Origin of the sequence: Anaerococcus faecalis (genome assembly GCF_013371425.1) — a bacterium.
Classification (GTDB): Bacteria; Bacillota; Clostridia; order Tissierellales; family Peptoniphilaceae; genus Anaerococcus; species Anaerococcus porci.
The window spans coordinates 1-115,343 of sequence record NZ_JABVBA010000004.1; the positions used below are offsets into that span (position 1 = coordinate 1).

The window sequence follows — 115,343 nt, forward strand, 5'->3', positions numbered from 1 at the left end:
AACCCAGCAAGCACATAAAACAATCCCATTTCATCCCTAATATCTATAATTTTATCATAGATGATTAGGTTCATTTTTAAGAACTATGCTTAAAGCTGTTCTTATACTATTAGTATATGAGCAAGCACAGTAAGTGTACGGACACTTACGAAAAAATTAATGGAGCAGACCTTTATGGCATGCTCCATTTTTTTACGCACCTAACCACACGAAAGTTTACTTAAGTGTTTGGTAGGTGCTATGCAAGGACTTCCCAAGAGCTAATATAGTTAGCGATTGGTTGAAGTCTACTGCTAATTTTTACCTTGTTAGGGAGAACCCTAAGACCCCAATAATTTATGATAAGGAGATATACTATGGATAACAGAAAAAGAAATAATCAACTAAAAATATATTTAACAGATGAAGAAAAGGAAGTTTTTGAAAAGAAAATGAAACTTGCAAACTGCAAAACTATGTCCCACTTTCTTAGAAAGTGTGTATTGGAAAAAGAAATTTATGTTGTAGATTTAGAACCATTTAGAGATCTTCAATGGCTACTTTCAAATGCAACAAATAATATAAACCAGATTGCAAAGGCTACTAATACAACTGGTGTTATTTACAAAAATGAAATTGAATCAATGAATAAACAGATAGAAAAATTATCACGAGAGATATGGCAGATCCATTCCCTACTTCTTAATAAATCAAAAGAAAGTTCTGGTGATTAGTATGGCAATTACAAAAATACATCCTATAAAATCAACTTTAAATTTGGCAATAGATTATATAACTAAGAGTGAAAAAACTGATGAAAAAGTCTTAGTATCTTCATTCAAATGTCACCCAGCTACTGCCCATATTCAATTTTTGAAAACTCGAGAAGATAATGATACTAAGGGTACAGTTTTGGCTAGACATTTAATTCAATCTTTTCTACCAGGAGAGGTTGATCCTATAAAAGCTCACGAAATAGGAATGGAATTATGTAAGAAAATTTTAAAAGAAGATTATGAATTTGTTCTTGCAACTCATATAGATAGAGGACATATCCACAACCATATAATCTTTAATAATGTTAATTACAAGACTGGTAAATGCTACCAATCTAACAAAAAATCTTACCATAAAATCAGATATCAAAGTGATGAGTTATGTAAAGAAAATAAGCTTTCAGTCATTGATGAATATTATGAAGCTTACAAGAGAAAATATAAAACTGCTGGTAAATCTTGGTACGAGTATGACCAAAACAAGAAAGGAAACTCTTGGAAATCTAAACTGCAATTTGATATAGATAGAATGATTAATAAATCTAACTCGTGGGAAGAATTTTTAGAAAATATGAAATCTCTTGATTATGAAATTAAGTTTGGTAAACACATTGCTTTTCGTCATAAAGATAAGCAAAGATTTACAAGAGCGAAGACTATCGGTGAAGATTATACCGAAGAGAAAATCAAAGAAAGAATAGATTTAGCTATCAAAAACAGAGCTAATCCTATTAAAAAAAGAGTAGGAAATGTTATTGATATATCTACTAATAAAAAAGCTCAATCCTCTAAAGGTTACGAAGTCTGGGCAAGAAAACATAATATCAAAACAATGGCTGATTCAATAATTAAACTTAGAGAGCAAGGAATTAATTCAATTACTCAACTCGACGACTTGATCAAAAAATCTGCTGATGATAGACAAGGTTTATTAGATAAAATAAAGAAAATTGAAACTGAAATGAAGAGTTTATCCCAAGATATGGAAAATATAAATACTATAAATAAGTATCGTGAAATCTACAAATACCACAAGAAAAATCCTGAAGATAAGCAATTTGCAGAAGAATACTATAGTGAACTTTCCGTCTATAAAATAGCCGCTAAAGAAATTTTAGAAAACTATAAAAAACTACCAAAGACAAAAGAAATATTAACCAAACTTGATAAATTGCAAGAAAAAAAGAACACCCTTATGCAAGAGTATTCTTTAAATAAAGAACAATTTTCTGACCTTGTTAAGTATAGGAAAAACTATGAAAATTATTATGGAAAAGAAGTGGAGAGATAGGTATCTCTCCACCATTAAATTTATATTAGTGTTATAATCAACAAACACTTACTATCTTTCTTCATAATAACAATTTTTAATTAATCTTTAACAATCTCTTATTTTCAAACATACAATTCAAGACACGCTTTAAATTTATATAGTGCTCAATAATTTTTACACCATCTAAGTCTGTTCTATCTATATGTGTTTTTATATAATATTCTTTGCTAGTCGGCAATAGTAATCCATTAACTATATTTATTTTTTCAAATTCTTTCTTTAAATAATAATGATAAAAAACTTGTTTATAGTTCAACTCATTAATATCTCCAGAAAAATATTTAGAATCAAATAGATATATATTATCATCATCTCTGGAATAGTGATCAAATCTTATTTTATAATGTTTTTCATTTAAGTATTTATTTCTTATATATTCACTTTCTACATACATCTCTGGTGGCTTTTGAAATTTTAAATTCACGTTTTCACCCCATATGATTCTATTCGAGTCATTATCATACTTTTGAAATTTGATATTTAAATAAATATTAATCATATTTTCCCAATAATTTTCGAAGTTAAGAGTTAATAGCTTAACTGTATTGTTCGCAATACTTTTCCAATTTATATAATCAATTATGCCTTGGATCAAGTTCTTTTCTTGATCTTTGAAATAACTTGTTTTTATTCTATTTAACTCTTTTAAAACTAAATCTAAATTTTCAAATATTCTGTTCTTTGTTTTTATTTTATAATTTAAAATGTTGGGAATATAATTTTTGTAATTATCAGCATCATCCAGTATATACTCCATACAATCACTTAAAAACACATTTATATCATAACTTTTCTTAATTTTAAAAGGGAAAAATATTATCCCTTCTTTTGTTATTACTTTGTTTGATCTATTTAGAGTCCTTTTCCAATCAATCTTTCCTCCATAGCCATCTACTAATTTACTTGTTTTTGACACAAATAGTCCATATCTTCTATAGTAACTAGCTATACTAAGATACGCTTTTATCGGGAATTCCTCATTGGTCCCTTTATCAAAACTTCCAATACTTGTTCTACTTAACTCTATTAGATTAAGAATTTTTTCCATAGTTCCTAGATCATCAAAACTAGCCTCATAATGTTTAGGAAAAGAGTACAACACTTTATTCTTTTTTACAACTAGTCCTACAAATGAAGCTAGGTTTGATTGATTATATATTTCACAATATTCTTCGATTTCCCAATATTGAATAAACTTTTTTGTTAACTTATCTCCGTCATTAATTAATGTTATTTCACTTACACTCATGAATTGTGCCAACCTTATTTATAAGTATTCATAAAATCTTGACTAAAAATTTGCTGTTCTTGTGAAAATTTTTTATATAATTCTGAAAATGTTATTATATCTTCATCAAATATACTAAAGCTATCATTCATAGAGATGTTTTGAACGTCATTCCACAAATAGTGAAGTACTTTATTTTTTATAGCATCAAATTTTTCTTGATAACTATTATAATTGTCAAATTTAACAAAGAATTGTCCTAATTGCTTATCTTCATTTAGTCCAAGTTTTTCAACAATAAATCTATTTAAAGTCATATAAAGTTTGTTCCAAGTGAAATCTATAGGATTGTTATTATCATATAGCTTAAACTCAAACTCATTAATGAATCCACCTGTTTTAATATTTTTTACAGGATCTACGCTAACATAAATAAAATCAAACCTTCTTTTAAAAGCTGTATCCATAACGTTAACATTCTGATCGGAAGTATTTAATGTTCCAACAATAGATAAATTAGAAGGAATATATAATTTAGAATTTACAATTCCTTTAGTTCTAAGATAATTTATAACTACATCGTTATTTATAAAATATTCACTGTCTCCATAATAGTTTCTGTCTAATATTTGAAAAACATCTCCAAATATACTAGCTACATTGCCTCTACTCATTTCCTCTATAACTAAAAAAGTTCCTACTGATGGATTTAAATAGGCGTACTCTAGTGCTCTTGTAAATATTCCAGGCATAAATTTATATATTATATTTGTATTTGAACCATTTTTTTCTACGGTAGGCATAATTGTACCTATAAAATCATTGTAGTCATAGTCTGGATATACTGTTACTCTGAAAACATTACTCAAAGTATCTACATCAATTTTATTCTTCATGCCTAAATTTGATCTTATAATTTTAGATACATTATAGCTCTTTCCTGTACCAGGTGCACCAAACATCAAAATTTGTTTGAAATTTGGAATCAAATTATTAAGTTTTTGTACATAATTCTTAAAAGTATCTATGGTTTTATTAGGTATAACATTGTTGCTTATATCGCTTATATCTAATGTATATTTTTCTTTATATCCTAGCTGAGCCGCTAAGAAGGCTTTCATAACAAACCAATATGGTTCATTTGTAAGACTGCTTTTTCCATCCATCTTATCACTTAAAAAACGTACTATTTTTCTATTTTCATCTACTGAAAAATATTCATTTGAGCCACTAATAATTTCATTGTACATTTCTTCATATTCTTTCAAAGTACTAAAACCATATTTAAATTTTGTATCTTTAAAATGATTAAAAAGAATTTTTCTATAATCATTATATAGACCTTGATAGTAAGCTCCTAACTTTTCCATTATATATGCATTAAATGCTGATGATAGAGCTAAACTATCTCTGCAAATATCTAAAATGTATAAAGGCTTTCCATATAGATTTACATAATCACTATCTAAAAGCTCATTAATAATTAAATTAGATCCTGCAAAAACTTGCTGAGAAATATACGCATTTCTAGAACCTACTACTGGTGGAATTATAGATACATAGCCTATGATTGAGTTATCCTCTCTCATAACTCCAAGATAGGTCTTCATTTCTAAATAATCATATTCATTAGTGAAAAATATATCTTGAAATCCAATTTCCAATTCTGGATTTATTAAACTCAAACAATTGACAATATCATCTATAAAATCATTAGCATTATTTACACCAGGGATTTGATTCTTTGTTACAATGTCTGTAAACCTACTTAATAATTTATCTGAAAAAACAAGTTCCATTTTACCTCCTAAAGTTTTTCACTAATATCTCTTCTTTCTTATATCTCCAACCAGTTTTCCCCATACATACTAACTCGAACTTATTATTCTTAATCCACTCTTTTAGTATATGATGTTCCTTTCCTCTATGTTCTAAAACATTACTAAGCATAAACTTATAACCAGCTTTATCCAAATTACTTAGTAAAGCTAATAGCTTAGATTCTTCATTAGCATTCCAACCTCTAAAACCTCTTTTACCATCATTATATGCGGCTTGAGTTATGAAATAAGGTGGATCAAAATAAAACACTGAATCTTTATCAAAAGACATATAGTCAATCTCTTTATAGTCACAATTCATTAATTTTACTGTTTCAGTCTTTGGTATAAATTCTATTATTCTATTTCTCATCTCTTCACTATATCCCGCAACACCAACAGGTACATTAAAATCTAATCTTCTATTAAATCTGATCATGTTTTGGAATGAGTACATATGCAATACATATAGCATAATTGGGGTTCGTAATTCATTATAATCGTTTCTTAATCTCAAATAAGATTCTTTTTCTCCTTTTTTAAGATTATAATATTTTATAATATTCTCAATCTCTTTTATAATTTTATCTGGATGATTTTCATTGAAATACTTTATTATTTCATATATTTTGTCGTTGTAATCATTATATATAACTTCTTTAGTTGCATATATATTCGCACCAACATTGAAAGCTCCGCCCATAACATCAACAAAAGTAGAAACATTTTTAGGTAATTCTTTTATTATTTTATTCATTAATACATCTTTACTTCCTGAATAATTTAAGTATGACTTTCGAATTTCCCAATCTTTTTCAAAGTACAATATACATTCTTTTAATTTTTTTCCATTGCCTTTATTGCTTGATCTATGATTTTGATATTCTTGATATTCCACATATTCAACAATAACTTTATTGTTTTTTGCAAATTTTTTTGCTAAGTTTACTAATTCTTCCAGTGGTACTAACCCCTGATTACTATAACTGACTAATATATGCTTAAATTTAATTTGTCTAAATAAATCTTCAAACTGACTTAAAGCTTCATTTTTTCTAGCGTATAACGAATTTTTGTCACCTCTACCTCTTTTCCCACCAACTCCAGTTATCTCTGGATAATCGTACCTGGCTATAGTTTCTAGCATATGATATGCAGAAATATATTGGGAAACTGTATATGGAGGATCTATATAAGCTATATCCCCTTCAATCTCTCTTATCAATGTATTTGTGTCCTCACAATAAATCTTTCTTTCCGTAACTTCTTCAGTCCTATTTAATTCTATAGGTTCTATTATAAAATCTTTTTTAGACCTACTTTCCCAAAACTTAAAAAAAGCCTCAAATGTTCCTGATGTATTTGCTATGCTAGAAACTGAAGATAACAATGATGCTATTAAAAATGAATATTCATTTTCGTCAATTAAATCATTTTTATAAATTTCCTCTATCTCTATTCTAATTGCATCAATCTTTGCTCCATTTTTTTCATTAAAAAACATTCGATCTCCTCTTGGAGTGTAATTGTTGTATATAAAGTAATTACCGTTTGGAGTTGGTTCTATGCAATTCAAATATGAAAATATATTTTCTTTTTTCTCTCTTTGAAATTTTTCAAATTTAGGAATATCGTTATTTAATACTTTTGCTTTTGTCAATAAATATGAATAGTACAAAAAGTCATTAGCAATGATGGAATAGCTACCTTTCATTGAATCTGCTACAGATCCTGTTCCGGAAAATAAATCTGCAAAAACCTCTCCCTTTATTTCATATTTATCTATTACTTTTTTTATAAAAGGAATTAGCCTTGTTTTATTGCCTAAATACCTCATCTAACTCCTACCTCTGTATTCAATAATATCTCCAATATCACATTGGAAATACTCACAAATCTTTCCTAATGTTTCCAAACTTACATTTTCATCTCTGCCCATTTTTGCTATTGTCTTGGGGGTTGTTGCTATTGCACATTGTAAGTCTGTTTTTTTCATATTTTTATCTATTAATAACTTCCATAATTTGTTATATGAAAATCCCATATCATTCTCCAATTCTATATTTTACCTTTCTAAAGGTATAGATTAACTACCTAATTATAGCATATTACACAGATTACTTTCAATTATATGATTTACTGCGTTAAACTGAGCAAAAAAATAAAGGCAGTCCGAAGACTGCCGATATTTATCTCTCTGCGCCTTTGCTATGTTCCTTCTTATTAGATTTAGTTTTATCGTCTGTCTTAAAGCTTTTTATTTGCCCTAATATGGACTTTTTATCTTTATCTTGACTCTTTACTTGTTCTTTTGCTTTTAAGAGCTTAGAAGATAAAATACGAACATTTTTATGCTCCTTTCCGTTGTTATCAATACTTGTTTTTACTTGTCCAAATATTTTAACAAAATCTCCTTGTTTTAAGTTCTCTAAATCTTTTGTCTTCTCTCCATAGGCTGAACAATTGGTATAAATTTTATTCCCATCGTCATCTTTTGAAACAATTGAAAAGTTGCTTAGAGTCACCTAGAATTCGTTTAAAAGCATCTTTTACGTTCAGATAGATACTGCCGATTTCCTTTTTGAGTGATTTTACCGTATCTTTTAATGTTTTATTTTCTTTTTCAAGACTTCTTTTTTGTTCTAAAAGGTCGTTATAGTCGTCCACATTCACGTTAAAACGGTGTCTTAAATCGTTATAATCATCGATTAGCTCTTTATTTTCTTTTGGAAGATCTGTTTCAACGTAGCGTTTCAATCGCTGGTTCGCCTTATATAAGTCATCGTGGTCTTGTAAGAATTTATCTAATTTCTGCTTTGGTATAACAACGTTTCCTGTCTTTTGTTCTTCATTTTTCTTAAATTCATATTTAAGTTTCCCTTTTCCAATAAATTCACCACTTGGCACCTTTACTGTCTTTGTTTCGTATTTAGCACCTAATTTGCTTATGTCTGCCTTTTTCGACGTGTCGCCTGCTAATGCAACGACTTCACTTTTTGTACGCTCTAACTCGTTTTTTTTGTCTTCTAACTCTCCTTTAATTTTTTTATATTCTGGCATAGACTGAATGCTATTCGTTCCAACCTTTACACGCTCGATTTCACGCTTGTTCATCAACGTTTCAATCTCGGACAACTCACTATTACGCCAATCTCTAAACACTTGACGAGAATCGCCAGTTCGTTCAAACCCTTGTTCTTCAATGGCTTTATTAAATGCTGGACGCTTCCTCATGCCTTGTTTGTAGCCTTCAGCAACTGGAATAACGTTCAAATGCAAGTGTGGGCTTGCTTCATCGTTGTGAATCACAGCGTTATAAATTTTCAAGTGGGGGTTTCGATCTTCAAAATTTTCTGTGTATTCTTCTAAAATTTCGTTCGCAATTTTATAATTTGAATACAAATCAAAATCATCTTTCGTTCCCACCTGTACAATGAATTCATACTGCGTATTTAGCGTTTTGTCATTTTTTACTTTGTCGAAATAATCATCAATTTTTCTATCTTTTCTTTTTTGAGTGGCATTATATCGTTCCACTTCTTCGCCAAAAAGCTCGTCATATTTCTCTCGAATGGGAGTCGATTGCAAATATTTATTATCCTTTTCTCGTTCTCGATTGATGTGATTATGGTATTTTGTTTCCCAGTCTTTTTCTTTAAAATCTCGGTTATTATGTTTGATTGATGTTGCCGTTCCTTTGACAAAACTAGCTGACATTTTAACCATTTATAGAACCCCCTTTTTAAGTCTTTGTTGCTTGCACTATACCGGTTTTGCTTACCTTTTGTCAAAAGGTAATGTTTTAGAGGTTTTGACGTTCGCTTCGCTACCATCAAAACACTCTAAACGCTCTTCGAGGAGACTTGCAGTCGGCTAAGGTCAAGATCAAGAGCGTTTGTCTGCTTTGCAGCCAAGAAAAATTTCGCTTGGACTTCGTCCGTTTTCGCTTCATTTTTAAGTGCTGTTTTGTGCCAAATTTTCTAATTTGATTTGCCACAAAATAAAATAAAAAAACCCCCTTAGACTTTCGTCAGGGGGTGAGTTTTTTATTTTTTATAATAGTAATAGAAACTTCTCTTAATTAGGCTGATCTTATTGCAATAACGGATGCCTACTTTTAAAACAACCGATTTATTAATAAATATTGAAAATTTTTAGGAAGAATAAAGCGTTCTCTTGTGAAATTAGAGAACGCTTTATTACTTTAATTTACTGAAACAATTTGTAACTATTAAAAATTGAGATAAATTGTTCAATGGAATAATCAGTCAAATTTGTAAGCTTAGCATATTGCTTTGCTCTTCTGAATTGATTATTCGTAAATAAAGATTTGTATTCTTTATTTACCCATTTATACACAAATTTTTTATAGAGCGGATAATCTTTTTTAGCAATTAAAGGGTGATGACGTTTCAAAACAATTAACACAGAATCGACCTTTGGCTTAGGATGAAAGTAGCTTCGTGGTAGATTTTTAATGATCTTAATATCCAATTCAACAGCCAGTAATAATCCTAAAGCACGTTGTAAATTTTTCAGTCGCTTGGCGAACCCTTTTTCAACGATTAAATAACTATATTTTGCATTACTTTCAAAAGCAATCTTCCATACAATATCTGTACTGATATTGTATGGTATATTTCCAAATATTTTATAGTCAGTGTTTTTCGGAAAATCGAACTGCAAGAAATCCATCGTCAATACTTTAGAATTATTTGATGTTTCAATCTTTTGTTGAGAAATCCTTGCTAACTTTTCATCAATTTCAATCGCTAAAACAGATTGACTGATTAAGTCCAATTCTCTAGTGAAATGACCTTTACCTGCTCCAATCTCAATGATTTTGTCCTGTCCTGTAATGTTCGTATTTTTTAGTATATTTTTGACATGATTTTTAGATGTAATAAAATTTTGAGTGTCCTTTGGGTTTTTCTGGTTCATTATAACCTTCTCCTTGCCATTTTTTTCATTATGAATGAGATAAAGTAATATCTACTACTGCGATACTAGTGCACATACTTGAAACCTCCTTACGTAACTGATTATATCATTTCTGTTTACTTTTTAGAATAAAGCTCTATATGTAATTTTTGCACTTTACATTTCAGTTGGACGTTTTCTTCAAAGTAATATGTTTTTCTTGTCTTCTGTCCAGTCAATCATTGGTACTGGCTCAATGGTTTCATCATGAGATTTAGGTTTTCGTGGGTAAAAACGGTTATAGATTTCGAGATGAACGACCTTTCTACCACGAGTTCCTTTATGCATATCCAAGTCCATATCGTCGATTTTCAGATTGATTTCGTCCATTGCAGGCTGTAAAACATTTTGATTGAACTGTCCAAAGGAATAGCTTTTAGGTGCTCCCATCATTTTTATCAATTCTTTAGGACTAGCCTGTAAAGTAGGACAGGTTTTACCTTTGTCTTTATTTGCTTCACGCATCAATTTATACAAGCGTATCGAGTATTTAGAGTCGAGTTGAACTGTATCAAACAAACGATATTGCGTATAATCGCTCTTTAATTGCAGAAGATAGGGAGCCAGATCGCTAGACAATCGAATCTCAACTTGGCCATTCTCATGATATTTCGCACTTTCAACCCACCCGGTTTGCGTAATGGTTCGCTCTTGTTCGTCTAATATCAAAACTTCTTTTTTTCGAAGTGTACCGATGGCTTTAGCTAAATCAGAGTAGTTTTTCCCGTTTCTTTTGTATCCGAACAACTTCCCTAATTGATAAAGCGAAGTATTAATAATGTTAAAATCTCGGTCATCAGGTTTGATTTTAGAGATTACAAAATCCATTATTTTCAGTTCTCTTGCAGTTAAATCATGGCTCGCTTTCGTGATTAAATCGTTATGTGATACGACATAATAATAACTTTGGTCGTCAACATCATCGTTAAAATTACGGTCTTTATTAAATAAATAGTTTGCCATAAACTGAACTCCTTTCTTAATATTAATAAGTATAAACTAAATCATAAGTAAAATCAATAATTAACATAATAATTGCTTATCATTCGTGTACTTTTTACTTATGATAGGTGTACTTTTTACTTATGATACACCTCTACAAACATTGATACAAAAGCATTCTAACCTCCCTAAGTACTTAAAGTATTAATAAAGTATTATATAAAGTACTTAAAGAGAAATTTGTGTTCCGATTTAAACAATCAGAGAAACACACAAAATAAAAAAAGATTAAGTTCAAGAACTAAGAGCTTAAAGGTCGTCTTGCTGCGCAAGCCTGCATTAAAAAAAATCAAGTTCAAGATCAAGAACTTTTTTTCAAGGAAAAGACCTGTTTAAGCAGATTACTTAAAGTTAGATGACCTTAACTGTTCGCTTACTGCGTTCAGAGAGCGAGTGATAGGCTCGCTACGCTCGGTTAAGGCTTACGCCCTAACAACCACCAAAAAACTTCTAAACACGTTAAAAAGACCCTCGTTGTTTCTAGGTTCTTTTTTTAGTGGTTCTCTGCTTCTTTTCTTTATCAAGATAAAGTGGCAAAGCTAATAAAAAAATAGACATCATTATTGACTTTTGGTTGCCATTGAATACAAAACCCTCGGAAAAAAAAGAAATAAGTAGCACTACACTCATCAACACTAAAACACCTTTTACAACTGTTGTACCTGTGATTGTCATAACCTAATCTCCTTGTCATTTAGTTTTTATTTGCAGTTATTTATAGATTAATTATGAACAAAAAAACGTTGCTGTCACAACATTTCTGGCAACTTTAGATGATTAACTATGCATCAATCAATCTGAAATCGTCTCAGAAACGCCACCACAACAACGTTTTAAAGAGAAATTACAATTTATCGGCTCATTCCACGACTTCTCGTTCTTTCCTGTTTATTTTCATTTTCGTTTAAACGCTCAAATTCTCCCCTAGGAGCGTTTTTAGATATTTCGTGAGTAATTCCCTTTAAAACATCTTTAAGTTGCTTACCTTGAACTTTTCTCCATTAGCATTTTCTCTTCCAAGATTTTCTACTTTTCCAGCTATATTACCCACGAGATTTATAAGATCGTCTTTTTCTTCAATATCACTAATATTTTCAACAATCTTACCTTGTTCTTTCATGTCATCAATCATATAGTCAAAGTCATCACTTAGTAGTCCCGTTGTATCATTGTTCATATATAAAACATAGACTTCTTCAAGTGCCTTTTCGTCAGTAATACCTTTTTCTATGCTTACAAGTGCTTTTATAAAGTCCTTGTAATTATTATTCATCATTTCTTTTAAATTTTCTCTAATATCTTTGTATTCCATAATTTCCTCCTTGTACTAAATAAGGAGAGCCTTTCGCCCTCCTCTATCGTTCTTGTCCTTTTTCATTTTTTTCTTGATTTTTATCTTTTTCTTCTTCTGATTTGAATTTGGATATTTGTCCCAATATTGATGGTTTCTCTTCCCTTGCGTGAAGATTATCCTCTACATCATAAGTTGATTCAAAGTAATCACTATCTTTAAAATCATTGTCATACCTATCTGGTATTCCGTCATTATCAAGATCTTTTGCAAGTGGATCATAGAAGTTTCCATCATCATCTATTTCTAGTCCTAGAGCTCGTTTTAAATCTTCTTCATCTACTGATACCAGATCATCAAAACTAGACATCTTTATGGCTTCGGTCATATCTTTAATAGCTTGTGAGTTAGATATATCTTCCTCTACAAAAGATTCTGTTCTAATAGCTACATTATCTACATACTGAGTCCATGTTTTTTCTTCCAAATTTACCTCATATTGAATCGAGTGCTTACCATCAGGTGTTTCTGTATAGGCAAGTCCTATATGACTTAAATCAGGGTATAGTTTGTCGAAGTCTTCATAGCTATTAGATTCTGAAAACTCATAGTTAGAATAATCAACTATCGCCCTCTTTAAATCTTCTAATAATGGTGATTGGTTTTCTAACTCTTCTACTTCTCCCATATCTAAAAGTTTATTAATCTCAGCTAGTCTTAGTGTCTTATCCCTTAACTCATCAGCTTTTTCAAATGGTTTAGTTAATTCTACTTTGGCATTTTCTAAAGATTCTTTATAGTTTTCAAGGTTTTGATTTAATCTTTCAAGTCTTGAAGGCATTTTTTCAATTGCATTATCAAGCCTTGTTATATTACCATCAGTAGAGTTTGAAAACTCTCCGAAATATTCTGATTTTCCTAGTAGTTTAAAGGTGTGAGTATTAGTCATGAAGTTATATGAAACTTGTAAGTCTAAATTTCTATATTTACCAATAACCTTGCTATCATTTATCTTTACCTTTTTTATTTCTTCTAATAGCTTCTCTCCAGCTTCTTTCTTATCTAAAATTTTATTTGTCCCTAGACTTATTGAAGTAAATTTGCTATCTCCTTCTCCTAATTTCTCAACATTTGCAATATCTTCTTTAACTGCTTGTATTTCCATTTCAGTTTTTAAAATACTTTGAGGATAAATTTTATTTACCTTATCTTCAAGCTTGTATTTATTAGACTTATAGTTTGCTTCCAGCATTTTTAATTTTGTAACTTCGTTATCTAAATCCATTTTTTCTTTAATTAAAGGATTACCAGTAGCTAAAGCCTTAATTTCTGAATAAGATAGACTTGCTTCATCAACATCTTCTGCAACACGCACAGGTGTCTTGCTTGTCATAATTTGAGAAATGAATTTTTGCTTATTCTCTATTGTCTGCCACAAATAGGCATCAAAGGTATTTTCTGTTACATATCTAAAGATATTTACCTTATCATTTTCATTGCCCTGACGAACAATTCTACCACTTCTTTGCTCTAGGTCTGGTGAGTAGTCCGAAGTGGTCAATTTAATTTACCTATAAACTTGTAGTGAATTTCAACCTTTTGGCTAATTTGACCGTCTATTTCTTCCTTGTCATAGACATATATCTTATCTATTATTTGATTTAGGATATATCTGTTTAGCGATTTTATCTTAGCGTACTTGCTAATATTGTTCATGAATTTCTTGTAGTTATCTTCAGTTTCAAAAGACACTTCTATATCGCCCTCTAAGACTTTGATTTCCTCGATTAACTTGTCTTGTTTTTTAGATATGCTCACATTCATTAGATTGAAGTTTCTTTCGGTTATATTTCCCTCTAACCTATCTTCATATAACTGTTCATAGCTTCTGTCTAATTCTGCTAATTGGTTCTTTTTAAGCTCCAGCTTGTTAGATAGTTCTTTTCCCTCGTCAATTTTTTCTACTTCAATCTTTTCTATTATCTTTTCTACAAAGTCTTCTTTATCAGATAGTGCCATACTTCCATGATATTGTATATCTTCAAGAACAATATTATATAGATCCCTAGCTTCAATTCTGTGTGATGAACAAGCACTTACTCCATATTTTTTATATGTGGAGCAAGAAAAGTGAACAAAGTCTATGAGTTCTTTCTTTTTAAGCCTATAATCAGTTTTTGGTGTCAATGCATAACCACATTTAGGACATCTTACAAGTCCTTGAAAAATGTTGTCATAATAAAGTCCCTTTTTATTGTTGCACTTCCTCTTATCAACCATTGTTTGAACTTGTTCCCATATTTCCTCGCTGACTATTCCCTCGTGGGTATTTCTAGCATAAATATAGTCGCTTTTAGGAATATACATTCTTTTTGAGTTCTTAAATGATAAGGTAGGTCTTTTATTTCTTGCCATATTTCCACAATAAACTGGATCTCGTAAAACATTTAACACCATTCTATGTGACCATTGATATTTATTTTCTTCAGTTAGTCCATAGAGTTTTTCAGCGTTTTCAACAAAAGCACTTGGTCTTGGAATTTTTCTCTTCATCAACTCCTGGCTAATAAGTTGAGTACCCTTACCCTCTAAACACAATTTATAAATGAGTTCTATTATAGGTTTAGTTTTCTCATCTATGATTAATCTGCGTTTATTATTAGGGTCTTTTAGGTAACCAAATGGAGCTTTAGAGCCTATATATGTTCCCTCTCTCATTCTGCTTTGAATTGCACTCTTAACTTTTTTGGAAGTATCCTTTGCGTACATTTCATTGAGAATGTTTTTAAATGGCATAATATCATTTTGATTGCTATTTAATGTGTCTATACCATCAGTTACTGCGATATATCTTATGTTCTTTTGTGGAAAGTACATTTCGATATACGCTCCACTTTGAAGATAGTTTCTTCCTAACCTTGATAAGTCTTTTGTTATAACACAATTTATTTTTCCGTTTTCAATATCAGTAATCATCTTCTTAAATGATGGTCTTTCAAAGTTTGTCCCCGAATAACCATCATCTACATAATAATCATAAATAGCGATACTGTTACTTTCTGCAAATTGTTTTAACATTACTTTTTGTGACCATATACTCATACTCTCAACTGAGTTTCCATCATCTTTTGATAGTCTACAATAAAGTCCTGCTACATATTTTTTAGTCCTGCTCAATTTCAATCTCCTTTCCCTAAACAGGACTATCTCAATAATTTAATTATACTAAAATACTCCCGTTTAGTCAATCAATACTTACGCTTGCGTTTGTTTATTTTCTCTGTCTTTTTCTAAGTTTCTTTCGACTACATGCTCGATAATATCTTCAAATACTTCTTCAATCGGCTTTTTACCTACATATACACGCTTTATTTCATAGTTGATTTTTCCACTTCGTTTTTTCTTTTTTAATTCCATAAAATTTCTCCCTTTTGTTGCAATAAAAAAAGGCGATTAGATTTTTAATTTTCTAATCGCCTTTTAAGTGTCATATTTACATTTTTATTATCTCTGGCATACTTTGATACCTTTTTAGACTTAAAGTCTTTAATAATACCTTTCCACCTCTTTTTATCTATAAAGATTCTCCTACATCATAGTTCATTTTTTTATTTAAACCTTTATGTGTTAGTTTTTCTTTATCTTCTTCATACCACTTTAAGATTGTCACATAGTGGTTTTGATAGGTCTTACCACTGCTTTCCATGTATCTTGATAGCTTTTCAATCATTGTTTCGGTATGTCCTTGCAGCTTGTCTTTTAGGTTTTTATATTCTTCTTGGCTTAACCTTACATTTTTGTATTCTCCATAAAAGATGGGGGTGGACTTTTTATCTTTTTCTATCTCTCCCTCTCTCTCTTTATCTATCTCTATATCTTTCTCTATCTCTATCTCTCCGTTGCAATTTTGTTGCTTATGTGTTGCATTGGTGTTGCATTGCAACATTTTTAATTCTCTAGACTTTCTTGAACGCCTTGTAGAAGCCGTTTCTGATCCGATTAAGTTTGGTATTTCAGTTAGGTAGTATTCATCATTTTCTGTTACAACTTCTAATAAGCCTTGATTGATTAAATAATTAACTGTAACCATTACATCATCGTCTGTTTCATCTATGGTTAGTGCTAACTCTTTTATAAAATCACTTTCTACTCCGTCATAATAGAGTTTGCCCTCATCTTTTAGGCTCAGTAGTAGAAGTTTGAGGTAGATTATCGTATAGGTATCTCCTCCAGATATTCTCCTTAATCTTTTTATCCTTTTGTCTGTGAAGAATTCTTCTTTTAACTTTATCCAATAATATCTTTTGTTTGTTGACATATCTGCTCCTTTCTTGATTTTCGATAATCGAAATTCTTGATTTCCGATTTTCGGAAGTCTTGTTATTATGGTTATTTAAGGGTGTAACTTTTCGTTACTCCCTTAGATTTCTCTGGTCATATCTTTTTTACTTGGTTTTACTTTTTCTTTTACTTTTCTTTTTACTTTCTCTTTTGTCTTATCCTTGTTCTTGGATAGGTCTTTGTATTTCTTTATTTGCTTTAGAATACTTTCTTTTTCTTTTTTATTTTCCTTGGCTATGACTTGTTTAAAGGCATATTCCATTACTTTTATGTCTTTGGCTTGGAAGAATATCTCATAGTTTTGGGTTTCTTTGTTTTTCATTACTGAGAAACTTACTCCAAGTTTGTTTAGTTCTTTTTTTAAGTCTTTGAGGTCGCTTTGATCTATGCTTATATTTTCTAGTTGCCCTTTTTTGTAGAGGTCTTTTAGTTTCATTTCATCTCCCATAAGGCTTTTTAGGTTTCCGTTTGCTTTTTCTAAAGTATTATTCATCTTTTTTCTTATTTCTTTTTCAAGGTTGATTGATTCTTTTGCTGCTTTTATTGTGTATGTTATTATGGTTTGTGCTGCTTGACCTGCTTCTTTGCTTATTTCTTCGTTTATCATGCTTTATCTCCTTTGTTTGAATTAAAAAAAGGGAAGTATATACTTTAATTTTTCTATACTTCCCTTTGCTTGTTTTTATTTTATTGTTCTTGGTGGTGGAATGCTTTATTTTGATGTTTTTATATATTTCTTAGGTATTTGTACCTTTTATTATTTTTCTGCTCTTATTTTGCTTTTCCACCTTTAGTAGTTTGTGTGTGTTCTTTTATCTGATAGATAGTTTTTCATGTTGGAATATATAATCTGCACTTCCTCATTGTTCATCGCTTTTATTTCTTCTGTGCTTTTATATGTTTTGTATGTTCCATCTTGATCTGCTTTTATGAGTTCATCTATTAGCTCTTGCCTTTTATTCATCTCTATTACCTCCTAGATCTGCCTTTATTTTCTTGGTCATATTATAGCTTGGATAAGATATTTTTACCAGGTCTTATCTTTCTTGATTTTTGTAGTAGTCTTTAGTCATTTGTCTTTTTTTATTAAACTTATCACTATCTTTCTTATACTCTTTTATCTTTTCTATGATACTTTCTTTTTCTCCTCTCTTAATCGCCTTGTCAATTTCTATTGATAGGTCGATACCATATTCTTTATTGACTACTTCTACTGCATATTTAATATGATTTATTTCCTTGTACCTTTCCCTTATCTTTTCTGACTCTGTATTTAATTTACTGATTTCATCTTCTAAGTTTTTAATTTCTCCTAACCATTCTTTTTCTCTTAAATTTTTCTTTCCACTGATTTTTTCAATTAAGTTTCTTGCCCTTATATGTTGATCTATTTCCTTTTGATTATTCTTGTAGAAGCTTTCTTTGAATATTTTCTTGCTTTCATACTCTTGATAGGTTGCTTTTGTTTTTCTTACAGTCTTTGAATAGGCTAAACATTTATTAAGGTCTTCTATCTTTTGACTGTTTTCTTTTATGTTCTTATATATTTCAGAGTTTTTACTTCTTAGGGTGTTTATATGTCCTTGTAGGTCTGATATGGTTTTTATTTTGTTTTCTCTTAGATAATTTATTCCACTCGCATATCTTTTTAGATCATAGATTGCCTTGTTTCTTTTGCCATAAAATGATAATTCAGCTCTATTATTTTCTTGCATTTCTTGATAGAAGCTTAAATATTCATAGAGGTTAAAGAGTCCTGATTCATTTTCTATTTGCTTTTTACTTTGGTCTTTATATTCCTTGTATGATTCTTTTAGCTTCTCTTTGAAGCCTGCTAACCAAGATGTTATTTTCTTTATTTCATTGCCTATGTTTTTTAATAGTTCATTTTGTTTTTTTATTTCACGATTTATATCTCCTTTTTCTGTTCTTATTCCTTTTCTTTCCATTGCACTAGCACTTGCTCCTAAATGTATTGTAGGTATTTGTTTTATACCTTGTCTTTTAAAACTCCTATGGTCTACTCTTTTTTCTATTTTGTTTTTTGCTAGATATTCATTGCAAAGGTCTGAAAAATTTTCTCTCCATTTTTCTACATTGCCTTTATCGTTCCAGGTTGTTAGTTCTACTTTTCTTGTCTTAGGTTTTCCATTTTTGTTTAATACTTTTTCTCCTTTTTCATCTAGGATATATTCTTTTTTTGACTTAGCTAAGAACTCTCCTTTTTCGTTTATGGGTCGCATTATGGTCATTATATGACAATGGATATTTCCATTTTTATCTTGACTCTCATCATGAATTGCATAATCTACTATCATTCCTTGTGATGTTAGATTTTCTTTTATAAATCTTTCGACCAGGCTTTTATTTTTACTTAAAGTTAATTCTTTTGGTAGTCCTATTATGAATTGTCTTGCTAGTTGTGCATTAGAATTTTTTTCTGCCATTTCTACTTTATTCCATAAGGTAGACCTATCATTAAATTCTTTTGGTATATGATCAGGCAATATTATATTTTTTACTAATACTTTTTCTTTTCTTGTATAGTCATGGGTTACTCCGTCCCATTCATTTTTTATTTTTTCTCCACTTATATATGCTGCACTTGCTACTGCACTTTTGCCTTTTCCTCTTGATATTATGTTTACTGAAAAATGAAAACTGTCTGCCATTTTTATCACTTCCTTTCTTTTTTGTTGTTTTAGGTGGAGGCTTAATAGATTTTTTATATCCTCTTTGTGAATGAGCGTTTTGAAATGATAGAATGTAAAAAGCCGACTACTGAATTATTTTTTGTTGTTTCAGTATGTCGGCTTAATTGTTACTTTCATTTCAAATTTTAAAAGTCAAGGGCGAGCCTTAGCGAGTTTATTTACCCTTGACTTTTAAAAAGCGAATGGTTATTGCTCCCTGCAAGGGTTTGGCTCCGCAGGACGCAAGCACCCTTTAGGGTGTATAATTGCGCCCTTAGAAATCTAAGGGAGATTTGATTATTTACAAACCCCTTTATTTTTTCTTAATTTTCTCTGATTATTTTTAGTGTTTCTTTAAATTCTTTTGTCTTTGTTGCTTCTTCTAGTAGGATTTTTATTTCTTTATCTGTTAGTTCTTCTGCATTTTCTATAAGGCTTTCTAAGATTGCTCCTCTTGTTATAAGCCTATGTGTTCTTTCTTTTCTTTTTTTCAATATGTCTTGTTTTAATATCTTCTTTTCTTGATTTTTTAGTTGCCTTAATCTCTGTTCTGTATCGTCTATTTTATCTTTTATTTCTTTTGACTCTTGTCTTATTTGATCTAATTTTTTCATACATAACTCCTTTCTTGTAATAAAAAAAGACGATAGAGTTTTTATTTTCTATCGCCTAGGATATTCATCATTTAATGTTTTAACATTTTTCTAATTTAATAAGTTTTTATATCCTTACCACAAGACCATATTTTAGTTTCAGAAACTCTGAATCTTAATATAATCACTTATTATACTTGTTAATTCTATATCTAATACAGATATATCATCATTCATCCTAAATATCTAATTTTAGATTCTCCATTTTTTTTGAGTTCAATGCAAAAGACAATAAAAATATTACCGAATATATTACACAAAGTGCAACATTTCCACCTGACTTAGAAAATCCAAGCCTATTTAATGTAAATATTTCTATTGATACTAGCATTATAGACCCAATCAAGCCTAAAACCATCCACAAATCACCTTTCTCTAAATCAATAAAGTACATGGCTAAGTAGAAGATTGATATTAATTGCAAAATAAGACCTAATAGAACATTTAACAAAGTTATTAAGTCTGAAGATCCATAATCAAAATAATGCTTACCTAGATAAATTGATATATAATTCAAAATAATCAACATCAATATAGAAAAGAGAATAATAACTACTTGACTTATATATTTTGATAGTATTATATTTTTACTTTTTATTGGTAGCATGAATTCATATTTATATAATTTTAAATCATAATCTTTTCTTTGAGATAAAAGGATCAACAAACTGTTAGCGAAGATTACTACTGCAAAATACGCAAAAACAACCATTTGTATGTCAGCAAATAAATTTATTAGAATCCATGCTAAAATTAAAAATGCATTCATTATAAAAATGTTTTTAATGTTTTTATAATATATTTCTAACAATAAACCTTTCATATATTAGTCCTCCTTCCCTGTTAATATTAATAACATTTCATCAAAATTTGGTTTATTCAAAACAAATTCTTTATACTTATTCTTTATCTTCGATATATCTTTTACTAAAATATCTACCCTTCCAAGTTCCTTCCTGTATGAGATTATGTCCGTTTTTTCCACTTTTTCTAGTTCTGTATCAGTACATCGAAGTATCCCATAGTTATATAATAATTCGTCCTTTTCTTCACTTAACACAACCCTACCATCATCCATGAAAACTATATAGTCAGCTATTTTTTCCAAATCTGTTGTAATGTGTGATGATATATATACCGAGTGTTCTGGATTTTCTATGAATTCTAACAATATACATAAAATTTCATCTCTACTTACTGGATCTAACCCTGAAGTAATTTCATCTAATATGAGAAGTTTTGTTTCGTGAGACAATGCTATAGCCAACGATAACTTTTTCTTCATTCCAAATGAAAATTGTTTAGTCTTCTTGTCTATTGGTAAATTAAATCTATTCAAATAATTTTTAAAACTATCTTCTTCCCAATTACTATAATTAAATTTCATTACCTCATTTATCTCATTAGGTGTTAATAATAATGAATAGTTAGGGTCATCTAAAACAACACCTATGTGTTTTTTAATATCTATTTGATTACAATATTCAGTACCAAATATCTCTACTTTTCCCTCATCTTTTTGAAACATTCCAAGTATACAAGAAATAGTAGTACTTTTTCCTGCTCCATTTCTTCCTATATTTCCTACAATAGATCCATAAGGTACTTCAATATTTATATTTTTCAAAGAAAAATCATTTGTTTTACTCTTTTTATTTAATCCAGATACCTTTAATGCTAATTCATTTTCATATGAATCCATCATTGCCCCTCCTCATATATCTTTTTTATTAAATCTATCAAATCCTCTATTGAAATTGAACTTGATTGTATTTTCTTGACAATTTTCTTTGCTAAATCTTCCACTTCTTTATATGTTTCTATTTTTTGTAATTCAATATTTCTTGCTGATATAAAACTGCCTTTGCCATGAATAGTTTCAATAAATCCATCTTTTTGTAAATTTTCATAAGCCTTTTGAACTGTAATTACAGCTACCTTAAGATTTCTAGCTAATACTCTCATAGATGGTATAGAATCTCCAGTTTTCAAATCTTCATTCATAATTTGTTTTTTTATCTGATTTTCGATTTGCTCATAAATTGGCTTACTAGAATCGGTATTTATAATAATATTTATAATGCACCTCCTGTTCCAGAAGTGTACTTATGTGTGCTTGCCAATTTAATAATACCACCAACAAAAAGTTTTTTCAACCCCCTTAATTTCCTAATTTTGAATATAAAAAAAGACGATAGAGTTTTTTAATTTCTATCGCCTAACATCTATCTGTATTAATTTTTTTCATTCAAAAAAATAGTTTCTGTTTACTTGTGATAGTCTTCTATTTTATCCTCATATTTTTTTATAAGTTCTCGTGAATAAACTTTTTTGTTTTTTGAATCTCTGACTTCTTTCCAAAGAATTGCAGCTACTTGTATTTTATTAGAGTAGTTACAACTATTTTCGTCTGCACAAAAATCCTTTAAAAATTGATTCCATTGACAAACCGAATTATCATACTTAGCATAATCTGATTTTCCATAATAAACTTTGAGCATATCTTGAATTGTAAAACTCAAATCATTTTCTCTTTTTACTTTTCTCCAAGCAGTAGCCATATCAGCAGTAAATTTAAATGGCGAAACATCTGTTAAAATTGAGAAATACTCTCTGAAATGTGTGTTAAAGGAGAACCCGCATTCAAGTAATGAAGTATCTAAGGTAATAGTTTCTACTTGTTTCTTTTCATTTTTTATTGATGACTTTTTAATCAAATCACCCTTAAAGTACTGCTCAATAATATAAGTGAGTTCTTGTTTTGTACCTCTATATTCTAATCCTAATAACTTGCATATCTGTGAAAGTTCTTCACGATACCAATAGTATTTATTAAACTCATCAAACGAAGTGATTTTATCAAACTTAGGTCTACTTTCTATCAATATTTTATCTCCTTAGAATAAGTCTTCTAGTCTTTTCCAATTTTCATTATTCATTTCTTCTGTGTAGTCTGTGTTATTAATATAAAGTCTTGTATCTTTATCTCTAACAAACCCCCAATTTATTTTACGCCTATCAGCATAATCCTTAAAAGCATAGAATTTATTTTCGATCTGCTTATCAATATTTTTACTTACACCTTTTCTTTCTCCACCCTTAGTTTCAATTATCCATACTTCTCCATTTTTCTTTTTGATTATATAGTCTGGATAAAAAAGATATTCTTTGCTTAGATTATTACCGTAAATAACTGATAGATATTGTTGCCCTGTATCTCCATTTTTATAGTACCAATCTACATCATCTCTACTTTCAAGATAGTTTTCTAAGAGTTGTTCTGAAGTTGATCTAAATTGAGATGTTGTCATAGATGTGTTGTATTCTTTATAAGCATTTTTCTCATACTCGACTACTTCTGTTTCATACGGAAGATACTTATAGAAATCTTCTAAAGGCATTTTCCATTTTTCAGTTTTCTTATCCAAGATTTGCATTTGTCTTGCATTAGAAATTGCAGCTAAATCTAAAAAGTCATCTCTAAGTTTATAAGCATTATTAATCATAAAAGCGTACCACTCACGATTAGAAAGATTTAACAACTTCTTGCTTGATGGTATATTTTTATGGAAAAGATGTTGAAGAATTGCCCTCATTTTGTTAGATGGTACACCAGTAACTTTTTTTATCATATCAACTGCGTGCAAACAATCAATTCCATGATCGTGAGTTGATACTTCATAGGCTATCTCTCTATTTTCACCTTGCTTTTCATCAACAATATCTTTGAGTTTTATAAACTTACCAGTCCTAAAGGTAGATATAACTTTTGTTCCCATTATAAAGCCATAAGACTCTAATAACTTTTCATTATCCTTTTTAATGTTGGTTAGTTTATATTTTTCTTTAAAATAGTCATAAGCTCTATCTCGAACTAATACTTCATCTACAAACTGATAGTCTTTATTTCTATATTCTTTTACAAGTTCAAAATCTTTGCACTTGTCTTTTAAAAATAACCTCTTAACTTCATAGGCGTTTCCACCTTGTATAACAGATTCTTTGTACTTTTCATCGAATGTATAGAGGAAGCAAAAATCTAATAAGTCATTGTCATAGTGCCTTGCTCTTGGCATTCTCCTTATGCGTCCTATTGTTTGCGTTTCAAAGGTTTCTGTCATATTTTCACGAAGTTTAACAAGTATCTTTGCTCTCGGACAATCCCAACCAGTTGATATAGCTTGTTTCATAATCAAGAAGTTTGATTTGGAGTCTTCATCTGTAACATCAAGTGTATTTATTTTTTCCTCACTTAACCATTTAGCAAGCATTTTATTTTTATAGGTGTAACCCATATTTGTTAAATGTTCTTCTACAAAAGTAACTAAGGACTCACTCGTATCTGGAAATTGGATAATAACTAGAGGATTGATTTTTTCTCCTATTTTCTCATACTCAGCTTTGATTTCTTTTCTCTTTTCATCTGCCTTTTGTATTAGATAAATAGTTTCACTTTCAAGGTCGTCCATCTCGTCTGCTTCAATACCAGGATTAATATAAAGTGCCTTTGTTATAAGACCAGAATTTATTACCTCTTCTTCTGGTATTTCATAAAATTCTGCCATCGGATTTTTAACAGTTGTTGCCGATACTCGTATTTCTCTATCAGAATCAAGGGCATACAAAATATCATCTGCTTTTGATGTGTTATTCAAATGCTCCTCGTCAATAATTGTGATAAAAGAAAGTTGTTCCCTATGTGCTTCTGCAATTCTTTCAAAAAGATTTTTCTTCTCACCATCTTTAAGTGCATTATTCTTTTTATTAGTTATCATTTCCCAGTTTATAAAATAGGTATAACCACCCTTGAAACCTTGAAGTAAGGCATCATGTATATTAGCAGATTTTGCATGAGGAATAAAGTCGTCCATTTTTTCCTTTGACTGTTCCTCTAAATCTCCCTTGCCTGGAGTAAGCCAGATAAATACCTTATTAGGGTCCTGCCATAGAAGATAATCATAGATATAAGAAAGTAGAATTATTGTTTTGCCAGACCCGGTCGGACTTTTTACAATGATTTTTCTTTTTGCATTTGGATCTGTTGTTTTATCCAAAAGATAGTTTTTGGCGTCTGTTTGAAAATCAAATAAATCTAACATCATAATTCGTTCACCTCTCTTAATTCTTCTGTGAAATAATAATCTGGGATAGTAACAACTTCAAGTTTCCTTTCTTCGATACTATCCTTGATTTCATTGGTTAGTAAGATGAATGATGGAATATATAAAACACCACTTCCTTCCATTTCAGAAAGTGCTATATTTAAATCTTCATCAGACAAAATGATTCTCCTACTATTCCCATCAATCTCACACATATTTTCAAGCTCGACCATTTCTTTGATATAATCAAGAAGTTTAGAAGATAGAATTTCTTCATCTTCTGAAAGTTTTGGTATGAATTCTGTTTTATAGTATTTAAGATTACTAGGAAGTTCTTCTACCTCTATTTCTTTTTTTCTACTTGTGTACTTATATCCCCTAATAACTTTTTTAATTCTTTTGTAACAGACATCTTCTGCTATCCCATTTTCATTATTAGTGCAAAGTATAAATTTTCTTTTTCCATCATCTTCATGATTTAATTCTATCACTGCATGCCCCGTTGTTCCGCTGCCAGCAAAAAAATCAAGATATAAGCTATTATTATCAAAGATACTTAATATTCTTTTCATAAAAGCCATTTGTTTAGGGTTATCAAATTCTATATCCATATTTTTTAATAAAGTGTAGTCTGGTCTTTGGTCATCACTCATTATAGACTTTGGTCTTTGATTTCTATTCTCTGATAAATATCTTTTTATTGTAGGTAAGCTTCCATCTGTATGAAAATGAATTCTATTTTCTGCTATTAGCTCATTTAATTTCTCACTATTATATCTGAACCCTCCTGGTGGAACTGGATCTTCCTCATTTGTTAAAGGATTTATAATGGGAGTCTTATTTCCATTTTTTACTCCCCCTAAATCTCCTTTTCTGTATAGTCCCCTATCATCAAAATACCAATAATTTGTAAAATCTATAAATCTTGGATATTTAGTTAATTCTTTTAGTTCTTCCGTAATTTCATCATGTGATAAGCCTAGTTTTTGTAATTGTTTTACTTTTTTCTCATATTCATCTATATTATTTTTTTCTGTTTCCCATTTATTATCTTTGTGTCTAACTTGAAGCTTTTCATAGTCTTTAGAATATATTAAACAGTATTCATGACTTACAGAAACATAAAGACTCTGATTTTTTGATGAGTTTGTATTCCTAATTATATTAGCAATAAAATTTTTCTCTCCAAAAATTTGGTCACACAATAGCTTGAGTTGTCCTTGCTCATTATCATCAATGGAAATAAAAATAACTCCCTCATCAGATAACAACTCTTTTGCAATAACAAGTCTTTCACTCATAAATGAGATCCATTTAGAATGCCTATATGTGTCATCTTCTCCAATTCTTGTATCGTTATAAATAAATTCTTTATTTTTTGTATTATAAGGTGGATCAATATAGATAACATCAATTTTGCCCATGTGAGTCTTTTTTAATAATTTAAGGGAATGTAGATTATCCCCCTCTAAAATAAAATTAAAATCAGAGGTATTATCTCCAATTATTTTTTTATCTTCTATTTCTCTAAACACTGGTATGTTGTGAACGAGCTTTTTATCGACTTCTTCTTCGTGTTCTTCCCAAACTAATCCATATTTTTTCTCAGTTAATGCTGTTTCAATCTTTCCAAGTGCAATCCTACTCTCATCATCTGTATGAATTTCTTTTAGATGATTTAGGTATTCAAGCATTTCAGCTCTTCTGATTTGTGATAGATTTCCCAATTTTATTCCACCTCATTTCTATGAATTTCTATAACATCTTCAATTCTGCAATCCAATGCCAAGCAAATCTTTTCTAGTGACTCTAAGTTCACATAAGAGTTTTTGCTCATTCTTGAAACTATGTTACTTGTTATGTTTGCAGCTCTCTTTAAGTCTTCTTTGTTCATTTCTCTTTCTACCAATAAGTGCCATAATGGTTTATAAGAAATTGCCATATTATTACCCCTTATCCGTTTTATTGTTAAGATATATTATATCATAAATAGGCTGATAAGTCACTTTAGCCTATTTTATACTTGTGCTTGCGTTAGTATTTATTGAGATAGTCCTTGTTTTTTTACTTGTCCCACTTGGAACTGCTCCAAATCAGACGGTCTCCAAGGGACGTCTAAATCATGTAAGGCTATTAATTTATTTTGTACATTAGTACCTGCTCCCATTTTTTGAGTAGATCCTAATAATACTCTTACTTCTCCTCTTCTTACCTTAGAGAACAATTCATCTTTTTGTTTGTCTGTATCTGCTTCGTGGATAAAGGCTATTTCATCTTTTGGTATTCCCATATTCACTAGCTTGTTTCTAATATCATCATAGATATTAAATTCACCATCTCCTTTTGGTGTAGACATATCTGAAAATACTAACTGGGTTGATGAGCTTTCTTTTGTCTTATCCCAGATTGAAAAGATATTTTTAACGCATACATTTACCTTTGAATTAGGATCATCTGGAAGTAGTGGGTTTATTAATCTTTGGTCTAGGGCAAGTTTTTTACCATCATTTGTAATCTTTAGCATATTATCTTCTGTTGGTTCTACTTGGTTATTTCTAACTGCGTCCGCTCTTTCTGAAATAGCTTCTAATATTTCTTTTTGTTCCTCAGTAGGTTTTGTTTTAATAACTTCAAAATTTGCTTCTGGCACTGGCAAATTTAACATATCTGAAGTCTTTATATCTGCTACTTCTTTAAACATGCTCATCAACTCTGGCAAGTTATAAAACTTTGAAAATCTTGTCTTTTGCCTATATCCTGTGCCTTCTGGAGATAATTCAAAGGTGTTTTCTGTTTCTCCAAAAGTAGAAGCCCAAGCGTCAAAATGTTCTAATCCTCTTGCCTTTAAATCGTCATATTGAAGGTATCTTTGCATGGTGTAAAGCTCTGTCATTGAATTTGATATTGGTGTACCAGTAGCAAATACAACTCCCTTGCCATTTGTCATTTCATCCATATACCTACATTTCATATACATATCTGAAGACTTAAAGGCTTCACTCTGACCGATACCCGCAACATTTCTCATCTTGGTATGCAAGAATAAGTTTTTGTAATTATGAGCTTCGTCTATAAATAACTTATCTACTCCTAGTTCTTCAAAGGTTATTACATCATCCTTTTTAAAATCATCATTTAGTTTTTCAAGTCTTACCAGGAGTTTCTTCTTTGTCTTTTCCAGTTGTTTTACTGTGAAATTTTCTCCTCTATTTCTTTTATTCTCATCAATAAAGGAAACTATATCATCTATTTGGTCTTGTATATGCCTTACCTGGTATTCCTTAGACATTGGTATTTTTTCAAATTGAGAGTGTCCTATGATGACTGCGTCATATTCTCCCGTTGCAATCCTACCAATAAATCTTTTCCTATTTTTGGGTTGAAAGTCTTTTTTATCGGCCACCATAATGTTTGCTGACGGATATAACTGCATAAACTCTCTACCAATTTGAGTAGTTAGATGGTTAGGAACTACAAATAATGACTTACTTGCAAGTCCTAACTTTTTAGATTCCATAGCAGAAGCTACCATTTCAAAAGTTTTTCCTGCTCCTACTACATGGGCAAGTAGTGTATTTCCACCATAAAGAGTCCTTGCTATGGCGTTTTTCTGATGTTCTCGTAGTCTGATTTCAGTATTCATTCCATCAAAAGTTAAGTTAGAACCATCAAATTCTCTATTTCTAATTGAATTGAATTTTTCATTATAAATCTTTTCTAGCCTATATCTTCTATCAGGATCTTCAAATATCCAATTCTTAAATTCTTCTTTAATCAGTTCTTGCTTTTGACTTGCAAGCATAGTTTCTTTTTTGTTTAATACAGAAGTCTTAGAACCATCATCATTTATTACTTGGTCAAATACCTTTGTATCTTTTAGATTAAGGGCATTTTCAATTAGCTTATAGGCATTTACTCTACTTGTACCATAAGTCATGTTAGCAAGGTCATTAGTTGAGTCAACACTTTTACCTTCAATATTCCATTCACTTGTATGTGGTGAGAACCTAATATTTATATTCCACCTATCATAACCTGGTGTTTTTAAAAGATTAAAAGTAAAGTCTTCTATATCTTTTTGAGGTATCCATGTTGCTCCTAACCTTACATTTATGTCAGAAGCAGTGAGTTCTTCAGGCATAACTTCTTGTAATTTTTCTCTTTGATATTTGAGTTTGCCTAACTCGTTTAATAATGTGTCTTTCTTTTCAGAAGGTGCTAAATCTATTACATTTTCAATTTCGCCGATATATGAATTGAGGTAGCCAATTTTTTCTCTGATATTACCACTTAAATATTCATCAGCCGATACATATGAAAAATGAAATGGATCGTCATTGTCAAAGTTCTCAAAGGGCATTCTGTTATTTATTAGGTCTGTATCCTTAATATCTAAAAATATCTCGCCCTCAAGCTCACCAATCAAGGTGTCCCTATCTTTATTTGTGATAGATTCCATATATTCAAAGTCTACATATCCTTTTTGTGAAACTGATAAAACCAAAGCTTCAAGGGAAGTATCTACGTGGTCTACTACTTTTGCCTTTGTTATTGTTCTTTTTGAGAATATATCACTCTTAGCTTTGAAATTATCCTCATCATCAAGTATTTCTATTGATGATACCAAAGGAAAGTTTGAGTCTTCCTTTAAGGCTCTAGTGTTTGATAAGGAGTTAATAAAGCCATGTTTCTTTGAAAAATTATCATATACTTCATTTAACTTTGCTTGTGACTCTTTTATTTCTTCATCAGAAAAATCGTCCTTTTGTTTTTCTATTACATCTTTTAAAGCATTCATTACATCAAGATAATCTTTTATCTTTTCTTTATTTTTATCTGATATATTCTGCTTGATTAAGACTGAGTTTTCTCTTAGGTAGACCTCTTCATCAATAATAGTGTAAGAAAAATTCTTAACATCGTCTGTTGCTGGAAGACTTAATTCTTCATCTTCCAATAGTTCGACCTCTTCATATTTTGAATTTGAAGATATTTCCTTACTTGCAAGATCCATTAAATCTTTTAGATTTTCGTCTTCTTTTTCATCACAAGTAATAGTATTTCCAAATCTACCAGATACTTCTTTCATATCCCCTAATACCATTTGAGGATTATCTACAAAGTATTTATTATAGGTCAAACCCTTTTTATCAGTTGATAGGTGTATCCAATAATCTTTTCTATTTTCAGTGTTTTTGTCATCAAAAAAAGAAGCTTCATCAGCTTCCTTTTCTTGGCTTATTTCATTTTCTAAGCTTCCACGTATTCCTTGATTGCCATTCTCTTCACTGTTGCCATTAAGTTGTTCATCTATCCTTGGTATTCCTCTGGATTCTCTCTCATCATCTTCTCTGTCAATCCTTGCGCTTTCATCATCTTGACTTTCTCTGTCTTGATATAGTCCACTGCCTGAGTCTGAATTTCCTTCAGGTTGTTCAAAAGTGTTTTCTCCTCGTACATTTTCTGAAGTTTCTTCCAGTTCTCCATGTCCTCGCTCCCTACCAGGTAAGACAGTCTTAGAACTGCGTATGTTGGATTCGGAAATTTCTCCATAAATTCCAGATCTTTCTCCATCATGTCCAAGGTTTTCTCTTCGATCTTCATCGCTATTTCTTCTGTCCGTTCCATCTGTGAAAACTCGTCCATCTCTACTTCTTGACCTATCATCTCGTCTATATAAATCATTTTGACCTCCTCTATCTTCATTTATATTTTCTATATCTCTATCATAGTCGGCAGCGGCCCTTTCTGTCAGCAGCTTAAGCTCATCTATTTCCTTAGATTTTTCTATTGTGCTATCTATAATATCTTCACTAACCCTTGATATTACAAGACCTATCTGTTCTAAAGAAATTGTATTTATCCTAGAAAAATTGTTTTTTAAATTTTCTATATCTATATGATAGACTGTATTAAACCTATTAGCTACTGCATAAGATATTGATTCTCTCATAAACTTTTCAAAACTCAGTCTATCCTCTATATCTATTCTCAAATCAGCAAGAGCCAAATTAATATATTAATCTCCATAAATTCGGCTTAAAGAAAATATATTTTCATTAAGTGAATCACTAGCTTCAAATGAAAAATCTCTTATTATTTCTTTTAAAGCCCCGTTATGGTTTTCGTGGTCAAACTGCCATAAGCTAACCTCATTAATATTCCTATCCATTGATGTGGTCTGACTAATATCAAAAATATATGAAACTTTTTTGTTTATATCACTTCCAACTAAAATTGGAATACCCTTCTCTCCTCTCATAACAATTCTGCCAAAATATTTTTTCCACATATCAAAAGTCGCACAAGCTCTAGCTTCAGGTTCTTTGTTGTATATACTTAATTGGCTTGAAAAATCATATTTCTGATTATTGCCTATAACTTTTAAGAGATTTAAATATTCTTTTTCATCTTGCAAAACTTCATACTTTATAGATTCTTGTATATTCTTAAAATCATTTACTTGCATTTCCTACCTCCTTTTTAGATCAACAAAAAAAGACGATAGATTTTAATTTTCTACCGTCCTTAAATACCCAAGTAATTTTCTATTTATGGTTTTCTTTTAAGAAAACATCAATAGTTTTTCTTGATTCACTTTCTGCTTTATCATTGTTTTCAGCTGTTCCACCTGTTGCAATTCTAATTTTTCCTAAATTTAAAACACCATTGCCAGCAAATATATGCCCTGCCCCTTTATATGAATAAATCTTTGCCTTAGAGTTTTGTTCTTTTATTTTATTTGCCATAGCAAGGCTATCCCACATCAAATCATCCTCGCCTACAATCATCAATATATTTGCCTTAATATTTTTGACTGGTATTAATTTTTCTTGGCTTGATGAGTCTTCTTTTATTGCACTGTTATAAGTTTCTTTATAGCTAATCGGACTTTCAATAATAGACGGAGCAATAATATTTTTTAAAAATGAGTTAAATGATGATTTTTTAATATCTATATATGGAAGTTCCTTGCCTTTATATGACCATGATGAACCATAGTCATTAAAATCTAAGCCAGCAAAATTATAAGATGAAGGTGCCATTAAAATCAGATTATCTATTTCAGGATATTTGCTAGCCAAATTAAGGACATATTCTGCACCTTTTGACGCTCCCAAAACACTTATCGGTTTATTGTCTTTGATATTTTCATTTATATAATTGATAACGTCTTCAAATTGTTCTAAGGGAATTTTTGTCAGAGTTTGTTCTTGGTTTTTCATACCAAACATAAACAGTGCAAAGGTTTCATATCCCTCTTCAGCCAATCTTTTGGCAGTTTCAAAATTTGGACTTCCCTCAGAACCTCCAAAACAAATTACAAGACCCTTATGTGATTTTTCCTTAGGTACAAATCTAAAGCCTTGCATCCTACCCTCATCTACATAAATTACATCAACTCCATCAATATCTGTAGGATATAAACTTATATTAGTAACATCCTTATAATATTCAGGAAATTTAAAAGTATTGATATCTTTATACTTATGGTCATTATATATTCTAAGAATAAAAACTAAAACTACTAAAATAATAACTATTGAAAAGATTCTAAAAAATATTTTCTTCATTTTATTCCCTTCCTATAAAATAGCATACAGATTCTACTAGTATATAAAAAATCTGTTTGTAGTTATTATATCATTTTTAGAATATTATTTACACTAATCTACATTAACACTTTAATAATCGCCATTAAAATATCAACCACAATAGAATTGCCGGCCTGCTTATATAGTTTACTTGAGGTGCAATTTTTTCTTCTTGGATGTACTCCCTCTAGTTTGTCTATATCACTATCATCAAAACCCATGAGTCTTAAACATTCTCTTTCTGTTAAATACCTATATTTAGCATTTCCAATATCTATTATTCCAAAATTTGGTACTCTCATTTGTTTTGTAGAAATAGTGTAAGAAAAATCTTTAATCACTTTCTGGATTTAATGGTCGAACAGTTGTCATAATATGTGCATGGATATTATGATTTTTCATCACTTTCATCATGAATACATTAGTCAGCAATCATTCCTTTTTGTATAAAATTTTCTTTGATATATTCTTCCATCATTTTTATATTTTCATCAACGCTTAACTCTTTTAGGTGAGCAATAATAAAATTTCTTGCAAGTTGTGCGTTGATTGCTTTTTCATTTAGTTCAACACTATTCCATAATGTGTTTCTATCTTTAAATTCTTCTTTTGCATTTTCTGGTAGATATATTTTTTCATGGAGTAGTCCTTTTTTATTATGGTAATCATGTGTAATACCATCCCATTTATTTTTTAGTTTTTTACAAGAGATATATGCTGCACTTGCTACGGCACTTTTTCCTTTTCCCCTACTAATCATGGAGATATAAAAGTGAAAACTTTCTGCTATTTTCTCACTTCCTTTCACTAATCAATTTCCCTTAGATTTTCTAAGGGCGCAATTATACACCTTTTAGGTGTCTTGCCTCCTGCAGAGCTTTTACCCTTGCGTGGAGCAATAAAGATACTGATTTAAAATCAGTCCTTTGTAATTATCAATGGTATATAAACTCACTTCGTTCGCTCTTGAAAATATAAATTTGAAATAAATGAAAAGTTTAAGCCGAGATTCTAAAATTTTATTTCCTATTTTAGAATCCTGACTTTCCAAGTATCATTCACTTTATATTTTTATTATGGAGAATTAGATTTATTCGTGATTTCTCTCCCCTCACCATAAAAAATAAATTTTTATTTTTATAAAATTATATTTAAAATCTTGTCACTAAAAAAGTCGTTTCCAACTATCAAGATATTGGAAACGACTTTTCGAAATTAAAATTATAAGATGACCTATTTATCAATAAACTATGCAACTTTAGATTTTGTCACTTCATCAAGTTTATTGATTGAAATATTAGTAGAACTTCCACTACAATTAGCTGATTTACATACTACATGTATAACTTTGCTTTCTCCTTGATGAACAACAGGTTTGGTAAAAACTTGTTTATTCTCATTAACTCTCATTCTAAAAATCCTCCTCTCTTTGCTTATATTTGTAATGTCTAACTTCTGCCATTTGACATGCAAAAGCATAAGATTTGAGATAATTACCAGATTCACTGTGTGCAACGCCTGAACATCGAATACAAAAAGATTTATTTGTACAATCTTTACAATTGTAAATGATAAACTAAAAGTGGTCCAAAAATCGATTAATTCTAATCGAAAAATGGTCCACTTGTTTTAGTTTATCCTCCATATGTAAAATAAAAATACGGAGGTATGTGAGGTGATTAATTTAATGGATAAGCATGCAATAATAAGACTTAGAAATCATAAACAAAGTTTAAGTGCTGTTCAAATTCATAAGATGATCTTAGATAAAGGTTATGATATATCATATCCATCTATTGCAGCATATGTTAGAAAGAAAAGAAATAAGACAAAAGAATGTTTCATAAAACAACAATATGACTTTGCTGATAGATTAGAATATGATTTTGGAGAAGTTAAACTTTTAATTGATGGTAAATTAGAAAAATTAAATTTGGCTGTTATGAGCTCACCTGCACAAATTTTAGATGGGCTTATCTGTACAAAAGTCAAAATAAAGATGTGTTTTTTGATTCTCAAGTGAGGTTTTTTGAATGATTGGTGGTATGTATAAGGAAATAGTCTATGATAATATGAAAAATGTTGTTAGTAAATTCATTGGTAAAAATGAGAAGAAACTTAATTATAGACTTCTTGAATTTGCAAACTACTATGGCTTTTCGATTAATGTAACTAATTGTTTTTCTGGTAATGAGAAGGGACATGTAGAAGGTAGTGTAAAGATAATTAGAAAATATGCCTTGATAAGTATTTTACCAAAAATCCAAAAAAATTCATAGAATTAATTGAAAAATATAAAGATAAAGATTTAGATCAGATAATTAAGGTTTTGAAAAAGTATTCTTTAGATGCTGATGAATTGATAGTGGAAGATGTAATTTCTAGTAACAGTGATGGGGAAAGGTAAATGAATTAATAACTTATATTTTTACTATAAGTGGACCATTTTTCACTTGACATTTACACCACCATTACACTCATTTTAGCTCGTGACACGGACGTTTTGCCCTACCTGCTTAATCGAATATGAATAATGAAAAGGTAGTTGACAGTTTTTATGTCGGATGTTTTAACCCTAAAAGACCCTCGTCATACTACTTCTTCATTATACAAAAATAGTGCAAGATAGGAATTACTTCCTTTCTTACACTATTTATGGTACTAAAAAGACGATAGAATTATTGCTTTCTATCGTCTGAGATTTACATATTAAATTTTCATCACAAAATAAGACTCTTTAAAGAATTCTTAGTTTTATTGGTATGCTATTTACAATATCCATTATTAAAATGGATACTCTAAGCAGCACACCAATTATTTATTTTTTGAGTTTTAAACTTTGGTAGAAGTCTTGAATTCCTTGTATTTACATAACTATTTGCCTCTATCACTATTATGACACGAAACCCTTCTCCAAGATCTGCAATTCCCTTAGTTGCAAAAGCGATAATCATAAGTGGTATAACAAAGTTTAAAAAAGCACCAAAAATGGATGAGAATGTTACCGCTATTCTTACAAACCATTCTGGTAGATATAAACCTGCCATAGTACCTAGGGCAATCGCTATCAAAAGCTTAGGTATTAACCCTAATTTTTTCTTTTTAGTTTTGTTCATTTCTCTAAATACTCCTTTTTATCTATATTTATCTAATCAAATAAATATAGATTCGTTCATGACTATTTTTTCACTATAACATAGTAATAAAAAAGTGCAAGAAAACTTACACTTTTTTTAACAATCTACTTTTCGATTTTTATTCTACTTTTCATATTTTGCTTGAAGATTAAGAATTAAATTCCTATCATCAAAATAATTTATACCCATAGCTTCTTTTACTTGAGCAAGTTTCTTTTGACCATATTCGCTCGCTTCTTTAGAACTCTTTTCAAGGATTTCAAAAAGTTTATTTATATCTCTAGCATAATATGCTCTTCTTTCTCTTATAGGTTCAAGTTCATCTTCAAGTACTTTATTTAAGAATTTCTTTATTTTAACATCTCCAAGTCCACCACGTCTATAGTGATTTTTTAATTCATCTAAATTCTTATAATCTGGAAGATATTTTTTAAAATGAGTTTCATCACAAAAAGCATCAAGATAGGTAAAAACCGTATTACCTTCAACCTTCCCTGGATCAGATATCTTTAAGTGATCAGGGTCTGTAAACATACTCATTACCTTTTTTTTAACTGTTTCTTTTGAGTCAGATAGATATATGCAGTTATTAAGTGACTTGCTCATCTTAGCATTTCCATCAGTTCCTGGAAGTCTTCTACATACCTTATTTTCAGGAATTACAGCTTTTGGTTCTCTAAAAATTTCCTTGTAGGTATGATTAAAGGAGCGAACCAATTCTCTAGCTTGCTCGAGCATTGGTTCTTGATCTTCTCCTACTGGAACTATATTTGAATCAAAAAGAATAATATCTGATGTTTGACTTACAGGATAGATTAAAAATCCTGCAGGAAGGCTAGTTTCAAAATTTCTAAGCTTTATTTCACTTTTTACTGTTGGATTTCTCTCAAGTCTTGATACTGTAACCAGATTAAGTAAATAAAAAGTTAATTCTGTTAGCTCTTTAACATACGATTGGACAAAGATTGTTACCTTTTCTGGATCAAGCCCTACTGACAAGTAATCAAGCATCACCTCTGTTATATTTTCTCTTATTTTTTGAGGGTTATCAAAATTATCAGTAAGAGCTTGTGCGTCTGCTATCATTACATACATCTTATCAAAGTTTCCTTCATTTTGAATCTTAACCCTATTTTTAAGTGAACCAACGTAATGACCTAGGTGAAGTTTTCCAGTCGGCCTATCAGCTGTAAGTATTATATCTTTCATTTTTTCTCCTTATATAAAAAGCTGTCTTAAGAAAAATCTCAAAACAGCTTAATTCTAGAAAAAGCTATTTGCTTTCTCCACTTGCTAGATATGAATCTATAAAACCATCTATATCTCCATCCATAACAGCCTCCACATTACCTACTTCATAATTGGTTCTGTGATCTTTCACAAGTGTGTATGGATGAAATACATAAGATCTAATCTGACTACCCCAAGCAATTTGAGTGTAGTTTCCTTGAATGTCTTCTATTTTTTCCCTATGTTCTTCTTCCTTAATTTGAATAAGTTTAGCATAAAGAAGTTTCATAGCTGTTTCTTTATTTTGTGTTTGGCTTCTTTCAGCTTGAGATGAGGCAATAACCCCTGTTGGAATATGAGTAATTCTAACTGCAGAGTCAGTTTTATTTACATGTTGACCACCTGCTCCACTTGCCCTATAGGTATCTATCCTAATATCTTTCGGGTCTATTTCAACTGTCATATCATCATTTAATTCAGGAAATATATCTACTGATGCAAAAGATGTATGCCTTCTTTTTGATGAATCAAAAGGAGATATTCTTACAAGTCTATGGACTCCCTTCTCTCCCTTAAGATAACCATATGCATAAGGAGCTTTTACATGTATGGTAGCAGATTTTATTCCACCAGCCTCTTCATTATTTAGGTCCTGAAGCTCAAATTTAAAATTTCTTCTTTCAAAATACCTAGTATACATTCTCATAAGCATTTGAGCCCAATCTGTTGCCTCAAGCCCTCCTGCTCCTGCATGTATTACCATATAAGCATTATTTTTGTCATATTCTCCATCAAGTTCAACTTGTATTTTGAATTTTTTAAGTTCTTTTTGTATTTGTTTTAGTGAATCTTCAATTTCATTTAGCACATTAGTTTCATTAGTTTCTTCTATTATTTCTAATAGATCACTATAATCTTTTAAGTCATCTACAAATCTTTTATAATTATTAAACTTATCCTTTTTTTCAGATAAACTAGTCATAATTTCTTGAGCTTTTTGACTATTATCCCAAAAGTCTTTTGACATAGATTTTTTTTCTAAAATCTTTATCTCTTCACTTAAGCTATCTGGGTCAAAGACGAACCCCGATCATTTCTAAGTTTTTATTCTCAATTTCAATCATCTCTTTTAATTCGTAAATTTCTGCCATAATTACCTATCTTTTTATCTTGGATTTATTTCGTTCTCTTCTAAGTCTTCTTCTTTCAGCCCTATTTGTAGCTTCTTCTTCCTCTTGAGGATTTTGAGTTTTTTCTTCTTCTGGTTTTAGTACTTGCTTTCTTTCGATGTTTTGTCTAATTTCAACACCCATCATAAGTCTTACAGTTTCTTCTTGAATAGACTTTGTCATTTCTTCATACATATCAAATCCAGTATTAGTGTAAGCTCTAACTGGATCATCATTACCCATTGCTCTTACACCTATTTCTTTTCTCATTTGATCCATTGAGTCTATATGTTCCATCCATTTTGTATCTATAACCCTAAGAAGTACAACTCTTTCTACCTCTCTCATGTTATCTTCACCAAACTGTTTTTCTTTTTCCATATATTTATCAAGGCTTATTTGATATATATAATCTATCAACTTTTCTTGAGTGTATTCATTTATATTTGGAAATCTTAGGTTTTCTACAGGTATACCCATTGTGTTAAGATGATTTAATAAGGCCACCATTTCCCAATTTTCAGGTTTTATTTGTGGATTTGTAAAAGAGTATACTGCTGATGTAATTGAATCCTTAAGCATACCTAAGATTGAATCCCTCATATTTTCCCCATATAAAACTTGTTTTCTTTCATTGTAGATTATAGTTCTTTGTTTATTCATAACATCATCATATTGAAGAACCCTTTTTCTTGTTGCAAAGTTATTTGCCTCTACTCTTTTTTGGGCCTTTTCAATAGATTTTGTTACCATTTTTGAAACTATAGGTTCATCTTCTGGATAATTGTGGTTTTCTACAAATTTAGATACTTGCTCCCCTACATTAAGTCTAATAAGGTCATCTTTTAGAGAAATAAAGAATCTTGATCTACCTGGATCACCTTGCCTACCTGAACGACCTCTTAACTGATTGTCTATACGTCTTGATTCGTGTCTTTCAGAACCTATGATATATAGTCCACCAAGTTCTCTTACCTTTTCAGCTTCCTTGTCAATTCCAGATTTAACTTGTGACTTATAATGTCTGTATTTTTTCCTAATTTCAAGGATTTCTTGGTTGTCTGTATCTTGGAAGGAATCTACTTGTTCCAATAATTCATCTGATATCCCTTCTTTTTTAAGTTTTTGCTTTGCCATGTGATCTGCATTACCACCTAGCATAATATCTGTACCACGGCCTGCCATATTGGTTGCTATTGTAACAGATCCAAGCCTTCCTGCTTGGGCAACTATATCAGCTTCCCTTTCGTGATTTTTAGCATTTAAGACAACATGTTTTATCTTTTCTTTCTTTAGTTCATTTGAAAGCTTTTCTGAACTTTCAATTGAAATTGTACCTACAAGGATTGGTTGACCTGTAGCATGTACTTTTTTTATTTCTTCAACTATAGCATTGAATTTTCCTCGTTCATTAATATAAACATGATCAACATCATCTACTCTTTGAATAGGTCTATTTGTTGGTATTTCAACTACATCCAACTTATATATTTCTGAGAATTCTTCTTCTTCAGTTTTTGCTGTACCTGTCATACCTGATAGCTTATCATACATTCTAAAGTAATTTTGGAAGGTAATTGTAGCTAAAGTTTTTGATTCTGATTGTACTTCTACACCTTCTTTGGCCTCTATTGCTTGATGAAGACCATCTGAATATCTTCTTCCTTGCATAATACGACCTGTAAACTCATCTACTATCATAACCTCACCATTATTTACTACATAGTCTATATCTCTTGTCATTGTAGTATTTGCCTTAAGTGCGTTATTAATATAGTGGGAAAGTTCAAGATGTTCTGGGTCTGATAAATTATCTATCCCAAAGAACTTTTCAGCCTTTGCTGTACCTTTTTCTGTAAGGTTTGATGATTTTCTTTTCTCATCAACTAAAAAGTCTACATCTTCAACAACAAATTCCCTATCAAACGGATCTTGGTCTAAATCTTCATTTGGATCTAATATTCTTCCTTCAAGTCCCTTTATAAACTCATCTGCTCTTTGATAAGTATCAGTAGACTCATCTCCCTCACCTGATATTATAAGTGGGGTTCTTGCCTCATCTATAAGAATTGAATCAACCTCATCAACTATGGCATAGTGGAGTCCCCTTTGCACCATATTATCCTTATATATAACCATGTTATCTCTTAAGTAGTCAAAACCGAACTGATTATTTGTACCATAAGTTATGTCACAAGCATAATTTTCTTGTCTTTCTGAGTTTGTAAGTCCATAAATTATACAACCTACACTTAGGCCTAAAAATGAATAAACTTTTCCCATCCATTCTTGGTCCCTTTTTGCTAAGTAATCATTTACTGTAACTATATGAACTCCTTTTCCTTCAAGGGCATTAAGATAAGCAGGTGCTGTTTCTACAAGGGTCTTACCTTCACCTGTCTTCATTTCTGCTATTTGTCCATTATGTAGAACAATTCCACCTAGAAGTTGAACTGGGTAGTGTTTCATTCCTAATACTCTATCGCTTGCCTCTCTTATTGTAGCAAAAGCTTCAACTAGAAGGTCATCTAGTGTTTCTCCATTTTTAAGTCTTTCTTTAAATTCTACCGTCTTGTGTTGTAACTGTTCATCTGTTAATTTTTGCATATCTTCATCTAGAGCAAGGATTTTATCAACAATCTTTTTATTGTTGTCTATCTCCTTTTGACTAAATGATTTAAATAAATTTAATAACGCCAAATTCTTCACCTCTAATTCACTGTATACCCTACCATTTTTCTTATATTATTCAATTTGCTAGGATTAAACTCTCACAAATATAATATTAAATGAAAATCCTTCAAATGTAAAATATTTTTATTAAATTTTACTGTAATTTTCTTTTAAAAAATCTATGGCTTTCAAATAGCCATCAAAGCCTAATCCCTTTATTGTTTTTTGGGCATAGTAAGAAACAAAAGATATCTTTCTAAATTCTTCTCTTTGATCTACATCTGTAAGATGAACTTCGACAGTTGGTATAGAAACAGCCTTAAGGGCATCAAGTATTGCTACTGATGTATGTGTGTAAGCTGCAGGATTTATAACTATACCATCATAGTTCTTGTAGGCTTCTTGGATTTTATTTACCAAATCCCCCTCATAATTTGACTGATAGATTTCAACCGTCATTTTTTCTTTTTCACAATAGTCTTTAATTGTCTTTATTAGATTTTTATAATTTTTTTTCCCATAAAGCTCTTTTTCCCTTATTCCTAACATATTTAAGTTAGGTCCATTAATAACTAATATTTTCATAAAATATCCTTATAATTTCATCACTACAATCATTAATATCAATATTTTCAACACTTACATCTTCAAATTTCTCATACAAGTCCTTTCTTTCCTTATATAAGTCTTCAATTCTTTTTTCAAGTGATAGTGGTCTACCTTCTATGGCAAGCTTATCTAAATCTCTTTTTATATTAACAATAAAAGAGTTCTGCTTAAGATAATAATAATTTATTTCTTTTTTTATTACTCCTCCACCACAGGCTATAACAAGACCAACCTTTTTGCCATATTCTTTTAAAATTTCACTTTCTTTTATTCTAAATTCATCTTCTCCATATCTCTTAAAAAAGTCCTCTATATTTCCATATTTTTTTTCGAATTCACAATCTATATCTATGAATTCTCTATCAAGTTTTTTTGAAAGTATATTAGCAATGCTTGTTTTGCCAGAGCCTGGCATTCCAATAAGAGCTATATTCATTTGTTCTTTAAAAATCGAACTTCTTATTTGGCAAATTTTTTTATCATCAATTTTTTTACCTAAAAAGTATTCAGCAGCCCTAACTCCTTGGGCTATTAACATATCAAGACCTGTGGCAAATGTAATCCCCTTAATTTTACTATCTATAGATAAGTTTGTCATAAAAGGGTTATATATACAATCAACAAAAGCTTCAAGGTTTTTAAAATCATCAATGTTAATATCAGAAAGTTTTTTTTCATTATTAGGAAACATACCAACAGGAGTTGTATTTATAATAATTTGATAATCTATATAATTGCTTACATCCTTAAAGAAGGGCTTAAATCTTCTAGATAGTCTTACAATTTTTTTAGCACCTAAATCTTCTAAAACTACTTTTACGGTATTACTTGTAGCACCCTTTCCTAGAATTAAGACTTTTTTTCCGTTTATATCAATTTTGTGTTTTTTAAGATTATATAAAAAGCCTTCATAATCAGTATTGTAACCATAAAGTTTACCCTCTATATTTACTATAGTATTTACAGCCCCTATTTTTTCAGCCTTATCTGATATTACATCCAAATATTTTATAACATCGTTTTTATATGGAATAGTAACATTTATAGCTTTGAAATCTCTTTTTTGAAAAAAATCACTAAGTTCATCTTCATCTTTTTCAAAATATTCATAAGTGTAGTTTCCAATTTTTTCATGAATTATTTTTGAAAAAGAGTGACCAAGTTTTTTCCCTAAGAGTCCATACCTTTCACATTTTTTTTGCAAATTTTTCGACTGTTCCATAATAGTTTTGTAGATTTCTCTAAAATACGGCCCATATTTTTTATTTTCTTTTTCCAAATTTTTAAGAATTTCATTCTCTCTTTCTTTATCAAAAATAGGCTTATTATTTTCTTTTTTATATAAGCTAACCTCTTTTGAAAGATCAAATCTCTTTTCTAACAATTTTATAAGTTTCTCATCTACCTTATCTATGTCAAATCTTATATCTTTTATATTTCTCATTTATTCACCTATCTTAATTCTCCCCCTAATTTTTCAAAGTCATTAAAAAAGTTAGGATAAGACTTATTAACTGCTTTATAGTCTAGTATTGTAATATCTTCACTCGCAAGGTTTGATGCAATACTTGCTGCCATTACTATTCTATGGTCATTAAAAGAATCTACAACTCCTCCTTTAATTTTTCCTTCCACCTTAAGATCATCTCCCCTTATCTCAGCTTTTGCCCCTAGGTTGTTTAGCATTTGACATGTTGATATTAGCCTATCACTTTCTTTTATCCTAAGTCTTTTTCCATTTACTATATAAGAGGGCTTATCTAATGTTGTAAGAAGGATAGCTGTGATTGGAGCAAGATCTGGAATTTGTGATATATCAATTTTAAGAGTTTTTCCATTATTCTTATGTTCTTTTATTCTTTCTATTATACTTATTATTTCCTTATCTTTTTGTGATGTATTGAAATTTAAATTATTAATTTTTATATCAGAACCCAAAAGATTCGCTCCATAAAAAAAGGCTGAATTTGACCAGTCTCCTTCTACATAGTATTTTTTGGGTGATATAATTTTAGGATTTTCTATCTTATAGGAGAATCCTTCTTTTATAACATCTACATTGAAATCCTTCAAGACATCAATTGTAATATCTACATAACCAACGGATTCTGCAAGATTATCAAGTTCAATAAAAGTTCTAGCACTCTTGCTTCCAGCAAGTAGAAGAGCCGTAATATATTGACTAGATTCATCATGGGATAATTTAAAATTTCCTCCCAAAAAATCTCCTGAAATAGTAAAGGGAAGTCTATCATTATCTATAGAAAGTCCGTTTTCTCTTAAGTTTTCAATCAAAGCAAGATTCGGTCTTTGGCTTAATCTTTTTTCACCTATAATTTTAATTTCTTTTGCAAAGTGAGTACTTACTGCTGTAAAAAATCTCAAAGATGAACCTGACTCATACATATCAATTATAGCCTTATTTAGTTTCTTTTTACTTGGTATTAGTATTATCTTATCCTCATATCTTTCTATATAAGCACCTAAATCTTCTAAGGCTTTAATGGTAACATTAATGTCTTTAGAAAATTCATTAATAAAAATTTCTGTTGGACTATCTGAAAGTCCTGCCATTATTAAAGCTCTATGAGCGAAAGATTTAGAAGAGATTGCATCAATCTCTCCTTTTAACTTTCCCTTTTTAATTGTAATCTTGTCTGTTTTCATATATCTTTCTTAAATCCTTTAACCCTATTTCAATAAGCTCACATGAACCTATTTCCTTTACTGCAATAATAGTTATTCTATCTTTTCTAGACTTCTTATCTACCATGCATAGCTTTAATATTTCTTCCGTATTGAAATCTATATTATCATATAAGCCATATTTTTCTAATAATTTTAAGAAATCATTATAAAAGTCTTCATTAAAATATTTAACCATAATTAACATACCCAAGGCTACAGCATGACCATGACCTATCTTAAAATTGGATTTTTTTTCTATGGCATGACCAAAAGTATGACCATAATTTAAAATTTGTCTTATACCTAAATCTTTTTCATCTTCTCTAACAACTTCTCTTTTTATATCAAGGCAAGATTTTATTACTAACGGAAGATTTTCATAATTCTTATCTATCTTCTCTTGCATGAGTTTTTTAAGTAGAGATTTATCTCTTATCATTGCATACTTAATTGCCTCAGCTAATCCATCATTAAAAGTGTAGTCAGACAAAGTTTTAAGGAAATCAGTATCTATAAAGACCTTCTTAGGTTGGTAAAAGGTCCCACATAAATTTTTACCTTCCTTTAAATTTACAGCTGTTTTTCCACCAACAGATGAATCTATAGCTGATAAAAATGTTGTAGGAATTGCTATAAAGTCTAGTCCTCTAAGATATAGGTTTGAAAAAAGTCCTGTTATGTCTCCGACAACTCCACCACCAAAGGCTAATACTAGATCAGATCTTCTATATTCATTTTTAGCTGCAAATTCTAACATTTCAATAAGATTTTCTGTATTTTTAGAACTCTCACCATTTTTAAGTATATAAGTCTTATAAAAAAAGCCATCTAATTCTTTAAGTATTTTTTCTTTATGTATATTAAATACCAAGTCGTCACTAACTAAAAGAATCTTTGAATTTTTATAATTTTCTTTTAAATATCTATTAAGACAATTTATTGAGCCTGCATTTATTTCTATATCATATGGCTTATCTAAATCTACTCTAAGTTTCATTACCACATCTTCTTTCTTATATTAGATCCCTTCAAAAGTATGTCTTCGAGAGATTTTCTATCATTATATATTAAACAATTTTTTATATTTTTTAAGTTATCAATAAGGATATCTATATCTTCAAGCAAAAATTTTCTATTTTCTAAAAAAAGCTCAGACCAAAGTTTTCCATTAATCTTTGCTACTCTTGTCATATCCTTTAAACTTCCTGCAGCAAATCCATCATAATTTAAACTCTTATCATTTAATATGTAAGCATTTGAAATCACATGGCAAAGCTGAGAGGTAAAAGATATCATTTTATCATGTACTTCACAAGATGCTTTTACAAATTTACTAAATCCTATAGATTTAAATAGAAAAACTTCTTCCTCATTTAATTCATCCACATAAATCATAGAAGCATCCTTATATAAGTCATCTATAGATGATTTAAAACCATAAATTTCTCTACCTGCCATGGGATGGATTGATTTATAAATAAATGAACCTTCACTTTCAAAAGATTTAATCAAAGGATAGACTTCATTTTTTACTCCTGCTATATCCATTACAGTATTTTTAAAATATTTATGATTTTCTTTAACAAAATTCATAATAATATTTGGATTTAAGCAAATTATTGTTAAATCCATTTTGGATAAATCTTCTAAATTTAAAATTTCCCTTATTCCAAAATTTTTCCCATCTTCCAGACTTTTTTTGTCTATATCATAGGCAAAAATATTATTATTAGTATATTTTATAAAAGCCTTGGCAAACGAACCACCCATTAAACCAAGACCTACTATTGCTATATTTTTCATTTTACACCTTTTTTTATAAATATTTTTTTATATTATACCAAAATTCACCTATAAAAAAAAGGCTAGCTTAGCTAGCCTCATAATCCTTATTCAGGGATAATTAGTCCATAATCTCCATCTCTTCTTTTATAAACTAGTCTTTGTTTCATTTCTATATCATCTAGATATAAGAAAAAATCATGGTTTAAAAGCTCCATTTGTAGAACAGCTTCCTCATCACTCATAGGTCTTAGAATAAGCTCCTTAGTTCTTACAATTTTCGGACTATCATCTTCTTCTAATTCTGCATCATCATCAAACAAGTCAAACTTAATAGATTCTCCATTTTTACGATTTCTTTCAAGTTTTGTCTTATGTTTTCTAATTTGTCTAACTAAGGCATCAATTACCCTATCGATTCCTGTAGAAAAATCTCCATTTTCTTCTTCAGCACGAAGTATTGTGCCTCCATTTAGAAAAATTGTAGCCTCAACTTTCTTAAGATTACCCTCAGTTGAGAATTTTAGGTCCATTTCCTCTTCACCATTGAAGTACTTATCCAACCTATTAAATTTCTCTTGAGCCTCTCGTTTTAAGCTATCATAAACATTAATATTTTTTCCCTTAATATTTAATTTCATATGGCTACCTCCATCATTTTGTTATTAAATATATACCCTTTTTATATTTTTATAAACCTTAGAGTTTTTTCTTACTAGAAAATAATGTATAATATATATAAATAGGAGGACATATGGAAAAGACTAAAATTAAAGATATTCTAGATTATAAATTTTACTCGAATCTAGAGATATCCTACGATAATAAATATTTGGCCTTTAAATCTAGCAAGGCAAATTTAAAAGAAAATAAATATGATTCTTTCCTTAACCTTTATGATATAGAAAAAAAGGCTTCATATAAGGTAAGTGATAATAATAATATAAACTTATTTTTCTTTGATAGAGAAAATATATTAATTTTTAAAGAAAAATCAGATGATAAATATGATTATTTTTATAAAAAAGATATGACTTTAAATGTTTCACAACCTTGTTTTAAAATAAATAAAAATGTTTCCTTTATAAAAGTTCTAAAAGATGGAAGATTTCTAATTAAAGCAAGTGATAAGTTAAGTAAAGAAGAAAGAGAGGAAGAAAAAGAAAATTCTTTTTATAAAGAAATTACAAAAGTTCCTTTCTATTATAATGGTCTAGGCTATGATAATGATAAAATAGAATCTCTATACTTTTATGATAAGGATAAAGATGAACTAAAAGAAATAAGAAAATTTGATAATAGTAAGCTTCAAAGCTTTGCTATAAATGATAATTTAGATAAGATCGCTGTAACTGTACTAAAAAGCTATAATGGGGTAGGAAATCTCAAAGAAGACTTAATCCTTATAGATTTTAAAAAAAATATAGAAAAAATTATCATAAGAGATAAATTTTCATATTATGATATTTTCTTTGATAATGATAGAATAGTTTTTGTTGGATCTGATCATAAAAAGGGTGGAATAAATGAAGACTGTTTTATATATGAAACCAATTTTCAAGGAAATTATATAAAAATAAGTCCTGATGATTTTGATAAATCTTTTGGTAATTCCATAGGTACTGATGCAAGATTTGGCTCAGGTCGTAGCTTTTACTTTAAAAATTCTACTCTTTATTTTCTAGTCACAGAAAAAGAAGAATCTAAGCTTTACTCATTTGATAAGGAAAAAAATCTAAAATTATTAAAAGATGGCTGTGTGGAAGAATTTGTTGTTGGAGATAATAAAATTTATTATTTTGCAATGGATGATAAAAGACTAAGTCACTTAAAAGATTTAAATAATGATGAAATCCTTATTGATAATAAGGTAAAGTCTGCTATAGGAAAGATTGAAGAATTTTACTTTGAATCAAATGGTGATAAGATAAGAGGATTTGTCCTTCTTCCTACTGATTTTGATAAGAATAAGATTTATCCTACCCTTCTTTCAATACATGGAGGACCAAAAACTGAGTTTTCAAATATTTTTCACCACGAACACCAAGTTTTTTCGAATGATGGCTATATAGTAATCTATACTAACCCACATGGTTCAAGTGGAAATGGGGTAGCATATTCTGATATAAGAGGAAAATACGGCAGTATCGATTATGAGGATTTAATGAAATTTACTAATGAAGCTATAAAAAGATATCCCCAAATAGACATAAATAACTTGGGCGTATATGGTGGATCCTATGGTGGTTTTATGACAAATTGGATAGTATCGCATACAGACCGCTTTAAAGCAGCAAATTCACAAAGATCTATTTCAAATTGGACTTCCTTCTATGGAGTATCTGATATAGGCTATTATTTTGCACCTGACCAAACTGGAGCAAATCCTTGGGATAATCTTAATAAGATGTGGGAACAATCACCAATAAAACACGCTAAAAATGTAAAAACACCAACCATGTTTATCCATTCAGATGAAGATTATAGATGTCCTTTAGAACAAGGTCTTCAAATGTATACAAGAATTAAAGAAAATGGCGTAGATAGTAAAATGTATATTTTTCATGGAGAAAACCATGAGCTTTCAAGATCTGGTAAACCTAAGGCAAGAATAAAAAGACTTGAAGCTATCAAAGAATGGTTTGATACTTATTTAAAATGAGAGATATATTTAAAGATTTTTCTAAGGACAAGGTCAAACACTTTGTCCTTACCTTAATTGAAAGAGTAAGAGAACATGATTTAATGACCCTTGCCTCATCACTTTCTTACTACTTTTTATCAGCATCTATACCAATGCTTTTAGTTTTATTAAATATTCTTACAAAATACATGAAGGGTAATGAAGATGTAATCCTTGAATTTATTGCTCTTATGCCAGAATCTATCAGAGCAATTATAACTATGATAGTTGATTCAATTCTTAACTCATCATCAATTACAACTATTTCAACTATCACCCTACTTTTCGCCTTATGGTCAGCTTCAAAAGGTGTTTCTAAAATCCTTATAGCTATAAATGTTGCTTATGGGCTTGAGGATGATCACTCTATGATAAAAAATAAGATATTTGGATTTTTTTATACTTTTATCCTTATCTTTATAGTATTTTTCTTATTTTTATTAAAAATATATGCCGATAGTCTCCTAAGACTTGTTGAAAATATACTAAGACTTATTAATTCAGATTTTTCATTAAGCGAATTTTCAGTATTAATAAATTTATTTTCTGCAATTATACCACCTCTTACCTTAATTCTTTCTCTTACATTTTTATACAAATCAGCACCGTTCAATGATTCCATAAAAATCGGCTTTAAAGATGCCCTTATAGGTAGCGTTTCAGCAACTATCATGGTATCTGTAGCAAGTTTTGCTTATTCTTTCTTTTTACAGAATATGAGCAATATGTCAGTAATCTATGGAACGCTTGCAGGAATAATTGCTCTTTTAGCTTGGATGCTTTTGTTTTCACTAACTCTTATTTTGGGGGCTGAAATAATAGCAACTTATATGAAAGTTAGTAATAGTAAAAAGAGGTTAAAACAGTGAAAAGATATTCAACAATAAATGAAAAATATAAAAGGGAAATAGTCCTACTAAAAGCTAAACCCTGCAAGTGGGGCCAATGCAGATTTTGTGACTATATAAATGATAATGAAATAGATGATAAAATAATAGATGAAATAAATGAAAAAGCCTTATCTAAAGTTACTGGACTTTATTCGGCTGTTGAAGTAATAAACTCTGCTTCATTTTTTGAACTTACGGAAAATACATTAGTAATGATAAAAGATCTTGTAAAAAAGAAAAATATTCACACCTTATTTTTTGAAGTTCATTGGATTTATAGAAGTAGGGTTAATGAGATAAGAGAATATTTTAAAGAACAAAAAATAATTTTAAAAACTGGTGTTGAAAGCTTTGATAATGAATTTAGAGAAAAATACCTAAATAAAGGAGCAAATTTTAAGACCTATAAGGATATTTTAAAATATTTTGATTCTCCATGCATTATGGTAGGTATTGAAGGTCAGACAAAAGATATGATAGATAGGGATATGGATATTATCTTAAATAAATTTCCTCATGCTACTGTAAATATCTTTAATAATAATTCAACTGATGTAAAAAGAGATGACGATTTGGTAGAATGGTTTGTTTATAAATACCATAAAATTTTAAAGAACAATCCAAAAATAGATTATCTATATAATATTACGGATTTTGGAGTAGGTTGATGAAAAGAGAAATGAGAAGATATTTTAAAGCTTTAAGAGATAGGATAAGTGAATACGAAAGAGAAACTTGGAATGAAGAGATAAGAAAAAAACTTTTTAATCTTGATAAATTTAGAAATGCATCAGAAATTTTCACCTATCTTTCTAAAAATGATGAAGTCGATACAAGAAAAATCATAGAAAAATCTTGGAAAATGGGAAAAAAAGTTTATATACCAAAAATCACAGAAGATAGAAAAATGATTCCTGTCTTACTAGAATCGTTTAATGATTTAACTTATGGATTATATGATATAGAAACTTCAAAAAACAGGAAAACAAGTAATAAAATCGAAATCTCACTTGTACCTGGTCTTTCCTTTGATAAAAATAGGCATAGGATTGGATATGGTGGTGGATTTTATGATAAATTCATAAAGGATAATGAGTCTTTTTATATAGGGTTATTTTATGATATAAGCGAGTCATTTAACCTTAATCTTGATCCACTTGACGAAAAACTTGATATGATTATAAGTGATAAAAAAATAATTTAAGAAAATGCTATTGCAAAGATTAATTAATCCTTGCAATAGCATTTTTATTAATCATTAATTATTTTTTAGGTACAATTTTTTCCTTACCACCCATATACATTTGAAGTGGCTCTGGTATTCTTACAGATCCATCTTCTTGTAAAAGATTTTCTAAAAATGCTATAAGCATCCTTGGAGGTGCTACTACTGTATTATTTAAGGTATGGGCAAAGTAATTTCCATTTTCCCCTCTTAGCCTTATTTTAAGCCTCCTAGCTTGGGCATCACCAAGATTTGAACATGAACCTACTTCAAAGTATTTACCTTGTCTTGGACTCCATGCTTCAACATCACATGATTTTACCTTTAAGTCTGCCAAATCTCCTGAGCAACATTCCAATGTTCTTACTGGAATATCAAGACTTCTGAAAAATTCCACTGTATTTTTCCATAATTCATCATAGTATTTCTTAGATTCTTCTGGTTTACAGATAATTACCATTTCTTGCTTTTCAAATTGATGAATTCTATAAACACCCCTTTCTTCTATCCCATGAGCTCCTACTTCTTTTCTAAAACATGGTGAATATGAAGTAAGTTTTAGTGGCATATCTTCTTCATCTGTAATTGTATTTATGAATTTACCAATCATAGAGTGCTCACTTGTACCTATTAGATACAAATCCTCCCCTTCTATTTTATACATCATATCTTCCATTTCTGCAAAACTCATTACGCCTGTCACAACATCAGATCTTATCATATAAGGTGGAATATGGTATTCATATCCCTTATCAATCATAAAGTCTCTTGCATATGAAAGAATCGCTGAGTGAAGTCTAGCTATATCTCCTTTAAGATAATAAAATCCTGCTCCTGATGTATCTCTTGCTGAATCTAGGTCAATACCATTAAATGTATCCATGATGTCAACATGATAAGGAATTTCAAAATCTGGTGTATAATTTTCTCCAAATCTTTCTATTTCTACATTTTCCGAATCATCTTTTCCTATTGGAACTGAATCATCAATGATTTGGGGAATAACTTGCATTTTTTCTTTTAACTCGTCTTGAAATTTTCTGGTATCTTCTTCAATTTGAACAAGTCTATCGTTTATTTCTCCAACTTCTTCCTTAACTTTCTCAGCTTCGTCTTTTTTCCCTTGACCCATAAGAACACCTATTTCTTTTGATGTCTTATTTCTTTTAGCCCTAAGGTTGTCACCTTCGGTTTTTACATCTCTAAGTTTCTCATCAAGTGCTATAACTTCATCAACTAATGGTAATTTCTCATCTTGAAATTTCTTTTTAATATTTTCTTTAACAACTTCAGGATTTTCTCTTACAAATTTAATATCTAACATATTTCCTCCAAATTCTCTTAATAAATAATTTTCAAAGTTAATTTTTATAATAAAAAAATCTCCTCCCAAAAGGGACGAGATTATCGCGGTACCACCCAATTTAATGAAAATTATTCATTCACTCTAATTATAAGCTCAAAGACGGATTCACTAACTTTCACCAAAGATTTTCACCAAACATCTTCTCTCTAAAGGCTATTTCTAGTTACTGCTTCTTATCATTGCTTTATTCAATTATTATTAGTATACTTTTTCTTTTATTTTTTTCAAATATTAATAAATTTATCTATTGCTTTTTGGGCAATTCCAATATCTTCTACAACTATCTTATCTCTAAAATAAGTATCATAATAAAGACCCTTTTTCATAAGTTGCATTGATACTATAAAATCAGAATCTACATATGTTCCAAAGTCCATTTCTCCATCACAATCATAACCTGATGGAATATCAATTGATATAGTAAAAATATTGCTTAGATTTATTATCTCTATCACATAAGAATAAATTCCAGAAACTGTCCTATTAAGGCCTGTTCCAAATATTGCATCAATTATTGTATTTATCTTCTCTAAATTATTTTTAAAAAATTCTATGTCGTCTATAGTCCTTATCTCAAAAATTTTGTCAGTCATTTTTTTACAAGACTCAAAGTTTATTAGAAAATCAGTACTTGCTTTTTTTATATCTCCAACTATATAAATTTCTACTTTTTTGCCTATAGAGAGTAGGTTACGTGCTAAAGCCATACCATCTGCCCCGTTATTTCCAACACTTGCAACAATTCCAAAAGAATTTCTTATATCAAGATTTATATTATTCAAAACAGCAAGACTTGCTCTTTCTACAAGACAAATAGATGGAATTTTAAGCTCATTTATAGCATATGCATCAATATTTTTCATAGTTTCTCTATCTACAATTATCATAATATCTCCTAAAATAAAAGTCTTAAATCGTCTCCATATATCTCTATAACATGAGATGAACCCATGATTCTTGAAAAAATTCTCTCTCCATATATTTCTCTTAATTCATCTTCTGAATAATTTGATGAAAATATAATAGATTTTTTATTTATAATCCTATCATTTACAATATCAAAAAGATTAGACTCATTGGAATTTCTATCATTTTCACTACCCAAATCGTCAATAATTAAAAGATCTGACTTAAATATAAGGTCATACTCCTCTTGTAAAAATTCCTTTCTTTCAGAAAAAGCATAAAGATAATCATTCATAAAGGAAAAAATTTTAGTTGCTGTCATATAAACTACTGAAAAATTCCTATCTAAGAGCTCTTTTGCGATAGAATTTATTAAAAATGTCTTTCCTCTTCCTACATCTCCAAAGATATAAAGGTTTGTGCTTGACTTGTCAAAGCTATTTATATAGGCTTTTGCATCCTTTCCAACCCTTATAATATTTTCATAAGGACTTATAGGATAATCCTTGTATAGATTTTTAGAATAAAGATTTGGGTTAAAAGTTCTAAAGTTTTCTCTTTGAAGTAAATTTTTGATATTTGATTGGGAATATCTTTCTTCAATTATAAGTTGTCTTCTACATCTACATATATCATTTCCAATAAAGCCTGTATCTTTACAAATATTGCAATGATAGTGAATTTTAAGGTAGTCTTTAGGGTAGAAGTTTTCTAAAAGTATTGTTTGTTTTTCTTCTTCAAGTTCCTTTAGTCTTTTTTTAAGTTCCTCTACATCAAAACCATCATAGGCCATAGATGCCGCCTTAAATCCAAATGCTTTAATGGTATTATCTATAGTTTTTACTCTAGGGAATTTCTCATAGATTTCTTCTTTTCTTTTTTGAAGATCTTCTTTATCCTTTATCCTTCTATTTTCTAGTATTCTTGAAATATTGTCCTTAATATCCATTACCTATCATCTCCTTCAAGAATTCTTCTAAATCTCTCCTCCCTTGCTTTTTGAGAGAAAGACTTATTGGCTGAATTTTTATTTTTTGAAGTGAAGATTTTTTTCCTAATATTTTTCTTAGACTGTTTTTGCCTTAAAAGCTTTTCTCTTTCTTCTTTAATTTTTAAATCATTAAGGCTAAATATAGATTGATCTCTCCAAGTTTTTAAAAAACCCATTACATATTTAACATCAACATTATTTATCTCTTTTGCCTGCCTAAAAGCCTCTGTTACAAGTTCTGGATCTTGCTTGTATTCATCTAGAGTTTCTTGAATTCTTCTAATATCTTGAGGGGTTAGCTTTCTTTGTATAATTCTTTCCACAGAGTCAAACATAACCGACTTTCTTTTTGATATATCAAGCATAGAAGATGAATCTTCATTTTTACTTTCTCCAAAATAAAGCTGTCTTAGAGATATGATTTCATAAAAATACTCACCATTTCCCTTATCCTTTTTTCTAAAAACTCCCATATTAACCCAATAATTCAGGCATTTTTCAAGTTTTTCATCATCAAAAAGAAGCTGTTTTTTTATCTTTTCTAAATCGACACTTCCCTCATTTTTCAAGTCCTTATAAACAAGCAAGAAAAGTTTTAGGCTATCACCATCAGCCATTGGAACATAGGTATTTAGAAACATATTTTCAAATGAAGTTTCACCCATGTCAAGGCTTAAATTTTGAATTTTAAATTCCAATTTTCTACCTCTCACCTTTTCTAATTCTCATCTGGCTTATCTTTGAATAAACCTTGTTATATCTTTTTACAAAAAACTCACCATCTATTTCAACATCCTGGTTTTCAAAGACTTCAAAACTTGTACCTATCTTTTTGAAACCAAGCTTTTCATATAATTTTTTTGCCCTTACATTAAAATCGTTGACCTCAAGATAAAGCTCATAAAATTTCATATCATTAAAATAGTAATCTAGTAGTATAGTCATAGCTTTAAATCCATACCCTTTTGATGTAAAAGCTGGATCAAAGACTATACCAAGGACTGATTTTTTTATGATTTTATTTATATCCTTAAGCCCTATAAAGGCTATAAATCTATCATCTTTAATTCTTCTGACTGCAAAGTACTTTTTCCTAAATCCCTTTACATTCCTATACCAGATTTCACTGTCAATTTCTGTAAAATTTCCATAATTATATCCCCTAAGCCTTTCATCTTCGAAAAGTTTCCAATATCTTAAATCAAAAGCATCATCTATATCAATTTCTTTTAGGTAAATTTCTTCATCTTTTCCAATTATTTCCATATTACTCTTCTTTTAAGCTAAGGTCTGTAAAGGTTGTACATTTCTTATGGAAGAATAGTTCCATAATACCTGTTGGACCATTTCTATGTTTGGCAAGTATTACTTTTGCAACATTCGGATTGTCTTCCTCGTCATAGTAATCTTCCCTATATAAAAGCATTACAACATCGGCATCTTGCTCTATTGCCCCTGATTCACGAAGATCTGATAAGATTGGCTTATGGTCACTTCTTTTATCAGCCTCACGGGATAACTGTGCAAGAGAAAGAATTGGGCAATTTATTTCTTTTGATAAAGACTTAAGCCCCCTAGAAATATTTGCAATCTCTTGTTGTCTATTGTCAAATCTTCCTTCCCCTGTCATAAGCTGTAAATAATCTATGACTACAAGATCAAGGCCTGATTCAGCCTTTAGTCTTTTACACTTACTCCTTAATTCCGATAAAGTAATTCCCGCCGTTTCATCAACATAAAGATCTTTTTCTTTTATACTTGTTATAGCTTCAACTATGGCAATCCACTCATCTGCTTCAAGTTGACCATTTATTATATTTTCAAGCTCAATCATAGAAACCATTGAGATAAGCCTTTGATTAAGCTGATATGTAGACATCTCAAGCGAAAAAAACGCTACTGATTTTCCAACTTTTGCTGCATTCCAAGCCATAGTAAGTCCTAAGGCGGTTTTTCCCATAGCTGGCCTTGCTGCAAGAAGAATTAATTGAGAGTTTTGAAGACCTGAAAGTTTATCATCAACTGTTGAAAGACCTGTTGTAACCCCTGTTATCTTTCCATCATTTAAACTTAAAAGCTCAAGTTGTCTTATGGTATCATCCATGGTATCGGAGACTCTAATGAGACCCTTATCAAGATTATTCTGGCTTATTTCAAATATCCTTGACTCAGCTTTCTCTATTACATCTTTAGCTTCTTTTTTCTCACTATAGGATTCTCCTACTATCTCTTCACATGTTGTAATAAGAGCCCTAAGTAAGGCCTTTTCTTTGACATTTTCAGCATATTGGTCAATATTTGGAGTATAAAATGAGGAGAGTGTTATCTCTGCAATGAACTCCTCTCCCCCTACTTCTTCCAAAATGTTTTCTGATTTTAATTTTGATATAAGACTTACTTCATCTATTTTTATGTCCTTTTGATACATAGAAATCAAAGTCTTATAAATTCTTTGACATCTTGAATCATAAAACTCATATGGCTTTATTAATTCTATAGCCTGGTCTATGGTTTCATTTTTTGTTAATATACATCCAATTATAGCCATTTCTGAACGAATGTCACTAGGCATTTGCCTAAGACTTTCTTCCATTATTCTGCCTCAACTATAACTTTTAAACTTGCACTTATTTGTTGGTATAACTTGATATCTACTGTATATTCTCCCAAAGAATCAATCTTATCAGTCTTATCTATTTTCTTTTTGTCAACTTCAATATTCTTTTTATTTAAAGCTTCCATTATATCCTTGCTGGTAATAGAACCGAATAATTTTCCTTCTTCTCCAGCTCTAACCTTAATAGTGATTTCAGTATTTTCAATTTTTTCTTTATTTTCCTTAGCCTTAGCTATATTTTCATCTTCTTGCTTTTTAATCTCTGCTTGATGTTCTCTAAGCTTAGCTAAATTTTCCTTATTAGCTTCGATTCCAAGATTGTTTGGAAGGATATAGTTTCTAAAGTATCCTTGCTTTACATTTACAACTTCACCCTTTTTCCCAATTTTCTTAACATCTTCAGTTAAAATTATCTTCATCTTCTGTCATCTCCTCTTCTAAGTATTCATTAATTGCTTTCCTAAGCATAAGCTCTGCTTCATCTATATCCATATCTAGTTGGGTTGCGGCTGCTGTTAAATGACCACCTCCACCGATTCTTTCAAGAATAAGTTGGACAGATATATCACCTAGACTTCTACCAGATATGTGAATTCTATCATTTGATCTTGTTAAAACAAAACTTGCCTTAACTCCTTTTATATTTAACAAATCATCTGCTGCCTGGCTTGCTATTAAGGTTGAGCCATCCATTTCTCTATTAAAATGTCCTATAGCTATGAAGTCATTTACAACAGAGGAGTCAGCTATAACCTCAGACTTATATTTTACTATTTCAAAGTCATCTTTAAACATTCTTTTTATAATAATTGAATCTGCCCCCCATCTTTTTAAGATTGATGCAGCTTCAAACGTCCTTACACCAGTTTGATAAACAAAATTCTTAGTATCTACGGTTATACCTGCAAGAAGGGCCTCTGCAACCGGAACTCTTGCCTTAAAGGATTCATCAAAGTAATTTAAAATCTCTGTTACAAGCTCACTTGCACTTGATGCATAAGGCTCTATATACGAAATCGTTGCATTTCTTATATAATTATTCCCTCTCCTATGATGATCTATTACTACAATTTGGTCAGTCCTATCAAGAAGTGATGGAGCTTCAGTTGAATTTTTCCTGTGATTATCTGTAACAATTACAAGGGATGCTTGATCCATTAATTCAAGTGCCCTAACTTCTGTTATTACATTCTCCCTAAATCCGTCTAAACTATCAACTGTCCTATTATATATATTTTCTATGGGTTTATTAACTTCATTAAGTAAGAAATAACAATCTTTTCCAGTACTTTTTACTATTTCATAAACTCCAAGAGCTGAGCCAAAGGAGTCCATATCCGGATTGTTATGACCCATAACAAAAACCTTTGAAGAAGACTCAATAAGTCTTTTTAGAGCTTGAGATATCACCCTTGATCTAACTTTTGAAGTTTTCTCAGTTGCTTTTGATTTTCCTCCAAAATATTCATAATTATCTCCCTCTTTAATAACAACTTGGTCTCCGCCACGAGATAGGGCAATGTCTATTGATATTCTTGAATCTTCATATACATCTAATGGTTTTTTCCCCGCAAGGCCTACCCCTATTGATAAAGTAGGTTGAATAGTATTTCCCCTATCCACTTCTCTTACAAGGTCAAGAATCTTAAACTTTGACTCATAGATTTTTTTATAATCATCAAAGTGTAGCATTACTATATATCTATCATTTTCATACTTTCTAACCATAGCCCCATACTCTTCAAAGTAGTTCATTATAATCCTATCAATCTCACCTGTAAGAGAGGATCTATCACTTGCCTTAGTAGATTGCCTTAAATCATCATAATTGTCTATATACATGGACAATACAACAAGTCTTCTATCTTTAAATATCTTTTTTATATTTTCATCACTTGTATTATCTATTCCATATACAAAGGTAAGATCTTTATCAAACTTATCCCTTTTTATGGTTGAATAATAAAATTCATAAGTTTTATCATATATTTTTACAGTAATAGGCTTTGATGATTCTCTATCAAAATCTACCTCGCTAAAATCGCTTATAAAATTATTTACACTTTTGCCTATTAAATGTTTGGCTTCAAATATATCTTTAAAATTTGAATTATGCCATTTTATCATTTTACCATCTTCAAGTATAACAATTGGAAAGGGCATTTGAAATACAACATTTTTTGTTATTTCATCAAAGGAATAATCCATCTCATCTATATATTCTTGAAAAAAATCTCTCTTATCCTCATCTAGTTTTTTTATATAAAAATATAAGACTATAGAAAGTATCAATCCAATAGTTGCAAATATTTTTTCATAAAAAAATAATACTATAGATACTAAAATAGGTAAGATAAGTAAAAATATATAATTTTCTTTAGTAAAAAACTTAAGTTTATCTTTCATATTGCCTCACTTTTTCTCTTATATTAAATACTACATCAATTGCTCCAATTACAGCAAAAACATCTGATAAAATTGCAAATACAAAGAATATCAAAACCCAATTTATAAATCTAGTAAGCTTTGATTTTTTTGCTGAAAAATAATCTAATAACAATAGACCATTTATCTGTAACAGACTCATTGTAACTGATAAAGCATTTAATTTAATAATTTCAAAGTCTAAACCTAGAAAATATGCAAAGGTGGAAATTAATAAAAATATTATAAATAATATAATAATATCCTTAATTTCCAACCTAAATCTATTTATACTTATTAAATCCCTAATCTTATCATCCCTGTAATTAAGGTAATTTCTTATAAGTTTTAGACAAATAAAATTATAAATAAGATTTAATATTACACACATTGCAGGAATTGTTCTAAGAGCGTTTACTATAAATATTTCATCAAGTTCAACTCCCTCACTTTCAAAAGCTTTTGACAACTCGCCTACGATTATTTTAAAGTCTATGTAACCTTTACTATAAATATACCCAAGTAAAGTCAATATAAATATTGATGTAAGTGACGTCAATATAAAAAGGCTAGTTTTATCTTCTATATCTCTTCTTATTAAAAAAATAATAAGTAATGAAAAGATAAGACTTGGAGATAAAACTATAAGTGTAAGGCTTAAATCCAGAATAGATGAAAATAAACCTGTTAAAAACAAGTATATAAAAGTTTCTTTCTTATCATACATTCCTAATTTTATAGTCATAAGTATGGGAATACTTAAAGAAAAAACCAGTAAATATTGTGATAAAAATAAAACAATCGAACTTATTATAGCAAATAACAAGGCATCATTTTTCTTATTTGATTTTTCTATCATAAAAATCCTTTCTTAATTTTTTATAGGACGTTTATTAAATAGATTATACAATTTTTCACAAAAAAAGCTAACCTTTTTAAGGCTAGCTTTCTTAAAAATTTATTATATCATTATAATAGATATGGATCATCTTCTGGATCTATAAACTTTGTAGGATCATAATCTGTTTTTATCTCTTTCCAATCTTTTTCACTTAAGTTCCTAGATGGTTTATTTAATTCTGGATGATCATTGTTTGCCTTAAAATTTCTTTCTTCACTGTCTCTTTTTGGAAGATTTAAGTCTACATCATTTATATCAATTTCTAAAGCTTTTGCAAGCCTTTTTCCATAGTCTTAATCAGCTTGATAGTATAAATCAATCCACCTATGTTTAATTTGATATGTTGAATTCCCAATAGCCCTTGCAGTATTTCACATATTGATCTTCAGTCATAGCATTGTATAAAAGACCTGGTTGAGTGAAGTAATCTGAGTCATCAAAATTAACCGCTATAAAAAATAAACGTTTATAAAATTCAACTCATAATCTTAGAATTTATAAATCAAGACTCTTATGGTATATTGATATAAAGAAAGTGTACAAGGAAGTGTAATTTTGAATAAAGATAAAAATAAGATAAGCTTTACCATTATTTCTGATACCCATATTTTATCTAGAGAATTAATGGCAGATAATAAAGAATTTAATATGGCTGTAAAATATGATAGGAAATTTTTAGTAGAGGGGCAAGGACTTTTAAAAGAGGCCTTAAAACTTGCAAGCACAAATGAAAGTAAATATCTTCTAATACCAGGAGATTTGACAAAAGATGGTGAATTAAAATCTCACCTTGAAGTATCCTCTATCCTTAAAAAATGGAAAGATGAAGATAAGGATAGGCGAATCTTTCTAATTCCTGGAAATCACGATATAAATAACTACCAAGCATATAATTATAGAAAACTTGAAAATACTAAAACTATTGAACCTAAAGATTTTTTCGATATATATGATTTTACTTATAAAAACAATATTATAAGTTTTTATAAGGATAGTTATCATTTTAAGAAATATCTAGATATACTTAATAAAAAATATGCAAGAGATGATAGGGATAAATACTACTGCCAGGGTTATCTTTCTTTTGCAGCAAGACTTGATGATAAGCTGTCAAATAAAAATTCTATATCTCTAATATTTTTAGATTCTTCAATTTATTCACTAGACTATGAACAAAATCATAAAGATAGAAAAAATAATGTAGTTGGAGCTCTTGATAAAAATCTTATGAAATGGGCCGTAGATGAGATTGAAAAAGCTAAAAAAAGAAAGGATATGATTTTTGTCCTAGCTCACCATGCCTTAATTCCAAACTTCAGAAATCAAAGATTGGTACTTGGACCTTTTATCATTAAAAATTGGAATAAAAAATATGAAGATTCCGATAAGCGTATAAATAATAAACTACCCATAGAAGTTTTGGCTGATATGAAAGTTAAATTTGTCTTTACAGGTCACCTCCATGAAAATGGAACTGCCAAATATAAGTCAAAATGTGGAAATGAAATATTTAATATCCAAACAGGCTCTACTGTAACTTATCCCCTCCCTATAAGACAAATTAACGCTTATGATGATATAGAAGATTTTAAGGGTTTTTCACTTGATATGAAAACTCAGCTTATAAAATCATTTGAATTTACTGACTTAAAGGGTGAAGATAAGAAAATAAGTAATTCCATAAAATATGCCCTAGAAAATCAATTAAGTCTAAAGGATGTATTATTTAACTATGTCCATTCAATGGCTAAAAACCCATTGATTTCAAATATGGATATAAAAGAACTAATCTTAAATAATTTAAGTAGAACGCTAAAAATACATCTTTCAAATAAACTTTATCTTGAAGAAATTTTTGATAAATACATGGATAAATTTCCATTTCACATTGATAAGTTTGGTGATGTATCTTATATTAAACTTAAAGATGAATCATTTATAAAAATAGATGCTTATAGATCTCATGCCTATATAAAAACGAGTGATTTAGAAGAGTGCATAGAAATATTGGTAAAGCAGTTCGAAGATAAGATTATGACCACAGACAATATCATTTATTATTATGATAAGCTTATGAAAAAGGTACTTTCTATGCCTATAGGCAAAAATCATGACCAAACTCTTTATGATTTTTCGAACTATATTTATCAATACAAAAACTTAAATGAAAAAAGCACTCCATCTTATGTAGTAGAATTTATGGCAAAACTTAACAACCCGGATTTTTCTATAACTGATACAGTTATTGATTATTGTGAAAGTGAAATAAATGAAATCTTTGAATTTTTAACTAAAAATATTTCATTTGAAAAAAATGGATCTAAAGATGAATTTTTCGATACTCTTCTTACTAGTAGGGGACTTTTTTTCCAAGGTATAATAACTTATATAAAAAGAAAATCAAATAATCTTCATCAGCTTTTAACCTTTATTGCTAAGTTTATCTTGAAAAAAAGAGCAGTTAAGGGAGTTGATATAGCTAAATTTATTGTATCATATAAAAAAGTTACTGATATAAAAGAAAATATGGGAAGGAAAATTCTTGGAAGGGCAAATCTTCGTTCTTATATAATCGATCTTGTTAAGTCAATAAATAGTGAAGTCATTGAAACCTATGAAAATGAAGACTTAAATGAAAGAGATCATTACTTTGCCTATGTAGAATATGATGATAAAAAATAAGAACTTCTTATTAATGATATGTACTCTCTTTACTAGAAAAACAAGTAAAGAAAGTACACATCACTAATTGCAACAGACCGATTTTCAAATCATATGTAAACTTAATAATAATTATTAAATTGTTACCATTAAAATTATATTCCCATATTTCATCTTAAAGTATAGATAACTATATATTTAAATCGTAATCACATTTTACCTTTTTAAATTATTCATTATCATTTTATTTAATAATTTCATCATTAAATTTACTATATATTGCCCCATTTATATGGAATTTTTCATAAAAATTGTCATTTTGACTTAGAGCCCATTAATTTTTATTTATAAGAAATTAAAATAATTCTTAATTTAAAAAAATGACTACTGCAGAATCTGCAATAGTCATTTTTCATTAATTTTTTTAAAAGTCTTTTAAATCTGCTTTTCTTTTTTCTAAGAATGCTGTCATCCCTTCTTTTTTATCATGAGTATCAAATGTTGATGCAAAAGTATTTGCTTCAAGTTGGATACCTGTATGAAGATCTGATTCTAGTCCAAGATTTATGGCTTGTTTTGCTAAAGTTACTGCATAACTTGCTTGAGCTTTTATCTTTTCAGCCATTTGTGTACAATAATCAATTAACTCTTCTTTTTCAACTACATGATTTACAAGACCAATTCTATAAGCTTCATCAGCTTTGATTGAGTCTGTTGTAAATATTAATTCTTTAGCAATTCCCTTTCCCACTAATCTAGGAAGCCTTTGTGTTCCACCAAATCCTGGTATTATTCCAAGACCTACTTCAGGTTGACCGAATCTTGCATTCTTGCTTGCTATTCTTATATCACAAGCCATAGAAATTTCACATCCACCACCTAAGGCAAATCCATTTACAGCAGCTATAGTAACTTGTGGCATTTCTTCAAGCATATTAAATGTTTCATAAGCGAGTAAACTCATATCTCTTGCTTGTTGAGAATTAGAGTTAACCATTTCAGAGATATCAGCACCAGCTACAAAAGATTTTTCTCCACCACCTGTAAGAATCAAAACTTTAACATCTTTTCTACTTCTAATGTCATTAAAAGTTTCATTTAATTCTTTTAAAGTTTCAGTATTAAGAGCATTAAGAGCTTTTGGTCTGTCGATAGTAACATAAGCAATTTCATTTTCAACATTTAGCTTAATATTATTCATTGTAAATCTCCTTTAAATTTATATAACGATTTCTAACTATATTTTATATGATATACTATTGTTTAATTTTTGTCAAGCAACTTAAAATTAAAACACCCATAGGGTGCTTTTTATAAATTTATATAATCTTGTGACAAAACCGGTTCTTGAGTTAGGTTAAAGTGCATTTTAAGAAGAGTTTTCTTATCACTTTCATCTAAAATATTTGTTGAATGTACATCTAAATTTTTAAGGTAAGCTAATTTTTCCATAGCAAGGTGAGTCACAGGATTAGTTGTAGCAGATATGGATAAAGCTATTAAAACATCATTTACTGACAATGACTCATCCTTTTCTTTTAAAATATCTTCTTTAAGCTTTAACACTGGTTCAAGTATATGCGGTGATATAAGTGGTATGTCATCATTTATACCAGCAACTTTTTTTAAAGCATTTAAAATACAGGCTGCAGGTGCAGACATAAGAGTTGATTTTTTGCCAGTAACTATCTCTCCATCACTAAGTTGAATAGCGAAACTTTCTACATGACTTTGTTTTTGCTTTTCACGTGCTCTTACAGCTACTTTTCTATCACTTGCTTCAAGATTAAGTCCACTCATTAAAAATTCTATTTTTTCTACTGGTTTAAAGTCTATTTTTGCAAGTTTATAGTCAACTAAAGCATTATAATATCTTCGTATAATCTCATCCTTGCTGGCCTTTATAGTTTTATCTTCATCTTCTATACAAAAACCAACCATGTTTACCCCCATATCTGTAGGTGACTTATAAGGGCAAGATCCTGATATTCTTTCAAACATTTGCTTTAATATTGGAAAGGCTTCTACATCTCTATTATAATTTACTGTAGTTTTTCCATAAGCCTCTAGGTGGTAAGGATCTATCATATTCACATCATTAAGATCAGCTGTAGCAGACTCATAAGCAATATTTACAGGGTGTTTTAGTGGGAGATTCCATACTGGAAATGTTTCAAACTTAGCATATCCTGCATTTATTCCTCTTTCATTTTCAAGATACATCTGAGAAAGACAAGTAGCAAGTTTTCCACTTCCTGGACCTGGTCCTGTAACTACAACAAGGTCTCTTTGAGTTTCTATATAATCATTTTTTCCAAATCCTTCCTTGCTTATGATATTAGGAATGTTATTTGGATAACCTTCTATATCATATGTCTTATAATTTTTAATATTTAGACTATCTAGATACTTAGCATATTTAATAGCTTGTGGTTGATTATCAAATTGTGTTATAACTACAGAGTTTACAAAAAATCCCAAATTTTCAAAAGCAGACTTTAATCTTAAAACCTCACTATCATAACCTATATCAAGATCTGATCTAATTTTATTTGATTCGATATCATTTGCATTTATTACTATTACTATTTCAGTAATATCCTTAAGTTTCTTCAACATTTGAAGTTTGGAATCAGGTAGAAAACCTGGCAAAACTCTAGATGCATGCGCATCATCGAAAAGTTTACCACCAAATTCTAGATATAACTTGTCAAATTCTTTAATTCTTTCTTCAATTTTTTCTGATTGAATTTCTATATATTTATCATTATTAAAAGCTTTTTTTTCCATACCTACCTCCTATAATACAGATTACATTATACCATATAAAAAATGACTTTTTTATATAAAATAAAAAAAAGATACGATAAAACGTACCTAATTTTCATCACTAACATCAAATTTATCCCAACCAGCACTCTTATACACTTTATTATCTTTATCTATCCACATTGCCTCTGCCTTAAATTTTTCTAACAGTTTCTTACCTTCATCTAGATCTTTTATAAAAAGAGCTGTAGATAACGCATCTGCTTGGCCAATATCATCTAGGATAACTGAAACTGATTTAAAGTTTGTTGATGGATAGTTTGTCTTTGGATCTATAATATGATGGTATCTTTTGCCATCTACCTCATAAAACCTTTCATAATCTCCACTTGTAACAACTGAAGTATTTTTTACAGATACTATTGCAGCATAAGGATTTTTTTCAGATAAAGAAGGATCTTTTATAGCAATCTTAAAATTATCTACACCTTTTTTTGGATTATTTCCAATTATTGCCACATCTCCTCCAACTGATAAGAGACCACTTTTAAGTCCATTTTTAATCAAATCTCTTTTTATAAGTTCTGTTGCATAGCCCTTACCTATACCACCAATATCAATTTGAACATCAGGATCACTTATATATACTGTTTTTTCATTTTCATCAATTTCAATAGCATCTATATTTTTATGCTTACTTGCTTCATCTAATTCTTCATCTTTAGGAAGTCTTGCCTTATCCTTGTTATTTAGACCCTCTTCTCTGTAATCCGACCAAATCTGTAATACTCTTCCATAGGCTATATTAATATCACCATCAGTTTCTTTGTACCATTTCTTACCTTCTTTTATAAGATCTATTATGGATTGATCAACCTTTACCTTCTCTTTTCCAGCTTTTTCGTTTATGGTTGTGATATTATTTATATCTTTATATGAATCATAATTATTAAAAAGTTTATGGTATTTTGCCATTTCACTTTCTACTAATTCCTTATACTTATTATATTCATCTTCATTTTTACAGTAAGCTGTAAAAGATGTTATAGTATCAAAATAATCATATATACTTGTTTCATATTTTTGAAGCTCGGATGCACTTGTATCATCTTTGCTAGATTTTTTCTTATCCTCTATACCTAAACTTTCTTTTGATGCAGGTTCTACTTTCTTAACTTCTTTATTAGAACAAGCAGTTAAATTAAGTAAAAGTATAAGAGCTAATACGCTTTTTTTTATCATAAATTAAAATTTATCCCTATTATATATATTAATTGTATCCATATCCTTAACAACCTTAATATTCTCTTCATTAGCCCAATTCAATAAGATATCGCCAGCTATTTTTTCTCTAAAAGCCTGAAGTTTATTCTCAAGACCCAATTCATAAATAATATCTAAAAACTCTTCACCTTGAGCATATTCATTATAGTTTTCAAAGAACCTATCCTTAATGTGACTATCAAGCATATCTATAAAAGCTTCACGAGCAAGCTTCCCATTTACAGCCTCTTTTCCAGGCATACAGACAAACTCTTCCATATTCTGTTCTATATCAATATAAGATTCTTCTATATCTTCATTTGTGTCTACATCTTCCATAATTCTTACAAGATCAAGCGTTTTTAAATTTAACCAAATATTTTTAAGATATGGATTATCCCAAATTGTCCATTTTTCTACCAACCATGATAGATTGATAGCTTTATCATTTCTTGCCATCTTATTTTATTTCAAAAACTAGGGCTTCATATTCCCAAAGCTCAAGTTTAAGATTCTCCCCCTTGCTAATTTTTATATCATCTCTTTTTTCTTTATCATATCCAAAATCTTTGGATAAATTATTTAATCTTTCTATAAAAGTTAAGTCTTCATCAAATGAAACCTCATAAGATTTCTTATAGGTATTTGTCATATTCAATACCACAAGAAATCTCGAATCATTGGCTCTTCTTTCATAAACAAAGACTGAATTTTGATTATCGTCAACAACCTTCCACGAAAAACCATCCTCAACAAAGTCTTTTTCATAAAAGGCCTTATTTTTTAAATATAGGTTATTTAAAGACCTAATATATTTTTTGAAGTTATCATGGATTGGAAATTTCAATATATCCCAATTTAAAGACTCATTTTCGTCCCACTCATCAAAGGTTGCTAACTCATTTCCCATAAAGTTAAGTTTTTTCCCAGGATGAGTTATTTGATATGTGTATAAAAGCATAAGTTCTTTAAACCTATCAATATAAGATCCATTCATCTTTAAAATCATAGGTTTTTTTAAATGAACTACCTCATCATGGCTAAGTGGAAGTATAAAATTCTCCCTATAAAAATAGTACATAGAAAAATTAATCTTTCCTTGATGCTTAATCCTATTAATAGAATCAATTTCAAAGTACTTACAAGTGTCATTCATCCACCCTAAATCCCACTTATAGTCAAATCCAAGGCTATCATTACCATTCTTACTTGTAACAAATTCATAAGAAGATGAATCTTCTGCAATTTTCATTAAACTTGGATACCTTTTATCTAAATAGGAATTAAGTTCTTTTAAAAATCTAATATTAGCTTTATTTAAACCCCTATTTTTATTTCCATCATTATAAATCATATTAGATACTGCATCTATCCTTATTCCATCTAAGTGACACTTTTCTATCCAAAAATTTATAGCTGATTTCATAAAACTTCTAACATGGCCCTTTGAAAAATCAAAGTTTAAAGATCCCCACTGTGAGTATTGTAAATCTTTATAATCAGGTTCGTAAAGGCTATCTCCATCAAAGTATTTCAAAGCATAAAAATCTTCAGCAAAATGAACTACGACAAAATCTAATATTACTCCTATATCATTTTTATGGCAAAGATTTATAAATTTTTGTAAATCATTGATAGAGCCATACCTTGAAGTAAATGCGAAAAAGCCTGAAACTTGATAGCCCCAAGAAGGATAATAAGGATGTTCTGTAAGAGGCATAAGCTCAATATGGCTATACCCCATTTTCTTTATATAAAAAATCAATTTATCTGCTATATCAAGTATATTTAAATTTTTTCCATATTTTAGCCAAGAACCTATATGAATTTCATATATATTTAAGGGTTTATCAAAATTTTTATTTCTCTTTTTAAGCCATTTATCATCTGTAAATTCAAATGACGTATCTACAATTTTTGATGCAAATTGAGGAGCTTGGTCAAGGTAGTTTGCATAAGGGTCAAATTTTTCAAATCTAAATCCATTATTTTCCAAAAGATACTTATAAAAATCTCCCTCTTTTGCCTTTATATATTTAAAGAAATATCCAAATTCTTCATCTTTGTACATTTCAATATCTTCCCAATTTGAAAAATCACCTCTTATAAAGGCCCTATTTGCATTAGGTGCATATAATCTAAATATATAACCATCTTCATACTTTGTTGCTCCAAAAATATCAAAAGCCGTAAAGTTATCTCCACTTATATAGGATTTTAGATTTTCATAATCAACATCCAAAATTTTAACATCCATATTATTCCTTTAATAAATCTTCTATATGTTTTATCAGTATTTCAATACCCCTAGTATTTTTTGCTCCTCTAGGAATTATGATATCTGCATATTTTTTTGTAGGCTCTACATATTTTTCATGCATAGGCTTAACTTGCTTAATATATTGAGTTAGTACTGAATCAAGCGACCTTGATCTTTCCTTTGTATCTCTTAATATTCTTCTTTGAAGCCTAACATCGCTATCAGCATCTACAAATACCATAGTATCAGTAATATCCCTTATCATTTTATCATATAAAACTAAAATTCCTTCAATAAGGATAATCTTTTTAGGTGATACATGGACAGTTTTATCGCTTCTAGTATGGATATTATAATCATAGATAGGCATATCAATTTCCTTACCACTTTTGAGTCTTTTTAAATCCCTAATAAACATTTCATTGTCAAAGGCATTAGGCTCATCATAGTTTAATTTTTCCCTTTTTTCAAAAGGAATATCATTATGGGCTTTATAATAATTATCATGACCCATAACAAATAAATCATCAGCAAAGTAATTTTTAATATAATCTACAATAGTGCTTTTTCCACTTGCAGATCCCCCTGCTATAGCAATAATCTTACTTTCCATCTTAATTTACTCTATTTGATATTTCCCCATTCAAGAACTTATATAAGTTGTCAAATACTATATCACATCTTATATTCATAGCCTCTTGGGTAAAAAATGCTATATGATTAGTCAAAACTGCGTTCTTAGCATTTCTTAATGGGTAATTCTTATCTATTGGAGGTTCCATATCAAATACATCAATTCCTGCCCTAAGCTTATCTTCATTCAATAACTTAGCAAGATAGTTATTATCTACTATTGGCCCTCTTGCACAATTTATTAAAATAGACTTATCCTTCATCAAATCTAATTCTTTTTGTCCAATAAATCCAATTGTTTCATCATTTTGTGGAAGATGAATTGTAACAATATCAGATTCTTTTAACAACTCTTCTAGACTTACGTACTTAGCTCCTAATTTCTTAGCCTTATCTTTTTCACTTCTATTATAGGCTAAGATTTCTGCACCAAATGCCTTTAATAATTCTATTACCCTAAGTCCTATCTTACCTGTACCAACTACTCCAACCTTTTTCCCTTTAATTACTTGTCCTAAAAGATTATTATTTTCATCTTCATACATATTTTTCTTATTTAGGTCAAACTTTCTCATAACTGAAATAATAAGTCCAATTACAAGCTCAGCTACTGAATCATCGGAATACCCACTTGCATTTTCAACTATAATATTATTTTCATCACAAGCCTTAAGATCAACATGATCAACACCTGTAAAGGCAACATCTATCAATTTAAGATTGGTGTTTTCTATTACATTTCTGGAAAATTTATTATTAGTAATCATAGCAACTTCACTATTTTCAAGTCTTTTTATAATCTCATCATCACCTTTAGCACTTTCTTTGAAATATTCAAATTCGTGTCCTAATTCTTCTAGCTTTTTTTTGTGAGCCTTAATTTTTTTATCATCTACAACTAACGGATCTATTAAAGATATTTTCATAATTACTCCTTTTATATTTACTTAATAATCTTGATTATATTATACCAATATGATAAATTTAATTAAAGAAAGGATTTAATAATGGCAGTAGGAATTTCATTTAAAGAGGGAAAATGCTTGGAAGCAATAGAATATTATTGTGATATATTTGGTATAGATTTCCCGAAAAAAATAATAAGATACTCAGACTTCGAGTGCTATAACTTCCCTAAAGATGTAAGAAATAGGATTTATAATTCAAAGCTTGAGATATATGGTAATAATGTTTATTTATTTGATACTACAGATGATAAACATTGGGTAAATGGTAACAATGGAAGGGTTGTTATAGAAACAAATAGCGAAAATTTATATAAGGCCTTTCAAAAATTAAAAGAAGAATCTATAATTTTAATGGAACCCCAAAAAATTAATAAGAAATTATTCACAACTCTTATTGATAAATATAATGTTCATTGGCAAATAATTGCAGATACATAAGTCGACTTAGTTCGGCTTTTTTCTTTTTCTTAAATTTTCAAAAAAATCTTTCAACAATTTATGACTTTCATCTTTCATTAAACCAAATTCTGCATCAAGGTAGTGTAACTGAGTCCTATCTCCAGTTATGTTGGTATTTGACCCACAAGCTCCTCTTTTTACATCAGCAAGAGCAATTACTAGTCTTTTTATCCTCGAATTTATTATAGCACCTGCACACATAGAACAAGGTTCCATTGTTACATACATTGTACAATCTGATAGCCTAAAATCTCCTACAACTTTTGTAGCCTTGTCTATGGCAATAATTTCAGCATGTTTTAAGGCGGATTTTCCCTTAAAGGTATAGTTATGACCCCTTCCTATAATTTTTCCACCTCTTTCAATAACACATCCTATAGGAACTTCATCTTCAAGTTTTGCAAGTTTAGCTTCATTTATGGCTTCTTTCATGTAAAATCTATCGTCCATAATTTCTCCTTAAATTTTTTAGTTTATTATTATATATTTTATTTAAGATAAGAAAAAGGAAAGACTGTAAATCAATCTTTCCCTTATAATTTTGGCGTCCTGGAGAGGATTCGAACCTCCGACACCCGCCTTAGGAGGGCGGTGCTCTATCCAGCTGAGCTACCAAGACTTACTTTATAAGTATAACATAAAGATAGAAAAAGTAAAACTTTTTCTATCTAGCTATTATACATTTGACTAAAAAATCACAAGCATCAGATATAGTTCTTTTAAATCTCGTAAAGTCACTTGCTCTTTCTTGTTCTTTATTGCTAACTAGGTCAATTTCATAATTCTTATCATTATATGAAATATTGGCCTTACCAAAGACTTCTCCTTTTTTTATAGGAGCCTTAATATTTTTATTTATGTCATATTTTACACTAGGCATAGTATTATCTTTTACAATAAAACTTAAATCTTCACTTGGATAAAGCTCTACATAACCTTCTTTTACTGAGTTTACCCTTACGGACTTTAAAGGATGATTTGTATCAGCTATTTTTTTGAAGTTAAAAACTCTTGATACATAATATATTAAATCAGTCATAGCCATATCCCTGACCTCTTTATCACTAGCACCCATAACTATGCCTATTGCCCTATAATTATTTTTATTATTAAGCTTTGACATATCTATAGTTGTAGTTAGACAACTCTTTGCCTCTTCAGTTGTTCCAGTCTTTAGTCCATCTACACCATCAATCTCTCCTATAAGCGGAATAGTAGATTTCTCGTTGATTCCTCTTTTTGAGTCATTTATCTCTCTAATTTTAGAATATTCTAATATATCTGGATACTTATCAAGAATAATTCTTACAAGCTCAAATAAATCTTTGGCAGATGAGGAATTTTGCTTATTATCTTCTGTATTAAGGCCAGAAGCATTATAAAATTCTTGACTAGTAAGACCTAATTCTTTTGCTTTTTCATTCATATTTTGCGCGAATTTATCTTCACTTCCAGAAATACTTGTTGCCAAAAGATTTGCACAGTCATTACCACTTACTACAATTAAACCTGTAATGAGTTCTTTTACAGTATATTCTTCCCCTTCTTTTATTCCAAGCTTTGAATATCCTGGCCCTGTAAGTTCTTCAGCCTCTTTTGTTCCCTTTATTTTTGTGTCAAGACTTAGCTTGCCTTGATCAATTTGATCTCTTACCAAAAGAAAAGTCATAAGCTTTGACATAGATGCTATAGGATATTTAGTCTCTGCATCTTTTTGATAGAATATATCTCCATTTTCTTCATTTCCTATTATATAGGCTCTTACATTTTCATCTACCCCTACAATATTATCTCCAGCTTGTCTTTCACTATCATCAGCAAAAGAAACAAGTGGAGAGATTATAAAGATTAAACTTAAGAAAAATATAAGTGTTTTCTTCCCTCTTTTCATCTATACTCCTACGCTAAAAGACTCTCCATCTTTTTGTAATTTTTTCTAAGTAGCTTAAGGCTATACACATCATCTCTTTTTGGATAGGTAAAATTATTTTTCTTAGCAAATTCCATTCCAATTTTCCTAAATATCTGACAAGATTTAAATATTGCTGTATAAGTATCTATAATATCAGAATTCGAAAAAATTTCTACGAGATCATCTCTGATATCTGCTTCAAGAGTATGGATAAGATTATTACCATAAAGACCTATATCCATTCCTCCATTGTACTTATCTATTATGTACCAATTTAATAGTTTATATAGCTCATCTCTTAAAGCTTGCATTTTAAAACTTGCACTTATCTTATCCCTTGATAAAAGTGAGAAAGAAGTATCTAAAGACATAGAGAAGAAATTCTTACTACACTCTTCAAATTCATATGCCTTAGGCATCTTATATAAATTTTCTTCTCTTTCTAACTCACTTTCTATTCCATCTTCATCGTATATAAAATTTAAATCACCCTTAAGACTTTTTATAAAATCAACTTTTAAGTCATTATGAATGATATTTACAGTAATTTTTGTGGAATCCAAGGTAAATATTTCGAATTTTGTAAATTGCTGATCTCTTTTCTCTATCCTGAAATAACCTTTTTTCTTATTAATTAAAACAAAATCATCAAATATTATTTCTAAGTCTTCTTTCATCTTAGAAATAATAATCTCTTTCATAAGAAGATAAACTTCTGAAAAATGCTCATCATTATTGTCTTCTTTTATATAAAATAAAGCTTTGACTTTATCATTAGACTTAGAATAATCTTCTAATTTTTCTATAATATAATTTTTCATATCCCTATCTTTCTTTTACAAAGTCTTTCTTACATATCATAATTTTACCACAAAAAGGTAATCTCATATAATAATTATCGCTTTTGATAGATTTTAATAAAATCTTTAAGTAATTTGGCAGTTAATCCCCATATAACTGGCTTGGTGTCATAAAAGTACATAGTATGAAAATAATTATGAAAATTATAATCTTTTCCATTTGGTATCTTGTCAAAAGGAAAATCTTTAGGAAAATTCATATCAAGCTTTGCCGTATATTTTTTAGGTGGATTATTAATAAAATAATTAATATCTACTGTAAAAAGTGAAGATACTTCTTGATTATAGCTTATATTTTCAAATTCTCTACAAATTTTACCATAAAATGCCTTTATATGTCTATTTGAAGAAGATAAAATCATAGATGAATATCCCATAAGTTCTATGTCTTTTTCATTTAAGTTAAGCTCCTCCATAGTCTCTCTTATGGCTGCCATCTCAAAGCTTTCTCCATACTCAAGTCCTCCACCGGGAAAGGATACTTCTCCAGGTTGCTTTACTATATTTGATCTTATCTCAAAAAGTATATGATCTTTGCCATTTATTTCAACTAAGGGAATAAAAACTGCATAATTTGAAATTTTCTTATAAAATTCATCATCAACTTGTATACTTTTCATTTAAAAAAACCTTTCTATTGTTTAATTATACTATACTACATCTTTATATTTTAAAAAAAATAAAATCATCAAATAAATTGGGTATATTAATAAAAATTATTAATATGAGGAGTTTTTATGTGGAAAGAATTTAAAGATTTTATTTCAAAAGGTAACGTAATTGACATGGCTATAGGTCTTGTTATGGGGTCTGCTTTCACAGCAATAGTAAATGCTATTGTAGAGGGTATACTTATGCCTATTATTTCAGGACTAACAGCAGGTGTTGACTATAAAGACTTAGTTTTTGATATATTTGGTGCAAAACTACAAGTAGGTAATGTTATTAATGCAATTATAACATTTTTAATTATTTCATTATTCCTATTTATGATAGTAAAAACTTTAGCTAAGGCTAAAAGAAAAGAAGAAGTTAAAGAAGAAGCTACTACAAAAATTTGTCCTCACTGCAAAAGTGAAATCAACATTGAAGCTACAAGATGTCCTCACTGCACATCTAAGCTTGAAGGTTTTTCAGAAGAAATCAAATAATTTATTTAAAAAAGTGATGTTGTAGGATAAAAGATTTTATCCTGCTCATCACTCTTTATTATCTTATCTTTTCTTTTACATAATCACATGAGTTACATTTTATCTCATCAGTTGACCTATTTTTCTTGTGAACTAACAAGTCTCCACACTCAGGACACCTATCTCCTGTTGGCGTATCCCATGTAGCATAATCACAAGATGGAAAATTTGAGCAACCATAAAATCTTTTGCCTTTTTTGGATACTTTCTCTATAAGCTCTCCATCATTACACTTAGGGCATTTTACACCTGTGGTTTTTATAATTGACTTTGTAAAATTACAATCAGGAAAGTTTGTACAACCTATAAATTTACCATTTCTACCATGCTTAATTGCTAAAGGAGAACCGCATTTAGGACATTTTTCATCAAGAATTTTATCTTTTACTTTATAGTCATTTGTATCTTTTGATACAGCATTTAAGTCTTTTTCGAACCCTTCATAAAATCCTTTAAGTACATCTTTCCAATAAACTTCATCTTGAGCTATCCTATCAAGCTCATTTTCCATCTTTGCTGTAAATTCTACATTTATTACATCATTAAAGTTTTCTTGTAAAAAGTCATTTACCCTTATGCCTAGTTTAGTAGGTAGTATTTTTCTGTCTTCAAACTCAACATAATTTCTTGAAATAATTGAAGCTATGGTTGATGAGTAGGTAGAAGGGCGACCTATTCCATATTCTTCTAATACCTTTACTAAAGATGCTTCTGTATAGTTTGCAGGTGGCTTTGTGAAGTGTTGATTTTTTGTGATACTTGTTGCCTTTATTACATCACCTTTTTCTAAATCTGGTAAGAAATTTTCATTTTCCTTAGACGAAGATACCTTCATAAAACCATCAAATAAGGTAATCTTTCCACTAGCCTTAAATACTATTCCATTTGAATCAAGCGATATAGATGTAGATAAGTATTCATAGTCTGTCATTTGGGATTGGACTACCCTAGTCCAAATCATCTTATATAGCTTGTATTGTTGGTCTGTAAGGTAATCTTTTACCGAAATAGGGTCATTGTATATAGATGTTGGTCTAATCGCCTCATGGGCATCTTGAGTCTGTTTTGACTTCTTGGAATAATTTCTTCCATTTGAAGCATACTTACTTCCATATTTTTCCTTAATATATGATAAACTTTCTCCAATAATCTCACTAGAAAGTCTTGTAGCATCAGTTCTCATATAAGTAATAAGTCCTACTCTACCTTTATCTCCAAGGTCAATTCCTTCAAATAGTTGTTGGGCAAGGCTCATTGTGTATTTGGTGGAAAAACCCAGTTTATTTGAAGCATCTTGTTGCAAAGTTGAAGTAGTGTATGGTTTTTGAGCCTTTCTTTTTTTCTTTGTTTTAGATATATCAACTACTCCAAACTTATCCTTATCTATTTTATTAAGAATTTTATCAGCTCCATTTTCATTGGATATTTTTATCTTTTTAGATTTTGTTCCATAAAATTCTGATTCAAATTCTATCTTTTCTTCTTTGTGCTTAGCGCTTATTGTCCAATATTCTTCTGGCTTAAAAGCATCAATTTCCTTTTGCCTATCTACTATAAGTTTTAGTGCTACTGATTGAACACGACCTGCTGAAAGTCCAGATTTAACTCTTTTCCAAAGAATAGGAGATATTTCATAACCTACAATCCTATCCATCACCCTTCTAGCTTGTTGACTATCAACAAGATTTTGATCAATTTTTCTTGGATTTTTGATAGCATTTTTTACATTATTTTTAGTTATTTCATGAAACTCAACCCTATTTTTTTCATTTTTATCAAGACCCAATAGATATTGTAAATGCCAGCTAATAGCCTCACCTTCCCTATCAGGGTCTGTTGCAAGATATACATTTTGAGCATTATCCGCTTCTTTTTTGAGCTCATTTATAGTCTTCGCCTTTCCCCTAACCTTTATATATTTAGGTTCAAAATCATCTTCAATATCAACTCCAAGCTTAGATTTTGGCAAATCTCTAAGATGCCCATAGGTTGCCTTAACCTTATAGTTTGAGCCCAGCATCTTAGTTATAGACTTAGCCTTAGTTGGAGACTCTACAATTACTAAATTTTTAGCCATTTAATCACCCTTACTTACGTATTCATTATTTCCTATATTTTCTATATAATCTTTTAACTCTAAAGAAATGAGTATATAACTTACATCTTCAATTGGAAGTGATAAATTAATTGAAATATCATCCGCACTTGAAGATGGATTATCGATTATATACTTTACTACATCTACACTATCTTTATCAAGTAAATCTAGGTTTAAAATAGTTTTTTTTGTCTTTAAATTTTTAAAATCTTCAATCTCATCTATTATATCACTTGCATCCATAACAAGTTTTGAGCCTTCTTGAATTAGCTTATTACAGCCTTTTGAATATATAGAATTTATATTTCCAGGAAGACAAAATACATCTCTTCCTTGTTCTAGGGCAAAGTTTGTTGTAATCATAGTTCCTGATTTTTCTTTTGCCTCTATCACACAAACTCCTCTACTTATGCCTGAAATAATTCTATTCCTTCTAGGAAAATTATAAGATATTGGTTCTGTTCCTAAGGGAAATTCTGATATAATAAGTCCTTCATTTTCCATTTTATCATAAAGAAATTTATTTCTTTTAGGATAGATTTTATCTATTCCACAACCTAAAACACCAATTGTTTTTATACCATTATCAAGGCTTACCTTATGACTTATAGCATCGATTCCATAAGCAAGACCTGAAACTGTTCTTATATTAGTATCTTTAAAACCTTCCACAATCTTCTTAGTTGCCCATTTACCATAGTCGGTGCACTTTCTAGCTCCAATAAAGGCTATAGCATATTTATCATCTTCTTCTATTTCACCCTTATAGAATAATAAGGCTGGTTTATCATATATATTTTTTAAATTTTCCGGATAATCTTTATCATAAATTGTGGAAACTTTATAAGAACCTTTTATAATTTTTTCCTTATAATATTTGAAAGATTCAAGGTTTTTCGGACTAAAAATTTTGTCATAATTTTTCTTACTCAGCTTATTAAAAATTTTCCTATCAAGGTCAAAAAAATTTTCCATATCAAGATTTTCACAAAAATCAAGTATTAAACTATTTTGCAAGTATATAAAATTTAAATAAATTAATAATTCTCTCTTTTTCATGTCAATCACCAAAGGCGTTTTTTATATAGTGGATAATTCTTTCTTCAAGATAGACTTCACAGACATCAAATGATATTAAAAAAGAATCTAATTTTTTTTCAATTATATAAGCCTGAGCTGCCTTTTTTATCCTTTCTTGTTTAAAATATCCTACATCAAGGCTTGCCCTTTTAAATTTATCATTTTTTCTTGTCTTAACTTCAACAAAAGATAAAATATCATCTTTTACAGCAATTATATCAATTTCTCCAAAAGATTTAAGATAATTTTTATCAAGAATAGTATAGCCATTTTTTTCCAAGTACTTAGATGTCAAATCTTCTCCAAAGTTTCCTATTGACCTTTTTTTAGTTTGTGTCATAAAAAAGAAAGCTGCCTTTCCTTAAATTTCCTTAGAAAAGTTTTTCTGTGAATTGGACATTCTCCATATTTTTCTAAGCCTTCATAGTGCTTTTTAGTACCATAACCAGCATTAGTTTCAAAAGAATAGTAAGGGTAAATTTTTGCGAAATTTTCCATTATCTTATCCCTTCTTAACTTAGCAAGTATTGAGGCACAAGATATGCTATATTCATATAAATCACCTTTTACTATATTAAGTTGCTTTATATCAGTTTCTATTCTTTCAGCATCAATTAGTACAATTTCAGGTCTTATTTCAAGTTTTTCCAAGGCATCTTTCATAGCAATCTTTGTAGCATTCTTTATATTTTCCTTATCTATAAGTATATTATTGGCATAGCCAAAGGCATATGCCACTGATTCACCTATAATTTTTGGAGATAAATCTTTCATTTTCTTTTTAGACAATTTCTTAGAATCAGTAACTCCATTAATATGGGAGTCCTTTTTCATAATGATTGCACAAGTTACAACCGGCCCTGCTAAAGGTCCCCTTCCTACCTCATCTATACCTGCTATAAGATCATATTTTTCGTGAATTTCCTTTCTTATATTATCATTAAATTCAGAATAATTAAGCTTTTTCAATGGTAATCCTTCCTAATTTTCCACTTCTAAAATCATTGAATATAAGATTTGCACATCTTGTGTAATCTACTTCTCCCTTTCTTATAATGGCTCCTCTTTTAATTGCTATTTCATCATATATATCAATAGGCATCTTACTCGAATCTATTTTATACCTTTCTTCTAGGTTTTCTGGGTATGATTCTTTCATAAATTCTATAAATTTAAGGCAAAGCTCCTCTATATTTAAGATCTCATCTTTTATGGCATTAGTAAAAGATAGGGCAAGTCCCGTTTCATTATCAAACTTTGGCCATAAAACACCCGGAGTGTCCAATAAAAGTATATTGGAGTTTGTCTTTATCCATTGTTTTTGTTGGGTAACTCCAGGTCTATTTCCAACCCTAGTTCCCTTCCTTTTAGCAATGTTATTTATAAAAGTAGATTTTCCTGAGTTTGGAATACCTACTACCATCATCCTTATATTTTCATTTTCTATTTGTTTTTCTTCATTTTTCTTAAATTTATCTTTCAAAATATTTTTGGCAACTTTATAAATTTTTCCTGTATTTATAGGCTCTTTGGCATTGATTTTTAAAGCGTTCAATCCTTCATCTTCAAACTTTTTTACCCACATCTCATTTTCTTTTGGGTCTGAAAGGTCTGTTTTATTCATTATAATAATTGTCTCTTTATCCTTAACAATTTCAGAAATAAGCGGATTTCTTGATGATTTGGGAATCCTTGCATCTATAACCTCCAAAATTATATCTACTAATTTCAGAGATTTTTCTATCTCTTCCTTTGTTTTTTTCATATGGCCTGGATACCAATTTATATTCATAATTCCTCCTAGCTTTTTATATAAAAAATCTTAATTTTTATTTGTTAAGCATTTATAGATGTATAATTTTTAACAATAACTATTTATATTTTACCCTTTTAATTTATAGTCTAATTATCATTTTTATTATATAAATAATTTCACATATATTTATGCAATATTATCACGTTTATAATATATAAAGAAATGACCCAAAAGGGTCATCTTCAAGTTAAATCTTTGATTTTTATTATATCTTTTCTAGTATATCTTTCCCATAATAATATCTATATTTATCCTTAGCTTCAAATGTAAAGCCTATTTGAATCTTATTTTTATCCTTAAGTGGTCTTATATTTATTATATCTTTTTCTTTAGTCTTTAATTTAAAGGCTATATTTTTTATTATATTAGACCTAGTATCGCTTATATATGTATTATCAAATTCTCTAAGTTCATCAAGACTATCAAACTCAAATATAATATTTTTAGGATGTTTATGAATATACATATTCAAATCATCTATATGCTCTATATAAATACTCTCCCACAATTTATCAAAAGTTTCTTCTTTATCGTATTCATCTTTTAAGATAGAAATGAATTTTTTGCTAAAATCATTTGACCAGAAGACATAGCCTAGCATAATCCAAGAATCTTTGCCACCTATTTTTACATTTTTAATCAATCCATCATCAAAAGTATCAATACACCATTCATCAGTATATCCTTCTACATATACTGATGAATAAAATGAATCATCAACTTCTATCTCAAATGGATTTTCTAAAAAATAATTATCTGATGAACATATATAAGAATTACCTAGGTAATCTCTAACCGCATATATACTAGAATTATTATTTCTAATAAGATAATCTTCATTATAAACAAGCTTTACACTAAATTTTTTTTCAAGATATGAAAACCTATCAGCCTTATAACCTGTTACAATTATTATTTCTTTTACACCTGCTTCTTTTAGCTGCCTAATTTGTCTTTCTATTAATATTTCACCCTTTACCTCTATTAAAGCTTTTGGTTTTTCAAAGGATAAAGGAGCAAACCTACTCGACATTCCTGCAGCAAGTATTATTGCATTATCTACCCTCATTTACCTTTTCCTTAAATAAATTATAATAATCTTTAGCATAAGCATATTGAGCTATAGCATATTCTCCAAAATCCACTCCAAGATTTTTCTTAAATTCACACCAATTGCTCCACAAAAGGCCACAAGCCGCTATATAACAATATATTTTAAGCCTTGTATCAAAAGGACATTTATCTTCAAAATATATATCTATAAGTCTTTCCACTTCTTCATTATTATAAAGTGCATATATACAGAACATAGCAATGTCAACATCTGGATCTTGCATACCAGCATATTCCCAATCAATTAATCTTAAATCATTTGTGTTTGTAAAAAGAAAATTATCACAAACTGCATCTATATGACATAAGATTTTTCTTTCTATATGCTTACCTATATAATCTTTTAGAGAAAAAACTTTTTCTTTTGTTTCCATATAATCTCTATAAATAGATTTTTTCCCTTGCCACAAACTTTCATAAAAATCTATTTGTTTAAAAATATCAAATTCATGAGAAACTTCTAGATTTAATTTGTGGAAGTCTTTTAATTTTTTCATACATAATTTTAAATCATCTATATTGCTTGGATCACATACCCTTGATCCTTCTAAGTATTCTGTAATCTTGTATCCATTGGCTGGATTTATATATATTATATTATCACAAATTCCTCTACCATTAATTTTATCATAAACTTCTGCTTCTTCTTTTCTATTTATTAGTTGGTCTGTACCCTCACCAGGAATTCTCATAATATATTTTTTATTTTTACATTCAAACAGAAAAGACCTGTTTGTCATACCTTTTTTTAAAATTTTTATATTTTTTATGTCATCTTCTTTTGCAATTAAAGCCTTTGTAATTGTATCAATGGCATCAGATTTTAGATGATTTGAAGTGCTATCAATCTCCCTAAGTTGTTCGTAGGTATTGATTTCTATTGCTTTCTTATGATCAACTTCTCTAGCATAAATTGGTATTTCATCTATAACATATAGGGCTTCTTCCCAAAAATAATCATTATATTTACTATCTTTATCCATTTTATTAATATTTGATACTAATTTTTTAGAATTTTCATCCGTTAGATAAGAAATACCAATTATAGTATTTCCTATATCATCTGTTTTTATAAGTTTACCATTCTTATTGATTTTGACTTTGCTTTCCTTATTTTTTTCATTAGTAATCATATACCAAGAATATAATTCGTTTTTTCTAAATAAATTTTCATTTAAATAAATGTCAGAAGGAATTATATAAGTATTTGATATTAAATTACTAGCTAAATTTAGGGAATGAAGATTATTTTTAATATTATATTCTTCATTAATTATTAATTTTACACCATACTTGTCAATTAAGTATTCAAATTTCTCCTTTAAAAATCCAACAACTATAGAAATGTCAACTATTCCTATCTCTTTTAACTGCCTAATTATTCTTTCAATTAAAACTTCACCCTTTATCTCTAATAAGGCTTTAGGATAATCGCTATTTATTGGCACCATTCTCATTCCAAAGCCTGCTGCTAAAATTATGGCATTTTGGGGAGACTTATTTTTAATTGCTTTTTTTGCCATATCACATAAGTTATATCTTTTATCAAGATGTCCTTTTTTAATTAAGCTTTTTAAAGATTTATTTACAAGTTCAAGTGAATATCCACATCTTTTAGATAAATCTGCTTGACTTACAAAGTCTACATCTTTTATAGATAATAATATATCCATTTCTATTTTGTCCATGATTTCCCTCACTATCTTTTATTAATTAATAATTTATTTTATATAGGCTAGTAAAACTAGTCTTTGTTAAGAAATATTTTTGTAAAAATCAGTAAAGATACTGATAATGTATGATTGTAATAAAGCTTTATTTATGTTTTATCTTAAGATATGAAAGCATATAATTAAGTTCTTTTCTAAAACATAGAATTGCCGTTATTAGGTATACTACAAGAACTATTACACTATCCTTCCCTGCTCCTATAATAAAATGTATAAATGTTGGCTCATCAATTTTAGTTATACTAGAAATTCCTATTGATATAAGTGTTGCTATTCCTATAGATAAAAGTTTTTTATAAAATATTCTTTGTTTTCTATTCTTTAATATCTTCTTAGTATAATAAACATGAAATACCATCCTATATAGCATGGCACAACTTGTACCTATAGCTACTCCCAAAAGTCCAATCTTATTTACCAAAATTATCGAAATAATAATATTTATTATTGCTTCTAAATATGCCGGAATAGTGATTTCTTTAAATTTATTAGCAGTATATGCTAGGCTTAAGTGTGGATATTTTAATAAGTATAGGGCTTCTGATAATACTAACATATAGCCAAATAATGGCCTATAGTAGTTAGCATCTGTGATATTTTTTGTATATAGCATGACAAATGGGGTTATTTGCAAGGCTGCTACTGTAAAAAGACCTCCTACTAAAAAAAATATTATAAATTCATACATATCCATCTTTTGGTTTAATTCTTTAGAATCTCCCCTTGCATAGGCTTGTCCAATAGTAGGCTCTATTCCAGAAGAAATGGAATTTATTAAGCTTCCAAGTCCATTTGTAACTAGTGCATAAACATAATAAATCGATACTGACTTTAAATTAGAAAATAAAGTCAAAATAGTTATATCTGTTGATGTATGGATAAAAGCTGCAACATTTATTGCAAAGCCATTCCACCTATCTTTTAATAATTCATTATCATATTTTTCATTCCAAGAAATATTATAAGTCTTGTTTACATATCGTCTATACATTATAGGTTGTAATAAAAACATTGATCCACTAATAAATTTCAAGATGTGAATATTTGGATATATCTTGGCACTTAAATAAGTAAATGTTATGTTTAAAATTATTATTCCAATTTGAGTAAATGATATAACATATAATTTCTTATCTGCTATCAACAATGTTTTTAATGTCAGAGAAAACATATACTGAATAAACAATGTTAATGATAAAACTATAGTTAATAAAAATACATAAAAAAAGCCAAAATCTTTATTTATAAATATTGGATATATAATAGCCAGTACTATAGAATATATTATAAAAATAAAACCTATAGTCTTATAAAACTTATTAGTTGTCACCAATATACGGCTTATCTTCTTCTCATCCTTTTGTATTAATGGCTTATATAGTGATGCATATATAACTCCTGTTATACCACCTTCTACAAGAGAAATATAACTTAGAAATTGAGTTAAAGATGAAACCAAACCATTAACTCTAGATCCAAAATATAAGAGAATTATTTTAGGTATTACAAATCCACTTATTATTGTAAAAACCTGTAAAAGCAAAGCTGAGATGGAATTAAGTAATGTTATCCTATTCTTCATATTTCCACGCTCTTAATCCATGTGTTATCCTATCTTCAGCTGGTGGTATTTCCATATAATTTCCATAATTTACCTTAAGGTAAGTGTCATAATCTTTTATTCCCCTTACCTTTATATTTTCAAAGTTATAATCTATATATGAATCAAATAATTTGGCATCAACTAGCTCTTTTTCACCACTTGTGCCAAAAACATTATTAGCTAAAAACTTTGATTCTTTTATAGATTCTGAAAACTCATCTAACTTTCTTGAATAGTAAGAAGAGTTTTTTCTTTTTGCAAATTTTGCTAATATACTATTTGCTAAGCACTTCTTTGCATGAGATTCCCAGCCCTTTTCATAAAATCTTGAAAAATAATAAAATTTTCTATAGTATTTATAGATAATGGCAAAAAATATTTTTTGAAAGTGATTAGGTACATAATCTACTGGAAAAACATCTATCCACAAATAGTCATCATTATAACCACCATTGATTTCTTCACAAACTTTGATATTATTATTTACTATTTTTAAAAATGGTATTTCGTTATTGTTTAGGCAAATTCCTTCGACTGATATTCCTTCTTCTATTTCATTTTTTTTCCTTAAAAGACTTAAAAATTTATTATACTCAGATCTTTTCATAGAAATATCAATATCATCATCCCAAGGAATGAATCCCTTATGACGAACTGCTCCAAGTAAAGTTCCATAAGAAATAGTATATTCTATTTCATTTTTTCTTAAAAATTCATCTGTCTTTTTTAAAAGTTCAATTAATTCTTCTTGGATTTGACTATGAGTCAATTCATTTTTTTTATTCATTAAATTGTCTCCTACATTTATTATTAATTATTTACAATATTACAATTAATAATATAAAAATATTCTTAACATTAAATTTTAACTATAATTTTACTCAAATATTACATTATATACCTTATTATAGGAAATTTACTTAATAATTTCAATATAAGCTTAGATTTATAAACATTTATAGAAAACTAAACTTGAGTTAATAAAGACTTTCTTAAAAAAATAATATATAAGTGAATAATAAAAGTTTTAAGATACAAAAATTTATAATTGTCTACATTTCTCAGCATTATAAAACCCCTTAATTCTCGTAAGATTAAGGGGTTTTGGATATAAGCTTAATAATTTGTTTTTTCTTTAACCTTAGCAGCTTTACCTTGACGTTCTCTTAGGTAGTTAAGTTTAGCACGTCTTACCTTACCACGTCTAACAATTTTAAATGCTTCTAATCTTGGTGAGTGATATAGGAAAGTTCTTTCAACTCCTACACCATAAGAAAGTCTTCTAAGTGTGAAAGTTTTTCCGAGATTTCCTTCTTTGATTTTAATTACTACACCTTCAAAGTCTTGAAGTCTTGTTTTATCTCCTTCTTTGATTCTGTAGCTTACTCTTATAGTATCTCCAACTCTAAAGTCTGGATTATCTTCACGTAGTTGTTCATTTTCGATTTTTTTAATTAATTCCATCGTGATCCTCCTTGATATATCTATCGTATAAGTCTTTTCTTACTCTCTTAGTCTTTAAAAGAGATGATTTTTTTTTCCATTCTTCTATTAGTTTATGATTACCACTTATAAGCTCTCTTGGAACCTGATAGCCTCTAAAATTTCTTGGCTTTGTGTACTCATCATATTGTAATAGTCCATTATAGTGTGAATCAGTAACTAGGGACTCTTTTTTTCCTACAACATCATCTATAAATCTAGATAGAGAATCTATAAGTACCATGGCTGGGATTTCACCACCTGTAAGTACATAGTCACCTATCGAAACTTCATAATCAACATAGTGATTAGTAATTCTTGCATCTATTCCTTCATAGTGTCCACACAAGATTACCATATCTTTAAAGTCTGCGAATTTGATTGCTAATTTTTGCGTTAGGATTTCTCCTGCTGCAGACATATATATAACTTTTGATTTTGAAGTTTTATTAGCAATAAGTGCATCAAATATAGGGTCAGGCCTCATAAGCATTCCTGCTGCTCCACCAAATACTGTATCATCTACTCTGTTGTGTTTGTCCTTGCTATAATCTCTTATATTTACAACATTAATTTCAATAAGTCCTTTTTGGATAGCCTTGCCTATTACACCATAGCTTTCTAAAAATTTAAAACTTTCTGGAAATAGTGTAAGTATAGTTATCTTATTCATAATCTTTGAAGTTTTCTACTTCTATTTTTTTGTTTTCTAAATCAATATTTTTAATTGTAGCATTTAGGGCTGGAAAATATACCTCTTTCCCATTTTTTTCTATTACATAGATATCATTAGGATAAACACCTGTTATAACATCTACCACACTTCCTATTTTCTCTCCGTTTTCATAGACCCTAAGTCCTATCAAATCAAATAAATAATACTCTCCATTATTTAAATCTTCTAAGTCATTTTCATCGATAGTAAGTTCGTGTCCAATAAACTTTTCTACCTCATTAATATCATCATAGTTCTTGAGTTTTATAATAATACTACCCTTATGCTTAAAAGATGATTCAATAACAACTTCCTCATCATCTAAAAAAAGTTTTGAGTCCTTATTAAACCTATTTTCATTATCTGAATATGATTTAATCTTAAGATTTCCTCTTATTCCATGTGTATTAATTATCTCTGCTACAGTTATTTTCATATTTTTATATTAACTTTGACATCTTCCTTAACTGCACAAGCACGAGCTATATTTCTAATAGAATTTATAATATTTCCACCTCTACCTATAACTCTTCCTTTGTCTTTTTCAGCTACATTAATTTTAATGTCAACTTCTCCATCATTTTCGTCTACTATTATTCCTACAGAGTCCTTATCTTCTACAAGCTCTGTGACTATTAGTTTGACTAAATCTTTCATTTTTTTAATCTTTAAGCTAAAACGTTGTTGTCATTGAATAGCTTTTCAACTATTGATGTTGGTTTTGCACCATTTTTAATCCATTGTTTAGCTTTTTCATTATCAATTTTAAATTCTTTTGGTTCTGATATTGGATTGTAATAACCAATTTCTTCAATGAATTTTCCATCTCTTGGACTTCTAGAATCTGCTACAACTACTCTGTAAAATGGTCTTTTCTTTTGTCCCATTCTTTTTAATCTAATTTTAACTGCCATTATAACCTCCATAATTAAAAGAAAGGCATATTAAACTTTCTTTTACCTTTTCTTCCTTTTTTCTTCATATTAGTAAATTGTTTCATCATTTTCTTAAGTTCTTTAAATTGCTTTAATAGTTGATTTAATTCTTTCATATCAACACCTGAGCCCTTAGCAATTCTTTCTTTACGACTTTTGCCAATTATCTCAGGTTTTTCTCTTTCTTCTTTTGTCATAGAAGAAATTAAAGCTTCAATCCTTACAAATCCACTGTCATCAATATTTACATTTTTAAGCATCTTATTATTGACACCTGGAATCATAGAAAGTAAATCTTCAAGCGGCCCCATATTCCTTATTTGATTTATTTGTTCAATAAAATCATCTAAAGTATAGGACTGATTTCGCATCTTTTCTTCAAGCTCTTTTGCTTCTTTTAAAGAAACTTGTTTTTCTGCTCTTTCTATTAGAGATAGGACATCGCCCATACCAAGTATTCTTGATGCCATCCTATCAGGATAGAAGGCTTCTAAATCTTCTAGTTTTTCTCCTGTACCTATGAATTTAATTGGCTTTCCTACAACTTCTCTTATAGAAAGTGCAGCACCACCTCTTGCATCACCATCAAGCTTAGTCAATATTACTCCTGTAATATCTAAGTAATCATCAAATGTCTTTGCAACATTTACTGATTCTTGACCAACCATGGCATCAACAACCAAGAGTATTTCATTAGGTTTTACACTTGTTTTTATATTTCTTAATTCATTCATCAAATCTTCATCGATTTGAAGACGTCCGGCTGTATCCATGATGACAACGTCATTGTTATTTCTTCTTGCATATTCCTTAGCTTCTTGAGCAGTTTTTATAGGATCTTGTTTACCCCTATCAAAAACCTCAACTTCAGCTTGCTTTCCTACAACTTTAAGTTGTTCAATGGCAGCTGGCCTATAAATATCTAAGGCTACTAAAAGTGGATTTCTACCTTCTTTTTTAAGTTTTTTAACAAGTTTACCAGAGTGGGTTGTTTTACCTGAACCTTGAAGTCCTACCATTAAAACAACATGTGGTGTAGAACCAGTAAGCTCAAGCTTGGAATTTTCCTTTCCCATAAGATTTGTAAGTTCATCATTTACAATCTTTATAACTGTCTGTCCTGGGGTTAGTGAACCCATGACATCTTCACCCATTGCTCTTTCTTTGATTTTTTTTATAAATTCCTTAACTACCTTGTAATTAACATCTGCTTCAAGTAAAGAAAGTTTTATTTCTCTGGTTGCATTATCGATGTCTTTTTCGCTTAATTTTCCTTTTCCTGTAAGTTTACCTAAAGTGTCTTGCAATTTTTCAGAAAGACTTGAAAAAATCATATTTTCACATCCTAAATTTTATTTATCATCTCATCGATTTTATCAATAGCTTCTTTGTTTGAACTTTCGATCAACTCTCTTAACAAAGATAAATCTTCTCTCAAAAGACTTCTCTTTTTTAATAAAGAAAGTTCATTTTCAAACTCAAATAATTTATCAACAGACCTTTGGATCATATCTGAGATTGCCTGTTTTGATTTATTGTTATTTTGAGCTATTTCATTTAGTGATAAATCCTCATTGTAGTAGCAATTAATGACATCTCTTTGTTTATCATTTAGTAATGAACCATAAGTGTCAAATAATTGAGCAACCTGTACTAATTTTTCCATATTCTCACCCGTCAAGTATTTTTCTTGACCTATAAAGTATACTAGATAAAAGAAAGCTTGTCAAGATATTTTACTGACCCTTTTAAATGTTTTATATATAGAAAATTCATTGATTTTTTTAATTATACAAATGAAAACCTGCTAACAAAAGTCAAGCTTAACCTGAAATTAATTTCAGGTTATTTGAGTAATTAAATTAGCGCATGGCAAATAAGCCGAAGTAAATAATCGGCTTTTTTTAGTGTTTTTCCAAATCTTATGCTACTTTTAATTCTTTTTTCTCGGCTTTTGCCTCCATAACTCTTGCGTAGTAGATTCTTAAGATGGAACATAGTCAAAAAATAAAACAAATACAAAATCCAGTTTAAGAAGTGCAAATGGATATAAAATACGTACCGTATGAATGTACTTTAAAAGCAATTAAAGCAGATATTAGACGATATTGTCACTAGGGACAATGTTAGTAGTTTATATTTAGGTCTTAGTATATATCTTATATGGAGTATGTGTCATAAAAGTTTGACCTATACAACATTTATTTTCTCTATTATAAAAAGAATTTGATATATAATTGTTTCTGGTGTATTATATTTGTATCAGATACAGATACTAATATAATATAAGAAGGATGTGGAAAAATGAAACTCTCAATAGAAACAATAAAGAATAGAGTTAGCGTACGAACATATGATAAAATTAAGGTTCCAGATTCAGTGGTGGATGATATAAAGAAATATATTGGTCAAATTGAAAATCCATTTCAGGTGCCAATTGATTTTCGAATCTTAGACGCAAAAGAACATAATCTTGGTAGTTCTGTAATTATTGGGGAGAACACATATGTAGCCGCAAAGTATAGAAAAGTGCTCAATGCGGAAATTGCGTTTGGTTATTCTTTTGAAAGGTTTATCCTCTTTGCAACATCGTTAGGACTAGCAACAGTATGGCTTGCTGGGACTATTGACAGAAAGGCGTTCGAAAATGCAATGCAGTTAAAAGAAGATGAAGTTATGCCTGCAGTATCGCCTATAGGATATGCCGCAAAAAAGCGTTCTGTAAGAGAAAATCTTATGAGAAAGGGACTTAAGTCAGATGATAGAGTATTATTTGAAAAACTGTTTTTCAAAGGGGATTTTCAGAATCCTTTGAAAGAGTCAGAAGCTAATCATTGGCTGATACCTTTACAAATGTTACGACTATCACCATCTGCAACAAATAAGCAACCTTGGAGGGTTGTTGTAGAGGAAAAGAGAGTTCATTTTTACGAAGAGAAAACAAAGGGATATGCACAAGAAAAGACAGGAGATATTCAGAAAGTAGATCTTGGAATTGCAATTTGCCATTTTGAAATTGCAGCTGAAGAACTAGGTTTAAAGGGGAATATAATCCAAAAAGACCCTGGCTTTACAATTCCAAAAAATACGGAATATATTGCAACATATGAATTAGAGGACTAAATGGATGTTAAATTCTCATCTGCTATTCATACTTTAATCTTAATTTCGGAGGCAGAAATACCCATTAGTTCAGAACATATTGCAAATAGCGTTGGCACAAATGCCAGTTATATCAGAAAGCTTACGAGTAGATTGAGTAAAGCAGGAATCATAGAAGGTCACAGAGGAGTTAGAGGATTTACCTTAAATAAGAGACCGAGTGATATTACTATGCTTGATATATACAGAGCAGTTATGCAAACTAATGCGACACACTTTTTTGATATCCACCAGAACCCAAATGATGAGTGTATTGTGGGACATAATATTAAACCAGTACTATCAGGTATCTTCCAAGAAATGGAAGAAAATCTTGAGAGGCAGTTATCAGGATTTACCCTGGATGAGTGTATAAATATCATGAGAAAGAATACAAACAAAAATAATAAAAAATTGAAGAAAATAAAATGAAAGCAATAGTTTTGAATAGATATGATAAACATGAAATAAATTTGGAGATTAGAGAAGTATATACTTACAACTCTGACTGCAATGTAAGAGTTTGAAATTATGGGTGTCAAGGCAGGTGAATCTATATTCATTTCAGGTGGTACAGGTAGCCTCGGAGCAATGGCAATTCCTATTGCAAAGAGTCTGGGGTTTACGGTTTATACAAATATAAGTACTGATAACGAGAAGCGTGTAAAGTTACTTGGTGTAGATCGATTTATTGATTATAAAAAAGAAAGTTATGTGGATGTATTGAATGGATATAGACTATGTTTTGGATATAATAGGAGATGAAGAGCTTCCTAATTAATTCAAGATACTGTCAGGGTCTTGTTAGATATATTATTTTGAATAGCAAAAAGGCTATGAGTTTGAATGCTCATAGCCTTTTATTTTTCGACCTAAAGTTTCCTTATTAAGTTAATTAAGTTTTCATTCTAATCCCTAATTCAGACAGCCTTTCTAGGAGTCTTTATTAAGGTCTTAACCAATCTGGAAGTGTCTCTTGATTTTCTTCATTTTTCTCACTATTTTCTTTGTCTTTAGGCTTTATTTCCTTATATTCATCAAGACTTGATGAATCCAAGGTGAACTTGAAGTCAATTTTTTCTTCTTTTCCTTTTCTAATAACAGAAATATTCGCACTATCTCCAACCCTATAGTTAAGTAAAATTTTCTTAAGTGATGACATATCCTTAACTTTTTTATCATCTATAGCAGTTATAATATCACCCTTTTGGAAATAATCACTGGCGTTATCGGAAACTGATTGAATATATACACCTTCACTTGTCCCAACCTTTTTCTCATCAATATTGTTGGATTTAAGTAAAAGGTCAAGATTTATACCAGTTATACCAAGATATACTGAGTTAAATTTACCAGTTTTCGAAATCTCATCTATAACAGTTTTTGCAAGATTAACAGGAATAGCAAAACCTATACCATCAGAATTACCTGCCTTTGCTGTATTTATTCCTATAAGTTCACCCTTATTGTTTAAAAGTGCACCACCTGAATTTCCTGAATTAATAGCTGCATCGGTTTGCATCAATCCATCCATTTGGGCTCCATTTTGGAATGATACTGTTCTATTTAAACCTGATATTATGCCACTTGTAACTGTAGATTGGAGTTCAAGTCCTAGAGGATTTCCTATAGCAACTGACCTATCTCCTACCTTAACCTTATCACTATCTCCTAAGGCAATAGCCGGAAGATTATTCTCTTCAACTTTTATAACAGCAAGATCAAGTGTGGTGTCATTCCAAATAAGCTTAGCTGGAAGAGTCTTATTGTTTGATAATAATACATTTATCTCACCAGCGTCGCCATCATCTACAACATGAGAATTAGTTAAAATATAACCATCTTTAGTTACTATGGAACCTGAGCCTACTCCTTCAACATAACCTGTTTGAGGACCAAAAATAGTATTTTGTGTAGCCTTAGTCTTGGTTGTAATACCTACAACAGAATTTATAGATTTCTCGACTACTGCTCTTTCCATAGTCATATCATCACTAGGTGATATATTTACAACACTTTCTTTTTCATTGCTATTATTACTCTTTATGGTATTATTGGAATTTTTAATAGAGCTACCTAAGAGTGTAAAAACTAAAAATCCACCCAAAATAGCTCCTATAAGGCCTGATAAAAAATTAGAAAATCCACCAGAACCATTATATCTTTTTCTCATATTTCCTCCTTGTATTTAATTAAACTTTTATTATATTATGTTACAGAAAAATGTAAATAATATGTTATAATATAAATCCATATTTAAAATTATATATAAATAAATATAATCATATCAGTATTATATTAGTTTTATACCTATTTTCAAGTTCTACTTATTTTTTTAGTAACTAGATATTTTAAACAAGGCATCATATAATAAATAAAAAATTATAAACAAAAATAAGAAACTGAATTTAAATGATATTATCGAGTTTTTATTCTAAATATCTAAATGATTATAAATATGTCTATGGCTTAATTTCATATATAATTTAGTGATATTAACATTCCAACATATTGATTAGGTTAAGATAATTTGCATATCTAGAATTCATTGAAAAATATTTATAATTTTATATTTTACAAATAAAAGCATCGACAAAACCAATAATTAGTAATTGTCGATGCTCTAAGTAACTGCCATAAGCAAGATTCTTATACTATTTTATCTTATCTTATTTTGAATAGTCGTAGAATCCTTTACCAGTTTTTCTACCTAAATCTCCAGCCCTTACCATTTGTCTTAATAATGGACTTGGACGATATTTGCTATCACCAAATTCATTAAATAATACTTCCATTATAGCAAGACATGTATCAAGTCCTATAAGATCGGCTAAAGCTAAAGGTCCCATTGGATGATTTGCTCCAAGTTGCATTCCCTTATCAATGTCTTCTACACTTGCAAGACCATCATATAAAACTCCAATTCCCTCATTAATCATTGGAATAAGAAGTCTGTTTACAACAAATCCTGGTCCTTCTTTAACTTCAATAGGTTGTTTACCTAGTTCTTCTGCTAATTTAAAGATTTTTTCATTTGTATCATCACTTGTATGGAGTCCTCTAATAACTTCAACAAGCTTCATCACTGGTACTGGATTAAAGAAGTGCATTCCAATGACATTTTCAGGTCTATTTGTAGATGCTGCTATATCTGTAATTGATAAAGATGATGTATTAGATGCAAGAATTGCTCCTTCTTTTACTACTTCATCTAATTCTTTAAAAATATCTTTTTTAAGACTTGGGTTTTCTGTAGCTGCTTCGATAACTACATCACATTCAGCTAAGTCTTTGATATCTGTTGTATAACTGATGTTTTTTAAAGCTTTTTCTTTTTCATCTTCGCTCATTCTTTCTTTAGAAACTTGTTTGCTATAGTCTTTTTCGATTCTAGCTTTTGCCTTTTCTAAGAATTCATCTTTGATATCTCTTACTACAACCTCATGGAATTTGGCACATACTTCAACAATGCCGCCTCCCATAATTCCTGAACCAATTACTCCGATTTTCATATTTGCTCCTTTTTTTAATTAAAGTTTCGATTTGTTTGTTAAATTAATAACTTATATTATTATTATAACATGACTTTATTATTTTGACAAGGTATATTGATTTTTTTTTAACTATTTGTTAGATTTTCTCCAAATCTTCATTTTTTCAGCTTCTTTTATAAGTTCATCTCTTACATCTGGGTGGGCAATTGATATCAATTTTTCAGTTCTTTCCCATAAAGATTGTCCTTTAAGATTAACTATACCATATTCTGTAGCAACATAATGTGTATTTGCTCTTGTCCCTGTAGGTTGTGTTCCCAATTTTAAGGTTGGTACTATGTTTGAATGTCTCTTACCTTCCTTATCTACTCTTGATGAAAGAAGTGTTACAAATGATTTACCTCCCTTAGAATTATATGCCCCAAGCATAAAATCTAAAGCTCCACCTGAGCCTGAGATATGTTTAGTTCCAGAACTTTCAGCTGAAACCATACCATTAAGATCAATTTCTAGAGCTGAATTTATTGACATAAAATTATCTAAAGCAGATATTTGTTTCATTCCATTACAGTAATCAACTGGGGCTGCCATTAATTCTTCATTATTGTCTATATAATCATATAATTCTTGGCTACCTGCAGCAAAGGCATAAACTTGCCTACCCCTATCGATGTTTTTCTTATTACCTGTTATAATTCCAGCTTTTGATAATTCAACAAAACTATCTACATACATTTCAGTATGTACTCCTAAATCTTTAAGATCAGACTTAGCTATTTCATTTCCTATAGCTGTTGGAAGACCTCCTATACCAATTTGAAGTGTTGCTCCATCCACTAATTCATCTACTACAAATTTTGCAACCTTTTTATCAAGTTCATTAGGTGTTGGTTGAGGTATTGTTTTCATAGCTGGGTTTGAGCCTTCTATTATATAATCAACATCTTTTATATTTATATAATTTTCAAAACCACCTAGTCCTCTTGGTACATTTTTATTTACTTCAACTATGACTACATCTGAGTTTTCTATAGCTGCATGTAAATGTGATGCTGAAATACCAAAGTTGAAATTTCCATGATCATCTATTGGTGTTGCTTGAGTTATAAAGACATTTGATTTTCTTATAGATGTTCTATAATAATTTGGAAGTTCTGAGTATTTTATTGGTGCATAAAAAGCACGTCCTGCATTTACTAATTTTCTTAAAATACCAAGTGAATGCCATGAATTATAAACAAAGTGTTCATTGTTTGGATCAGCATCAAATATTTTGAACTGTTCGAGTTCTACTCCTGCTCTGACAACGATATCATTTAGATTTGTAATTTCCTTTGCAAAGGCTTCATCAAAATCATGTGGTGTAATAACACCCCAAGAATAATCTACAACATCCCCATCCTTAACAAGCTTAGCAGCGTCTTCAGCACTAATTAGCTTTTCTTTATATTGTTTACTAAAATCCATCTTACTCCTCCTAATCTTAATAAAATTTAAGGATGAGATTGATCTCATCCTTAATCATTTGAGATACCCTTAAAGATATACCCATTATTGAAAAAAATATTTAATTATTTATTGAGCTTTTCTTTTATTAATTGCTTCTGTAAGTTTTGGAACTACTTCGAATAAATCCCCTACTATACCATAATCAGCTCTTGCAAAAATAGGAGCTTCTGGGTCTTTATTAATAGCAATTACAGTATCAGCAGCATTAATTCCAGCCAAGTGTTGGATAGCTCCAGATATACCTACAGCTATATATATTCTAGGTCCTACAGTTTTACCTGATTGTCCTACTTGGTGAGAGTGTGAAATCCAACCAGCATCTACTGCAGCACGGCTTGAGCCAACTGTACCACCTAATGCATCAGCTAAGTCTTTGATTATTGAGAAATTTTTAGGATCTCCTAATCCACGACCTCCAGAAACTATAAATTCAGCTCCTACTAAGTCTACTTCTTCTCCTTCTTCTCTAGGAATAAAATCAAGTATTTTAGTTCTTACTTCCCCATCAAATGTTATATCTTCATCTATAATATCAATTTCATCTTTTGCACCAACAGCCTCTTTTTTAAATACTCCTGGTCTTACTGTACCCATTTGTGGTCTATGTTCAGGACATAAAATCATAGCCATAAGGTTACCACCAAAGGCAGGTCTTGTCCATCTTACATCCTTTGTTTCTGTATCTATATCAAGTTCTGTACAGTCTGCTGTAAGACCTGTATGAAGTCTTGCTGCTATTCTTGGTCCTAAATCTCTTCCTAGGTTTGTAGCTCCAATTAAAATAATATTAGGATTATGTTTTTTAACTAATTTTTCAATTGCATCTGTGTAAACTTCTGTATTATAATCTTTATAAACTTCATTATCAATTGTGATAATTCCGTCTACACCATATTCTTTAACTTCTTCTTTTGCCTTATCAACACCAGAACCAATTATAACTGCATAAAGTTTTTCGCCTATAGCATCAGCCATTCTTCTTCCTGGATTCATAAGTTCAAGGCCTACATTTACAGCCTTTCCTTCTTGATTTGTTTCAACAATTACCCAAAGATTTTTGTTATCTGACATTTCTAAATCCTCCTAAATAAGTTTTGCATCTGCAAGAGCATTTACTAACTTATCTACAGAATCACTAGCATTTTCTTCATTGAAGATTTCTCCTGCTTTATTTTGTTCAGGTGTATAAGATTTCTTAACTCTTGTTGGTGAACCATTAAGACCTATTGCTGTTTCATCAATATTTTCTTTAAGATCTTCAAAAGTAATTTCTTCTATTGTAGCTTTTTTAGCCTTCATTTTGTTTTTGATTTTAGGATATCTAAGCTCTTCATCTCCGTATTTAGTAAATGTTACTAAAGCTGGCATTTTGACTTGAAGATTTCTTGCTCCACCTTCAACTTCTTGTAAAACTTTAATACCTTCGTCATTAACTTCTGCAGTATAGCCATAAGTTACTTGTGGAAGATCTAAATGTTCAGCAATTTCAGGTCCTACTTGAGCTGTATCACCATCTATGGCTTGGAGACCACAGAAGATTAAATCATAGTCACCTTCTCTTTTAGCTACTTCCTTTAAAGCTTCAGATATAATATAACTTGTAGCAAGTGTATCAGAGCCACCAAATTTTCTATCTGTAACTAAGTAAGCCTTATCAGCCCCAACAGCTAATGTATCTCTTAACATTGATTCTGCTTGATTAGGTCCCATAGATACAACAACTATCTTAACATTTTCAGGATCTTTATCCTTTATTCTCAATGCTTGTTCTAGTGCAAAAGCATCATAAGTATTTAGAATACTTGGCACACCCTTTCTAATTAATGTGTTAGTTTCAGGATTAATTTTTATCTCATTAGTATCTGGAACTTGTTTAGCACATACAAAAATATTCATTTCATTCCCCCTAATTTAAAATTCAGTGTAATCTATTATCTTAAAAGTGCTCCTGATACTACCATCAGCATAACTTCTGAAGTACCTTCATAGATTTCTGTAATTTTGGCATCTCTCATCATTCTTTCAACATCATATTCCTTGATATATCCATATCCACCAAGAATTTGAACTGCTCTATTAGCTACAAATGATGCTGTTCTAGATGCTTTAAGTTTTGCTGCAGCAGCTGCTACTGTATAGCTTTCTCCAGCATCTTTTAACTTAGCTGCATTATAAACTAAGTTTCTTGCTGCTTCTATTTCAATAGCCATTTCAGCTAATTTAAATTGTGTATTTTGGAATTTTGCTAAAGGACGTCCAAATTGTTCTCTTTCTTTAGAATATTGAACAGCTTTTTCTAAAGCACCTTCTGCTATTCCTAAAGCTTGAGCTGCTATACCAATTCTTCCACCATCAAGAGTAGCCATAGCTATCTTAAATCCTTTACCAAGCTCTCCTAGTAAATTTTCTTTTGGTATTCTGCAATCTTGAAAGATTAATTCCCTTGTAGATGAACCATTGATTCCCATTTTGTTTTCTAAAGTACCAAAGTCAAATCCCTTTGTTCCTTTTTCAACTATGAACGCAGAAATTCCTCTAGTTCCTTGTTCCTTATCTGTCATAGCAAATATTACATAAACATCGGCATATCCACCATTTGTTATAAATATTTTTGTTCCATTTAATACATATTCATCACCATCAAGCTTTGCAACTGTTTGTTGTCCTGATGCATCAGTACCTGCATTAGGTTCTGTAAGACCAAATGCACCTAATTTTTCTCCACTTGCAAGTGGTGCAAGATATTTTTTCTTTTGTTCATCATTTGCAAATTTATTAATGCAATCTGCACATAATGATGTGTGAGCAGAAAGGATTACACCTGTTGAAGCACAATATTTTGAAATTTCTTCAACTGCTAATATATATGTAAGTGTATCTGCACCTTGTCCACCATATTCTTCATCGAATGGTATACCAAAGAAACCTAATTCTTGCATTTTTTTAATGGTTTCTTCTGGAAACATATGTTCTTCGTCAACTTTTTGTGCTAATGGTTTTACTTCTGCTTCAGCGAAGCTATGAAACATCTCTCTCATTTCTTCATATTCTTCTGATAATTTATACATGTTTTCTCCTAAATAATTTTCCTTATTTTGCGTTCAGTATCAAGAAAGCAATCTCTAGAAACATTTTAATACTCATGTTATTATATTAACAATCGTAACCAAGCTTGTCAAGTCTAAAAGCTAAAATTTTATCAAGTTTTTTAGAAATGACTTGAATTTACTGTATTTTTTTTAACTAACATTACGTCATAGATAGCTAAATCCAAAACCCAATTCATTATTATGATATCATAAATACCTTATCAGTCAAATTATTATCAAATATATAAAAATCAATCTGAAAATGTTTTATATATTATTTTATTATTTGCTATTATTTTATTAGATTACTTTAGAGTTTTCTAAAAATTTTACCTTTTATAATTAAGAAAAATAACATTGTTTATCTATATTTGCCCATGTAATATATTTCTTTATTTTCCTAACATTTAGTACAATTATGTAAAAACTTTAATTTTATTTTATCAAGTGTTATAATCAGTATACAAAATTTACATATCTATATTAGGTAGGAGGATTTATGGATTATAACAAAATCAATGACAATATTATTGAAAAAATTAAAAGTGCAGTCAAAGGAGCAGTTTATGTTGGAGATGAAGTTAACGAAGACTTCTTTCATGATGAGATGCCAATATATGGAGAAGGTATTCCCGAGTGTCTAGTTGATGCTACTTGCAAAGAGGATGTAGCAAATATTATGAAAATCTGTAATGAAGAAAAAATACCTGTCATTGCAAGAGGTGCTGGAACTGGTCTTACAGGAGCAGGCGTGGCAATTAAAAATGGCATCATGATTAATATGCAATCTATGAATAAAATTCTAGAATTTGATGAAGAAAATATGATTGTAAGGGTAGAACCAGGCGTTTTACTTAATGATTTAGCTAAAGCTTGTCTTGATAAGGGCTATCTTTATCCACCAGATCCAGGTGAAAAATTTGCTACCTTAGGTGGGAATGTTTCTTTGAATGCTGGAGGAATGCGTGCAGTAAAATATGGTACAACCAGAGATTATGTAAGAAAAATGGAAGTTGTTCTTCCAACAGGAGAAATTACAGAATTTGGATCTATTGTTTCAAAATCATCTACCGGATATTCTTTGAAAGATTTAATGGTAGGAAGCGAAGGTACACTTGCCATAATTACAGAATTAACCTTAAAAATTGTACCAAATCCAAAATATATTGTTAGCTTAATTGTGCCTTTTGAAAGCTTAAACAATTGTATCTCTACCGTTCCAAAGCTATTCCAAAACAACCTAAATCCACAAGCTATTGAATTTATGGAAAGAGATATAATTATAGCTAGCGAAAAATACATAGGAAAGGAAACTTTTCCTAAAAAACTTGATAGTATTGATGTTGGAGCCTATCTTCTTATAAGCTTTGATGGTGATGATGAAGATTTAATCGATAATACTCTAGAGCAAGCCGCAGAAATTCTAATCAAAAATGGAGCGATAGATGTCTTAGTCGCAGATACTCCAAACTCTATAAAAGATGCATGGGCTGCAAGGAATTCTTTTTTGGAAGCTATTGAAAGCCAATACAAACTATTAGATGAGTGTGATGTTGTAGTTCCTGTTACAAAAATTGCTGATTATATTAACTTTGTCAATAAGGAGAGCAAATCTTATATCTTTGATGTTAAGTCATTTGGTCATGCTGGTGATGGGAACCTTCATATATATACTCTTTCAAATGAAGTTGATAAGATTAAGCAATTTAAAGAAGAAGTTGACAAATTCATGTCTATAATATATGAAAAAGCCTATGAAATGGGTGGTAAAATTTCTGGAGAACATGGTATAGGTTTTGGAAAGAAAAAATATCTTAAAAATTTTGAAGGTGACGTTAATATTAGACTTATGAGAGCTATAAAAAAAGCTTTTGATCCAAATATGATTCTAAATCCTGATAAAGTAATAGCTATATCAGAATGATTACCGATAGATAATTAAGAGAGTTCGCATTTTTACACATATAACTTTCTAAGATATATATAAGTATAAATATATTATAAGGGCTGTTGCAAAATGAATTAATCATTACAAACCCCTCCACGACAATTTGACCTCCATAGGCTGTCAGGCTATTGTCAATTATCTATGGGTAACTTGTAATGGTGGAACATAGAAATTCATAATTTTGCAACATCCCCTTATACATAATATTGCAATCTACAGATAAATTATAATATTAAATATTATACTAAATAATTTATAAAACATTTAAACTTATTTTGATATTAAGTAAATTCACATATTATTTAAATTAATTTCTAATTTTATAATATTTAATTGATTCTTTGTATAGTTTTATTAGATTTTACAATAAGACTCCTATTAAATTACTTTCATCTTTAATTAACTTAATTATAGAATTTATATACAAAAAATTTTTATACTTTATGATAGTAAACTTTAGATTATTAAAAATCTCCTAATTTAGTTTCTTCATATAATTTCTATATGACTCATATACCTTAGTATAGCCATCTTTTTTTAGGATATCTTCTACATAAGCTCTAATGGTTTTAGTTGATATAATTTTTTTCCATTCTTTTTTCACTATCTTTTCTATATCACCTTTTATAATTTCCAAATCAGAACTATTAAGTGGTGACTCTACTTCTTTTGCTGCGTTTTCAACAGATAAAGCTATCTTATCAATGCTAAAGGGTTCAATCTTTGTGCTCTTCTTTTTTACATATAATTCATCATCTATAAAATTTTCTATAACTTCTAATTTGGCCTTATCGAGTTGACTTGACATTTCTTCAATTGATAAGTTTTTTTTATCATAGTAGCTTAAAATTAATTTTGTTATATCTAACATAACTTTCCCCCTTATTTACTTTTTATATATTTACCCTAATTCTAAAAAATGAATGAGTTAAAATAAATAAATTCTAATACAAATTTAATTTCTATCGTTTTTTAGACATATAAATATCTTTAATAATACTTATACAATTATTAATTCCTATAGAAGAACTATCTAAGCAAATATTATAATTATTTGCATCTCCAAATCTTTTTTTAGTATAGTAATTATAAAATGTACTTCTCATTTCATCGACTTTTTCCATCTCTTCTTTAATATTACCCTTAATCTTATATTGGACTTTTACCCTTTCAACCCTACTTGGAAAATCTGCAAATATAAAAACTTTTATTAAGTTGTCCTTATTTTTAAGTATATCATCAGCGTTTCTTCCTAGGAAAATACAATCCTCTTTATTTGCTAAATCTATTATTTCTTTTTCAACATATTGATATTCTTGTTGTTGTATAGCTGACTGTATAGTACTGAGAGAAAGGCTATCTTGAAATAATTGCAAACTTTTACTAGGCTCATTATTTGATTCTATATGTTTTTTATATAGATAGTCTTTATCATAATAAGGTATATTTAATTCTTTTGAAAGCTTTTGTGCAATTTCTAAACCTCCACTTCCATATTTACTACTAATTGTAATAACTACAGAATTATCTTTACTACTAGTTAATGATTTATTATTTAATTCATTTGCCCATTCAAAACCCTTTTTTGCCATTAAAACTGCAATGATTTCATTAATTACTGCTGCAGCTGCTATAGTACCTTGTAGAATCTTTGCACTTTCTGGTGCTGGATTCTTTAAAGCATTAACTGCTATACCAGTAAATACTAAAGAAACTCCTGAATGTGGTAATAAGGTAAAACCCAAATATTTTTTAACCGTATTAGGTAATTTTGTTATGCTCGCTCCAAAATATGCTCCAAAATATTTTCCAATGGCACGTGCAAGAATATAAATTACAGTATACAATCCAGCTCCCGTAATCAAGGCATAATCAAGTGGCATCCCTAAATTAAGAATGACAAATATAAGAGCTATTCCTAATATTGGATTAAAATATGAGATCATATGATCTAACCTATCTTCTTGAACCATATTTGAAAATGTGGCAGAAAACGCCATACCAATTATCATAAAGTTGAGCATAGGTCTTGGCATAATAAAATAATTAAAGAAAAGGCCAATTATTGAAGTTAAAATAATTGATAATATCATTACTATAAGTGTATTTTTTCTATTTGTTTTTTTCTTTAATAGAGGACTAAATAATAATCCACACCCTATCCCTATTATTACAGGAAGTAAAACAGTCAAAACTATAATATATGATGGTAATCCAGTTTGTGAAAAATTGCTCATTACAAACGCCATAACTGAAAAGAAAACAACCACACCTACCATATCATCAAGAACCGCCATTGGAATCAATGTCCTAGTTACTGGTCCATTTGTTTCATATTCACGAACAACAGACAAGGCTGGTGCTGGTGCTGTTGCTAAGGCAATTCCACCAAAAATTATACTCAGATATATAGGAATATTAGTCATATAAAATATAATTGCAAACATTAAAGATACAAATAAAAAAGTTCCCAAAGACTGTGTTAATGTTGTAATAATAATTGATATTCCATACTTTTTTATTCTCTTGAATACCAGTTCTGTCCCAATCATTAAACCAGCTGTACATTCCAAAATATTTATAAAGACCTTATACCAAGTTTGCTCTAATATTGATTCATTCATTAGAGACAAGGCATGTGGTCCTAAAATCATACCTGCAATAAGCCAACCCAATATTGCTGGCATCTTTATTTTTGTAATAATTTTTCCAAATAAATAAGCCAATATAAAAGTAATTAATAATTGCAAAATTGAAATAACCATAAAAACCTCCTAGTACTTACTATCTATATAAAATTATCTTTATTACTTACATCATATTTTTCTAAAATTAATCAATATTTTTCTCTTTAAATAGATTATAAAAAACATAATTAAAATATATTTATAAATGATTAAACAATATATATCACCCTCTATCTTTACTTCTTATCTTATTTACTTTTGATAGTAATATCTTTTGATTTCCATATCTCTTTCTTTAAAGTTTAAAAAGTAAATTATACTATCGAAAAAGTTTCTTTTTTATTATCTATTAATTAATACATGTTAACAATTTTTCATTTTTAGGTCAATATCAAAACAAAAAAGATATCATCATTTTTTGCTATGATGATATCTTTTTTCTTAATTTTTAATTTCTTATTTTTTTGTATAATTCGGTGATTCTCTTGTAATTTGGATATCATGAGGATGATTTTCTACAAGAGTTGCAGGAGAAATCTTAATAAATTTAGATTTTTCTTCTAATTCATTTAAATTAGAAGCCCCAACATACCCCATACCAGAACGAAGTCCTCCAAGTAATTGATAGATTACATCTCCTACAAATCCCTTTAGAGCAACCCTTCCCTCTACTCCTTCTGGAACAAATTTTTTGGTATCATTTTGAAAATATCTATCACTTGAGCCTGATTTCATAGCAGAAAGTGAACCCATGCCTCTATATTCTTTGTATTGTTTACCTTCAAACATTATTGTCTCACCCGGAGATTCTTCTGTTCCTGCAAATAATGAACCTGCCATTATTACACTAGCTCCACAAGCTAAAGCCTTTGTAATATCTCCAGAATATTTGATACCACCATCGGCAATTATTGGTGTATTTGATTCTTTAGCTGCTTTTACACATTCAATTATTGCAGTAATCTGTGGCACACCAACACCTGTTACAACTCTAGTTGTACAAATTGAACCTGGTCCTATACCTACCTTAACTGCATCTACTCCTGCTTTTATTAAATCTCTTGTAGCATCTCCTGTAGCTACATTACCAGCTATAACTTGAAGATCTGGATAAGATAATTTAATCTTTTTTATAGCTTCAAGAACTCCTTTTGAATGACCATGAGCTGTATCAACAGTAACAACATCAACATTTGCCTCTGTCAAAGCTCTAATCCTATCCATCATATCACGAGTTATTCCAACTGCAGCGCCAACTAAAAGCCTGTCTTTGTCATCTCTTGCAGAGTTTGGATATTGCCTAGATTTTTCTATATCTTTTATAGTTATAAGTCCTTTTAATTTATAATTATCATCAACGATAGGAAGTTTTTCTACCTTACCAGATTCCATTTTTTTGACAGCTTCTTCCATACTAATTCCTTCATAACCTACAATTAATTTATCTTTGGTCATTATGTCTCCGATTACAACATTTACGTCATTTTGGAATCTTACGTCTCTATTTGTCAAAATACCCTTAAGGGTCATTTCATCATCAACTATAGGCACACCTGATATTTTATAGTTTGACATTATTTCAAGAGCATCTTTTAACAAGTTCTCAGCTTTTAGATAGAAAGGATCAGTGATTACACCATGCTCACTTCTTTTAACTCTGTCAACTTCTTTGGCTTGTTCTTCTATTGACATATTTTTATGAATTATTCCAATACCACCTTGTCTTGCCATTGCTATAGCCATTTTTGACTCTGTAACTGTATCCATTGAGGCTGACATCAATGGTATATTAAGCTTAATCTTTTTAGTTAAATTTGTTTTAAGATCTACCTCATTTGGTAGGACTTCAGATGGTCCTGGAACTAGTAGCAAATCATCAAATGTTAAACCTTCTCCAATTATTCTCATGTATCCTCCATATTTCTAACTTATTTCTTAAAATATTCTACTGCATTTTAAATAATTCTTGATTATTTTTTTCATAAATATTCTTGTAAAGATCATCATCTAATCTTTCTAAATGACCCATTCTTCCTAATATTTTGCCATCTTTTGATAAGATTCCTTCTATATTATAATCTGAACCATTTGGGTTTATATCATATACTGAAAATATTTGACCATTTTTTAACAGTTCTTTATATTTTTCTTCATTTATTATAAACCTACCTTCTCCATGAGATATAGGTATTTTATATATTTTATCTAATTTTAAGCCTCTTGTCCATTGACTTTGATTATTTATAACTCTTGTATCAACAAATCTTGAAATATGCCTGTTATTAGTGTTGTAGGTTAAAGATGGATCATCTTCTGTAATTTCTTTTATCTTACCATATGGTAAAAGTCCAGTTTTACAAGAGCTTGGAATCCATTGCAAATACCTATTATAAGAGCATCATTCTCATCTAGTAAATAATTAATAGCATCTTTAATTTTTTTATTTCTAATAATATTGGCTAAAAATTTTGGAGATCCATCTTGCTAATCAGCCATAGAAACCCCCAGGAATAGCAAAAATTTGTGAATTTCTAATTGAATCTGCAAGTTTATCTATAGAATTATCTATATCTTTTCTATCCTTATTTCTAAATAAGTTTATAGAAACTTCTGCTCCATTTTCACTAAATACATCCATTGTATCCCATTCACAGTTGGTACCTGTTACAGCAAGTATTGATACTTTAACCTTATCCACTGTTTTCTTTGATTTTAGATTTAAATTCATCTTGTTTTGTTTTATATCAATTGGATCAATCTCTTCTTTTGCTGCAAATATTTCATCTAAAGAATGTAACTAATCATTTTTAAGTTTTTTATCATTTAATTTTTCACCATTTACTATTAAGTCTTTAGAAAATTCTCCAATATTTTCAACAAAATCCAAATCTTCAAGATATTCCACAACAAATAAACCAAACATAGCTTTATAAAGATTATCATATTCTAAACTGAAGTTTGAATTTCCTAAAGCTTGTTCATATATGTTTGCCAAAAGATCCTTATTATCCAAACTTATTGTAGTAATAATAGAGCCTTCTCTCATTACTTTTATAAGCTTTTCTAATATTTTCTTATATTTATTTAAATCAAGGCTTCCATCTTCTTTGTATGGGCTTTTATTATACCTAGCTTTCCCTTAGCCTTAAGGTCATTTGATTTTATATTTTCTATATCTTCATGTGTTACTGCAAATGATATAAGGGTTGGTGGTACTTTTAATTCTTCAAAACTTCCACTCATAGAATCTTTTCCACCAATTGGTGGTATTTTAAAGAAGTTTGTTACTTCAAAAGCACCTAGTAAAGACTTAAGTGGCTTTGCCCAAGCTTTTTCATTATCCATCTTTTCATAATATTCTTGAAATGATAGTCTTATCTTATTAAGATCACTACCTACTGATACAAGCTTTGCAATTGATTCTATTACTGCATAATAACCACCAAGATATTGACTTTTTTCTGAAAGATAGGGGTTAAATCCATAACTCATTATAGATACGATTTTTGATTTTCCATCCTTTACTGGAATTTTTGAAACCATTGCTTGAGATGGATTTAATTGTTTTTTTCCACCTAAAGGTTTCAATACTGCATTCTTTCCTATAGTAGAATCAAAGATTTCTATTAAATTTCTTTGACTTGTTATATTTAAGTCAGATACTTTTTCATAAAACTTTTTAGGATCATCTTTTTTATTATTTTTTTAGGAATATATTCACTTACAACAAGGACTTTTGCCTTTCTATCTGCACCATTAGTATTTATGAAATCATAAGATATATCTGCAATCTTTAAATCTTTATAGAACATTCTCATCCTATTTGTGTAAGTTACTTTGCCAACTAAAGAGCTTTCTACATTCTCTTCAAGACAATATTGTTCAAATTCTTTAATGTATTTTTTATCTATTACTACAGCCATTCTTTCTTGAGATTCACTTATAGCTATCTCAGAAGGCTTCAATCCTTCATATTTTAATTTAACTCTAGAAAGATCAATATCCATTCCATTGAAGATCTCTCCAATAGCAACAGATACTCCACCCACACCAAAGTCATTACATTTTTTTATAAGCCTTGAAACTTCACTTCTTCTAAATAGCCTTTGAAGTTTTCTCTCTTCTGGAGCATTTCCCTTTTGCACTTGGGCAGATTCTGTTTTTATTGATGAAACTTTATGAGATTTTGATGAACCTGTTGCTCCACCTATACCATCTCTTCCAGTTCTTCCACCAATCAATAAAACAACATCTCCTGGTTTTGCTCCCATTCTTTTTGCCTTATAACCTTCATGAAATATTTCCTTTACAAAGCCAGTAGCAAGACCTATTTGGTTACCATATGATGAATAACCTTTTGTAGCAAGTTTTGTTATTTTTCTTTATGGAAGTTTTCCTTCAATTGTATCATCAACTTTTTCAAGTATATTCCCAGCTCCTGTTATTCTCATAGCTTGATAAACATAGCTTCCTCCAGAAAGTGGATCTCTTATAGCTCCACCAAGGCAGGTTGAGATTCCACCGAAAGGCTCTATCTCTGTTGGATGGTTGTGAGTTTCATTTTTAAACATTAAAAGATAATCTTCAAGTTCCTCTTTGCCATCTTTTTCTACTCTCACCTTTACATAAACCGAGCAAGCATTAATTTCACTTGATATTTCCAGATCATCAAATTCATTCCTACTTTTCATATATTTAGAAAGAATTATACCAAAGCTCATTAAAATTATTGGATTTTTGATATTGAGCTCTTTTCTCATTTCCATATATTTATCAAAAGATTTTTTTATTGCCTTATCAAGAAGACTTTTTGTTTCAAATTCTATATCAAGACTTGTATTAAAAGTAGTATGTCTACAATGATCTGACCAATAAGTATCTAGGATTTTAATTTCTGTTTCATTAGGGTCCCTATTTTCTTTTTTAAAGTAATCCATAACCATTTTCAAATCAGCAAAGTCCATGGCAAGAGATTTATTTTCCAAAAACCTAGAAATTTCTTCATCGCTATAATTTATAAAACCATCAGATATATCACTAAATTCATATATTGTAGCTGTCTTGCAATCTATATGTTCATCAAGGACTAAATTCAAAGTATCTATTACTCCTTGTCTTCTTTGGTCAAATTGTCCTGGTAGGTATTCAACTCCAAAAGCTTTTTCAAAAGAATCTTCGAGTTTAATAGCCTCATCTTTTGTAAAAAACATAATCTAGGCTTCTTTCAGATAGGACATTATTTATAGCCTTATCCAGCTTATCATCTGAAATTTTAATATCATATCTATTGTAAATATTAAGCTTTTCCAACTTGATTTTTTATAGATTTTCTATTTCATTTTTTACTTCCTTTGACTTAGAATCAAACCTATCTTTTTTTCTTACATAAACTCTTTTAACTTATTTTTCCATTTTTAACCCTTAATGTCTAAAATGTCTATTGTTAGTAAATACCATAGATATTCCATATTCATTACACTTATCAATTGAATCTTTATCTCTTATAGAACCACCCGGTTGGATAATTGACTTCACCCCAATTTTGTGAGCATATTCAACACAATCATCAAATGGGAAAAAAGCATCAGATGACATAATTGAATCAGTAAAATCTACATCTGGATGGTTGTTTTTAATGGATTCTAGTGCCCAAATTCTAGAAGTTTGTCCACAACCTACTCCTAAAGTTTTCCCATCCTTAACTATAACTATAGCATTTGATTTGACATATTTCACTACAGTCATAGCAAATTTCAAATCACTTATACAGGACTTTTCTGGAGATTTTTTTGTAACTACTTCAAAATCATCTTCCTTTTTATCCTTATCTTGGACTAGAACTTTTCCATCTAAGTATTTTACATCTTCTGTTGTAGTATCCTTGCTTAAATCAACTTTTATAAGACGAACATTTTTCTTTCTTTCTAGTACTTCCAAAGCCTCTTTGGTAAAGTCATTAGCTGCAATTATTTCAAGGAATATCTCACTCATCTTTGATGCAGTTTTCTCATCAATTATTCCATTTATTACAACAATTCCTCCAAATATAGATAAAGAATCTGCTTCATACGCCTTTTTATACGCATCATATACATCCTCTCCTATTGCTACTCCACATGGAGATTGATGCTTTAGTGCTACACAAGAATTTTCTCCTAACTCTTTAGAAAGTTCTAGGGCAACATTTAAATCATTATAATTATTAAAGCTCATTGACTTACCATGTAAAATTTCTATATCTTTTAAAAGACCTTTAGCATAGGTATCCTCATAAAGAGCTGCTTTTTGGCTTGGATTTTCACCATATCTTAAATCTTCAATTTTTCTTAAACCATATGTCTTATATTGACAATCTTTTTTACTTAAGTCTTTAAAATATCTTGAAATCACAGAATCATAATATGCTGTTAAGGAATAAGCCTTCATAGCTAAATATCTTTTATACTCTATATCAAAATTTTGAGTATTTAATCTTTGTAAAAATTCCTCATAATCATTAGGATCTGTAAGAATTATTACATCTTTATGATTTTTGGCAGCTGACCTTATTAAAGTGGGTCCGCCTATATCAATATTTTCTATAATATTGTCTGAGTCATTAGTTTTAAGTGCTTCTTCAAATTTGTATAGGTTAACAACAACTATATCTATATCCTTTATATTGTTCTTTTTCACAGTATTTTTATGGTTTTGATCATTTCTTTTATAAAGAATTCCACCATGAACATAAGGTGATAAAGTCTTAACCCTGCCATCTAAAATTTCTGGAAAGTTGGTTATCTTTTCAATTTCAATTGCATCAATGCCACATTCTCTAATTTTTTTGTATGTACCACCTGTAGATACAATTTCCACACCAAAGTCGCTTAGGCCTTTGGCAAGCATTCCAATATTTTTTTTATCTGTTACAGATATTAAAGCTCTCATTAATTCCTCCATAGTAAGCTTTTTTGCCTAAACTTTAGACAAGAAAAGGGAAGCCAAAAATTAGCTTCCCTAAAAACATCATAACATCCATATTTACATTTGGGCATAGGTATTCATTAGATAATTTTAGTCTTTCTTTTTTCTTATCTAATAATATTATATTTGTAAACTTTTTAAAAATATTATTTAAAAATACCATAAGTCCCCCCTATTTGAATGTAAAATTATCATATCATATTTTATTTTAAATTAAAAGATATTTTATAAATTTGATTTTCAGTAATCCTATATAGTGCTCTAAATCATTTTGCTATTTGGTAAAGTAACTATCTCCGTTTTATTCTTTGGAAACTTCTTATAATCTTTTAAAGAGGCAAAAGTTACAATATTTCTATCATATTTTTTTCTTATATCATAAATAGCCTTATCTATTCTTTCTTTTTTTATAATCTTCTTATAATCTGAAAATATATCTATTTGAGCAGGTATTCTTGCATCTATAAGATTAATAGCTCTAATTCCCAATGATCTTATAGGGTAAGACCACTTATACTTTTCCTTAAATAATTTAAGGCCTTCTTCAGAAAGAATTATAGATGACTGGGTCGGATTTTTAAAAGACTTTTGAAATTCATAAGAAATTAAATTACTATCCTTCATATAAATTTTAATTCCTTTAGCAGAAAGAGAAACTTCTCTTGGTCTTTTTGAAACATCTAAGGAAAGTATTTGAAAAACATTAAATGCTTCCTCATCACTAAACAAATCTTCTATAAAGAGTTGATGAGTTTCCTATTGTCTGTATAACTTTCTTACAGTTATAGTCTAAAACTGGCCTATTATCATTTGCATATTGCCAAAAATAAATTCCATTAATTCCTATAAGAGATTTTAAAATTTTAGGATCAGAATTTGCTAAATCTCCCAAAGTTTCTATTCCTATCCCCATTAATTTTTCTTTCTGTTGCTCCTCCTATCCCAATAATACGATATACAGCAAGTGGCCAAACTATAGACTTAAAATTATCCTTACTTATTACAGTATTACTTATTACAGTAGTTGAATCTGGTTTTTTTTAATCCGACCCAAGTTTTGCAAAAATCTTATTGAAACTTACTCCAACACTTACTGTTATACCTAATTCTTTTTTCACTCTTTTTCTTATATTATTTGCTATAGTCTCTCCACTTCCAAAAAGTTTATAACTCTCTGTCAAATCAAGCCAACATTCATCAAGCCCAAAGGCTTCAACCTTATTTGTATAAGAATAATATATTTTTCTTACTTTTCTAGAAAATTTAAGATATTTTTCATAATGAGGCGAGACTATTATTAAATTTGGACATTTAAGTTTAGCCTGCCAAATATCTTCTCCTGTCTTAACTCCTAGTAGTTTTGCCTCTTGGCTTTTGGCAAGAATTATCCCATGCCTATTTTTAGGATCTCCCGCAACTGCCATAGCCTTATTTTTAAGACTTGGATTAAGTTTTGCTTCTATTGAAGCATAACATGAATTTATATCTGAATGTAATATTGTTCTTATCATAACTTCTCCTTGATGTTAAAAGACTTTTACTGTATACTTAAGACAGTAAATGGCTTGATTAAAGTTTAGGACATTAAAAGTCTTTTATCAAGACTTTTATAAAATAATTAGACATTTATAGTCTGAGACTTTAATTTATTTTAAGGAGTGTATATGAGTTTTCCAAATAAATTAAAAAAATTACGTGAAGATAAAAAACTAACCCAAGAAGAACTATCAAAACTTGTTGGTGTTTCTCTTAAAACCATATCTAGGTATGAAAAAGGAGAATCAAAACCAAGATATAGAAAAATATATGATAAACTAGCTGAAGTCTTAGATACAAGCCATGACTATCTTGTAACTGATGAAGAAGATTTTATCCTAGATGCAAGAGATAAGTATGGCTATAAGGGTGCAATTGATGCAAAAAAGATGGTAGATGGGGTAATAGGACTTATGGCAGGTGGTGAAATCGATGAATCAGATAAAAAGGCTATCCTTGATTCTATACAAGAAGCTTACTATATAGCCAAAAGTAAAAATAAGAAATATGGTCAAAAAAAGACTAGGTGAGATATGTCATTTTACGATGAAATATTTAAAGATGTTAAAAATATAATAAAAAAATATGATACTAGAAATCCAAAAGAAATTTTAATACAAAGAGGGGTTACCATTTTAGCCTTTAAAGAAAATACAAAACTTTTAGGTATGTATAAGATAATAAAAAGAAATTCCTTTGTTTTTTATAATCCCTTTGTAGATAAGAGAATACAAAATATGGTATTTGCCCATGAACTAGGACATGATATCTATCATAGGACTTATGCCAAAGATTCTAATCTTATGGAATATGAACTTTTTGATATAAATTCTGAAATGGAGCTTTGTGCGAATATTTTTGCAGCTCATCTTCTTTTAGATGAAAATAAATTAATCGAAGATATTAAGCAAGGATATACCTATAACCAGCTTGCCTCACTTTATAATGTAAATGTAAATCTAATGATATTTAAATTAAATGAGATGCACAGAATGGGTATAAAAATTAAGAAAGAAGAAGCCGACTCTAGATTTTTTAAAAATATAAATGGTAAGGACATTAAAAACCATGACCTATACTGAAATAAATAACCCAGTAAAATTAGCTCATCTTATTATAAAAGAAAGAATAGATAAAAATATAAGGGCTTGTGATATGACAGCAGGAAATGGTAAAGATTCAGAATTTATACTCAAAAACCTTAATCCTAGAATGCTTTATTCTTTTGATATACAAAAAAAGGCAATGGAAAATACAAAAAATCTTATAGGTTCCTGTCCTAATTTTAAATTCATCCTAGATAGTCATGATAATATAGATAAGTATATATATGAAAAAATAGACCTTTTTATATTTAATCTTGGCTATTTGCCAAGAGGAGATAAGTCCATCACAACAAATTATAAGACTGTTATAAGAGCCTTAAAAAAATCTCTTAAACTTTTAAATCACAATGGACTTATTATAATTTGTGTTTATCCAGGTCATGAAAGTGGAAGACTTGAGGGAGAGTTTTTAGAAGAATTTATGGAAAATCTTGATCAAAAAATCTATCAAGTTATAAAATACGACTTTTTAAACCAAGTTAATAATCCACCATATTTAATAAGTCTTAGGAAATTATAAGATTAAAGTATATATTTGCTATAATGAAATAGAGGTGAATAATGAAAAAAAGATTACTTTTTATTTTTACTCTTATTTCAGCTCTTTTAATTTTTATATTCTTAAAAAAACTAAGTATAAATGACCCCAAGCAAATAGACTTACCCAGTCTTGAAGAAGGGGATAAAAGAGAATTAGATAAAAAAGAGTATATGGAGGATTTTGAATTTGTATATAATACATTAAAAGAATATTATCCTTACTTTGATATAAATAAAAAAATTTATAATATTGATTGGCTAGCTAACAAGAAAGAATATAAAGATTATATAGGAAAGTCAAAAAATGATATTGATTTTGGGCTTAGAATGAATAAAATTCTTTATGAATTAAATAACGACCATACCCAGCTTATAGACCAAAACCAAGCTCTAGATATGTACCTAACTTATTATAAAGTCCCAGAATATAATTGGAGACATGACATAAGCCATATATATGAAAAACAAAATGTAAGAAAAAGGTATAACTTAACTAATAAAAGAATAAATAACTATCTAAAATATAATGATTATAAGCAAACTTTTAAGGAAAATGAAATCTACAATCTAAAGGGAAATTCCTCAATCAAATCAACTTCAAATGACAATGTTAAGGTTCAAAATATTAATGAAGATATAGGCTATATAAAAATAAATAAGATGATAAATTATGACAAAGCCTATGAAGATCAAAAGCTTATTAAAAATTATTTAAAAACCTTAAAAAATAAAAGGGCCTTAATTCTTGATATAAGAGGAAACCGAGGAGGCGATTCAAATTACTGGCAAGAATTCTTGCTTCCACAAATTATAGATAAACCATATACAAGTAAGTATTATAATTTCATAAAACATGGAAAACTTAACAAGAAAGTTATAAGTCAGGAAAAATATCAAGAAGGAGTAAGTAGGCTCTTAAGTAAAACTGAATTTTCAAATGAAACAGAAGAAATCTTATCAAAATTTGATTATTATAAATACTATACTTCTAATATTAATCCAAGTGAAGATTCTATAAAATTTAGGGGAAATATTTATCTTCTAGTTGACTCTTCAGTTTATTCTTCAGCCGAAATGCTTGCATCATTTTGTAGTGAGACAAAGCTTGCAACACTTGTTGGTGAAAAAACTGGTGGAGATGGTATAGGTTCTGATCCTATGCAAATTGACCTACCTAATTCAGGCTATGTACTTAGATTTCCAAAGGAATTAGGTTTAACTGCTTCAGGTAAAATAAATGAAATTGAAAAAACAAATCCTAACATATTTATAGATTCTAATCCCTATGACAAGCTTTCAGAGCAAGCTATAATAGATAAGATAATAGAGCTTGAAAATCAATAATTTGCTTAAATTTTATTTTATAGTATAATTTTTGGGTTAGTAAAAGGAGTATATATGAGTCTATTTTCAATATTAGTATTGGCTTTCGGCCTTAGCATGGATGCTTTTGCTGCTAGTATATGTCAGGGTCTTCAAATTAAAGAAATTAAATTAAAAAACACCCTATCCATAGGTTTATGTTTTGGAATATTTCAAGCTTTTATGCCTGTATTAGGGTATTTACTTGCTTCAAGCTTTGCTAATTCTATAAGGGCAGTTGACCATTGGGTTGCTTTTGTTTTATTATTTATAATAGGTTTTCAAATGATAAGAGAATCAAGAGATCCAAGCTGTGAAATAAATAAGGGGCTTAGCC

The 115,343-nt window shown here is 29.4% G+C and carries 104 protein-coding genes, 1 tRNA gene, 8 pseudogenes and 1 other annotated feature (1 of these 114 running past the window's edge); of the genes and pseudogenes, 20 read left to right on the forward strand and 93 right to left on the reverse strand.

The features are described from left to right. Positions 1-356 precede the first annotated feature (356 nt). Positions 357-713, forward strand: a complete 357-nt coding sequence (locus HV819_RS04665) for a plasmid mobilization protein (protein WP_041160390.1) — start codon at positions 357-359, stop codon at positions 711-713. Between the two features lies 1 nt (position 714). Then, complete coding sequence (locus HV819_RS04670; RefSeq protein ID WP_176269647.1) at positions 715-2,046, forward strand: relaxase/mobilization nuclease domain-containing protein; 1,332 nt, start codon at positions 715-717, stop codon at positions 2,044-2,046. 76 nt (positions 2,047-2,122) lie between these two features. Here the strand turns inward: HV819_RS04670 and HV819_RS04675 are convergent, their stop codons facing one another. From HV819_RS04675 to HV819_RS04820, 31 genes and pseudogenes are all read right to left on the reverse strand, one after another. After that, positions 2,123-3,337 carry an LlaJI family restriction endonuclease gene (locus HV819_RS04675; RefSeq protein WP_176269648.1) on the reverse strand — a complete coding sequence of 405 codons (1,215 nt, stop codon included), beginning with the start codon at positions 3,335-3,337 and terminating at the stop codon, positions 2,123-2,125. 14 nt (positions 3,338-3,351) lie between these two features. Continuing rightward, positions 3,352-5,115 (reverse strand): McrB family protein, encoded by a 1,764-nt coding sequence (locus tag HV819_RS04680; protein ID WP_176269649.1) that lies wholly within the window; start codon positions 5,113-5,115, stop codon positions 3,352-3,354. A 1-nt stretch (position 5,116) separates the two neighbouring features. Then, positions 5,117-6,973, reverse strand: coding sequence for a Dam family site-specific DNA-(adenine-N6)-methyltransferase (locus tag HV819_RS04685; RefSeq protein WP_176269650.1), 1,857 nt, complete (start codon positions 6,971-6,973; stop codon positions 5,117-5,119). Beyond that, a complete protein-coding gene (locus HV819_RS04690; RefSeq protein ID WP_176269651.1) occupies positions 6,974-7,180 on the reverse strand; it encodes a helix-turn-helix domain-containing protein in 207 nt (68 codons plus the stop codon). Positions 7,181-7,325: 145 nt separating this feature from the next. Further along, positions 7,326-7,655 (reverse strand): annotated as a pseudogene (locus tag HV819_RS04695) (hypothetical protein); the annotation flags it as partial. Further along, positions 7,624-8,862, reverse strand: coding sequence for a plasmid recombination protein (locus tag HV819_RS04700; RefSeq protein ID WP_176269653.1), 1,239 nt, complete (start codon positions 8,860-8,862; stop codon positions 7,624-7,626). The gene HV819_RS04700 and the pseudogene HV819_RS04695, both read right to left, overlap by 32 nt. Before the next feature lie 483 nt (positions 8,863-9,345). Beyond that, positions 9,346-10,077 (reverse strand): 23S ribosomal RNA methyltransferase Erm, encoded by a 732-nt coding sequence (gene erm / locus HV819_RS04705; RefSeq protein ID WP_166083556.1) that lies wholly within the window; start codon positions 10,075-10,077, stop codon positions 9,346-9,348. Between the two features lie 180 nt (positions 10,078-10,257). Next, positions 10,258-11,079, reverse strand: coding sequence for a replication initiation protein (locus HV819_RS04710; protein WP_133147653.1), 822 nt, complete (start codon positions 11,077-11,079; stop codon positions 10,258-10,260). 519 nt (positions 11,080-11,598) lie between these two features. Continuing rightward, on the reverse strand, positions 11,599-11,793 hold the full coding sequence (locus tag HV819_RS04715; protein ID WP_133147654.1) for a hypothetical protein: 195 nt from the start codon (positions 11,791-11,793) through the stop codon (positions 11,599-11,601). Positions 11,794-12,085: 292 nt separating this feature from the next. Continuing rightward, positions 12,086-12,430: pseudogene (locus tag HV819_RS04720) on the reverse strand (DNA-binding protein); the annotation flags it as partial. 43 nt (positions 12,431-12,473) lie between these two features. Beyond that, a pseudogene (locus HV819_RS04725) lies at positions 12,474-13,946 on the reverse strand (DNA helicase); the annotation flags it as partial. A gap of 20 nt (positions 13,947-13,966) precedes the next feature. Then, complete coding sequence (locus tag HV819_RS04730) at positions 13,967-15,586, reverse strand: recombinase family protein (RefSeq protein WP_060457848.1); 1,620 nt, start codon at positions 15,584-15,586, stop codon at positions 13,967-13,969. A 78-nt stretch (positions 15,587-15,664) separates the two neighbouring features. Next, a complete protein-coding gene (locus HV819_RS04735) occupies positions 15,665-15,826 on the reverse strand; it encodes a hypothetical protein (RefSeq protein WP_019213949.1) in 162 nt (53 codons plus the stop codon). A 157-nt stretch (positions 15,827-15,983) separates the two neighbouring features. Beyond that, positions 15,984-16,727 carry a phage replisome organizer N-terminal domain-containing protein gene (locus HV819_RS04740; protein WP_169970105.1) on the reverse strand — a complete coding sequence of 248 codons (744 nt, stop codon included), beginning with the start codon at positions 16,725-16,727 and terminating at the stop codon, positions 15,984-15,986. A 102-nt stretch (positions 16,728-16,829) separates the two neighbouring features. Beyond that, positions 16,830-17,357, reverse strand: a complete 528-nt coding sequence (locus tag HV819_RS04745) for a PcfB family protein (protein ID WP_169970107.1) — start codon at positions 17,355-17,357, stop codon at positions 16,830-16,832. 183 nt (positions 17,358-17,540) lie between these two features. Further along, positions 17,541-17,714: a hypothetical protein gene (locus HV819_RS04750; protein WP_169970109.1), complete on the reverse strand. Its 174-nt coding sequence runs from the start codon at positions 17,712-17,714 to the stop codon at positions 17,541-17,543. A gap of 73 nt (positions 17,715-17,787) precedes the next feature. Continuing rightward, complete coding sequence (gene mobQ / locus HV819_RS04755) at positions 17,788-19,422, reverse strand: MobQ family relaxase (protein ID WP_169970111.1); 1,635 nt, start codon at positions 19,420-19,422, stop codon at positions 17,788-17,790. Between the two features lie 344 nt (positions 19,423-19,766). Beyond that, on the reverse strand, positions 19,767-20,057 hold the full coding sequence (locus tag HV819_RS04760; protein ID WP_169970113.1) for a DUF3847 domain-containing protein: 291 nt from the start codon (positions 20,055-20,057) through the stop codon (positions 19,767-19,769). Positions 20,058-20,274: 217 nt separating this feature from the next. Next, a complete protein-coding gene (locus HV819_RS04765) occupies positions 20,275-20,919 on the reverse strand; it encodes an ABC-2 transporter permease (RefSeq protein WP_169970115.1) in 645 nt (214 codons plus the stop codon). Positions 20,920-20,922: 3 nt separating this feature from the next. Further along, positions 20,923-21,801, reverse strand: coding sequence for an ABC transporter ATP-binding protein (locus HV819_RS04770; protein ID WP_169970117.1), 879 nt, complete (start codon positions 21,799-21,801; stop codon positions 20,923-20,925). Next, the gene (locus tag HV819_RS04775; RefSeq protein ID WP_328700355.1) at positions 21,798-22,178 is read right to left on the reverse strand and encodes a GntR family transcriptional regulator; all 381 of its coding nucleotides are present in this window, start codon (positions 22,176-22,178) and stop codon (positions 21,798-21,800) included. Before HV819_RS04775 ends, HV819_RS04770 begins: the two co-directional genes overlap by 4 nt. A gap of 185 nt (positions 22,179-22,363) precedes the next feature. Beyond that, entirely contained in the window at positions 22,364-22,981 is a 618-nt protein-coding gene (locus tag HV819_RS04780) for an SAP domain-containing protein (protein WP_176269654.1), read from the reverse strand. A 12-nt stretch (positions 22,982-22,993) separates the two neighbouring features. Next, the gene (locus HV819_RS04785) at positions 22,994-25,198 is read right to left on the reverse strand and encodes a DEAD/DEAH box helicase (RefSeq protein WP_169970121.1); all 2,205 of its coding nucleotides are present in this window, start codon (positions 25,196-25,198) and stop codon (positions 22,994-22,996) included. After that, entirely contained in the window at positions 25,195-26,925 is a 1,731-nt protein-coding gene (locus HV819_RS04790) for a site-specific DNA-methyltransferase (protein ID WP_211660234.1), read from the reverse strand. The genes HV819_RS04785 and HV819_RS04790 overlap by 4 nt, the downstream gene beginning before the upstream one ends. 2 nt (positions 26,926-26,927) lie before the next feature. Then, a complete protein-coding gene (locus HV819_RS04795) occupies positions 26,928-27,140 on the reverse strand; it encodes a helix-turn-helix domain-containing protein (RefSeq protein ID WP_008902116.1) in 213 nt (70 codons plus the stop codon). Between the two features lie 111 nt (positions 27,141-27,251). Further along, a pseudogene (locus HV819_RS11870) lies at positions 27,252-30,368 on the reverse strand (DEAD/DEAH box helicase family protein); the annotation flags it as partial. Positions 30,369-31,217: 849 nt separating this feature from the next. Continuing rightward, positions 31,218-31,667, reverse strand: coding sequence for a hypothetical protein (locus HV819_RS11880; RefSeq protein ID WP_407926328.1), 450 nt, complete (start codon positions 31,665-31,667; stop codon positions 31,218-31,220). 79 nt (positions 31,668-31,746) lie between these two features. Further along, entirely contained in the window at positions 31,747-32,772 is a 1,026-nt protein-coding gene (locus HV819_RS04805) for an alpha/beta fold hydrolase (RefSeq protein WP_176269655.1), read from the reverse strand. A 98-nt stretch (positions 32,773-32,870) separates the two neighbouring features. After that, a pseudogene (locus tag HV819_RS04810) lies at positions 32,871-33,137 on the reverse strand (DNA cytosine methyltransferase); the annotation flags it as partial. Further along, positions 33,130-33,583 (reverse strand): annotated as a pseudogene (locus HV819_RS04815) (MobA/MobL family protein); the annotation flags it as partial. The pseudogenes HV819_RS04810 and HV819_RS04815, both read right to left, overlap by 8 nt. Positions 33,584-34,041: 458 nt before the next feature. Then, entirely contained in the window at positions 34,042-34,203 is a 162-nt protein-coding gene (locus HV819_RS04820; RefSeq protein WP_154541563.1) for a hypothetical protein, read from the reverse strand. 277 nt (positions 34,204-34,480) lie between these two features. On the opposite strand from HV819_RS04820, the gene HV819_RS04825 reads away from it, so the two are divergent. Further along, complete coding sequence (locus tag HV819_RS04825; RefSeq protein ID WP_154541565.1) at positions 34,481-34,816, forward strand: hypothetical protein; 336 nt, start codon at positions 34,481-34,483, stop codon at positions 34,814-34,816. 10 nt (positions 34,817-34,826) lie between these two features. Continuing rightward, positions 34,827-35,072 carry a hypothetical protein gene (locus tag HV819_RS04830; protein ID WP_154541567.1) on the forward strand — a complete coding sequence of 82 codons (246 nt, stop codon included), beginning with the start codon at positions 34,827-34,829 and terminating at the stop codon, positions 35,070-35,072. Positions 35,073-35,699: 627 nt separating this feature from the next. Here HV819_RS04830 and HV819_RS04840 read toward each other — a convergent pair. The 10 genes and pseudogenes from HV819_RS04840 to hpf all read right to left on the reverse strand — a co-directional run. After that, positions 35,700-35,909: pseudogene (locus tag HV819_RS04840) on the reverse strand (cation:dicarboxylate symporter family transporter); the annotation flags it as partial. Between the two features lie 144 nt (positions 35,910-36,053). Beyond that, positions 36,054-37,139, reverse strand: coding sequence for a tryptophan--tRNA ligase (gene trpS, locus HV819_RS04845; RefSeq protein WP_176269656.1), 1,086 nt, complete (start codon positions 37,137-37,139; stop codon positions 36,054-36,056). A gap of 64 nt (positions 37,140-37,203) precedes the next feature. Next, positions 37,204-38,311 (reverse strand): peptide chain release factor 2 gene (gene prfB / locus HV819_RS04850; protein ID WP_154541571.1). Its coding sequence is split into 2 segments (ribosomal slippage): positions 37,204-38,235 and positions 38,237-38,311, totalling 1,107 coding nucleotides; the frame shifts between segments, so codons are not numbered across the junction. 6 nt (positions 38,312-38,317) lie between these two features. Then, entirely contained in the window at positions 38,318-41,029 is a 2,712-nt protein-coding gene (gene secA, locus HV819_RS04855; RefSeq protein WP_154541573.1) for a preprotein translocase subunit SecA, read from the reverse strand. 120 nt (positions 41,030-41,149) lie between these two features. Continuing rightward, positions 41,150-41,587 (reverse strand): type II 3-dehydroquinate dehydratase, encoded by a 438-nt coding sequence (aroQ, locus tag HV819_RS04860; RefSeq protein WP_154541575.1) that lies wholly within the window; start codon positions 41,585-41,587, stop codon positions 41,150-41,152. After that, positions 41,568-43,055 (reverse strand): shikimate kinase, encoded by a 1,488-nt coding sequence (locus HV819_RS04865; protein WP_154541577.1) that lies wholly within the window; start codon positions 43,053-43,055, stop codon positions 41,568-41,570. The genes aroQ and HV819_RS04865 overlap by 20 nt, the downstream gene beginning before the upstream one ends. 8 nt (positions 43,056-43,063) lie before the next feature. Further along, positions 43,064-44,278 carry a 3-phosphoshikimate 1-carboxyvinyltransferase gene (gene aroA / locus HV819_RS04870; protein WP_154541579.1) on the reverse strand — a complete coding sequence of 405 codons (1,215 nt, stop codon included), beginning with the start codon at positions 44,276-44,278 and terminating at the stop codon, positions 43,064-43,066. Further along, on the reverse strand, positions 44,253-45,296 hold the full coding sequence (gene aroB, locus HV819_RS04875) for a 3-dehydroquinate synthase (RefSeq protein WP_154541581.1): 1,044 nt from the start codon (positions 45,294-45,296) through the stop codon (positions 44,253-44,255). Before aroB ends, aroA begins: the two co-directional genes overlap by 26 nt. Then, positions 45,296-46,102, reverse strand: a complete 807-nt coding sequence (locus HV819_RS04880; RefSeq protein WP_176269657.1) for a prephenate dehydrogenase — start codon at positions 46,100-46,102, stop codon at positions 45,296-45,298. Before HV819_RS04880 ends, aroB begins: the two co-directional genes overlap by 1 nt. An 86-nt stretch (positions 46,103-46,188) precedes the next feature. Further along, positions 46,189-46,722 (reverse strand): ribosome hibernation-promoting factor, HPF/YfiA family, encoded by a 534-nt coding sequence (hpf, locus tag HV819_RS04885; protein WP_154541585.1) that lies wholly within the window; start codon positions 46,720-46,722, stop codon positions 46,189-46,191. Between the two features lie 113 nt (positions 46,723-46,835). Between hpf and HV819_RS04890 the strand changes: the two genes are divergently transcribed. The 4 genes from HV819_RS04890 to HV819_RS04905 are packed head-to-tail and all read left to right on the forward strand — an operon-like array spanning position 46,836 to position 50,858. Next, the gene (locus HV819_RS04890; RefSeq protein ID WP_176269658.1) at positions 46,836-48,743 is read left to right on the forward strand and encodes an alpha/beta hydrolase family protein; all 1,908 of its coding nucleotides are present in this window, start codon (positions 46,836-46,838) and stop codon (positions 48,741-48,743) included. After that, positions 48,740-49,633 carry a YihY/virulence factor BrkB family protein gene (locus tag HV819_RS04895; protein ID WP_154541589.1) on the forward strand — a complete coding sequence of 298 codons (894 nt, stop codon included), beginning with the start codon at positions 48,740-48,742 and terminating at the stop codon, positions 49,631-49,633. The genes HV819_RS04890 and HV819_RS04895 overlap by 4 nt, the downstream gene beginning before the upstream one ends. Next, a complete protein-coding gene (locus HV819_RS04900) occupies positions 49,630-50,322 on the forward strand; it encodes a radical SAM protein (RefSeq protein ID WP_176269659.1) in 693 nt (230 codons plus the stop codon). Before HV819_RS04895 ends, HV819_RS04900 begins: the two co-directional genes overlap by 4 nt. Beyond that, positions 50,322-50,858, forward strand: a complete 537-nt coding sequence (locus tag HV819_RS04905; RefSeq protein WP_154541591.1) for a 5-formyltetrahydrofolate cyclo-ligase — start codon at positions 50,322-50,324, stop codon at positions 50,856-50,858. Before HV819_RS04900 ends, HV819_RS04905 begins: the two co-directional genes overlap by 1 nt. Before the next feature lie 58 nt (positions 50,859-50,916). On the opposite strand, the gene serS is transcribed toward HV819_RS04905, so the two are convergent. From serS to HV819_RS04950, 9 genes are all read right to left on the reverse strand, one after another. Further along, positions 50,917-52,203, reverse strand: coding sequence for a serine--tRNA ligase (serS, locus tag HV819_RS04910; protein WP_176269660.1), 1,287 nt, complete (start codon positions 52,201-52,203; stop codon positions 50,917-50,919). Between the two features lie 67 nt (positions 52,204-52,270). Then, positions 52,271-52,434: a binding site (T-box leader), on the reverse strand. 35 nt (positions 52,435-52,469) lie between these two features. Continuing rightward, positions 52,470-53,132, reverse strand: coding sequence for an NAD(P)H-hydrate epimerase (locus HV819_RS04915; RefSeq protein WP_154541595.1), 663 nt, complete (start codon positions 53,130-53,132; stop codon positions 52,470-52,472). An 8-nt stretch (positions 53,133-53,140) separates the two neighbouring features. Then, a complete protein-coding gene (locus tag HV819_RS04920) occupies positions 53,141-54,100 on the reverse strand; it encodes an ATP-binding protein (RefSeq protein ID WP_154541597.1) in 960 nt (319 codons plus the stop codon). Next, a complete protein-coding gene (locus HV819_RS04925) occupies positions 54,100-54,855 on the reverse strand; it encodes a DnaD domain-containing protein (RefSeq protein ID WP_176269661.1) in 756 nt (251 codons plus the stop codon). Before HV819_RS04925 ends, HV819_RS04920 begins: the two co-directional genes overlap by 1 nt. Next, complete coding sequence (locus HV819_RS04930; protein WP_154541599.1) at positions 54,845-55,408, reverse strand: GNAT family N-acetyltransferase; 564 nt, start codon at positions 55,406-55,408, stop codon at positions 54,845-54,847. Before HV819_RS04930 ends, HV819_RS04925 begins: the two co-directional genes overlap by 11 nt. A gap of 1 nt (position 55,409) precedes the next feature. Then, positions 55,410-56,735, reverse strand: a complete 1,326-nt coding sequence (gene dnaB / locus HV819_RS04935) for a replicative DNA helicase (protein ID WP_154541601.1) — start codon at positions 56,733-56,735, stop codon at positions 55,410-55,412. Then, the gene (rplI, locus tag HV819_RS04940) at positions 56,735-57,178 is read right to left on the reverse strand and encodes a 50S ribosomal protein L9 (RefSeq protein ID WP_154541603.1); all 444 of its coding nucleotides are present in this window, start codon (positions 57,176-57,178) and stop codon (positions 56,735-56,737) included. The genes dnaB and rplI overlap by 1 nt, the downstream gene beginning before the upstream one ends. Further along, entirely contained in the window at positions 57,159-59,165 is a 2,007-nt protein-coding gene (locus tag HV819_RS04945) for a DHH family phosphoesterase (protein ID WP_154541605.1), read from the reverse strand. Before HV819_RS04945 ends, rplI begins: the two co-directional genes overlap by 20 nt. Next, a complete protein-coding gene (locus HV819_RS04950) occupies positions 59,155-60,042 on the reverse strand; it encodes a DUF2232 domain-containing protein (protein ID WP_154541607.1) in 888 nt (295 codons plus the stop codon). Before HV819_RS04950 ends, HV819_RS04945 begins: the two co-directional genes overlap by 11 nt. 597 nt (positions 60,043-60,639) lie before the next feature. Between HV819_RS04950 and HV819_RS04955 the strand changes: the two genes are divergently transcribed. Further along, positions 60,640-62,766: a metallophosphoesterase family protein gene (locus HV819_RS04955; protein WP_229771239.1), complete on the forward strand. Its 2,127-nt coding sequence runs from the start codon at positions 60,640-60,642 to the stop codon at positions 62,764-62,766. A 403-nt stretch (positions 62,767-63,169) separates the two neighbouring features. On the opposite strand, the gene HV819_RS04960 is transcribed toward HV819_RS04955, so the two are convergent. The 7 genes from HV819_RS04960 to HV819_RS04990 form a co-directional block, all read right to left on the reverse strand. After that, positions 63,170-63,946 carry an enoyl-CoA hydratase-related protein gene (locus HV819_RS04960; protein ID WP_154541609.1) on the reverse strand — a complete coding sequence of 259 codons (777 nt, stop codon included), beginning with the start codon at positions 63,944-63,946 and terminating at the stop codon, positions 63,170-63,172. 110 nt (positions 63,947-64,056) lie between these two features. Then, positions 64,057-65,535, reverse strand: a complete 1,479-nt coding sequence (locus HV819_RS04965; RefSeq protein ID WP_154541611.1) for a DUF1846 domain-containing protein — start codon at positions 65,533-65,535, stop codon at positions 64,057-64,059. A gap of 87 nt (positions 65,536-65,622) precedes the next feature. Next, a complete protein-coding gene (locus tag HV819_RS04970) occupies positions 65,623-66,756 on the reverse strand; it encodes an FAD:protein FMN transferase (protein ID WP_154541613.1) in 1,134 nt (377 codons plus the stop codon). A gap of 3 nt (positions 66,757-66,759) precedes the next feature. Further along, the gene (locus tag HV819_RS04975; RefSeq protein ID WP_154541615.1) at positions 66,760-67,236 is read right to left on the reverse strand and encodes an acyl carrier protein; all 477 of its coding nucleotides are present in this window, start codon (positions 67,234-67,236) and stop codon (positions 66,760-66,762) included. A gap of 1 nt (position 67,237) precedes the next feature. Next, positions 67,238-69,034, reverse strand: a complete 1,797-nt coding sequence (glgB, locus tag HV819_RS04980; protein ID WP_154541617.1) for a 1,4-alpha-glucan branching protein GlgB — start codon at positions 69,032-69,034, stop codon at positions 67,238-67,240. Between the two features lies 1 nt (position 69,035). After that, positions 69,036-69,650 carry a uridine kinase gene (gene udk, locus HV819_RS04985; RefSeq protein WP_154541619.1) on the reverse strand — a complete coding sequence of 205 codons (615 nt, stop codon included), beginning with the start codon at positions 69,648-69,650 and terminating at the stop codon, positions 69,036-69,038. Position 69,651: 1 nt separating this feature from the next. Next, positions 69,652-70,596: an NAD(P)-dependent oxidoreductase gene (locus HV819_RS04990; protein WP_154541621.1), complete on the reverse strand. Its 945-nt coding sequence runs from the start codon at positions 70,594-70,596 to the stop codon at positions 69,652-69,654. Between the two features lie 81 nt (positions 70,597-70,677). Between HV819_RS04990 and HV819_RS04995 the strand changes: the two genes are divergently transcribed. Then, complete coding sequence (locus tag HV819_RS04995) at positions 70,678-71,076, forward strand: VOC family protein (protein WP_154541623.1); 399 nt, start codon at positions 70,678-70,680, stop codon at positions 71,074-71,076. A gap of 6 nt (positions 71,077-71,082) precedes the next feature. Here the strand turns inward: HV819_RS04995 and HV819_RS05000 are convergent, their stop codons facing one another. From HV819_RS05000 to HV819_RS05020, 5 genes are all read right to left on the reverse strand, one after another. Continuing rightward, positions 71,083-71,547, reverse strand: coding sequence for a nucleoside deaminase (locus HV819_RS05000; protein WP_154541625.1), 465 nt, complete (start codon positions 71,545-71,547; stop codon positions 71,083-71,085). A gap of 92 nt (positions 71,548-71,639) precedes the next feature. Beyond that, positions 71,640-71,716: transfer RNA gene (locus HV819_RS05005), tRNA-Arg, on the reverse strand. Between the two features lie 45 nt (positions 71,717-71,761). Continuing rightward, positions 71,762-72,988, reverse strand: coding sequence for a D-alanyl-D-alanine carboxypeptidase family protein (locus tag HV819_RS05010; protein WP_154541627.1), 1,227 nt, complete (start codon positions 72,986-72,988; stop codon positions 71,762-71,764). Between the two features lie 8 nt (positions 72,989-72,996). Further along, positions 72,997-73,830, reverse strand: a complete 834-nt coding sequence (locus HV819_RS05015) for an aminoglycoside 6-adenylyltransferase (RefSeq protein ID WP_154541629.1) — start codon at positions 73,828-73,830, stop codon at positions 72,997-72,999. 74 nt (positions 73,831-73,904) lie between these two features. Further along, positions 73,905-74,489, reverse strand: coding sequence for an NUDIX hydrolase (locus HV819_RS05020; protein ID WP_154541631.1), 585 nt, complete (start codon positions 74,487-74,489; stop codon positions 73,905-73,907). A 117-nt stretch (positions 74,490-74,606) separates the two neighbouring features. Between HV819_RS05020 and mscL the strand changes: the two genes are divergently transcribed. Beyond that, entirely contained in the window at positions 74,607-75,020 is a 414-nt protein-coding gene (gene mscL / locus HV819_RS05025) for a large conductance mechanosensitive channel protein MscL (protein WP_154541633.1), read from the forward strand. A gap of 58 nt (positions 75,021-75,078) precedes the next feature. Here mscL and topA read toward each other — a convergent pair whose 3' ends face one another. The 16 genes from topA to ylxM form a co-directional block, all read right to left on the reverse strand. Beyond that, entirely contained in the window at positions 75,079-77,136 is a 2,058-nt protein-coding gene (gene topA / locus HV819_RS05030; protein WP_176269662.1) for a type I DNA topoisomerase, read from the reverse strand. Further along, positions 77,137-78,216 carry a DNA-processing protein DprA gene (gene dprA / locus HV819_RS05035; RefSeq protein ID WP_176269663.1) on the reverse strand — a complete coding sequence of 360 codons (1,080 nt, stop codon included), beginning with the start codon at positions 78,214-78,216 and terminating at the stop codon, positions 77,137-77,139. Between the two features lies 1 nt (position 78,217). After that, complete coding sequence (locus HV819_RS05040; protein WP_154541637.1) at positions 78,218-78,577, reverse strand: YraN family protein; 360 nt, start codon at positions 78,575-78,577, stop codon at positions 78,218-78,220. Beyond that, complete coding sequence (locus tag HV819_RS05045; RefSeq protein ID WP_154541639.1) at positions 78,574-79,206, reverse strand: ribonuclease HII; 633 nt, start codon at positions 79,204-79,206, stop codon at positions 78,574-78,576. Before HV819_RS05045 ends, HV819_RS05040 begins: the two co-directional genes overlap by 4 nt. Further along, positions 79,193-80,029 (reverse strand): ribosome biogenesis GTPase YlqF, encoded by an 837-nt coding sequence (gene ylqF / locus HV819_RS05050; RefSeq protein WP_154541641.1) that lies wholly within the window; start codon positions 80,027-80,029, stop codon positions 79,193-79,195. Before ylqF ends, HV819_RS05045 begins: the two co-directional genes overlap by 14 nt. Before the next feature lie 229 nt (positions 80,030-80,258). Continuing rightward, a complete protein-coding gene (locus tag HV819_RS05055) occupies positions 80,259-81,122 on the reverse strand; it encodes an NTP transferase domain-containing protein (RefSeq protein WP_154541643.1) in 864 nt (287 codons plus the stop codon). Continuing rightward, positions 81,109-82,854: a phosphotransferase gene (locus HV819_RS05060; protein WP_154541645.1), complete on the reverse strand. Its 1,746-nt coding sequence runs from the start codon at positions 82,852-82,854 to the stop codon at positions 81,109-81,111. The genes HV819_RS05055 and HV819_RS05060 overlap by 14 nt, the downstream gene beginning before the upstream one ends. A 127-nt stretch (positions 82,855-82,981) precedes the next feature. Next, positions 82,982-84,478, reverse strand: a complete 1,497-nt coding sequence (locus tag HV819_RS05065; RefSeq protein WP_176269664.1) for a lipopolysaccharide biosynthesis protein — start codon at positions 84,476-84,478, stop codon at positions 82,982-82,984. Continuing rightward, entirely contained in the window at positions 84,468-85,286 is an 819-nt protein-coding gene (locus tag HV819_RS05070; RefSeq protein ID WP_154541649.1) for a LicD family protein, read from the reverse strand. The genes HV819_RS05065 and HV819_RS05070 overlap by 11 nt, the downstream gene beginning before the upstream one ends. Positions 85,287-85,615: 329 nt before the next feature. Further along, entirely contained in the window at positions 85,616-85,963 is a 348-nt protein-coding gene (rplS, locus tag HV819_RS05075) for a 50S ribosomal protein L19 (RefSeq protein WP_154541651.1), read from the reverse strand. Further along, positions 85,950-86,654 carry a tRNA (guanosine(37)-N1)-methyltransferase TrmD gene (trmD, locus tag HV819_RS05080; protein WP_154541653.1) on the reverse strand — a complete coding sequence of 235 codons (705 nt, stop codon included), beginning with the start codon at positions 86,652-86,654 and terminating at the stop codon, positions 85,950-85,952. The genes rplS and trmD overlap by 14 nt, the downstream gene beginning before the upstream one ends. Next, positions 86,647-87,132: a ribosome maturation factor RimM gene (gene rimM, locus HV819_RS05085; RefSeq protein WP_154541655.1), complete on the reverse strand. Its 486-nt coding sequence runs from the start codon at positions 87,130-87,132 to the stop codon at positions 86,647-86,649. The genes trmD and rimM overlap by 8 nt, the downstream gene beginning before the upstream one ends. Beyond that, on the reverse strand, positions 87,129-87,353 hold the full coding sequence (locus tag HV819_RS05090; protein WP_154541657.1) for a KH domain-containing protein: 225 nt from the start codon (positions 87,351-87,353) through the stop codon (positions 87,129-87,131). Before HV819_RS05090 ends, rimM begins: the two co-directional genes overlap by 4 nt. An 11-nt stretch (positions 87,354-87,364) precedes the next feature. Then, positions 87,365-87,610: a 30S ribosomal protein S16 gene (gene rpsP / locus HV819_RS05095; protein WP_154541659.1), complete on the reverse strand. Its 246-nt coding sequence runs from the start codon at positions 87,608-87,610 to the stop codon at positions 87,365-87,367. 14 nt (positions 87,611-87,624) lie between these two features. After that, entirely contained in the window at positions 87,625-88,965 is a 1,341-nt protein-coding gene (ffh, locus tag HV819_RS05100) for a signal recognition particle protein (RefSeq protein ID WP_154541661.1), read from the reverse strand. An 11-nt stretch (positions 88,966-88,976) separates the two neighbouring features. Beyond that, the gene (gene ylxM / locus HV819_RS05105) at positions 88,977-89,297 is read right to left on the reverse strand and encodes a YlxM family DNA-binding protein (RefSeq protein WP_154541663.1); all 321 of its coding nucleotides are present in this window, start codon (positions 89,295-89,297) and stop codon (positions 88,977-88,979) included. A 638-nt stretch (positions 89,298-89,935) separates the two neighbouring features. Between ylxM and HV819_RS05110 the strand changes: the two genes are divergently transcribed. The 3 genes from HV819_RS05110 (at position 89,936) to HV819_RS05120 (ending at position 91,537) form a co-directional block, all read left to right on the forward strand. Continuing rightward, positions 89,936-90,754, forward strand: a complete 819-nt coding sequence (locus HV819_RS05110) for a nitroreductase family protein (RefSeq protein ID WP_154541665.1) — start codon at positions 89,936-89,938, stop codon at positions 90,752-90,754. Continuing rightward, a complete protein-coding gene (locus HV819_RS05115; RefSeq protein WP_154541667.1) occupies positions 90,755-91,204 on the forward strand; it encodes an Rrf2 family transcriptional regulator in 450 nt (149 codons plus the stop codon). It begins immediately after the preceding gene. Between the two features lie 99 nt (positions 91,205-91,303). Next, entirely contained in the window at positions 91,304-91,537 is a 234-nt protein-coding gene (locus tag HV819_RS05120) for an MDR/zinc-dependent alcohol dehydrogenase-like family protein (RefSeq protein ID WP_216629210.1), read from the forward strand. Between the two features lie 181 nt (positions 91,538-91,718). Here HV819_RS05120 and HV819_RS05125 read toward each other — a convergent pair whose 3' ends face one another. The 6 genes from HV819_RS05125 to HV819_RS05150 all read right to left on the reverse strand — a co-directional run bounded on the left by HV819_RS05125 (position 91,719) and on the right by HV819_RS05150 (position 98,843). Next, on the reverse strand, positions 91,719-92,945 hold the full coding sequence (locus tag HV819_RS05125) for a S1C family serine protease (RefSeq protein ID WP_176269665.1): 1,227 nt from the start codon (positions 92,943-92,945) through the stop codon (positions 91,719-91,721). Positions 92,946-93,441: 496 nt separating this feature from the next. Beyond that, on the reverse strand, positions 93,442-94,284 hold the full coding sequence (locus HV819_RS05130) for a 3-hydroxybutyryl-CoA dehydrogenase (protein ID WP_154541191.1): 843 nt from the start codon (positions 94,282-94,284) through the stop codon (positions 93,442-93,444). A 111-nt stretch (positions 94,285-94,395) separates the two neighbouring features. After that, entirely contained in the window at positions 94,396-95,733 is a 1,338-nt protein-coding gene (locus HV819_RS05135) for an acetyl-CoA hydrolase/transferase C-terminal domain-containing protein (protein ID WP_154541193.1), read from the reverse strand. 108 nt (positions 95,734-95,841) lie between these two features. Beyond that, positions 95,842-96,846 (reverse strand): electron transfer flavoprotein subunit alpha/FixB family protein, encoded by a 1,005-nt coding sequence (locus HV819_RS05140; RefSeq protein WP_154541195.1) that lies wholly within the window; start codon positions 96,844-96,846, stop codon positions 95,842-95,844. Positions 96,847-96,858: 12 nt separating this feature from the next. Next, on the reverse strand, positions 96,859-97,671 hold the full coding sequence (locus HV819_RS05145; RefSeq protein ID WP_154541197.1) for an electron transfer flavoprotein subunit beta/FixA family protein: 813 nt from the start codon (positions 97,669-97,671) through the stop codon (positions 96,859-96,861). 35 nt (positions 97,672-97,706) lie between these two features. Continuing rightward, positions 97,707-98,843 carry an acyl-CoA dehydrogenase gene (locus HV819_RS05150; RefSeq protein WP_154541199.1) on the reverse strand — a complete coding sequence of 379 codons (1,137 nt, stop codon included), beginning with the start codon at positions 98,841-98,843 and terminating at the stop codon, positions 97,707-97,709. A gap of 520 nt (positions 98,844-99,363) precedes the next feature. On the opposite strand from HV819_RS05150, the gene HV819_RS05155 reads away from it, so the two are divergent. Further along, on the forward strand, positions 99,364-100,788 hold the full coding sequence (locus HV819_RS05155) for an FAD-binding oxidoreductase (protein WP_154541201.1): 1,425 nt from the start codon (positions 99,364-99,366) through the stop codon (positions 100,786-100,788). Positions 100,789-101,287: 499 nt separating this feature from the next. On the opposite strand, the gene HV819_RS05160 is transcribed toward HV819_RS05155, so the two are convergent. The 9 genes and pseudogenes from HV819_RS05160 to HV819_RS11580 form a co-directional block, all read right to left on the reverse strand. Continuing rightward, a complete protein-coding gene (locus tag HV819_RS05160; RefSeq protein ID WP_154541203.1) occupies positions 101,288-101,683 on the reverse strand; it encodes an ATP cone domain-containing protein in 396 nt (131 codons plus the stop codon). A 91-nt stretch (positions 101,684-101,774) separates the two neighbouring features. Then, positions 101,775-103,577 carry a cytidylate kinase family protein gene (locus HV819_RS05165; protein WP_176269666.1) on the reverse strand — a complete coding sequence of 601 codons (1,803 nt, stop codon included), beginning with the start codon at positions 103,575-103,577 and terminating at the stop codon, positions 101,775-101,777. Between the two features lie 378 nt (positions 103,578-103,955). Then, positions 103,956-105,407, reverse strand: a complete 1,452-nt coding sequence (gene guaB / locus HV819_RS05170) for an IMP dehydrogenase (protein WP_154541207.1) — start codon at positions 105,405-105,407, stop codon at positions 103,956-103,958. A gap of 20 nt (positions 105,408-105,427) precedes the next feature. Continuing rightward, positions 105,428-108,899: pseudogene (locus tag HV819_RS05175) on the reverse strand (phosphoribosylformylglycinamidine synthase); the annotation flags it as partial. Between the two features lie 21 nt (positions 108,900-108,920). Next, positions 108,921-110,426, reverse strand: coding sequence for a bifunctional phosphoribosylaminoimidazolecarboxamide formyltransferase/IMP cyclohydrolase (gene purH, locus HV819_RS05180; RefSeq protein WP_176269667.1), 1,506 nt, complete (start codon positions 110,424-110,426; stop codon positions 108,921-108,923). Between the two features lie 34 nt (positions 110,427-110,460). Next, the gene (locus HV819_RS05185) at positions 110,461-110,625 is read right to left on the reverse strand and encodes a hypothetical protein (protein ID WP_176269668.1); all 165 of its coding nucleotides are present in this window, start codon (positions 110,623-110,625) and stop codon (positions 110,461-110,463) included. A 98-nt stretch (positions 110,626-110,723) separates the two neighbouring features. Next, positions 110,724-111,191, reverse strand: coding sequence for a DinB/UmuC family translesion DNA polymerase (locus tag HV819_RS11570; protein WP_229771226.1), 468 nt, complete (start codon positions 111,189-111,191; stop codon positions 110,724-110,726). Beyond that, positions 111,184-111,375, reverse strand: a complete 192-nt coding sequence (locus HV819_RS11575; protein ID WP_229771227.1) for a hypothetical protein — start codon at positions 111,373-111,375, stop codon at positions 111,184-111,186. Before HV819_RS11575 ends, HV819_RS11570 begins: the two co-directional genes overlap by 8 nt. A gap of 127 nt (positions 111,376-111,502) precedes the next feature. Then, on the reverse strand, positions 111,503-111,973 hold the full coding sequence (locus HV819_RS11580) for a DNA polymerase Y family protein (protein WP_229771228.1): 471 nt from the start codon (positions 111,971-111,973) through the stop codon (positions 111,503-111,505). Between the two features lie 153 nt (positions 111,974-112,126). Between HV819_RS11580 and HV819_RS05195 the strand changes: the two genes are divergently transcribed. The 5 genes in view from HV819_RS05195 to HV819_RS05215 are tightly spaced (at most 54 nt apart) and all read left to right on the forward strand, a layout consistent with a single transcriptional unit that may run on beyond the window. After that, positions 112,127-112,528, forward strand: a complete 402-nt coding sequence (locus HV819_RS05195; protein WP_154541211.1) for a helix-turn-helix domain-containing protein — start codon at positions 112,127-112,129, stop codon at positions 112,526-112,528. A gap of 3 nt (positions 112,529-112,531) precedes the next feature. Further along, complete coding sequence (locus HV819_RS05200; RefSeq protein ID WP_154541213.1) at positions 112,532-113,080, forward strand: ImmA/IrrE family metallo-endopeptidase; 549 nt, start codon at positions 112,532-112,534, stop codon at positions 113,078-113,080. Beyond that, positions 113,067-113,624, forward strand: coding sequence for a tRNA (mnm(5)s(2)U34)-methyltransferase (locus HV819_RS05205; RefSeq protein ID WP_154541215.1), 558 nt, complete (start codon positions 113,067-113,069; stop codon positions 113,622-113,624). Before HV819_RS05200 ends, HV819_RS05205 begins: the two co-directional genes overlap by 14 nt. A gap of 41 nt (positions 113,625-113,665) precedes the next feature. After that, a complete protein-coding gene (locus HV819_RS05210) occupies positions 113,666-114,988 on the forward strand; it encodes a S41 family peptidase (protein ID WP_154541217.1) in 1,323 nt (440 codons plus the stop codon). Positions 114,989-115,042: 54 nt separating this feature from the next. Beyond that, on the forward strand, positions 115,043-115,343 hold the 5' portion of the coding sequence (locus HV819_RS05215) for a manganese efflux pump MntP (RefSeq protein WP_154541219.1). The gene runs 254 nt beyond the window's last position; only the first 301 of its 555 coding nucleotides appear in the window; its start codon is at positions 115,043-115,045; its stop codon lies off the right edge, out of view.

Coding starts and splice junctions, on each gene's coding strand:
- HV819_RS04665 (WP_041160390.1), top strand. CDS start 357: ATGGATAACAGAAAAAGAAATAATCAACTAAAAATATATTTAACAGAT.
- HV819_RS04670 (WP_176269647.1), top strand. CDS start 715: ATGGCAATTACAAAAATACATCCTATAAAATCAACTTTAAATTTGGCA.
- HV819_RS04675 (WP_176269648.1), bottom strand. CDS start 3,337: ATGAGTGTAAGTGAAATAACATTAATTAATGACGGAGATAAGTTAACA.
- HV819_RS04680 (WP_176269649.1), bottom strand. CDS start 5,115: ATGGAACTTGTTTTTTCAGATAAATTATTAAGTAGGTTTACAGACATT.
- HV819_RS04685 (WP_176269650.1), bottom strand. CDS start 6,973: ATGAGGTATTTAGGCAATAAAACAAGGCTAATTCCTTTTATAAAAAAA.
- HV819_RS04690 (WP_176269651.1), bottom strand. CDS start 7,180: ATGGGATTTTCATATAACAAATTATGGAAGTTATTAATAGATAAAAAT.
- HV819_RS04700 (WP_176269653.1), bottom strand. CDS start 8,862: ATGGTTAAAATGTCAGCTAGTTTTGTCAAAGGAACGGCAACATCAATC.
- erm (WP_166083556.1), bottom strand. CDS start 10,077: ATGAACCAGAAAAACCCAAAGGACACTCAAAATTTTATTACATCTAAA.
- HV819_RS04710 (WP_133147653.1), bottom strand. CDS start 11,079: ATGGCAAACTATTTATTTAATAAAGACCGTAATTTTAACGATGATGTT.
- HV819_RS04715 (WP_133147654.1), bottom strand. CDS start 11,793: ATGACAATCACAGGTACAACAGTTGTAAAAGGTGTTTTAGTGTTGATG.
- HV819_RS04735 (WP_019213949.1), bottom strand. CDS start 15,826: ATGGAATTAAAAAAGAAAAAACGAAGTGGAAAAATCAACTATGAAATA.
- HV819_RS04740 (WP_169970105.1), bottom strand. CDS start 16,727: ATGTCAACAAACAAAAGATATTATTGGATAAAGTTAAAAGAAGAATTC.
- HV819_RS04745 (WP_169970107.1), bottom strand. CDS start 17,357: ATGATAAACGAAGAAATAAGCAAAGAAGCAGGTCAAGCAGCACAAACC.
- HV819_RS04750 (WP_169970109.1), bottom strand. CDS start 17,714: ATGAATAAAAGGCAAGAGCTAATAGATGAACTCATAAAAGCAGATCAA.
- mobQ (WP_169970111.1), bottom strand. CDS start 19,422: ATGGCAGACAGTTTTCATTTTTCAGTAAACATAATATCAAGAGGAAAA.
- HV819_RS04760 (WP_169970113.1), bottom strand. CDS start 20,057: ATGAAAAAATTAGATCAAATAAGACAAGAGTCAAAAGAAATAAAAGAT.
- HV819_RS04765 (WP_169970115.1), bottom strand. CDS start 20,919: ATGAAAGGTTTATTGTTAGAAATATATTATAAAAACATTAAAAACATT.
- HV819_RS04770 (WP_169970117.1), bottom strand. CDS start 21,801: ATGATGGATTCATATGAAAATGAATTAGCATTAAAGGTATCTGGATTA.
- HV819_RS04785 (WP_169970121.1), bottom strand. CDS start 25,198: ATGATGTTAGATTTATTTGATTTTCAAACAGACGCCAAAAACTATCTT.
- HV819_RS04795 (WP_008902116.1), bottom strand. CDS start 27,140: ATGGCAATTTCTTATAAACCATTATGGCACTTATTGGTAGAAAGAGAA.
- HV819_RS11880 (WP_407926328.1), bottom strand. CDS start 31,667: ATGCAAGTAAATGATTTTAAGAATATACAAGAATCTATAAAGTATGAA.
- HV819_RS04805 (WP_176269655.1), bottom strand. CDS start 32,772: ATGAAGAAAATATTTTTTAGAATCTTTTCAATAGTTATTATTTTAGTA.
- HV819_RS04820 (WP_154541563.1), bottom strand. CDS start 34,203: ATGAGAGTTAATGAGAATAAACAAGTTTTTACCAAACCTGTTGTTCAT.
- HV819_RS04825 (WP_154541565.1), top strand. CDS start 34,481: ATGGATAAGCATGCAATAATAAGACTTAGAAATCATAAACAAAGTTTA.
- HV819_RS04830 (WP_154541567.1), top strand. CDS start 34,827: ATGATTGGTGGTATGTATAAGGAAATAGTCTATGATAATATGAAAAAT.
- trpS (WP_176269656.1), bottom strand. CDS start 37,139: ATGAAAGATATAATACTTACAGCTGATAGGCCGACTGGAAAACTTCAC.
- aroQ (WP_154541575.1), bottom strand. CDS start 41,587: ATGAAAATATTAGTTATTAATGGACCTAACTTAAATATGTTAGGAATA.
- HV819_RS04865 (WP_154541577.1), bottom strand. CDS start 43,055: ATGAGAAATATAAAAGATATAAGATTTGACATAGATAAGGTAGATGAG.
- aroA (WP_154541579.1), bottom strand. CDS start 44,278: ATGAAAACAGACAAGATTACAATTAAAAAGGGAAAGTTAAAAGGAGAG.
- aroB (WP_154541581.1), bottom strand. CDS start 45,296: ATGAAACTTAGAGTAGATTTAGATAAGCCATATGATATAGAAATAAAT.
- HV819_RS04880 (WP_176269657.1), bottom strand. CDS start 46,102: ATGAAAAATATAGCAATAGTAGGTCTTGGTTTAATGGGTGGTTCGTTT.
- hpf (WP_154541585.1), bottom strand. CDS start 46,722: ATGAAATTAAATATTAAGGGAAAAAATATTAATGTTTATGATAGCTTA.
- HV819_RS04890 (WP_176269658.1), top strand. CDS start 46,836: ATGGAAAAGACTAAAATTAAAGATATTCTAGATTATAAATTTTACTCG.
- HV819_RS04895 (WP_154541589.1), top strand. CDS start 48,740: ATGAGAGATATATTTAAAGATTTTTCTAAGGACAAGGTCAAACACTTT.
- HV819_RS04905 (WP_154541591.1), top strand. CDS start 50,322: ATGAAAAGAGAAATGAGAAGATATTTTAAAGCTTTAAGAGATAGGATA.
- serS (WP_176269660.1), bottom strand. CDS start 52,203: ATGTTAGATATTAAATTTGTAAGAGAAAATCCTGAAGTTGTTAAAGAA.
- HV819_RS04915 (WP_154541595.1), bottom strand. CDS start 53,132: ATGATAATTGTAGATAGAGAAACTATGAAAAATATTGATGCATATGCT.
- HV819_RS04920 (WP_154541597.1), bottom strand. CDS start 54,100: ATGGATATTAAGGACAATATTTCAAGAATACTAGAAAATAGAAGGATA.
- HV819_RS04930 (WP_154541599.1), bottom strand. CDS start 55,408: ATGGAAATAATTGGAAAAGATGAAGAAATTTACCTAAAAGAAATTGAT.
- dnaB (WP_154541601.1), bottom strand. CDS start 56,735: ATGGAAGAAAGTCTTAGGCAAATGCCTAGTGACATTCGTTCAGAAATG.
- rplI (WP_154541603.1), bottom strand. CDS start 57,178: ATGAAGATAATTTTAACTGAAGATGTTAAGAAAATTGGGAAAAAGGGT.
- HV819_RS04945 (WP_154541605.1), bottom strand. CDS start 59,165: ATGAAAGATAAACTTAAGTTTTTTACTAAAGAAAATTATATATTTTTA.
- HV819_RS04950 (WP_154541607.1), bottom strand. CDS start 60,042: ATGATAGAAAAATCAAATAAGAAAAATGATGCCTTGTTATTTGCTATA.
- HV819_RS04960 (WP_154541609.1), bottom strand. CDS start 63,946: ATGAATAATATTAAGCTAAATGTTGAAAATGAAATTGCTTATGTTACT.
- HV819_RS04965 (WP_154541611.1), bottom strand. CDS start 65,535: ATGGAAAAAAAAGCTTTTAATAATGATAAATATATAGAAATTCAATCA.
- HV819_RS04970 (WP_154541613.1), bottom strand. CDS start 66,756: ATGATAAAAAAAAGCGTATTAGCTCTTATACTTTTACTTAATTTAACT.
- HV819_RS04975 (WP_154541615.1), bottom strand. CDS start 67,236: ATGGCAAGAAATGATAAAGCTATCAATCTATCATGGTTGGTAGAAAAA.
- glgB (WP_154541617.1), bottom strand. CDS start 69,034: ATGGATGTTAAAATTTTGGATGTTGATTATGAAAATCTAAAATCCTAT.
- udk (WP_154541619.1), bottom strand. CDS start 69,650: ATGGAAAGTAAGATTATTGCTATAGCAGGGGGATCTGCAAGTGGAAAA.
- HV819_RS04990 (WP_154541621.1), bottom strand. CDS start 70,596: ATGAAAATATCTTTAATAGATCCGTTAGTTGTAGATGATAAAAAAATT.
- HV819_RS04995 (WP_154541623.1), top strand. CDS start 70,678: ATGGCAGTAGGAATTTCATTTAAAGAGGGAAAATGCTTGGAAGCAATA.
- HV819_RS05000 (WP_154541625.1), bottom strand. CDS start 71,547: ATGGACGATAGATTTTACATGAAAGAAGCCATAAATGAAGCTAAACTT.
- HV819_RS05010 (WP_154541627.1), bottom strand. CDS start 72,988: ATGAAAAGAGGGAAGAAAACACTTATATTTTTCTTAAGTTTAATCTTT.
- HV819_RS05015 (WP_154541629.1), bottom strand. CDS start 73,830: ATGAAAAATTATATTATAGAAAAATTAGAAGATTATTCTAAGTCTAAT.
- HV819_RS05020 (WP_154541631.1), bottom strand. CDS start 74,489: ATGAAAAGTATACAAGTTGATGATGAATTTTATAAGAAAATTTCAAAT.
- mscL (WP_154541633.1), top strand. CDS start 74,607: ATGTGGAAAGAATTTAAAGATTTTATTTCAAAAGGTAACGTAATTGAC.
- topA (WP_176269662.1), bottom strand. CDS start 77,136: ATGGCTAAAAATTTAGTAATTGTAGAGTCTCCAACTAAGGCTAAGTCT.
- dprA (WP_176269663.1), bottom strand. CDS start 78,216: ATGAAAAAGAGAGAATTATTAATTTATTTAAATTTTATATACTTGCAA.
- HV819_RS05040 (WP_154541637.1), bottom strand. CDS start 78,577: ATGACACAAACTAAAAAAAGGTCAATAGGAAACTTTGGAGAAGATTTG.
- ylqF (WP_154541641.1), bottom strand. CDS start 80,029: ATGAATATAAATTGGTATCCAGGCCATATGAAAAAAACAAAGGAAGAG.
- HV819_RS05055 (WP_154541643.1), bottom strand. CDS start 81,122: ATGAGGGTAGATAATGCAATAATACTTGCTGCAGGAATGTCGAGTAGG.
- HV819_RS05060 (WP_154541645.1), bottom strand. CDS start 82,854: ATGGACAAAATAGAAATGGATATATTATTATCTATAAAAGATGTAGAC.
- HV819_RS05065 (WP_176269664.1), bottom strand. CDS start 84,478: ATGAAGAATAGGATAACATTACTTAATTCCATCTCAGCTTTGCTTTTA.
- HV819_RS05070 (WP_154541649.1), bottom strand. CDS start 85,286: ATGAATAAAAAAAATGAATTGACTCATAGTCAAATCCAAGAAGAATTA.
- rplS (WP_154541651.1), bottom strand. CDS start 85,963: ATGGAATTAATTAAAAAAATCGAAAATGAACAACTACGTGAAGATAAT.
- trmD (WP_154541653.1), bottom strand. CDS start 86,654: ATGAATAAGATAACTATACTTACACTATTTCCAGAAAGTTTTAAATTT.
- rimM (WP_154541655.1), bottom strand. CDS start 87,132: ATGAAAATAACTGTAGCAGAGATAATTAATACACATGGAATAAGAGGA.
- HV819_RS05090 (WP_154541657.1), bottom strand. CDS start 87,353: ATGAAAGATTTAGTCAAACTAATAGTCACAGAGCTTGTAGAAGATAAG.
- rpsP (WP_154541659.1), bottom strand. CDS start 87,610: ATGGCAGTTAAAATTAGATTAAAAAGAATGGGACAAAAGAAAAGACCA.
- ffh (WP_154541661.1), bottom strand. CDS start 88,965: ATGATTTTTTCAAGTCTTTCTGAAAAATTGCAAGACACTTTAGGTAAA.
- ylxM (WP_154541663.1), bottom strand. CDS start 89,297: ATGGAAAAATTAGTACAGGTTGCTCAATTATTTGACACTTATGGTTCA.
- HV819_RS05110 (WP_154541665.1), top strand. CDS start 89,936: ATGAAACTCTCAATAGAAACAATAAAGAATAGAGTTAGCGTACGAACA.
- HV819_RS05115 (WP_154541667.1), top strand. CDS start 90,755: ATGGATGTTAAATTCTCATCTGCTATTCATACTTTAATCTTAATTTCG.
- HV819_RS05120 (WP_216629210.1), top strand. CDS start 91,304: ATGGGTGTCAAGGCAGGTGAATCTATATTCATTTCAGGTGGTACAGGT.
- HV819_RS05125 (WP_176269665.1), bottom strand. CDS start 92,945: ATGAGAAAAAGATATAATGGTTCTGGTGGATTTTCTAATTTTTTATCA.
- HV819_RS05130 (WP_154541191.1), bottom strand. CDS start 94,284: ATGAAAATCGGAGTAATTGGTTCAGGAATTATGGGAGGCGGCATTGTT.
- HV819_RS05135 (WP_154541193.1), bottom strand. CDS start 95,733: ATGGATTTTAGTAAACAATATAAAGAAAAGCTAATTAGTGCTGAAGAC.
- HV819_RS05140 (WP_154541195.1), bottom strand. CDS start 96,846: ATGTCAGATAACAAAAATCTTTGGGTAATTGTTGAAACAAATCAAGAA.
- HV819_RS05145 (WP_154541197.1), bottom strand. CDS start 97,671: ATGAATATTTTTGTATGTGCTAAACAAGTTCCAGATACTAATGAGATA.
- HV819_RS05150 (WP_154541199.1), bottom strand. CDS start 98,843: ATGTATAAATTATCAGAAGAATATGAAGAAATGAGAGAGATGTTTCAT.
- HV819_RS05155 (WP_154541201.1), top strand. CDS start 99,364: ATGGATTATAACAAAATCAATGACAATATTATTGAAAAAATTAAAAGT.
- HV819_RS05160 (WP_154541203.1), bottom strand. CDS start 101,683: ATGTTAGATATAACAAAATTAATTTTAAGCTACTATGATAAAAAAAAC.
- HV819_RS05165 (WP_176269666.1), bottom strand. CDS start 103,577: ATGGTTATTTCAATTTTGCAATTATTAATTACTTTTATATTGGCTTAT.
- guaB (WP_154541207.1), bottom strand. CDS start 105,407: ATGAGAATAATTGGAGAAGGTTTAACATTTGATGATTTGCTACTAGTT.
- purH (WP_176269667.1), bottom strand. CDS start 110,426: ATGAGAGCTTTAATATCTGTAACAGATAAAAAAAATATTGGAATGCTT.
- HV819_RS05185 (WP_176269668.1), bottom strand. CDS start 110,625: ATGGTATTTTTAAATAATATTTTTAAAAAGTTTACAAATATAATATTA.
- HV819_RS11575 (WP_229771227.1), bottom strand. CDS start 111,375: ATGGGGATAGGAATAGAAACTTTGGGAGATTTAGCAAATTCTGATCCT.
- HV819_RS11580 (WP_229771228.1), bottom strand. CDS start 111,973: ATGATAAGAACAATATTACATTCAGATATAAATTCATGTTATGCTTCA.
- HV819_RS05195 (WP_154541211.1), top strand. CDS start 112,127: ATGAGTTTTCCAAATAAATTAAAAAAATTACGTGAAGATAAAAAACTA.
- HV819_RS05200 (WP_154541213.1), top strand. CDS start 112,532: ATGTCATTTTACGATGAAATATTTAAAGATGTTAAAAATATAATAAAA.
- HV819_RS05205 (WP_154541215.1), top strand. CDS start 113,067: ATGACCTATACTGAAATAAATAACCCAGTAAAATTAGCTCATCTTATT.
- HV819_RS05210 (WP_154541217.1), top strand. CDS start 113,666: ATGAAAAAAAGATTACTTTTTATTTTTACTCTTATTTCAGCTCTTTTA.